The organism is Brevibacillus fortis (assembly GCF_003013395.1).
GTDB classification, from domain to species: domain Bacteria; phylum Bacillota; class Bacilli; order Brevibacillales; family Brevibacillaceae; genus Brevibacillus; species Brevibacillus fortis.
This window is the reverse complement of record NZ_PXZM01000045.1, coordinates 55165-140359: the sequence shown is the minus strand read 5'-3', so window position 1 is coordinate 140359 and position 85195 is coordinate 55165. Positions and strand designations below refer to the sequence as shown.

The window sequence follows — 85195 nt, the reverse complement described above, 5'->3', positions numbered from 1 at the left end:
CCTGATGAATTCAGGAGTCATCTCATCGCTGCTTAAATTTTCAACAGGCTTATTTCAAATACTGTCTATTTCTTGGGTAACAGTTCACTGCCTGACGGTCTTACTTATTCGTTACGATCCGATCACTGCATAAAATCCGCCATAATGATCTCTGTATCAAACGGCGTAATTCCTTCTTCCAAGGAAAATACGATATCTGCCTCTTCAGCTTGATCAGTCAGCGCCCCTCTCGCCTGTGCATGAAGCATGAACAACTCATGCAATGTAGGCTTCACCAACGAGGTGAGCGCTCTTCCCATCAGCTCCACCCCTCCGGCATTGGACTCCACATTATTGGCAAAACGCGGATCGGAATTCAGGGCGATATCCGTCCAAATCACTTTTCTCTCCACCAGATCGAGAATGACCGGGATACAAATCCGCGTGTTTGCGGCGAGGTCAATCTTGTCCTGTACCGTCTGCGGCTCGAAAATTTCCCCTGTCTGCGGCGCCGAACGAATCATCCAGCCCGCGAAGCATTCAGGCAAATCGCAATAAGGCTGACTCGTAAACGAATACAGATTCATGACGACATATCGACCACCATAACGGAGGATAGAGTCGATATCGAGATCGATGAATTCACACGCGCCTTTGGGAGCCTCAACAATATCCCCGCTATGGCACGCTTGATACTTGTCGGAACGCAGATTGGTATAGGAAATATGCTCCATGTATTTCCAGTCTTCGTTATAGAGTACGGCAGACAAATCGATATCGACTCTGCCTGTAGGGACATCGTTGACGATCCCTTCCCTCCACCATAGGAAAAAGCGAATGGTCCCTCCATCCGGGATCGATAGCCGGGAACCGCGTGCAATCGTGCGCAGTGCTTTACTTGCAGAGCGCATTGAAAACGGAACGAGGTGCTCATGCAGCTGCGGATCAATATAGACCTTGCCAAGTGCCGGCAATTGGGCAAAACGGTTCAACAGGGAGGTCCGACAAATATCTGCTGCGTTCTTTCTGATGTCCTCTGGAAGCCCTGGCACCCTGTTTTCGATTGCCTGTACTTTCGCCACTTGCCCTTTCGGAAAAAAGGTCCGCCATTCTCCGTAGTTATCCCGTTTATCGAAGTGATTCAAGACTTGCAAAAGAACAGGAGTCGATACACCGTGCGCAATTTTTTCGAAGGCAGAAAGCACTGTACCTCCCTGCTCTGTCAAACGCAACAAATGATCCAGGCGACGGGCAAATTCCCCTGGACGCTGTTCCAGCAGCTTGATCGCTGTATTCACATCTGCACGGACCAGCGCCTGCTCTACTTGGCTATTGAATGTCTCGACCTTATGATTGTTGCGCAAAATATCAAATGCTTCTGCCGCTTTCGGATAGCTCTCCTTATATTCAAACGGATGCAAGATTTCCCCGAGACGAATCCATCTGTTTTTGTAACGATTCATGTCTTCTACGATATTCGAGCTAGCTTCCAGCAGGCGGAGGAGCAGTCTTCTTTCCCCGCGTTTGAACTTGCGGAATTTTGCAGGCGTGGCCAAGCTCACATCCCCGTCAGACAATGCCACTGCCAGACGCAAAACATCTGTTGCGGTCTTGCAATATTGGGCAAAAAAAGTAGCAGGAAGCTTGTCATACTTGAGCAGCAGACTCGCCGCGATCGCCACGTTTTCCTTCTGGGGAATCTCCGCTGGCAGAGCTTCTGCGATTCCTTCATATGTCTGAATCAAGCCCTCTAAGTCTTCCCTGTCAGTAGTAGAGAGCGAGCTATTGGAGCGCAAAAAGTTCATGCCTATCTGTAACAGCTCTTCATCTGTGCCCAGATGGATCAACTTCAAGCGAGATTCTCTCAGCAAAGGCAAACGTTTTTTCACTTCATGCACAGGAAGGTCCAACGTCAAATAATGAATGATCGCATTTACAAACAGCTCACCCTCGCTAGCCTCCATGACTTGCTTAGGAAAATTCGGATACATCGGCTTGTACTGTCTGGATGCCCCGATCTTTACTTTGAGCACAGCTACCACGTCCGAATAGAGCGCGAAAAACTCTCCCTCTGACAGCGTCCTGATTCGTTCCAGCAATTCCAGTGAAAAGGTATAGCCCAGGCTCTCAATATTGCGCAAAGCCGCAGCTAAATAAGAGAAAGGCAGTTCATGCTGCCCCTGATGTACGATTATTTTATTTTTCCGGCGAAGGTAGATTTGATTTTTCATCGGCATCACGAAAAAAATCAGGAAAGCAGTACCCCTAGTGGTGAACCAAACCTGTAGCTCAGAAGGAAGGTGTACAATAGCCTGATTTTTTATTCCTTTTTGTCATTTTTATACAGTTTACTTCAATCCTCCCAAACCGTAAAGCTCCCTCTCTTGAATCACTTACCAATCCGTCTCCAGACCTAATTCAATTTCAATCTGCTGCCCGTTATGACGTGCTTACTATCCCTGTAAAGTGATGATCAGAGTACCAAAACTTTACAGGGAGGGACACTATTATGAAAAATCAAGCTGTTGTTGGCGGATATCAGTCCACCAAGTTTTTTCAGGGGGAAAAATGGTTAGTGCTCACCGGACTGCTCGGCTTTTTGCTTGCGGGCGTATGTGCAATCTGGGTCATGCTATACGGGGGACCGGTAGCTCCAAATGGCGATGTATCGAAAGCGTTTTCTTTTAATGCTGCGCTCGGCATATTTCTTCTGTCTACAGCTGCAATCATTCCGTTATCTGCTTTGGGAACGAGAAGCAAGGCGTTCTTTCGCTGGTCGTACATTGCGCTTGCACTCTATTCTTACGCTGCAGAAACGGTACAAAATTTTCGTGGCGTGGACCCGAGGTTCGTCGAAAATGGTACACCCTTTGACGAAACAGTAAGTTTTATTTTTACGTTTGTCGCACTACTTCTTGTCCTTTTTTATGTATTTTTAGCGGTCCAATACTTTCGCAGGAAATCTTATTCCCTGAGCCCGAAGCTGGTAGTGAGCATTCGTTATGCAATGATCGCAGTTATGCTCTCCTTTGTAGCAGGTATTTGGATTTCTTTCAACGATGGTCGCGTGGTCGGACTGCAAGGTAATATTATCTGGCTTCACGGTCTAGGTTTTCACGCTCTGCAGGCTGTTCCCTTTGTCGCATGGATTTCTGCAAGAAAAAGCCATGCCCGCTTCATCCATATAACAGGCATCGCCTATTTGCTCGGATTAGTAGCCATCGGCTGGCAAACCTATCTTGGTCACGCTTTACTGGAGTTGTCGGTATTTCCGATTCTCGCCGCCGCTTGTTTCCTCATCGCCTTCATCCCGGTCTTGTGCTTACTCCTGAACAAGGATCGTGTAAAGAGTTACGATATTCGGAACTAATTGATTCTCCTTATCATTCGTGATACTTTGTTACCAGTACCAGACATACGGGATCAGAAACGAGGAGATCGATCTATGACAGCACGCATTGGACTTCCTGCACCTGATTTTACGATGGACACCGTAACCTTTGACAACGGATTTCCCCTGCCAAAGAGCTTGGTAGACTATCGTGGAAAATGGCTTCTTTTGTTCTTTTACCCATTTGACTTTTCGAAAGTATGCCCGACAGAAATCCTCAGCCTCAACCGCCGGATCAAGGAGTTCTCGGATTTAAATGTCGAGGTGCTTGGCATTAGCGGCGACAGCATTCATACTCACAAAGCATGGATGAGATCGAGTGAAGGCATCGGTCCACTCTCGTTCCCACTCGCTTCGGATTACAGCAAAGAAGCGACCATTGCATACGGCGTGCTAGACGAAGCAACCAAAGCTCCTCTGCGCGGCAGCTTCATCATCGATCCAGAAGGCATCCTGCAATACGCGGTTATCTCCAACTCCAAGGTTGGCAGAAGCGTAGATGAGACACTCCGTGTAATCGAAGCACTGCAATCAGGCGGAATGTGCCCAATGGACTGGAAGCCTGGGCAAAACACGATTTCCTAATCGATAGACATAAACAAAGGCCGCATGATCGCTTGCACAGGATCATACGGCCTTTTCATTTTAATAATAGGCATAAAAAAATCAGGAAAGCAGTACCCCTAATATCGGATTGGGTTAGAAGGAAGGTGTACTATAGCCTGATTGATTTACCATACCATTATTTGTTTTCTTTGTAAATACTTATCTAGACACGACCGGGTACGGAAACAAGTCAACAACACGCATGGTCTCCCCGCTTTCGTTGGTAAACACGACATGCTCTCTCCTAAGCTCAGTCGGACTCTCCAAGCCACATGCTGCCGCCAGCGAGAACAAGCCTTCCCTCAACTGCAAAATATAGTTCATCACACGCCACTGCTTTTCTGCCGGAACCAACGCCTCCTGGTATTTGGAATCCGTCGTAGTGACCCCTGTGGGACATTTACCCGTATGGCATTGCATCGCCATGATGCAGCCAGTTGCAATCATGAAGCCACGCGCGGAGTTGACGCAATCCGCTCCCAATGCCATGGCGATTGCTACTTTGTCAGGAGTAACGAGCTTGCCAGAAGCAAAAATCCTGATGCGGTCCCGTACGCCGAATTTCCTCATGGTATCATCGAGAATGATGAGCGCGGCGAAAAGCGGCAAGCCCATGCCATCTGCCATTGCCTTAAACATCGCACCCGACCCGCCCTCTGAACCATCTACCGTGATGAAATCCGGATAAATCGACAGCTCCACCATCTTCTCAAAAAACGGCTCTAATCGCTTTGGATCGCCGACGACGATTTTCACACCGACAGGCTTGCCCCCCGCCTCCTGCAAACTGCCGATGAATCGCAAGGCTTCCTCAGGATTGGTGAGAAACTCGAAGCGGTTCGGTGAGTTGACCGTTTGTCCTACAGGTACGAGCCGTGCTGCCGCGACTTTTTCCGTGACCTTGGAGCCCTCGAGATGACCTCCGCGAATTTTGGCCCCTTGATGAAACTTGAGCTCGAACGCCTTGATGTTAGAAAGACTCGCCTTGTTCTTGAATTCTTCGATCGAAAACTTACCCTTGTCATCACGGAAGCCAAACATCCCTGGCCCGATTTGCGAAATGATATCCGAGCCTGTCGAGAGATGAACTTCAGCAACGCCACCCTCTCCTGTATTGATCCAAGAGCCGCCAGCCATACGTGCCCCATAGCCTGTGGACATGATATAGTTCTCTCCCACTGCTCCAAAGGAGGTAGCTGAAGCACCAAACATCCCTTTCAACCGCCAAGGCTGCCTCCGATTTTCTCCCACGACGATAACATCCTCGTCATGCAGCAACCACGGCTTTACCTCTTGTTCCTCGATAAATTTTTCCCTTCTCGTGAACAGACCTTCATGGGTAATCTCATATTTTCTGCCGGGGACGACTTTTTCATTATCAATGCGTAGCTCACTCGTCAGCTTCGGAAACATGGCATTGGACAAATAGAAGCCGGGCTTCTCATAATCACGCTTACCTCCGAACGAGATCAGGTCCGTCCGGTATTTGGACGCATACATGAGGCCCACAAAGTCAGCTCTAGAGAACGGCCTACCGTCTGTATCATCGTCAAACCAATACTGACGAAACTCAGGCCCGAGCTTTTCCAGCAAATAGCGCATCCACCCCAAAAACGGATGGGACCGAATAATGGAGTGCTTCGGCTGTTTAGACAGGGCATACATGTAACCGAAAAATACAATGGGTGGCACTAGAAGAATGAAGATAATGACGCATAACAGAGTAGGTACCACTTGTTCTTACCCTCCCCAAACACAATATTCTAGTAAATCATGTCAAGGATAGGATGCAACAAGTTCTCTGTTTTTAATCGTATTTTTCATCATCCTCCCGTATTTGCCCATCTACGATCAATTCCAGCTCTGTTTCAAAATTCAAGATTATCTCTACAGGCAACTGCTCTGCAACCTCTGCCATGTCCGGAAGAAGCAGTGCATCCTCTAGCGTATCCGGCTTCGTCTCCAGCTGACCGTACCACTCGCGGATTTGCTCCATCATGCGGTAAAAGGAAGCCTCAAACTGATTCGCATCATCCTCCGCGTCGTCCTCGTGGCTCTTTTTCATCCGATCCCAATATTCCAGCGTCGTGCGCAATGCTTTCTCTATGTTTGCATCCATGTATCGTCTCTCCTTTTCGTCTCTTCCTTCTCTCCCATTTAGTATGACCGCTTTGATTGCACAATGCCACCTCAGGTGTAAGCCGCGCGCACCCTTCCATTTTTTTAAAATCGTTGCGTTTTTTGACACGTTTTATAGCCCGGTTGAGTCATACGAAAATGAAAAGAGGCTGTTATCCTAAATGTAGCTAGCAGCCGATTACGGCAATAACCAAGAGAGCTCTCTAGTGGAATAGGGGAGGATGCACCCTGTCTTTACGATGGAACAATCGAAAATTATCTCTCCCGCTACTTTTCGTCTCCGTCATTTGTATCGTTGCTCTACAGCTGCCTATCACAGCCAAGGCGACGTCTGCAGATTCTGACTCCTTGCAGGCGATGATTGATCAAGCACGCCCTAACGATACCGTTACCATCCCGTATGGTTTGTACAAAGGTCCTATCCGCATTACCAAGCCGATTCAATTGGTAGCCGATGATCCAGTGAAGATCATCAACCCGACCGAGGAGGAGGCAACGCTCACGATTGAAAGCGACAATGTGAGCGTGCAAGGAATCCATATCGTGGACAAGCGAATCAACAGTGACGTAGCCGCTCTTGTCATCCGTGGCGATCAAAACTTTCTGGAAAACGTCATCGTTGAAACGAAAGGGATCGGTATTCAATTACGGCAAGCAGACTACAACACGCTGCACAACGTTCAAGTCATCGGAAAAATCAAAGGTGATGGCAGTCCAACGACCAGTACTGGACATAATCACGGAGCACAGCCTGAAGTAAAGCCAAAGCAGACGGAAAAAGCGAAACGAGGAAACGGAATTGACGTGCGTGAATCGCATCATAACCGTTTCATTAAAAATCAGGTGACGAATGTCGAGGATGGATTTTACGTCGAAAATAGCGATCGAAACCATCTGGAACAAAATCTCGTGACGAAATCGCGTTACGGCTACCACTTCATGGGCACCTCTGATACGACGGTCATCAACAACATTGGAATGGAAAACGTGACGGGCTCCCAGCTCATGGAGTCGCGCAAGCTAACGGTTACCGGGAATCAATTTTTGAAGCAGCAAAAAAATCCTGGTTCGCAAGGAATTCTTCTCATTACCGTACAGGATACGCTGGTTGCGAACAACACGATTGAGGGGAACCGCGTTGGACTGTATTTAGAGCAATCATCTGGAATTACGGTCAAAAACAATTTACTCAGTCTCAACTTTATCGGCATGCAGTTTTTAGCGTCTTCTGACAACGTATTAACCGATAACCAATTTGTCTCCAACGTCATCCAAGCGCAAGCCCAGGATAGTAAGAACAATAACCTTAACAAAAACTACTGGGACAACTTGCAAGGACTCGATGTGAACGGGGATTCCCGCAGTGATTTGCCGTACGAAATGAATCCTTTTTATCTGGGTTTGACCGATGCAGTTCCTGCCTACCAGCTGTTTTTCCAAGCCCCAGGATTCGTGTTTCTGGAAGGCTTGTTTACAAATGGGGCCGGCTCAGCAATCAAGGACGCAACTCCTTTGATGATGCCGTCGGACACTGTGCTGGTTGAATCCGGGGAAACGAGCGGTTGGGGTGCTGGCATTCTTGGACTTATCTTGTTAATCGGAAGCTGTTCTATCATTTATATAGGAGTGAAAAAATCATGAACAAAATGAAAAAATGGTGCACAACAATCGGAGCAATTATCGGAATCAGCCTGCTTATGGTCGGCTGCGGAAGCGAAGAGCCGAAACCAGTAGATATCGCAGAAGGCGTAGACAAATGCGACCTTTGCAAAATGCATGTCCCTAACGATCACAATGCTACTGAAATCGTCTTAAAAGATGGAAAAGCACTGAAGTTCGATGATCTTGGCTGCATGCACAACTGGACGAAAGAGAATGGAACCGATAGCGTGGCTGTACAATTTGTCCGCGATTACTACACAGCAGAATGGACAAAAGCAGAGCAAGCTACTTACGCTTACGACAAAGACTTCAAAACTCCAATGACGTATGGCATCTATTCCTTCAAAGAGAAATCTGGTGCAGACAAACTCATTGCGGAACAAAAGAAAGGCGTTGTCATGAGTGCGGAAGAGTTGAAAAATCATAGCTGGGAAAACGGCATGAGCAAGCACATGAACAAAGATGGTCACTCTTCTGAGGGGCAACATAATGGCGGTCATGAAAGCAAACCTGCCGATCACGGAAGCAGCAGTACTACCCCAACCACACACAACTAACAGAGGAAGTGGAGTCTTTGCACATCAACCTGATTGCCAAACGAGAAGTGAAGGTAGGCTTCCGCAATCCATGGTCCTACTCGTTTATGGCTCTGTTCTCCCTGTTTAGTTTGGGACTCTTGATCATCCAATCACAGTCCTACATGAAGGGTTATACGTACACGACAGGTACCATGCTGAATCTGATTTTGTATTTGCTGCCACTAATGACGATGCTTCTCTCCTCTTTTTCCTTGACGGCGGAAAAGGAAGAGGGAAGCTGGCAGCTCCTCTCTACCTACGCCATGACAACCTCCTCGTTCTTGTTGGGGAAATACTTGGGACAAGCACTCGTGTTAATCGCGATTGTCAGCTTCGGGTATGGGCTGTCTGGTGTAGCTGGCATGCTGTTAGGAAAAAGCTTTGCATTTTCGACACTTTTGTTTTTGCTCGCCTTTTCCATCTGTCTCATTCTGTTATTTTTAGGCATCGCCATGCTGATTGGCGCCATCAGTAAAAACCGTTGGCAGGCTTTGACGATGGGTGTCAGTATCTGGTTCTTCTATATTCTGGCATGGCCTACTCTGCTCATCTCTGTGCTCAGCTTCGTCCCTTATACATGGATCAAGCCTCTGCTTCAGCTCGCAACGTTTCTCAACCCAGCGGAGTTTGTACGAATCTTTTCCGTTGCCAGATTAGGCGGAGGCTCGATCTTTGGACCTGAATACTACAAATGGGTGTACTGGGCCGACTCCCCGCTTGGTGATCTCATCTTCGTCGCACTCAGTCTGCTCTGGATCAGTGCGACCCTGTTCATAGCCATTCGGGTATGGGAAAGAAGGTAATGCGATGAATATGTTAGGACTCACCATCGATCAGGTCACCAAGGAAATCAATGGCAAAACAATCGTCCACCCATTCAGTATGGACATTGCACCCGGTCAGGTCGTCGCGTTATGCGGCGGTAACGGTGCAGGAAAAAGTACGATCCTGCGGATGCTGGTCGGTATTCTCCCGCCTTCTTCGGGAATCATTCAGCTAAACGGGTTAAACTGGAACGATAATCGCGTAGAGTATCTGCAAGAAATCGGTTATATGCCGGATCACTTTACATTTTCTGCCGGACTTACCGCGAAAGAAACGCTCGAATTTTACGCTTCCCTGCGCAATCGCACCGCAGAAGAGGCGGATCGACTGCTGAAAATGGTGGGATTACATGAAGTGAGAAATAAACGGGTGTCGCAGTTCTCCAAAGGCATGCAGCAGCGCCTCTTGTTTGCTCAAGCGATATTGGCAAAGCCTGCACTCGTCGTCCTCGATGAACCGACCAATGGACTCGATCCGTATTGGATGGATGCTTTCGTAGATCTCGTACGGGAAGTAAAGCTCGCGGGGCAATCCGTCCTCTTTACAACGCATCAGCTACAGGTGGCAGATGCGGTGGCGGATCGGGCGATTTTTCTGATGAACGGGAAAATCGTACGGGATGGGTCGATAGAAGAATACCAGCAGCAGTATGGGGCAATTGGTTTGTACGGGGCCTTCTCTGAGCTGGTTAATCAGGCAAAGGCATGAATAAGAAAAACGCGGGAGATTTGATCATTTTGATCAGCTCCCGCGTTTTTGCTATTTATAGCGCCCTTGCTTCCATATAAAAGACAGATAAAAACTTTTTCACGCTAATCCGGCACTTCGTCGTTTTTTCTCCCGCCTCCAGCTCTTGCATCCGTTGGCGAATTTCTTGAAAGTCAAACAATCGTGGTGCAAAGTGTTCAAAGGTAGGATTGGCATAGTCGGTCAACCCCAATGAAGATAGATGCGTAAAGGCTTGCAGGACCATCCGGCGAATCCGTTGTTCCATGGCACGCACCTCTTTGGTAATCCCATGCTCATCCAGACTGGCATGCACCTTCAGCAAAATTTGTGTATACAGCTCTTTGAGCTGCAATTCGTGCAGCTTGTCTCCCTGGCGCTCATCCTGTACGAGCCATTCCATGATCAATAGCAAATCGGGAGCACCCGCTTCACTCGCGATCCCTAGCTGCAACAGCAGTTTTCTCGCTTTTTGTGCCAGGTTGTCCTGATCGGACGACTGGCTTTTCAAGCCGCTGGTATGCGGTTCTTTTGCCTTAACATCCAAGATTTGCAGCGATTTGCGGATAGTTTGCAGAGACGCTTCCAGCGACAAGTAATCCGATACTCGCTTCAGCACAGCCATGACTTCCAGACGGTTGATCGGTTTTTGAATAAAAGTATCAATCCCCTGCAAATAAGCCTCTCCGATCATTTCCTTGTTTTCCACCTGTGACACCATGATGAAGCGGCCTGCAAAACCATCTGCCTGTAACTTTTTGATCGTTTGGATGCCATCGAGCCCCGGCATTAACAAGTCGATCAAAATGACATCGACCCCATATAGTTGATCAATTGAAACATGACTACCGTCGCTGGCTTGCCCTACGATTTCTCCCAGCCCGCTGTCTTGAATAATCCGTTCGAGCATACGACGCACCACAGCATCGTCTTCAATTAAAAAGAAACGTATCATTGCTACACTCCCTCCCCTCCAAGCAATTGATCGGTCGGAATTTGTACTTCTAAGTGCGTCATTTCCTTCTGATCAGGTAAAATTCGCAAACTGCCTTGCAGGCTTTGAACAATCCCGCGAGCATGCGTCAGTCCAATTCCCGTAGATGAATTTCCCTGTTCGTCGTATTTGGTCGTATATCCAGGCTGGAACACCCATTCCTGCTCTTCTAGCGGGATTCCCGGCCCACTGTCAAGTACGCTGAACACCAGATGACGATGAATCAGCGTCACATTCAACTCAATCCGTCCCGAAGTCGGAATCGCCTCTACCGCATTGGCTACCAGGTTGTTTAGCACGGAGAGCAGCGCATAAATTTGGCTGGTCGACAGGTTGATGTTACAGCTCCAGTCGATTTGTATATCTTTTCCCAACATCTCCGCGTATTTTTGATTCGCACGAGCAACCAACTCACATAGCTCCTTGATCGGCAGCTGTGGAGCTAGCCCCTCCTGATTAATCAGCTTGGAAATGCCCGCCAGCATCCGCTGCGAATCTTTTTTCACCTCATGCACATTCTCAGCAATCGCCAAGGCCGTCGGGGATTCCTCATGATCCGAGGTGAGCAGACGCCTGTAGAGCTGGTAGCTCTCTCGTGTGATTTCCTCCAGATGCGTCATCGATTTGCGCAAGTAAAATGCTTCTTCATACAGCTCCGTATTAATCATCCGCAGACGCTCCAGCTCTTGCTGCCGCACCTCTCCCACTGCCCGCAACTGCCTGATCGAAAAACTGTTGTACAAACCGACAGCAAAAAAGCTGCGCAGAACTCCAAAGAAGAGGAGCATCAAAAAGCTTTGCCAGGTGATCGGCGAAAAATCAGTGAAATACTGTCGCACTTGGATCTCTACCACATTGGAGACGAAATCAATGGATGCGCCTATCAACCCTAGCCACAATGGGAATTCTCGATAGCTGCGCGCACGGAGCAAATAAAACAGGACGGTAAAGCTGAAATAGTAAAAGGCTGAGGGAAGATGCACAGCCACACTCTCCATATAGGGCCGGTACGCAAAAAAGACATCCATTCCGACGCGAAATACGAAGATAAACGTCCCAGTAAAAAATCCCGTTAACAATACAGGTACGGACGAAAACCACAGCAACCCGAAAAAGAAAGCAGCGATGCCTAAGGAAAAACGAAAAGACCCTCCTACGGGATTTACCTTCATCTCTCCAAAAAAAGCAGTTGCCAGCATGATAATAAACAGGATCAAAAGGCGTTCTCGCATAGCTGCTCCTTTCTTACGGAAAAAGATCTCCTATTCTTATTTTACTAAGAATCGGAGATCTGCAAAGATAGAACGATTAAGCGTGCTTGTTTTCCAATCGCTTGGAGACGACTGACAACGCGTAGTTGACGATAAAGTACATCACCGCCACCATCAGGAAGGTCGGGATGACGTAGTTGACATTGCGTCCGTTGATGATTTGTGCATGGTTCATCAGCTCTGGCAAAGCGATCACGACGGCAAGCGACGTATCCTTCAAGAGCGAAATGAATTGGCTCACAATCGGCGGAACCATTCTTCTGAGAGCCTGTGGAAGGACAACATTCCACAGAGTCTGGACATAATTCAGACCAGAAGAACGTGCAGCTTCAATCTGCCCTTTTTCGACCGAATTTAAACCGCTTCGCACGATTTCCGATAGCATCGCTGCTTCGAAAATAACCAACGCCAGAACAGCGGCCCAAAACTTGTCCAGTTTGATCCCCACTTCCGGGAGAGCAAAATACGTAAAGAAAATAATCAACAAGAGCGGCAAATTGCGAACCAACTCTACGATTGTCCCGAGAACGTGTGAGACTCCGGGAATCTTTGCGTAACGCAAAACCCCCACGACAATCGCAACGGAAAAGCTGAGGACAATTGACAAGAAAGCGACCTGCAAGGTGACCCAAAAGCCTTCGAGCAGGAAGGTCAAATGACTGGGCGTATAAGCTCCAAAAAAGTCCATGATGTCCCCTCCTTCTTATCGGCTTCCAGCCAAGCGTCGCTCCAAATAGCTGACGAACGCGCTCAACGGAAGGGTCAGTATCAGATAGAAAACAGCTACAAAAATGTACACATCAAAGGTAACAAACGTATCGGCGGAAATCAGGTCTCCAAAATACATCAGGTCAAGACCTGCAATCACACCTAATATCGAAGAGTTTTTTACGAGATTGATAAACTGGTTGCCCATCGGCGGGATCACGACCTTGATCGCCTGCGGCAAAATGATATAACGCATCGTTTGTCCGTACGTCAATCCCGACGAACGCGCGGCTTCTGTCTGTCCTTTAGGAATCGCCAGAATGCCTGCGCGAATTGTCTCCGCGATAAATGCTGCCGTATACACTGTCAAGCCGAGCGTCCCTGCAATGAAAGGCTCCAGCACGATACCAATTGCCGGCAGACCCACAAAAAAGAGGAAGACGACGAGAATCAGCGGGATATTACGGACAAACTCGACGTAAGCCGTCGCGATCCACTTGAGTGGTCCAATCGGAGAAATCCGAAAGATCGCAAAGAGTGTCCCCAGTACAAAGCTCCCGACGAGAGCAAGCAGGCTCGCCTGCAAGGTGTTCCAAAAGCCTTCGAGATACATATCCATGTGATCAAACAAGATAGAAAAATCGAGCATCTCTTTTGCGATCCCCCTTGTGTGTAGGAATATAAGGGAATGAGCGGCAGAGTAAACCGCTCATTCTTCATGGAGTCGAACCGCATTATTTAGTAGGTTTTGTTCCGATCCATTTTTCATAAATCTTGTCGTATTCGCCATTTTCTTTCATTTCTTTCAGCAGATCGTTCACGGTTTTCACGAATTCAGCGTCACCTTTGCTGATTGCGATGCCGTATGGCTCTTCCGTGAAGGTCTCTTCTGTTACACGGTAGTTCGGATCTTGTTTCGCCATGCCGTACAGGAGAGCGTTATCAGTTGTCAGCGCGTCACCTTGACCAGCTTTGAGTGCTGTGAAGGCTTCCGCGTAGTTTTCGAATTCAAGTACTTCTAAATCAGGAGCGCTCGCTCTAATATTTTTCGCAGAAGTAGAACCTTTCGCGGTCACGATTTTCATGCCTTTTTGCATGTCTTTCAGACTGTTGATGGAGCTGTCCTTTTTGACCAAGAAAGATTGACCTGCCAGGAAGTACACGTCAGAGAAGTCTACTTCTTTTTTGCGATCTTCCGTAATGGTCATCGTTGCGATGATCGCGTCGATTTCTCCGTTTTTCAGCATCGGGATACGCGTTTTGGAGGTAACTTCCTTCAGCTCGATTTTGTTTTCGTCCCCGAGTACTTTCTTCGCGATTGCTTTTGCAATATCGATATCGAAGCCTTCTACATTTCCGGTTGCCGGGTCTTTCAAGCCGAACAGGTTCAGGTCGTACTTCACTCCGACTACGAACTTGTCTCTTTCTTTGATTTTTGCCAATGTTCCCGCACCTTGTGCACCTGATGTGCCTTGTGCGCCGCCTTCTGCTTTACTACCCCCGCCACAGCCTGCCAACGCAGTTGCGCTCAGCATCAGTACGAGACCCATACCTGCTACTTTCTTCCAAAGCTTGTTTGCTTTCATCTGAATACCCCTTTTCTCTACTGTTTTATTTTTATTAGTGATTCAAAATCCGACTCAAGAACAAACGCGCGCGCTCTTCACGCGGACTTGCGAAAAACTCCTCTGGCGTAGAATCCTCAAGAATCGTGCCCTGATCCATAAACACGATGCGATCTGCTACTTCGCGGGCAAAGCCCATTTCGTGCGTCACGACCACCATCGTCATGCCTTCCTTCGCCAGCTTCTTCATGACGTCGAGCACTTCACCGATCGTCTCGGGGTCAAGTGCAGAGGTCGGTTCGTCAAACAACATGATTTTTGGTCGCATAGCCAGTCCGCGTGCAATCGCTACGCGTTGCTGTTGACCGCCAGACAGTTGTGTTGGGAACATTTCCGCCTTTTCCGGAATCCCTACCTTTTCCAAATAGTAGAGAGCCGTTTCTTCGGCTTCCTTCTGCGATACGCCTAGCACCTTGGTTGGTGCCAACGTAATGTTTTGCAGTACGGTCTTGTGCGGGTATAGATTGAAGTGCTGGAACACCATGCCGATGTCCCGACGCAGCTTGTTGATATCGGTGTTTTTGTCGTTCACTTTTACCCCGTCTACCACCAGCTCTCCGTTTGTAACCGTTTCCAATCTATTGATGCAACGAACCATCGTGCTTTTACCCGATCCTGACGGGCCAATGACCACGACGACTTCTCCCTGGTTGATATGCAGGTTGATGTTTTTGAGGACATGAAAGCTTCCGTAATGTTTATTTACTTGATGAAAACTGATCAACCTTAAATCCCCCTTGCTCTATGTCTTATTTTGTATACTAATGTCGAACTACTCAAAACTACTGAAAAAGACAAAGAAAAGTTTTTCTGTTTACAATTTTCTAATAACAAGCAATAAAAAACGAAGTGAACCTACCAGGCAAATGGGAGCCAATATATCATGTAAGACCTGAATGGAGGCCGGCCAATGAAAGAGGAAAACGTAAAGCCTTGGCTCATCCGGATGCGCCGAGGAGAGGAAGAAGCTTTTCAAGAAGTCTATCGAGCAACTCGTACTTACGCCTACAACCTGATCTATTTTCTGGCGCCGCACAAACAGGATGTAGACGACATAATGAGTGAAGTGTACGTGGAGTTGATTCGAAGCATCGACAGGTACGATGTGGAGCAGCCCTTTATCCCATGGTTCAACGGATTGATTGTGCGGCAGGTTCGCAACTGGAATCGAAGCATTTGGCGGAGATTCCGCCTGCTGGAGCGGGTAAAGGAAAAAGGATACGAAGCACCTGTCGCAGGGATGGAGGATAAGCTGGGGGCAATCAGTGATGAGCTGGAGGTCATTCCCGCCGTAGAGAAATTATCCTTCAAGCTCAAGGAAATCGTCGTACTGCGTTACTACCAAAACTGTTCCTTGGAGGAAATTGTCGCGATTCTCCAAATCCCGCTCGGAACGGTGAAATCGAGACATCACTTGGCGATGAAAAAGTTGAGAGAGCATTTTGAGCATCGCATCAATAGTAAGGAGGCAACTTATCATGTTCATTGAAAAAAAGCTGAGAGATGAGTATGAATGGGCAGCAGGGAAACTCCCCATTAGTCCTTCACTGGACAGCAAAATCGAGAGAGCAGCTAAAAAGGAGTGGGCTGGCAAGGGGCGTTTGCACCATGGGCTGCGCTTTCGTCCAAAGCTGGTACATGTTGCAGCAGCATTCGCCCTGCTCACCGGTTTTGGTTATGCGACACACAGTTTGTTGTACAAGGTGGATGAAGGCTCTGTCCGTATGGAGGTTCAAGCCCATAAGGATTTTACATTGACGCAAATCACTCCTAAAGAAATACGGCTGGAAATGGCAAACGTAGAGAACAAACTGGCAACAGGCGAGACCGCCCTCGTCTATTTCGCAGCGTTGGAAAAAGAGAAGCACCCTCTCTTTCAACAAAACCCCATAATCGGCATAAAAAAGCCGGATGTCGTGAAAGATTGGAAAGCATGGACTGCTGTCCTCAGTGAAGAAGCTTCTCTCTCTCATGCCCTGCCACGCCAGCTTCCTGACAGCTTTTCATTCCTTGAGGGCAAACAGGGTACCCCCTACGGTGTCCTGCTGGGTCAAGAAGGACAACAGTGGCTGCATGAGCTTCAGGAAGAAAGCAAAGAAACAGGAAAAAATGTCGTCTGGAAAGTAGTCCCACAAGCAACTTCCCCTATCGAAGCGTATACGAGCCTCTATGAGAACGAGCAAAAAGAACGCATCTTTGTCACGATAGAGAGATTCACGAATGATCAGCTAGACGTACAATTGAGCACGCCAGAAACAACGAAATACGACGCAGTAACCGTCCATGGAAAAAAAGCGCATTACACGAAAAACGACCAGTTCTTGTTTAGCAAATCCGGTCAGTATCAAGAGCTGTCTTGGATGGATCATGATGCAGAGCAAACGATTATGTATCGTGTAGCTACCGATTCGCCAACGGTTTCTAAAGAAATGCTGCTCCAAGCCGCAAAAGCAAGCCAGCAGTAACAATACGAAAAGCCAGCCCTCTCTTGCTTTGTATCCGCAAAAGAGGACTGGCTGCTTTTTTTGGTTATCGTCACAAGGGATTATCCCCGCAGGCGGTTCACCCAGAAGCCGCCCTTCAAATGCTTCGGCTCAAAGGAGATCACGAATGCTTTTGGTGCAATCTCATGAATGAGGTTCCACAGTTTTTTCTCGTTGCTACGTTTCGTCAACACTTGCATCATGAGACGATGTCCGTCACGTCCCTCTGCTACCCAGGAAGTAACTCCAAAGCCGTGTTCGCGCAGCTTCACAGGAACCTCCAAGTCGACGGAATCCACTACGACTTGCAGCGTGACATAGCCCAAGGCCAAATACTCCTCGATCTTGCTGCCGATGAATACACCCATTCCCCAACCGATACAGTAGGCTGCGAGATTGATCGGATTGTCCAGGTTGTCCAGAACAATCTCCAACCCTTTCAAATACACGAATACTTCCACCATCGCTAACAGGGATGCCAACACCCGATAGCCCTTGATCACCATCAGTAGTCGCAGCGTAAAAAACGAAACGTACAAAATGTTGATCCCGATGATGATCAAAACAAACGCCAAGCCCATTGCTCTCCTACCCCCACCCAGACCGGGTATCATGATGATTTTGTAATCGTGATAATCATATAATTGAAGGTATTTTTATAACAGCGGTAAAGTTTGGTTTTGCTCGTACAATTTCCGCGCGAACTCCTCCATCAATCCTCGCTTGGCCACACCTTTTTCCGAATTATCTGTTCAAATCAAACAAAACATCTCGCAATGACATTTTGACCGACATATTGTTCGTTCAATTCATCCGTCGCTACCTTTTCTTCTGTGATTGCAAGTGTGATAATCTGCGGCAGAACCAGCTTGTAACGGTCCTCCATCACGGTTTCGAGAACATATTGCCTCTTTTCGTCCCACAAAAGAATTCCTGCTAAAATTCTGGTCTCCACACAGTCCCCTCCATTTTTTCTCTTATGAATATGTACGAAAGACGGGTACAATGACCCGCCTTCAATTGCCTTACCTCATGTGTAAATGTATTCTTACTGCTCTTTTTTCAGACGTGCATCCAGAACAAAGTTGCCGAATGGCAGTAATGAAGCGATAAATGCCCCGATCACTTTCATGAAGGACCACTTATTCGTCATTGTAACATGTGCCAATGCCAAAATATACAGGACAAAAAACAATCCATGAAGCGAGCCAGCAATTTTTACTGCGGCTGGATAATCCCAAAAATACTTGAGCGGCATAGCAATCCCGAGAAGTACCAAATACGAGATCCCTTCGATTAGGCCGATGAGACGGAAGCGTCCGAGGGCAGAGTTCATCATGTGCGGGTACCATCCTTGCTATTGAAATTACCACTATTATAAACGAAAAACTATCATAATGATGAAAATAGTCCAATGTTCATAATAAATTCAAAATCAACGGCCCCACGCCTCTTCTCGGATGCGTTCCATCCAGCGCATCTCTGCGTGCAAATGCTCAATGGCACCGATCAGAATGGTTCGTGCCCCCCAGCTAAGTCTCTCTCTTTTTTGCTCCTGAATCGATTCCAATAATCCAGTTAACCGTCTTACCTCCTGGATGTTCACTTCCAAGGCCTCATCCATTTTCTGTGGATCACCGTACGAAGCAAAAGTAAGAGCCGCGTAGATCGGATTGGTCAGCTGCGTCGGTTTTTGCAGTTCTTCCAAGAGAAGCTGTTGGAAATGCTCTTCGCCTTTTGGCGTGATCCCATACATCGTCTTATCTGGGCGGCTAGTCTCACGAATGACTTCTTTGACCTCAATCATCCCGCTCTTTTCCAGTTGGTCGAAGGCATAGTAGAGTGAGCCTTTGGCGTATTTCATGTAACAATCCATTCCCCTGGCCTTCACCTGCTGCTGAACCTCGTAGGGATGCTTCTCCCCTTCCATCAGCAATCCCAGAACAAGCAATTTTAGACTCATGACGATTCTCCTCTACCCGCGTTCCAATTTCGGTTTCGGTACGGAAGGCGATTTCGCCAGCGCCCGATCATTTCCCATCAGCAAAATGCACACGAGAGCAAGAACAGCAGGAACAAGCGCCCACATAAACGTATTCGCAATCGAAGAAGCGAGAATATCGATCATTTGATCCAAAACAGGAGCCGGAATGGATTCGCGCGCTTCTGGTGTCAAAATCGCTCGCGGGTCCGTAATGGCATTCGTCATCCCTTGCCCCCCGAAGGCAGAGAACATGCCGTTTTCAAACGAGTTGCGCTGCAAGATCCCAAACACGGTAATTCCCAACGTCATCCCCAATGAACGGGAAAAAGAGTTCGTCGAACTAGCCGATCCTCTTTGACGCATATCAAAGCCATGAATCGCTGAAATCCCCAAGGTGGAGAAAGAAAAGCCCACGCCAAACCCTGCAATCACCATGTAAAGCGTAACGATGGAACGAGGAATATCAGGCGTCAGCGTACTTAAAAGAAAAATACCGGGTATGAAAAAGACTGCGGACAAAAGCATAATATTGCGGAAGCTCGTCTTCGTCGTCAGAAATCCGCCCAGTTGGCTGCCAGCAACCGAACCGAGCATCATCGGTGTCAACAGTAATCCGGCATTCGTCGCCGATCCGCCATATACGCCTTGGATAAAAATCGGCAGGTATACCGTAGCGATAATGAAAGCAGCCCCATACAACAGCGCAACCGCATTTGTCGTGGCAAATAACCGCTTCTTGAACATGGAGAACGATATAATCGGATCAGATGCCCGCTTCTCGACAAATAGAAAAATCACAAACAACAAGAAAAAGGAAGAGAACAATCCAATAATCTGCATCGAATCCCACGCGTATTGATTGCCGCCCAGCTCCAGTGCAAACATCAGACTCACAACTGCACCGACAAGCGTAATCGCTCCCCACCAGTCAATGCTCTGCTTGCGGTATTCCAGCGACTCTTTGTAATACATCGAGATCAACCAGAGGGACACCACACCAATCGGTACATTGATGTAAAAGATCCAATGCCAGCTGACATATTCGGTAATATACGCACCTAGCAAAGGTCCAAATACGCTAGACGTACCAAATACAGCTCCGAAAAGTCCCGTCATCTTGCCGCGCTTCTCCGGCGGGAATACATCAAAAATAATCGTGAAGGCAATCGGCATCAACGCTCCGCCGCCAATCCCTTGAATCGCTCGATAAATGCTCAACTCCACAATGCTGTTTGCCGTCCCGCATAAAATGGAGCCTAACAAAAATACAATGAGACCAAATATGTAAAACCGTTTTCGCCCATACATATCGGAGAGTTTACCAAAGATCGGCATCCCCGCCATCGTAGCGACCATGTACGCTGATGTCACCCAAACAAACTTATCCATGCCGCCCATCTCACCGACAATCGTAGCCATCGCCGTCGCAACAATGGTATTGTCCATGGAAGCCATCAGGAGACCAAGCAGAAGCCCCGCCACCACCATATTCACTTTACTTTCTCTTGCAATCATTGCTTCACCCTCCTGACTGGTCATATCAAAGTACTATACATTATTATATTCAAATTTGACTACATATCGAAAAAAAATACTCCTTTTCTTGGAGCATCTTTTCCTGATCGATTATTGTCCAAAAGGTGACGGGCTGGGCTGCTGGGCCTGATCACCTTTCCACATTTTATACGCCGCTTCTGACATCGGCTCCACTGTCGGCTTAATCTCTCCGGTGAATGGATTCTTATCATAGGGCATGTTAAACGTCCGTGTCCCGTCGCTCTTACGCATCAAAGAACCATCTGACAACCTCACCCAACTGCTGCCTGGTCCTCCATCGTCTACGACATAGATGCCGTTAGCATCCCAGGCCGGATACGTTGGCACGTTATTTACCGGAGGACGTGTAGTCTGTTTCTTGACTGGTTTTGTTGCGGTTTTCGTCTTTTGCGTGTTCTTCTTCGGCTTGCTTGATTTAGCAGCTGCTACCGCTTTTGTTTTTGGCGTTCCTTCATTCTGCTTTGGCGTTGACCCTGTTGTTGCCGGTGCTGACGTTGCTACTGGCTTTTCAACCGGATAGGCGGAAACGTTAGCGGCGCGCAGACCTTGATTAGCCAAATCCATGGCGGGCATTGCAGTGCCTGCTTTTTGCGAGACAGATGCTGTTTTTGTATCCGTTCGTCCATCTGTTTTTACCGCGTGAATCAATGTCGGCCACAAATAGGCGTTGAAGCCTAGTAATGCGACCATCAAGGCAATACCTACTATTTTTTTCATAATAAGGACTCCTATGACTGAATGATTAGGAAATAGAGCAATGACTTCTGGCCTATATCAGAAGTTTAGTCGATTGGAAGAAAAAAGAAAACACCTTCTCATGTTTTTCTTGAGAAGGTGTTTGTTTTGAAAAGGCTTTTCGTATGAGTCATTTCAAGAGCCCTGTTTCAAACATCTAAGCGATACCCATATCGTGGAATCGTCTTGATTTGCTGCCCGTAGTGCCTAAGCTTTTTCCTTAATCGATATACAAGCGCATTGACTTCCACCCGTCCGACATCTGGGACATTCCCCTCATGCAACATTCGCTCTGGCCAAACTGTTAGCATAATTTCTTCAAAACTAACGGCTTGGTTCGCTTTTTGGTATAGAAGCTTCAGCAAATCCATATCTTTTCCGGTCAAATGCAGTCTAGCCCCGTCGAAACGTACTTCTCTTCTCTCCAGATGAATCTCCAAACTTGGCAAAAGCGAAGCGCTCTTTGGCTGCGTGAAAGGGAGTTCCCCAGTATCTTCCAGTCTATTGACCTCTCGTAAAAAGACGAGCTCTGCTACCCCTTTTGACAAGCTGATTTGATCGCCGTGACGAAGAATGTGAGAGGAATGATAAATCGGCGTCCCGTTTACCTCTGTGCCATGTTTGCTATCCAAATCGATAATCTTATAATCGTTGCCGATCTTTTGAAAAGCTGCATGCAATCTCGAAATGTACGGACTGGCAAATGTAATGTCCAGTTGAAAACTAGTCCCCCTCCGCCCGATTGTACAGCGATCTTTTGTGAGATATTTGCGCGTGGTAAATTGGTTGGGGTCCCCTTTTTTTACGAGTAAATACGCACCGTTGTCTATCATCTAGTGATCACCTCACTTGTTGATCTATACCAGCCTGCCTGTAGGGAATAGCATTGGTGAAGTAGTAAGTTTCGTATGTTTACTGATCTATCACGGTTTTGCAGCCGTCAGTGCGTCGACAGCAACCTTGGTAGCTTCAGCAATGAGCGCATCATCATAAGTGGCGTCCTGCTTATCCCTGCTAGACAACACTGCAATGACAATGGGCTTTTTATTCGGTGGCCATATGATACCCATATCATTTCGCGTTCCGTAGCTTGCCGCTCCCGTCTTATCTCCGACCTTCCAGTCTTTGGGGACGCCCGCACGGATCAGCTTGTCTCCCGTCGTGTTGCCTTGCAGCCACTCCGTAATAATCGTCTGCTTGTCAGACGAAAGCACATCCCCTACCGTATAGGCTCTTAGAGTCGTTGCAAGTGCTTTAGGTGAGCTTGTATCGCGAATATCTTCCGGTTTAGCCTCATTCAATTCCGTCTCGTAGCGCTCGGATGTCGTCACATCATCACCAATCTGTCTCAGAGCCGATTCAAAGCCTTTAGGGCCGCCAAGTTCTTTGAACAACAGATTTCCCGCCGTATTGTCACTATAGCGAACCGCGGCGTCTGCAACCTCGCGAAGAGTCATCCCGGTCGCTACGTGTTTTTCTGTGATGGGTGAATAAGTAACGAGATCGTCCTTGGTGTAGGAGATCACTTTGTCGAGCTCTTCCAACGATTTCTGATGCAAGACTGCACCTGCGGCTAAAGCCTTGTATGTAGAGGCAAAAGCGAACCGTTCATCCTCGCGATAAGCGACTGCCAAATTGGTGTCGGTGTCGATCGCATATACGCCAAGTCTCACATCAAACTTGTTTTCCAACGCAGCGAACTTTTGATCCATGGCAGATGCTGGCGTTTCCGTTTTTACGACGGGTGCTTCTGCCGAAGAGCAACCCGTGAGTGTGAGAAGCGTAAGAAAAATTGTTTTCACTGTAAATCCGAACAGTCTAGATTGATGAACTTTCATGGATGACAAACCTCTTTCTAGGAAGATATAACCATTATATTACACACGTAATATCGTACTACATTTGTAATCAATTGATTTCACGATAATATTACACGCGTAATCCAACAGTGTCAATCTCCTTTTTCCTGCTAAAAAAGACGCCCTTTCAAGAAAACTGGATAACCGTTACTGGTTTTTCCAAGTCAGCTTGAAAGGGCGCACTCTATTTATTAGGATGATCAGTCGATGATTGTTTCGCATCCAATATGGAACGCAGCTCCTGAATCTCCTCATCCGATAAAGAATCCTTCTGGATGAACTGAACCAGCATCGATTTTAGAGCCCCGCTGTAAATCCGCTCCAGAAATGACTGTGCCTCGGCGTGCTGGCATTCATTTTGCGAGTACATCGGATAAAACGTATAGACTCTTTGGTTTTGATTGACTCCAACGGCATTTTTTTGAACCAAACGATTCAAAAGAGTGCGTACTGTTTTTGGGTTCCAATCCGTTTGACCTTGCAAGGAGGAAATAATTTCGTTGGCCGTCAGCGGCGACTTTTCCCATAGCACATTCATGACTCGCCATTCTGCCTCTGAAATACTTGGCATGGATGTAGACACTGAAGTCTCCCCCTTTCTAATAATGACGGAAAAAGCAAAGACTAGTAGAGACCTTTCGCTTTCAAAATAGACAAGGTTATTTCTGCTGCTGTAGGTCCATTCGCGTAATCTTCGTTTTGTATATTTGTAGCAAAGAAGTAGGTGCCTTCCTCGTTCTCTACATACCCGACAAACCAACCGTTCACATCTTTTTGATTTACGGCGCCCGTACCTGTTTTCCCGGAAAGAATCGAACCTGCCTTTTCCGATAACCGGATAGAATCTTTCACCGTCTGGATATTGTTTTCTTGAAAACCAAACTGGTTCGTATAGAACGCTTTTAATAATTGTACCTGCTCCACCGGAGAAATCTTCAAGGTAGATTCTATCCAATATTGGCCGACTCCACCAGATGTATTGTAATTCCCATAGTTCAATTGTTCCAGAAAAACTTGAATCATATCCGGAGAGATGCTCTTATCTACCTCATTAAAATACCAGTTCGTGGAATATCTCATCGCTGTAAATAGATCTTGATCCCGGTTCCACTGTTCATACGGATAGCGGATTCCATCCCATTTTAATAGGGAATCTTCGCTTGAAATCACATCGGCCTCCAAACCAAACAAGGAAAGAAAAATCTTGTAGGTGGAGTTCGGTGAAACTCGTTGTGTACTTCCTGCCTTGTTGTAAATCCGATACTGATCGGCTTTCAAATCATATAAGACAAAACTACCTTCAAAGCCACGGAAATAGTTGTCTAAATCCTCGTAAATGGTTCGGTCATCTTGAAAATAATAGCGACTGCGATCGTCGGCTAAAGCGGAACCAACAAGAACCTGACTGGCAACCAATACGCCCATCATGGAAAAAATGACTGTACTTTTCAACTGCAACAGCTTTGATTCGGTCTTATGGGATGCGATTTTCTCAATTCGTTTTTTAACTTCCTTCTTGGAACCATTTAACTGATTGGCCAAAACGACATTTCCGGCTCGACTTTCTTTATCCAAAAACTTAATGATGGTATGACCATATTCCGCATAATTTCGCTTATCCAAAAAGTTCAGCACAGCTACATCACAAGCAATTTCACGGTCCACTCTCATTTCCCGAAAAGCCAGCCAAACCAATGGATGAAACCAATACAATAGCTGATACACGACGGTCACATAGTTCATGACGATATCGTGGTTTTTTTTGTGCATAAGTTCATGCAAAAAGATGTATTTCATTTCATTGACCGACAGCCATTCGTCAAAATGACTGGGAAGGACAACATACGTCGTAAAAACGCCAAACGTCATCGGAGATTTGACTTGCTTAGATTCTGCTAGCACGATGTGCCGCGTTATTTTGACATCCTTCTTGCATTGTTCGAACAAATCGATGATTTCTTGATTGGTGATCACAGTTGCTGTCCGCTTAAGCTGCTGGATTTTTAACCAAGCTGATAACGTGATCAAAGCACAAACGATCATGCCGACTACCCATATGCTGACCAAAATCGTAGGGAAGGCGTCCGGTGTATAGCGACTTACCGACAACGTTAAATCCTTTACCCAATTCGCATTTTCAAACACAGGAGTCTGTGTAGCGAGCGTAGAACTGACAGCTTCATTACGCTGATTCATGCCTGAAACAAAAAGATTTCCAAAATCAAAAAAGGAATTCGGGATAATAACTGGCGTCAAAGCGACCAACAAGAGAAACCACAAATTGTACTGCCATCTAGCCGACAGCTGTGAGCGAAATACTTTTCGAATCAAGAAAATAAGTGCGATCGTGCAGGAAGATACGATCAAGCTTATCACCACATGATTGACGGACATGCTACCTGTCTCCCTCCCTACTTTTACAAAGTAATCTAGATAAAAATAGAATCCGTATCATTTCTCCAGAGCAACAGGAACGCTCTTCAACCTGATAGGATTCCTCTCTTCGCCTAACACAATTAGTTTCATTATGTCAAAAACGAGATCACGATACAAGCGATTCATGTTACCAAGTAGACTTGATATAAAAGAAAACACCTTCTTTAAAATGGTAAGAAGGTGTTCCTAACCTTTTAGTTTGTTTTCAAAACATCGTGGTCGACGTAGCGCTCGCCGTTCAGTTCGCTGATGACATTGATTGCGACCTTTGCGCCATCCCCAGAAGTAATGATTGTATGTACGCTTACTCCTGCGCACGTACCAGCTGCCCAAATTCCCTCGATATTCGTCTTCCCTTGTGCATCGACATTGACTACGGTTTTGATCCGTGGCTCAGTGCCTTCTGTGGTCTTCACCCCGATGGATTCCGCAAGTGTCACGAGCGCTCCAGTGGCTAGGATAACGTGCTTCGCCTCAAAGCTGCCTTTTTCCGCTGTCTCAACAAGTAAGCCTTGTTCTGTTTTGCTAATATTGCTCACTTGATCGGCTACCAGCTCCGCACCGAATTTCGCTGCTTGCTTCTTACCGATCTCAATGAGATCTGGACCTGAGATTTCCATGATGCCGTAATGATTTTCCATCCACGCGCGCTTGGTCATGCTTTTGTCATTATCAATCAGTAACGTCTTCTTACCTGCTTTTGCAGCAAACAACGCTGCACTTCCTCCTGCTGGGCCTGCTCCAATAATCACGATATCAAACAAAGAAATCTCTCCCTTCCAAAATAACTTTCACAACATAATTATATACTAAGTATTGTAAATTTGACAACAGCTTTCGCAATTTTGTGCTGACTATATGGAAAATATTTGATCTAAGGAGTGAATTCTATCGAACTGCGAATTGGTTTTGTGATTGGCAAAAAAATTGATTGCATACGAGGTAGATTAATAAAAGGGAAAGGGCTATCTCAAACGTCATCGATACTGACATTGAGATAGCCCTCTACTTTTACGAAGGTCGTGTAATCCAGAATCGGCGGATGACCACTCCATCATCGTCCGTACATTCTGCCTCAAAGACACCCCCGTTCTTCCGAATCGTTTTTTCCGATGCAACATTATCATAATCACAAATCACCAATACTTCATTTATACCCAGCTCGCTCGTGATGTTTAATGCTTGCGCCAAAATTTCCGTCGCGTATCCTTTGCGTCTCTCGGAAGGTCGGATTCCATATCCGATATGCCCGCTGTATTTTCGTAAACGCTCGTTCAAACGATGCCGAATATTCACCGCCCCCACTATGCGTTGCTCCTCATTCACGAGCCAATACGTCGAATGAGGAACATAGCCATCCGGAAGATTTTCCTCGCTGCTCTCACCCACCAGAAATTCCAGATACGCAGAAAAATCATAAGGCTCCCGACCCACCACCCACGGTACGATAGGCTCTCCACTTTCTTTCCATTCCTCATAAAAGGAAATATACTCTGCTTGAAGTTCTGCACAAGGCTTCGTTAAATACAGTTTCCCAGCCATCGACTCCACTCCCTTTGCATATTTTAGCGTAAAATTCTTTCTATTATAGCTGCAAGGAGAGAGAGTTACTAGCCAAACAATTTTTTACCTTCTTGAATCACTTCTATTAGTTGACGAAAAGCCGCGTAGGAAGAAGCGCATTTCCAGTCCAAGCGCCTCTGGAGCCCCACTCAGCTTCGGAAAAAATGGCGGGGAATTTCAGCTTCACTTATGGAATACTTCTTCGAAATTTCAACGTTTGAAGCGCTCCCGCCATTTTTTCTGAAGAAGCGGACAGTCAATCCCCCTTGCGGGGCGTAGGCCGAAGCGCAGACTGGAAATGCGCTTCTTCCCCCCACTGCCGCCACTTCAAAAACAAGAAAAGCGTGACACAAGCAACGAATCGCCTGTGCCACGCTCTTAACTGATTAATATTTGTTAAACAACATGATCCAGAGGGAACCTACAACGATTGTAAATACAATCACAAGTCCGAGAATCAATGTCTGTACGTTGTAGCGCGGTTTTTCTCCTTCGCGGATGTGCATGAAGAAGACCAACTGAACTACGAACTGCAATACCGCCATTACCAAGATCGCGATCATGGTCGCCGTTTTACTCAAAATTGAGTTCATGACCAGCACGAGTGGGATAATGGTGAGCACGATCGACAGAATAAAACCGATCACGTACTCTTTCATCGATCCGTGACTATGATGTCCGCCATGGTTTTGATGTTGTGCCACCTTACATCACCCCCATCAAGTAAACGACTGTGAAGAGGAAGATCCACACAACGTCAAGGAAGTGCCAGTACAAGCTCAGGTTGGTAATTTTGCGGCGAGTAACCGCGGTGATTCCACGACGCTTCAGCTGGAAGATCAACGCAGTCATCCAGAACAAACCAAGCGTTACGTGCAATCCGTGCGTACCAACCAGTGTGTAGAAAGCGGACCAGTAGCCGCTAGTACCCATGGTTGCACCTTCACTGATTAAGTGCATAAACTCAGTGACTTCCAACACTACGAAAGACAGTCCCAAAAGACCCGTTACAGCCAGCCAAGCAATCAACTGCTTGACATTGCCTTTGTTCATCGCTAGAACAGCGAGACCGCTGGTAAAGCTACTTGTCAACAAGATAAAGGTTGAAGCAATAACACCTGGCAGCTGGAACAATTCCTGTCCAGTTGGTCCGCCAGCAAAGCTATTCATCATTACCGCATACGTTGCAAACAATGTACCGAACAGCACGCAGTCTGTTACAACGAAAATCCAAAAACCAAGAACCTTTAATTGTTCATGCTCTTCATGATGGTCGTGGTCGTGGCCGTGACCATGGTCATGATGCTGCGCCATCGTTACACCACCCTCCCCAGTGAAGCCTCAGTGCGACGCACTTCCTCCACCGGTACGTAATAATCCGTGTCGTATTGGAAGGAGCGTGCCCACATGCATGCGAATACTCCAATGAATCCAATGACGGCCATCCAAACCCAACCAAATGTGAAACCAAAACCTACCAAGAACCAGAAGTTCGCCATGATAAACGGAATTCCAGAGTTCTTCGGCATATGAATCGGCTCCAGTTTCGCCGGTTGTTCTTTATAGGTGCCATTTGCTTTTGCTTCTTTTGTTGCCCACCAGTCATCCATTTCTTTCACTTGTGGTACAACAGCGAAGTTGTAGAACGGTGCAGGTGACGGAATCGACCACTCCAGCGTACGACCATTCCATGGATCGCCTGTCGTGTCGCGCTCACCATGCTTGATGCTGTAAGCGATTTGCCATACTTGGAAGATGAAACCGATACCCATCATGAATGCCCCAACAGTGGATACCAGGTTCATGTCTGCCCAACCGCGGTCCCAACCGTACGTGTAGTAACGGCGCGTCATACCCATGAAACCGAGCGCGTATTGCGGCATAAAGCACACGTAGAAACCAATATTCCAGAACCAGAAGCCCCATTTGCCCAGCTTCTCGTCGAGCTTGAAGCCGAACAGTTTTGGCCACCAGTAGTAAATACCAGCCAGGTAACCGAACACTACCCCACCGATCAATACTTGGTGGAAGTGGGCAACCAAGAAGTAACTGTTGTGATACTGATAGTCTGCCGGAGCTACTGCCAGCATTACCCCTGTCGCTCCACCAATTACGAAGCACGGGATAAAGGCAATGGTCCACAGCATTGGTTGTTTAAAGGATATCCGACCACGGTACATTGTAAACAGCCAGTTAAAGACCTTAACCCCGGTCGGGATCCCAACAACCATCGTTGATATCGCAAAGAAGGCGATAACACTTGCGCTCGTACCCATCGTGAAGAAGTGGTGAGCCCATGTAAAGAACGATACAACGGCAATGATCATCATCGCCCAAACCATTGATTTGTAGCCGAAAATCTTTTTACGTGAGAACGTAGCCACGATTTCAGAGAAGATACCGAAAGCTGGTACTACTACGATATATACCTCAGGGTGACCCCACATCCAGATGAGGTTGAGGTACATCATCGGATTACCGCCGCCGTCCATCGTGAAGAAGTGAGCACCTGCAAAACGGTCAAGGAACAACAGTGCAAGTGTTACAGTCAAGATTGGGAAAGCGAAGATAATCATAATGCAGCTGGACAATACGGACCAGCTAAACAATGGCATTTTGGAAAGCTTCATGCCAGGTGCACGCATTTTGAGAATCGTTACGATAAAGTTAATCCCTGTCGCCAAACTACCGATACCGGAGATCTGAATCCCCCAAATATAGAAGTTCTGACCTGGTCCAGGGCTGAATTCATTTTGTGACAATGGCGGGTAAGACAACCAACCAGCGTCCGGGGAGCCCCCGATTACGAACGAAAGGTTGAACAACATCGCACCGAGCATAAACAACCAGAAGCTGAGTGCGTTCAAGAACGGATACGCTACATCTCGAGCACCGAGCTGAAGCGGTACTACCATGTTGAACAAAGCAAACATCATCGGCATCGCCATGAACAAAATCATGATCGTACCATGAGTCGTAAAGATGGCATTATAGTGTTCCGAGTTCAGGAACTCTACGTTCGGGAATGCCAGTTGCAAACGCATCAGCAGGGCGTCAACCCCACCGCGGAACAGCATCAGAAGCGATGCGATCAAATACATAATACCAATACGCTTATGGTCAACTGTAGTCAACCATTCACGCCATAGCCAACCCCATTTTTTATACTTAGTCAGAACGAATACGATCGCAACCATAGATAGTACAATCGATACGTCCGCACCGTAAATCAGCGGGTCACCTGTTACAAAGAACGTGGATGCAAAATCCTTAATGTTCTCCCACACGTGGTATTCCTCCTCCCTCTCGCCTAGTGGTTCATACTGGAATGATTCATTCCAGGCATGTTGTGCGATTCAGTCTTTTGCTGCGTATTTTGCGAAGTCTCATTAGAAGACTTGTCACCTGCAGGCGCAGGAAGTTTCTCCATCACATAGTCCATATCGTGACCATGGCCATATTTGGCAACGATCTCTTCAAACATACCTTCTGGGAATGCAGAGTACGTAAACTTATCTGTCACGCCAGGCTTGCGAAGTTCTTCATAATCTGCCTTCGTCATAGCTGGAGTCGTACCTTTTACTTCTTTGACCCAGTTATCGAACTCTTCTTTCGGTTTTGCCACTACATTAAACTGCATTTTAGCGAAGCCTTCACCAGAGAAGTTGGAGCTAAATCCAGCGAATGTACCTGGTTCATCTGCTTGCAGATACAGCTCGGTAGCCATTCCCGCCATCGCATAAATCTGTCCACCCAATTCTGGAACCCAGAAAGAGTTCATCGGTGCATCAGCAGATACTTGGAAGCGAATCGGTACACCTGCTGGAATCTCCAGATGGTTAACAGTTGCGATATTTTGTTCTGGATACGTGAACATCCATTTCCAGTCCAAAGCCGTAACCTGAATGGTCATAGGGGCAACTTCTTTATTTGGGTTCTCTTTTAACAAATAAATATCACGGACAGTAAAGTAACCCAGCAATGCAACGATAACAATAGGAATAATCCACCAAATTACCTCTAGGGTTGTACTGTGTGCCCACTCCGGCTTATAAGTTGCTTTATTGCCCGGTGTATCCCGATAGCGGTATACAATGAAAGCGGTAAGCGCAATAACCGGAACGATAATGACAGCGACCAATATCGTGGAAATAATAATGAGATTGTACTGCGTTTCTGCTACAGGTCCTTTTGGATTCAAGACGAGGTATTCGCTACCACAGCCTGTCAGCAGAACGGTGCCCAACACTGCCAAGATCCAAAACTGGATATGCCTCAGCATTTTTCCTCCGCTCATTCTCCTAATCCCTCCTAGTCACAAACAACAAGCATGTAATACTTTGAGAGCGTCAGTTCTTTTTAGGTGAACTTCGCCTCACATATGTCGATAGTGCAGTCACTCTCTATGGAGAGGTCTCGTGCATTCACACTTTTCGAGAGCTCCTCACAATAGAGGTTTTTTAACACAAGTGAACTTCACTATTTGCCGCATATCCATACTATCAGAGTCAGCGAGCTTTTGTACTCGTTTTTAACGACGTTCAATATTTCGTAGCTTTTCTGTTACAAAGTGTTCACATAGCATTCACGAGTTGATCATATTCTTGTTAGGATTCTCCTCTAATGAAGTTTAGCACCCATTTCTGGTCATCTCGCCCAATCTTGAATGTCAAGTTTCTTTTCACTTTTAATAAAAAAATCAAAAAAACGCCAGCCCGGTTGGCTGACGGCAAAATTCCGTATAGATAAAAAAACCTCCCATTTATAATGAAGAAAATGAGAGGTTCTCTAAGGGATTACTTTTATCTTGTTAGGCGTCATTTCTTTTTAATGTCATCAAGCGAAACACCGTGCTCATAATGAAGATATTCATGCCAGCGATCAAAAATCCGATAGACACCATCAACGGCAAGTTCTGCGATCTGAAATCGCTTGCAGTGAATGCCATAATAACAGCACCTACGACTAATACTGTCCAAGCCATCCATCTTAATACATCTGCTGCTTTTCGATCGTTATTCATAACACAAAACCCCTATCGCTATAGATTTTTTGCGTGACCGTTTTTGTTTGATGCTCTTATTGTAACATAATATTCACTTGTTGTTCATATTTTGTTCAATTTTTTATAAAAAATTTGTCAAAACTTTTTTCATAAACCTATTGGTTATCGCATTGTAACATTTTTACTTTGTGTCACAAATGTGAAAGCGTTATTGTTATAATGAATGGAGTAAACGGTTTCATACATTTTTAGCATCTGGATCTGTCATCGAAGGTGGTTTGCCCATGGTTCATACACCCAAAAAAGCCCGCATCAGCCTCTTAACCCAAATGGTTCTGCTCATTTCCATCGTTGTCCTGATCAGCATGGGGATTGGAACTGCCTTATTTTCCTTCATATTAGATGATATTTTGGATCGCTATATTGGACAGCAGGCCATGACGGTCGCCAAGCTATCTGCCATGAACGAACGCATTATCGCAGCCTTCGATACCGATAATCCTTCCCAGACGATTCAACCGATAGCCGAAACCATACGAATGGAAACGGGCGCCAGCTATGTGGTGATTGGAAACAAGGACGGAATTCGATACTCTCACTACGACCCAAAGCAGATTGGACTACCGATGGGAACAAGCAATGACCCCGTCTTTTTAGAAAACCGCTCGGTCATTTATCGAGGGACAGGCATTTCAGGTCCAGCCATCAAAGCGAAAACACCGATCGTCAACAAGAAAGGCGAAACAATCGGCGTCTCCTCTGTCGGCTATGTCATGAGTGATGTAGAGAAAAAGGTCGCAGAATACAAGGAAAGAGTCGTCTCCTTATCCCTGGTGCTGTTGGTCATCGGAATTATTGGCGCTATTATCATTGCCAGACGAGTAAAGCGATTGATCTTTGGTCTGGAGCCAGAAGAAATCTCCTTTTTTTTTTACAGAAAAAGCAGCTATTCTTGAATCGATTCGCGATGCTACGGTAGCAGTCGATATGCAAGGGCGTGTCGTCTCGATGAATAAACGCGCACGATCCCTCCTCCAAGAGGATTTGACCATAGGAAAATCGATCGCTAGCCCGCAATTGCGTGACATCATTTATTCCGTTAATCGAAATACGCAAGAAATGAACTATAAAATTTTGCTGGGACACGAAATTTTTATAACCGACTACTCTCCTATTTTGAGTAATAACGAGATCAGAGGCGTGGTCTTCACATTTCGTCCAGAGTCTGAAATCGAGCAGCTCACCGAAGAAATTACGAAGATCAGTTCCTTTTCGGACAATATGCGGTCACAAAATCACGAATATTTAAATCGTTTGAACACCATATATGGCCTACTCAAGCTAAAGGAGTACGACAAAGCAATCGAACTCATCACCGATGAAGTAAAGGAACGGCAGGATATTCTCGCCTTCATTATGAGCTCAGTAAAAGAGCCCTTCATCGCAGCTTGCCTGCTAGGGAAAATCAACCGCTCCAAAGAACTGAAGGTATTGCTCGAAATTGATCAGGACAGCTATTTGGGAAATGTACCTGACAGCTTGGATACAAAGGTATTGGTCACAATTCTCGGCAATTTGATCGACAATGCGATGGAAGCTGCACTCGAATACAAAGGCTCTGACGCAATGGTTCACGTATCATTTACCGATTTAGGTGGCGATATCATTTTTGACATCGAAGACAACGGGCACGGGGTATCAAAAGAATTGGAGCCTCGCATATTTGAAAGCGGTGTCACTACAAAAGCAGGTGAAAATCGCGGACTCGGTTTGGCCATTGTGAAAAACGCCATCGAGCTGTTAGAGGGGCAAATCTCACTCGGGAAAAGTGATCTTGGCGGAGCGCGTTTCACCGTCGTTGTCCCCAAAAATTGGGACAAAGCAAGTAGAGAGGGGGCAATCCACGATGTCTGAGAAACCCATTACCGTCATGATCGTGGAAGATGACGAAATTGCAGCGAGAATCTATGAACAATTCACAAGTAAACTGGAAGGATTCCAGATTATTGCCACGGCCACGACTGGAAAACAGGCATTGGAGATGCTTCACGTCGTTACGCCGGATGTGCTGCTCTTGGATATTTATTTGCCGGATATGAACGGGATTGACCTGTTGCGTGAAGTACGGAAGCATTTTCGCGGGATTGATGTGGTCATGATCACAGCGGCAAACGATGTGGAAACCGTGCGTGAAGCGATACGTGGCGGGGCATACAGCTACATCATCAAACCGATTATGATCGATAAATTCATGTCTACCTTGGAGCAATATGCTAATACAAGACGTCAGCTGCAGCAGCATACAACCATTGATCAAACAGCCGTGGACAAGCTATTTACGAAAGCCGCACACACTCCCGCTACCAAAACTGTTGAGACTGTCGCCACTCTCCCGAAAGGCATCGACAAGCTGACATTAAAGCTGATCCGGGACAAGATGCAGGAGACCACCCAAAGCATGAATGCCGATGATCTCGCTGCACTGGCTGGCATGAGCCATTCGACCGTGCGCAGATACCTCGAATTTCTCGTCTCTATTAATGAAGTGACGGTCGAGACGTTCTATGGAACCGTCGGACGTCCGGAAAGAAAATACCGCTGGGTTCCGCAAAAAGCGGCCAAATAATGCCTGTTGGCAAAAAGAAGGGGAAGCTTCATTTATGAACCTGAAGCTTCCCCTTTTCATTTCCTGCTACCGGTTGTGTCGCACCTGGACGCTTTCCCCGAAACATCGTGATGATGGCAACAGCTGCGATGATCATGACAGCAGCCATCAAGGTTTGGCTCGTCAATTGTTCATCAGCGATCAGCCAGCCTAAAAATACTGCGACAATCGGGTTCACATAGGCGTATGTGGAGACCAGTGAAGGCTCTGCATTTTTTAAAAGCCAAATATACGCCGTGTAGGCGACAATGGAACCGAATCCAACTAAATAGCCAAAGGCAATCCAGGAACGCAGGGTAATCTCCGACAGATGCAGCTTCGTCCAATCGTCGAGAAACAGCGACGCAATCCCCAGCAAAATTCCTCCGATGATCATTTGCAAGGCGGTCGCCATCACTGGTGATGCCGGGAGCTTCGCATTACGCGAATACAACGATCCCACTGACCAGCAGATCGAGGCAAACAGGAGCGCCAGAATTCCGATAGTATCCACCCCTTGATTACCTGTGCCCCCGGGATGGACAACCAGCACAGCGATCCCTGCCAACCCAAACAGAATTCCTCCCATGACGCCAACTGTTGGCTTCTGCTTGCTGCCACCGATCCAGTTGAAGACGAGAATCCATAATGGAACCGTAGCGACTAGTAAGGAAGCAATTGCTGACGGTACCTTGAGCTGTGCCCATGCGACAACCCCGTTGCCTCCCAGAAGCAGTAACGCCCCAACAATTCCGGCCCCTTTCCATTCGACAGCACTGGGCAGCTCTGCTCCCTTCCAACGTCCGATCAGGAACAGGATCAATCCCGCCAGAAAAAATCGTGCGCCCGCCATAATAAAGGGAGGCATCGATTCTATGGCGATCTTCATTCCGAGATAAGTACCTCCCCAAAAAATGTAGACCGCTAGCAACGCAATCGTAACGACAAATAATTTCGAATCTTTTTTTCCTGTCATTGTGTTTCCACCTTGGTTGTCAAATTTCTTTCCATCCATCCTCGTAGATCGTCGACAAGACGAAGGTCGTAGAGGTTTCCAGTATTTCGTCATACTGAACCATTTCATCGATCAGATTGGTGATATCTTCCGATGCCGTTGCACGTACTTTTAGCATCATACACCACTCTCCCGCGAGCCGTTGGCATTCGATGATGGTCACGTTTGGTACCTGAACGTTCACAATCTTTGCTGTGAGTTCCTTGAAGTTCTGACATCTTGCTTTGACGAAGATCAATACCTTCAGCTTTTGATCTAATTTTCTCCAGTCAATGATGCCACGGTATCCCTTGATAACGCCATTCTTTTCGAGCTTGGCAACCCGTTGGTGGACAGCCGGTCGCGAGATGTGCAGCAGCTTGCTGATTTCCTCGTGAGATATCCTTCCGTTTTCCTCGAGCAATTGAACAATTCTCAGGTCAACTTCATCCATCACATACCTCCTGTGGTTATAGTAGCATATTTTCCTTCATATAGACCATTTGTACTCTATATTGACCGAATTCAAACGAATAGTAAATACAAACCAAGATACCAAACATATAATGCCAAAAACCGTCGTGAAAACAGCCCTTATCATTACGAATCGTTACTTAGGTACCCATATAAAAAAGAACAAGCCCCCGCTTGATCGTAAGCGGGGACCAGCTTAGAAGCATCGTCCTTATCATTCTAGCTTTTCAAACAGCGCCATCCATTCATCTACTTGGATGGAAACGACTTGCTCGCCCTCTTTTTTTACAGCAAAGTAGGCTTGGATTTTTTCATCAGCACTTGTAATATGCGCGGTAACTTGCTCGACCTGTTCCTCAGACTCTGTCGTACGTCTGACCCAACTCGAATACGGGAACGTCTTTTTCCGAATGCGCGACTGGCTCTCCACCAGACCCGCTTGCTCCATCCACTTCAACCATTCGGAGCGTGAGTAGCTACGTACATGGCTGGTATCGCGCAGTTTCTCCAGCGTATTCACAAATCGATCCAGCTTTTCATCCTCTGCTGCGATGTTGTCGATCAGCACGAACTTTCCACCCGGCTTCAGGACACGGGCCACTTCTTTTACAAACTCCTCTGGGTTCGGGAAGTGATGAGCCGCGATTCTGCACCCGACTGCATCAAAGGATTCGTTCAGAAATGGCAGTGCTTCTGCGTCTGCGACCACATAGAGGACATTGCTTGCGTGAGACTTCAGATGGTTTCGCGCCGCCGCAAGCATCGGCTGTGTCAAATCTGTCGCAATGACTTGACCGACATGTGGAGCGATCGCCTTCGTAAGATGACCACCACCTGTCGCCACATCGAGAAACACCGAATCAGGCAACGGATTCAGCCATGGTGCCAGGAGAGCAAGATCCTCTCCCGTAGCGTGCGTCTGGCTATTCACATACTTTTCGGCATTCGCACCGAACTGCTGTTTGACTTCTTCTTTGATCTTTTTGTCATCGCGCATGAGAATGGCCCTCCTCTATTCTTCGTTCACGATTACTTTCTTCCCTCTCATTTTCATGATCAAGGGAACGGTGATCCAGAGAAACGCAATGATCAGAAACACCAGCGATACTGGCTTTTGAATAAAGATAGAAAAATCACCATTGGACGTCGTCAGCGCGCGTCGCAAGTTGTTTTCAATCATCGGACCCAAGACCAAGCCCAGAACGAGTGGAGCCATTGGGAAATCGTTTTTCGCCAAGAAGTAACCCACGAGTCCACAGAGGAGTAGCAAGACCAGATCAAATACCGAGACTCGTACTGCGTACACTCCGAACACGGAAATAGCAACGATCATCGGGATCAAATATTTAGGCGGTGTCTCAATCAGCTTCGCAAACACTTTTACGAGCGGCATGTTGAGGATCAAGAGCATTACGTTACCGATGAACATACTAGCGATCAAGCCCCAAGCGATGTCCGGATGATCTTCAAACAAGAGTGGGCCTGGCTGCACGTTGTACATAATCAGTGCACCCATCAATACCGCTGTCGTCCCTGTTCCCGGAATCCCCAAGGTCAGAAGGGGAATCATCGCCCCGCCAGATGCTGCGTTATTCGCCGACTCTGGAGCCGCTACGCCAGCGATTGCCCCTTTGCCGAATTTTTCAGGCGTTTTACTGATTTTCTTTTCCAATAAATAGGCGAGGAAGGATGCCAGTGTTGCACCAGAACCAGGAACAATTCCTTTGAAGAATCCAACCAGCGATCCGCGGAGAATCGGTCCAGCACTTTCCTTCAAATCTTGCTTGGTCGGTATAATTCGGGAGATTTTGGCGATCTCCCCCTCATTCACATCACGTTCGAGGATCGTCTTGAACACTTCTCCAAGCGCAAATACGCCTACGGCAATCGTTAAAAATTCCAAACCGGAATATAGCTCAGGCATATCAAAGGTAAACCGCGCCACGCCGGATACATTGTCCAGCCCGATCGTCGCGATCAATAACCCAAAAACGGTCATCATCAATGCTTTAGTCACGGACTTGCCTGCCAGCCCGCTCAGTGCACATAACCCCAAGATCATTAGCGAAAACTCATCTGCCGGACTGAGCTTGAGTGCGACTTCAGAGAGTGGCTCTGCCAAAAATACCAGACCGATAAGCGAGACAAGCCCTGCAAAAAACGAACCAATCGCAGCGATGGAGAGAGCGACTCCCGCTCTTCCCTGCTTGGCCATCGGGTATCCATCCAGTACGGTAACGACGGAAGATGATTCACCAGGAGTATTTAACAAAATCGAAGTGGTAGAGCCGCCGTACATCGCTCCGTAGTAAACCCCTGCCAGCAAAATAATCGCGCTGGTCGCCGCTGCTTCTGGCGGCAGTCCACTCGTCAACGACGCTGTCACCGGAATCAACAAGGCCACGCCACTGATTGGCCCAATCCCTGGCAATACCCCGACTACTGTCCCGATCAAGACGCCGACAAACGCAAAGATGATATTTTGCCATTGCAGGGCAGTGGCAAATCCGTTCAGCAAATAGTCAATCGCACCCATTTCATCCACCTCCTACAAGCCTAACCATGTTGGCAAACCGGGCAATGTGCCATCGAGAACTTCCACGTACAACAAGTAGACACCGAATGAAAACGCTCCGGAAATGAGCACGCTGTTGAGCCACTTCCCTTTCTGCATCGTCTGAAATCCAACTAAAAGGAAAAGGAAGGTGCTGACCACATAGCCGATTTCCTCTAAAAGCAGTACGTAGAATAATGCCGCCACAAGAATGATGAGGAACCGTTTGTAATCGAGCTTTTGCCTCTCTTTTTCGCCCTCTTGCTTGTATTTGAACGTCTCATAAAACAATCGCAGACTGAGCAGAATCAGAAGGCTTCCGAGTCCCATCGGAAAAATGTTTGGTCCAACATTGCTGCCGTAAGCGCTCGCGGAGATGGTTTGGCTGCCAACCACAAATGCTACACCCAACACGAGAAAAATCAGACTGGCGAAGCGGTCAAATGTTTTGCTCACGTATGTTCCCTCCTGTTCGTACAAGAATCCAGAATGAAGGAGGAGAAGAATCGCTCCTTCTCCACCCCCCATCAACCCTTTTTATTTCGCCATTCCGAGCAAGCCCAGGATTTCTTTGAACATTTTTTCTTGCTCAGCTAGGTAGCTCTTGAAGTCTGCACCGCTTTTGTATCCATCGTCCCAGCCGTTTGCTTCCAACTCTGCTTTCCACTCAGGAGTCTCTGTCATCGCTTTCAATTTTTGCTCCCAGTAAGCAACAGCATCTGGTGTCATTTCTTTTGGTCCGAATACACCGCGCCAGTTGATCAGCTCCGTGTCATAACCGGATTCTTTGTAGGTCGGAATGTCCTTGAACATACCTTTCAAGCGCTCAGGGGAAGAAACACCCAGGATTCTTACTTTACCGGATTTCACGTATTCACCGGAACCGGATACATCTGTTGCCAGTACGTCAGCATTACCACCTAAGAGTGATGCGATCGCTTCTCCTCCACCATCGTAGGAGATGTATTTCACTGATTTCGGATCAATTCCCGCTTTTACAGCTGGCATCAAAAAGGTCAAGTGATCAAGCGACCCAGGAGCAGAACCGCCTGCAACCGTTACTTTGGTTGGATCTGCTTTGATTGCATCCATTAACGATTTCAGATCCTTGTATGGAGAATCGGCTGCTACTACGATTGCGCCGTAATCTTTCGTCAATTGTGCCAACGGGGTCATATCATTGTAGGAATGCGGGCTGCTCCCTTCTTTTTTCACATTGTTGATGACAATTGGTGTAGACGGAAGCAGGAGCTTATAGTTGTTTTTCTTGTCCTGCGTCACGAAATCAGCCAAGCCTACTGCCTGTCCGCCACCTGGCTTGTTTTCAACGGAGATCGTCTTGTCCACTAGCTTGGTTGCTGACATCACCTTTGCGAGGGAGCGCGCTGTTTTATCCAAACCGCCGCCTGCGCCCGACGGAGCGATTACCGAGATTGGTTTTTCCGGATAGGTAGAAGCACCTCCAGAGGATGCTGTCTGCCCACCACCACCTCCACAGGCTGCGAGGCTCAATGCCAGTGTTGTAGTGAGGAGTACTCCGGTCCATTTCTTTACGTTTTTCATTTTATTAACCCCCTCGATTGATAGCGTTTTCAATTAAGTTAAGGAGATCATAGCATTGGATGAAAACGCTTCCTAGTTTGTTCAGATTATTTTGATAAAATTCATTTTTATGATTTTTTTCATTTTTTTCACGCCAAAAAGACCTGCCGTTCCGATCAGGGAACGTACAGGCCTTGCAATCGATTCGACTGTAAAACAGCTTCAGGCGCTGGTCTCCTTTGGCTGTTTTATCCTGCTGTGACGGTTCGCCCACGCACGAGCGCCGAAGGAAAACAGCGTAAGTACAAGGACCACACGAAACAGATGAAACGCCGTCACTAAGAGCGGATCGGCTCCTGTCGCCAAGGCAGTCAAGCTCATTTCGGCGAGTCCACCTGGTACTGTAGCCAGAATCGCCGTCACGATATCGGTATCAGTCATGTAAGAAATACCGATAGCAAGCGCAATCACCATGACGAACAAGAACAAGGAATGCATCAGGCCGAACAGAAAGAATCGGCGGTTTTTGGCGATGTCCTCTCGTTTGAAGCCAAGACCGATGCTGACCCCGATGAATATTTGCGCCACTTGGACCAAGATACTTGGCAACACGGGACTCTCTCCCACAAGCGATGTATTCATCGAAATCAAAGCGGTCACGAGCAAGGCACCTAGCAAGAACGGGGCAGGTATATAACAGCGTGACGCAATCAGCGCTCCAATGACACCAGCCACAAGGATCATTACTGTCTGTCCAAGCCCCAGCATGTGTTCTGTAGTAGCCGACTGTACCGCAGCATGGGTAGGTAGAAATGCCACAAGATAAGGGGTACAAAGCACGACGCTGATCGCACGGATCGAGTGAAAAATCGTGATGACTTGTTGATTTCCTCCCGCCGTTTGCCCGACCGAGACCATTTCTGATAATCCGCCGGGAATATTGCTGAAGATCGCCGTTATTCCGTCCACGCGGCAGACTTTATAAAATATCCAAGCGTTCACCAAACTGATCAAGATCGTCAAAAGCGTTGTGATGAGCATCAATCCGATGTGCCCCGTCATCGTCTCCACGATTTCAGGTGTCATACGCAGACCAAGGGTGATCCCGATCACTGTCAATCCAGCTTGACGAAACCAACGGGGAATCCACAGATTTTTGACCCCAATCATATTGCAAACAACTGTCGTGACTAGCGCTCCGAGCAGCCAAGGAAGTGGGCTGTGGATAGTAGCAAACAACCAGCCTCCCAGTGATCCGAGCAGCAATGTAAACAGAATGCGTAGTAGCATAAGCGTTCCCTCTCCTACTTTCTGACGTTGTATGAAGCTTCTAAGGTGGGGGTACACCTAGTGTAAAACAATTGTTCTCGCAGCAAAAATACAAAATGGTTATCGTTGGCGATTCCTTGAATGAATAACGTCGAGACGTTTTTCACAGAAAAAAACTGCTGGCTCCACAGATTCGGAGAGTTCCCAGCAGTTCCTTTTTCCTTGCTTAATCGATGAATGGTATCTCACCCTGCTCCATGAAGCCCACAAATGCCTCGACCATTTGCAATTCCAGCGAGTCGGCATGATAAAACATCCAAGTACTTCGCTTGATCGGCTCCCCTTCTGCTGTTGTCAACTCAATCATGTGCAAATCGTCTTTGCCATTCAGCACACCTCGTGGAAGTATCGCGTACCCCAAACCGTTTGCTACCATTTCACTGCATGTATCTGCCTTGTCGACCTCCATGCCGATCAGCGGTGGTTGAGAAAATCGTTCGGTCCACCAGTTGTCCACTAACGCCCGCAGCATCGGATCCGTCTCATAGTCAATTCGCCGCAGGGTGGGCAGGTCGTCGATATGAATGGGTTCTGTCGAAACGACATAGACCGATTCCTCGAACAACAAATGCTTTTGATCCGACCAGTTGTAGCTTCCCCGGACGAAGCCTACGTGCACGTCCTGATTATACACGGACTTGTACACGTCTTTGCTCCATCCAGTCATCACCTTGTACTCGACGTTTGGATAGGCTTCCTTGAACTTTTTCAAGATCATCGGGAGCTTGTACCGTGCAAAATAGTTGGAAACGCCCAGCCGGAGCGTACCATTGACCTCGTCCCCTATGTTCAAGACATGCTCCTTGATATTGCGCAGTCTGAGGAGCATTTCATCCGCGCATTTGGCCAAATATTCGCCTTGTGGAGTGAAATGAACGCCTCTACTTCCCCGTTGTACGATCTGTACGCCAAATTCTTTTTCAATCTGCCGCAGTCTTTTGGTCAGTGCAGGCTGGGACAAATACAAGCTTTCGGCTGTTTTTGTGATGTTTTGTTCCTGGTACAAGGTTTGGAGAATGTACCAATCGCGATATTCCATAGCTATAGTGTCTCCGCATGATTATTTGTCACTTCTTTATTTAACACATTTTTCTCCTTTCGTTTCAAATAGTTTCCAATCACAATCACCAAAAGTGCCAATGCTACCGGCAAAATCATATGCAACGATGGCATTACCCCCTCCAGGAAGCTGCCAACCGCTTTGTCTCCTACAATCATTTCTCCTGCTGTATATCCGAGCAAAGCTGCCCCCAACAATACGATGATGGGAAAACGGTTCATCAGCTTCATCAGCAGCTGGCTTCCCCAAATGATGAGCGGGATGCTGATTGCAAGACCGATGATGACCAAAACCAGGTTCCCGTTCGCTGCTCCGGCTACGGCAATGACATTGTCCAAACTCATAATCAGATCGGCAAAAATAATGGTTTTGAGTGCCTCAACAAAACTCGCTCCGCCACCAATATGACTGTCCTCGTCTTCACCTTTTAACAGCTTGACCGCAATCCAGATGAGCAAAAGTCCCCCGACGACTTGGACAAACGGAATATTCAAGAGCCAGATGGCAATGAAGGTAAGGATGATCCGCAGTCCGATTGCACCGAAGCTCCCCCAAAAAGTGGCTTTCTTCTGTAGCTCTGGACTCAGGTTGCGACAGGCAAGAGCAATAACGACTGCATTGTCTCCGCTCAGGACCAGGTTGATCATAATGATTTGTAGTAAGCTAAGTAAGTATTCTGTCATGATGTCTCCCTCCAAAATTGCTGATACTGACAATAATAGACCTATCTTTTCGTTAGTGCAGTATTATTTCTATTATTTGCATATATTTTTTTGAAAGCGCTTGTTTGGGAATAGAAAAAACCTGTCTTTCAAAGACAGGCTACTTCTTGTATCCATACACAGAATAATCCGCCCGCACTTTTCGAATTGCTAGCCAAACCGGTAATCCCCTCGCTACCCAACGCAGGGCGGACATTATATTTTGTTCATTTTCAAACTGCTCGACAATGATGACGGTCTTTTCATTGATGTACGTTTGTAGCTCATCCCAGCCCATTGCCGAATAGCGGTCATTTCCGTACGTTTTCAACTCCAAAAAGTCTTCGCGTTTCGGGTCCTTTAGCTGGAGAAGATGTTGAATAGCTCTCTCGCATTCGGGATGAATGGATGCGTCTGACGGTTTTATGTAGCTGTTATTCATGATGCCATGCCTCACTTTGGAACCGGATGACCTTTTTCCAGCACCTGATATTTTTTGCTTTCTCTTAACCTTTCCCTCAATGTTAAACGATTGCTGCAAGCTTCGCACGCAAATAAAAAAGGCCATCATCACTTTGATAGGATAACGACCTTTTGTGCTTCTGCTGATTCAGTTTTTCTGCTCTAGTCTTCGTCGTCCGTTGTCTCATGTCAGCGAATGCAAAGATACTTCTGTTGAGATCTGGATTTCTTTTGCCTTCACGAGCCAGTTTTTCCCGCTGCTTGCGTGCTGCGCTTTTTGCCATACGTCTTTCACTCCTTTTTTACGGCTCTTACGATGAATACCGTCCTTGGTGTTATCATAAGACGCTTCCTGTGTTGTTGCAACGAAAATAGTAAAATCGCCTACCACTCTTGTCCATTCCGTTTTCTATCCACTGAATAGGATAAATTGACGGGAGGTGTTGATACTCGATGAAAAAGAAAAGAAGCACTGCGACACGCGTGGAAAACCAAGTGTACTCCAATCGGGTTCTTCGCTCTGAATTCGATCGCAACTGGCGTACCGTGATCTCCAGAACTGGTTACGTTATTTATATTGCAATAGCGAATCGGGCAAAAATAACTGTCCTTCTCTCAGATGGCTCAAGGAAATTGCTCATCTTCAGACAGGGCGGAAGAGTATTGGTTGGCGGGGGAGGTACCAGTCATTATAGCAAACCACACATTGCAAAGGATTTGTAATGGTTGGGAATGGCCCTGCTCGGTATTGCTTGTGGCAGGGCGATTTTTATTGAACGGATAGCTTACCTCGTCTTAATAATCACCGTCATTTTTTGCTTCATTTTTGTGTCCTGAATCAATCCAATAAGCTCTGCTCGTTTCCACACAACAAATTTATGTTCTTGTCCGTCATACATCTTGATCTTCATTCCGTTGGGGATCACGTACAGAGTATTCCGCTTTTCAACTGCCGCAATATCTTTCAGGTTTAATTCGAGAGGTTGTGTTTGAATATTGAGACTGTGTGGTTGAAAATAGAATCTTTCATTCGTAATCGTTAACCTGCCACCTACTCCTTCTATTCCTCTGAATAGGTTCGCGGCTATATTCTCTTTGACAATCGTTTCGTTTGGCCTGAGTTGCATTGCATCCTTCCCCCTCTGAAGTACGAGCTAGTTTTCGTTCAAATTGGTAGGCAATTCATATTACCATAATTAGGAATAAAGAAACACAGTAGATGACTTCAACGATCTACTGTGTTTCACTACATTAACAATCCCTATCTTATTCAAAAAAAGCACTAGAGTATTCAACAACACCCGATACATTCTCCAAAGCATTTTCATGCAGCTCCATCGCCATAAATACCTCATCTGGCACTTCGAATGGTGCTTTTATGCCCCATTGGGAAGCTTTTTGGAAACCAAACTTCGGGTAATATTGTGGATGCCCAAGGACAACCACAGATTGGTATCCCAGTTCTTTGGCTTTTTGAAGGGCTTCGAGAATTAACTTCTTTCCTATGCCTTTGCTTTGGTAATCGGGCAGGACAGACACTGGGGCAAGCGCAAGTGACTCTACGCTTTGATAGTCATTGCGAATGTTTATTTTTGACAAAAGAATATGTCCCACGATTTCTTGGTTCTCTTCATCCATCGCGACTAGTGATAGCGCTGGGATGAATGCATCTGATTTTCTGATGCGAGACACCAATTCATGTTCTTTGTGATCGCTGAACTCCGCATTCGCAAATGCACTTTTTACGACCTGTTCAGTAACGGAATAATCATCTGCTTGTTCTATTCTGACCCTCATGTCCATCGTTCACATCCCCTAATTCATATCGCTTGTGTTCCCCATATGTTATCACATCTATACAGCAAAACGCCCTGCTCGTATATCTGGAGACAGGGCGCTTCGTTTGTTTACGGACACAGATTAATAAGTAAACTTGTTGATCAAAACGTTAAGCTCTTCCGCCAATGACGACAAGGATTGAGCGGAGGATGAAATCTCTTGCATCGATGCGAGCTGCTCCTCAGTAGAGGCTGCTACTTCCTCGGCTGTTTCTGCATTGCTTTTCGCGATGGTGACAAGCACATTGGCTGTCGCGGTTACTTCCTGAACAGCAGCAGAAATTTGTTGTGCAATAGAAGAAACCTCTGCGATATGTGGATTGGTCAGTCTGGTGCTTTCCATGATGCCTTCGAACTTGTGGATCGTCTCCTCTGAAACGTTCAAGCCTTCTGCAACATCCAGTCTGACTTTTTCCATGTTGTCGACGGATTGCTTGGTTTCTCGTTGAATCTCTGTGATCAATTCAGAAATTTGCTTGGCCGATTCTTGTGATTGCTCAGCCAACAGCCGCACTTCTGTAGCTACAACCGCAAATCCTTTGCCATGCTCACCAGCCCGCGCCGCTTCAATCGCTGCATTCAAGGCCAGCAAATTCGTCTGCTGGGCAATCCCACTGATGACATCCGAAATCGTACCGATTTCTTTCGAACGATCATAGAGCGATTTGGTCATACGATCCGACTGTTCTACCGATTCATGAATCGACTTCATTTGACTCACGACCTGAGCGACAAAGTTGCCCCCTTCTTCCGCCTGAACTGTAGTTTGCTGAGCGGTATCCGACAACACATTGACACTCTCTACAATCCGTGTGACCCCTTCCGAAATGTCATGCAATGAGCGAACATTTTGGTCGATTCCGCTCGTTTGTTGTTCCGCGCTGCCAGCTACCTCCTGAACGGCTGTCGCTACAAGCTCGGTTGCTATGCTCGTCTGCTGCGCACTTGCAGTCAATTGCTCCGAAGACGCTGCTACTTGCTCCGCTCTGGCTTCGACATCTGAAATGAGCGCACGCAGGTTATCCTGCATCGTGTTAAACGCATGGCCGAGCTCACCGATTTCATCGGTTGATCGCACGTTAATCGGATCAGTCAAAATACCTTGGCTCACTCTGACCGCATGTACCTTCACTTCCTGGATGGACTTGAGAAGGGAACGCAGTACAACTGCTACAATGAGTCCTCCCAGCAGCAAGCAGATCGTGATCGTCCAAAACGTTTGCGCGAAGATCGGCTGTGTAGCATCTTCAACCTCTGACAGGTACATAGATCCAGCAATTTTCCAGCCTGTAGCCGGATTCGTCACATAGTAGATCTGTTTAGGGATGCTTTGCTCCTCGAAATTGAATTTACCTGTTTCTGCTTGGTACATGTTATCGTAAAAACTCTCTTGGGCCAGCGTTCCTGCCTGATTTTCCGGGTGGACGACATACTTCTTATTGCTGTCCACTACGATGACATCTCCATCGGAACCGATGCTGACTGAGTTTGCCAGTTGTTTGATCTGTTCAATCCCAACTGTAATGCAGATAACCCCTGCGCCATCTTCCGTCGTTCTCGCTACCGCTACTAAAACCTCACCTGATACCGCTGAAATATATGGCTCCGTAACAACGACAGTTCCCTTGTTCTCCATCGCTCTTTTGTACCAATCTCTCGTCCGCGGATCAAAATCTGCCTGTACTTCTTGCTTAGGCGCACGGTAGTACTGTCCTTCAACCGTTCCCAGACTGATACTGGCTGCGTCTGGGTGCATGCCCATATACGAATTTAAATAATGCATGGTTTTTTCTTGGACTTCCGCTGATTTCACACTTGGTGTGATATCTTTTGCCAAATAATCAGCATCCTTCTTTTTGCCCTCAAACGTACTGCTGACAATGGAGTTGACCAATTCAACATTTTCGTTGGCGCTGTCCATGATCTGTTTTTCAATTTCTTGTCTCGCTTGATTATAAGCCAGGCTTCCAACCACTAGGGATGGGACTAGTAGAATCAAGAGAAACGTGATGATTAATTTGGTTCGATAGCTTCTGAGCCAATTTGGCAAGTTCACTCTCACTTCATTTCATCTTCTTTCTAAGTTGTATTAGGATAAACGGTTCACGTAGAGAAATCCTAATTTTTTATATCGGTAACAGAGGAAGGTTAATGAAGTAAAAAAAATATAGAACTGTAATAGTAAAAAAAGGCCAGGATTATACCGCCCCCGAGGCCATAAGAAAACCGCCCTGCTTAGGCGTGATAGCAGGGCGGTCGGTAGTGGCTGGCTTATTTAATAGCGAAATTTATTGATCATCGCATTCAGCTCTTCTGCCAACGATGACAGAGATTGGGCAGATGCTGAAACTTCTTGCATCGATGCGAGCTGCTCTTCTGTAGAAGCGGCTACTTCCTCTGCGGTTTCTGCATTGCCTTTTGCAATCATCGCCAACTCGTTCGCTGTCACCTTCACTTCCGCAACAGTTGCTACGATTTGTTGAGCGATCGACGAGACCTCCACGATCCGCGGATTCGTTTGTTTGGTGCTTGTCAAAATTTCCTCGAATTTATCAATCGTACCTTGGGAAATTCGCAAGCCTTCCGAAACATCGCGTCTGACTTTCTCCATGGTCTCAACGGATTCTTGCGTATCACGCTGAATTTCTACGATAAGGTCGGAAATTTGCTTCGCCGATTCCTGCGATTGCTCTGCCAACAGCCTTACTTCTGTTGCTACAACCGCAAATCCTTTGCCATGCTCGCCAGCTCGTGCTGCTTCGATCGCTGCATTCAGTGCAAGCAGGTTTGTTTGCTGCGAAATTCCACTAATCACTTCAGAGAAAGCGACAATGTCTCTGGAGCGTTCAGACAGGGAATGGACCATGTGATTGAGCTGTTCCACAGAATCGTGAATCGAGTTCATCTGGCCCATCACCTTCTGAACCGATTCACCACCTTCACCAGCGTGGATGGTTGTTTGCTCAGCGATATCCGTCAATCCATGCACACTCTCCACAATTTGTGCTACACCGTCCGAAATATTTTGGAGAGAATGGACATTCTGGTCAATTCCATTCGTTTGCTTCTCTACGCTGCCAGCAACTTCTTGCACGGCTGTGGCAACATGCTCAGTGGCGTTGCTCGTCTGCTGCGCACTCGCGGTCAGTTGCTCAGACGAAGCGGCTACTTGTTCTGCTCTTGTCTCTACATCCGAAATAAGTGTGCGCAGGTTGTCCTGCATCGTATTGAACGCGCGACCCAGCTCCCCAATCTCGTCATCGGAACGAACCTGGATAGGCTCCGTCAGTATGCCCTCACTCACTTTCACTGCATGTACCTTGACCGCTTGAATGGATCGGATAATCGAGCGCAGAACAACGGTTACGATCAGTCCTCCTACAATCAAGCAAATGGCAATTGTCGCGTACGTAAAGGTGAAGATAGGCTGTACAGAGTTCTGTATCTCGGATCGATCGAGTTTTCCAGCGATTTTCCAGCCAGTCAGCTCATTCGTCGTGTAGTGCACTTCTTGTTCGTTGCCTTCCTCATCGTAGCGGAAGTTACCTGATGCACCTTCATACAATTTTTCAAAATAGCTCTCTTCAGCTACAGTGCCAGACTCTTTTTCTCGATGAACAACGAACTTCTTGTTGCTGTCCATAATCATGACGAACCCGTCGCTTCCGATACTGACCATGTCTGCCAGCTCTTTGATCTGCTCGACGCCCATCACAATGCCGACCACACCAGATCCATCATCCGTCGTTTTGGAGATGGTGACGAGGACTTTGCCTGATGCTGCAGATACATACGGCTCCGTAATAACAGCTTTCCCCTTATTTTCCATCGCCTTTTTGTACCATTCTCTCGTTCGCGGATCAAAACCTGCCTTTACGGTTACCTTCGGGGATTGATAATACTGTCCGTCCACCGTCCCCAAACCAACGCCATTCGTGTCCGGAAGCATTCCACTGTATATATCCAGATGCGGCATGACGAGCGCTGCGCTGTCTTTGGTTGGATACATGTTTTTGTTAACGGTTTTGGCTAAAAACTCAATCGTGTCCAGCTTTGGCTTAAACGTATTCGTGACAATCGAATTGACCAGCTCGACATTTTCTTTGGCGCTGTTCAAAATCTGCTTTTCCATCTCCTGCTTCGCCTGATTGGAAGCCAGTGTCCCAACGACAATGGTAGGAACGAGCAGAATCAATAGGAAGGATGCGATTAACCTCGTTTTAAAGCTTCTACTCCAATTTATTAAGCGAACTCTCACTCATTCTCAACTACTTTCTAGGTTGTTTTGGGGAAATTTTTCCCATGATATAACCCCAATCTAATATCGGCTAGGAATGAATGAGTATTTGGTGAAAAATTTACGAATAAAGTATTAATCTGTAAATCATTTCAAACGCGCTTCATTGTCCCCAAACGGATGAACTGTTCGTCACGTGCACAAAGCTTTTCTGAGACAGACGTGTCCTTATACGAGTAAATACCTGCTCCGGTCTTGGTGCCGAGATTGCCTTCTGCTACTCGTTCCTCAATGATGGCGGGTGCTGTTGTCGCGGCATCCAGCTCAGGAGCCAGGTTATCCATCACGCGCTTCCACGTATCGAGTCCGCCAAAATCTGCCGTCTCAATAGGCCCGACAAAAGCCCAACGAAAGCCAATTCCATCCTTCATCACCGTATCGATCTGGGCTGCATCTGCCACGCCTTCTGCGAGCAAATGAAAAGCTTCTCTCATCAAAGCTGTTTGCAACCGATTCGCGATAAAGCCCGGTACATCCTTTTTCAACAAAACGGGGGACTTCCCGATTTTTAGCATCAGCTGCATGGTTTTTTGAACTACTTCCTGCGCGGTCTTCTCGTGCCTGACAACCTCGACCAACGGAACCAATTGGGCCGGATTGAAAAAATGTGTAATAATATAGCGTTGTGGCGTGGTTGCTTTTTCTATTAGTCGCGCTATCGAAAACGTAGATGTATTGGAAGCAATAATGGCATCTGGCTTCGCGTATTGCTCCAGTTTTTCAAAGAGCTCCCACTTTAGCTCGATAACTTCTGGTACTGCTTCTGTGATGACTTCTGCATCAGATACTGCCGCTCGCAAATCTGTGGTCAGGACGATATGCTCGAGCGCTTTTACTCTAGACTGGTCTGCAATCACTCCCTCTGCAACTAAAAGGGAAAGGCTGTGCTCGATGCTAGCTCTCGCTTTCATCAAAAACTCTTCCTGCAAATCGTAAAGAGAAACACGATACCCAGCCAATGCGTATAGCTGCGCAATTCCATGTCCCATAACACCTGATCCGATAACAGCCGTATGCTTTTCCATAGAAAGAGCCTCCCAGGGGTGAATTAGGTTTACGAACAAAGCTTCCACGATCAAATACCTAGTTCCTGCCCAGCAAAATCCTACTACTTTTATCGAAATTCATCCCTCTGGCGCTTGCTGGGGAAGTCAAAGTTTTGTACCATTAAAAAACATGTGTAAAAATACAATAATTGGAATATAACATTTTGTATTCGGAGGTATACATGAAACTACTGAATAAAGTCGTGGTCATCACAGGTGCCAGTCGAGGATTGGGTCTTGAAATGGCAAATACTTTGGCAAATGAAGGGGCGATTGTTTGGGCAACCTCTCGAACGGCACCTCATCCGAACGAAATTGGACATTGTGCACCAGGGAGTGTGACTGATGTACAGCTAGACGTGACAGACGAGCAAAGTGTACGAACCCTCTTTGCGCATATCCAAATGTTATACGGACGTCTGGATGTCCTCGTCAACAATGCAGGAATCGGAGTGTTTAAGCCTGTTGAACAAACAAGCTTAGAAGAATGGGAAAATGTTTTTCGCACCAATGTAACCGGACTCTTTCTATGCAGCCGTGAAGGGTACAAGGTAATGAAAGCTCACGGAGGCCGAATCATCAATATCTCTAGTGTCTCAGGATATATTCCCATTGCGGAAAACGGTGTGTATGGTGCTTCGAAATTTGCCGTCCAAGGCTTTTCCCAAATTTGCAATGAAGAATGGAAAAACGACAATGTGAGGGTCTCCACCATTTTTCCCGGCGCCGTTCATACAAACATGACGGAAGACCGGCATTTTTTTGATCCGAGTGCGATGCTCGTACCAAAAGATGTGGCAGATACCGTGTTAGATATCGCCTCCCGCCCCCTCCACGTTCGCATCGATGAAGTCAAAATCCTTCCGCCTAAAGGCGTTCTCTAATTGACAAGATAAAAGGAGAGTTTACCTATGCAGCAAGTAGCAATCATCACAGGAGCAGGTAATGGGATCGGGGCCGCAGCAGCACAGCTTTTGGCTCAGCATGGAGTCCGTGTCGCTGTTCTTGATGTAATAGAAGAACAGGCACAGTTGGTCGCCCAAGAAATCAATCAGGCAGGCGGTCAAGCCTTGCCCATTCGCTGTGATGTCGCCCAACGAGCGCAGGTTGAAGAAGCCATCCAGCTTGTAGAATCGCATTTCGGAGATATCACTATCTTGGTCAACAATGCAGGAGTTGGCGGTCCATTCAACCGAGTGGACGAGGTCTCCGATGAAGAATGGGATTGGATCATGAATACCAACCTGAAGAGTGTATTCCTATTTTGCAGAAACCTGTTGCCCAAGATGAAAGAAAGGAACTACGGTCGGGTCGTAAACATCGCTTCCATTCAGGGCTTGCTAGGCTCTGCCCATTCATCCACCTACGTCGCTTCCAAACACGGCATGATCGGCTATACGAAAACAATTGCCGCAGAATGGGGAGAGCACGGGATTACATCCAATGCCATCTGTCCGGGATATGTAGATACGGCTATGGGCGTACGTCCGGAGGATATTTCGGATTACATGCATCGGGTCATCGCCAAAAGTCCGGTAAAACGCGTAGCTCAGCCTTTGGAAATCGCCCAGATGATTTATCATCTCGTCGGACCACATAGCGGGTACATCAACGGAGCGAGCATCACCATGGACGGCGGGATTAGCAGTCACGTCGGGATTACGGATCAGTTGTCCTAGTTTGTTACACATAGAAAAAAGCCGCACGCTCGGTCAGCTTCCACCGGGCATGCGGCCTATCTTTCCTCCACCCTTATAGTCCAAATAAGTCATCCAGAAAACCACCGCAACTGTGCTGCCTACAGAAACCTTTTTACTTATTCCATGCTAACGTCAAGATCGAAAAAACTGAATGCTAACAGCCCAAGGAGTATAACCAAGAGAATTTTTTTGATAATATCACCTCATTCATCCTACTAAAAGGAGCAGAGCCATCTGCTAGTCCATTCCACGAAAAAGCTATCAATTTATCAAAGATCTCACTTACTTATACTTTCTTTTAACCATCGTACAGATCTTGTTACCTGATCACATTCCTCTTGCAAACCAAGCGCAGTAGTCAAGTCAAGGGCAAGAACATATGCCGATATGTGCTTCTCAATATTTTACTTATTTGTTTGGTCACCTGTTTTGTCGTGTTCAATGCGTACCTCCAATCATAATAGAATTATTGATTCTGATTAATTTTGTTTAATCTCATTAATTTCTTTTGAAGAATATAATCTAAATTCGCCTTTTACAGTTTTTCCATCTGATTCATACAGTGGGATCAATCTGTAACCAGTAGCTTCTGTAATTTTTTGAAAAGCAATTGCCTCTTCTGGTGAAGAAACCGGTGGCCTTAGATCGGAAGTTTTTACATATCCTTCAACCCCATTTTCGCCCGTTGCCTCAAGCAAGTCTGGTTCTTGTGATGGTTCTATTGTTAAAGGATCGCTTCCATAAGTTTGTCCTTGTTCGTTGATTGGATAATTAGGAGTTGAATTTGCATTTAAAGTAAGTACAGTAGGTATACCAATGATAGTTAGTATCAAAATTGCGCCCAAAACTGTGATGTTTTTCTTCATCATAATCAACACACTCCCTTTCTTTGATGCTTTCTAATGTTAATACAACGGATGACCGGCAGGTGCTAAGGGTTTGTTCAAAAAATCTGTCTCTGCTTTCAGCACAAGAAAGTTCAATATCTCTTAGTCAATTATAAATCATAATCTGGATTTATTGGAAAAATATAACTTACCCTGGTAGATTAACACTGCTATTGTAGGGAATGCTGTCAAATTGTGTTGTTCATATAAAGTTCTAATTTAGTTATGTTATCCAAATTACACTTCCTCACGTGCCCCCTTAAAGTAGACATTGGAAATCGCCCAGATGATTTATCATCTCGTCGGACCGCATAGCGGGTACATCAATGGAGCGAGCATCACCATGGACGGCGGGATTAGCAGTCATGTAGGGATTACGGATCAGTTGTCCTAGTTCTTACACATAGAAAAAAGCCGCACGCTCGGTCAGCTTCCACCGGGCATGCGGCCTTTTTTCCCCTATAAAAAGCGACGATGCACTTTCTTCCCGTCGTACGTAAACAACACTTGTCGGTCCTCCACCATCGATTCCAGGTGAACGGATTTTCCCCACATGGTATAGACGTAAGGCAAGGTTTTTTCTACGTATTTGACATCCAGCTCCAGCCCCTCGAAATGATGCTTCAAGTACAGCTCGCCGGAGCGTAAGTAATCCCCATCGTGCACGAGTACATAAGGGAATCCACCATTAACCCGTGTGCCCGCAAGACCATCGCGTACCTTCTCCCACTGCTTTTCCGCGACAACCCAATCGTTGCCCTGCTTGCCGAACATGTATAAATCCAGATCACTGACGAGGTCCTTGGTCAGGAAGTTGCGAATGAAGCTGATGTCGGACTCCAGCTCGCGCACCTCGAAAATTTTCGCGCGTCCCTCTCCTGGCTTGCGTCCGAAGCGCTCCTGCTCTTCCTTCGTCGGATTATCCCAGCGCTTTTCAATGTCCTCCAAAATTTTCAGACCCAGATGATACGGATTAATGCTCGTCGTCGAAGGCTGAATGACAGAGGAATGCAGCTTGGCAAACTCGATCGTCTCTGATTCTGTCAGTTCCATTTCCCGCAGGATGCGCATGTGCCAGTAGGTGGCCCAGCCTTCGTTCATGATCTTCGTTTCCATCTGCGGCCAGAAATACAGCATCTCATCCCGGATAATCGTCAACACATCCCGCTGCCAATCGTCTAGGATATTGCTGTATTCCATAATGAACAGCAACAGGTCTTTTTCCGGCTCCGGCGGGAATTTGCGTGGTGCTTTTACCGGCTCTGCTTCCTCTTTTGCTTTGCGGTCCAATCCCCAGAGATCGTCATACGGGGAGTGCCTTTCGTACTTCTTCTTTTTGCTCGGTTCCTCTGGCTCCCGTTTCCAGCGCAGCTTCGGACGCAGCAAGCTCGGATCGATGTGCTCCTGAATCGCCAAGCTCGCATCGAGCAAATTCTCGACAGCCTCCTTGCCATACTCGATCTCATACTGGCGAATCCGCTCTCCGCTGGCCGCCATGCTTTCGACCATATCCCGATTCGTGTTGGAGAAGCGCATATTGTTTTTGAAAAAGTCGCAGTGAGCAAGGACGTGAGCCACAATGAGCTTGTTTTGAATCAAGGAATTGCCGTCCAAAAGAAACGCGTAACAAGGATTGGAGTTGATGACGAGCTCGTAGATTTTGCTCAGATTCAGGTCATATTGCAGTTTCATACGGTAAAAGCTCTTTCCAAAACTCCAGTGCGAAAAACGTGTGGGCATTCCATACGCGCCAAATGTATAGATGATGTCAGACGGGCATATCTCGTATCGCATCGGGTAAAAATCGAGATTGAACCCTTTGGCGATCTCGGTAATTTCGTCAATGGATCGCTCCAGTTCTTTTCGCTCGTCGTTGGTCAAATCGTTTCGCCTCCCCCTTTTGCCGTCGGTCTACTTTATGTATATGGAGAACCGGGTTAAAAGACGCCAGCCTTCCGAAGAAAAAAAGGCATCCCCGATTGGAGACACCCTTGATTTGATTTTTCAGTCTACCTTCTTAACCCTTGAACCAGTCGCGTACACCAGAATAAATAAGAGCTCCTGCGAATACGACCACAGTGGTGAGACCAACTCCATCTATTAGCGGGTCCAATCCATTAAGGAAGGAACCAGCTACCGGCGCTTTCAGCAATGCGTAGCCACCGAGGAGACCACCTACGTTGGAAATCCATTTGTTCATCTTACGTCACCTCCCGTCGCAGCAGCCTGTAAACTTTGCCACTGGAATACTTTACTCTATGTCGGAGGTTGACAAGCGGCTTGTATGGTAGTCCAAGGCGTGTTCACCAAATTACAATTGGGCTTTAGCGGTTGTTCAAAAAATCGACTTTTGATCACGAAGTAATTCTGCATGCATATTCGACATCGAAAGTGACGTTCACCTTCAAAGTCCGGTGCTCATGTAGGATGCCTACACTCCGCTCCTCCTTTTTCAGGTTCTCGTCACTTTCTCGGTGCTGAAAAGCCGACTTTTTGAACTTGGATTTTTACGTTAAAATAGAGAGCGGACAAATGTACAGGTTATGTAAAAAAGGAGTGACGCACTCATGAAGCTGTTTTTGATGCTTGGCAGTATCAGTGGATTTCTTTCGGTTGCGTTAGGAGCATTCGGAGCACATGCACTGAAGGAAAAACTGGACGACTATTCGCTGGGCATTTTCCATACGGGCGTGACCTATCAGACGACACATGCGCTTGCTCTGGTGCTGGTTGCCCTGTTGCTTAAATGGTACCCGGATTCTTCCGGCCTCGTCTGGGCAGGCTGGTGCTTTGCAGCAGGAACCCTGATCTTCTCCGGTAGTCTCTACACGCTGGCAATGACCGGAATTAAGGTGCTTGGTGCGATTACGCCGATTGGCGGAGTATTATTCCTCGCTGGGTGGGCACTGCTTGCGATTCATGCTTGGAAAACCGTGTCGTAGACAAAAGTATCCATATGCTCGCAAAAGGTTGGGATTTTTACTCCCAGCCTTTTTTCTTTACGGGCCCACGTATTCTACATCGGTCACATGCCTGCTTACATGCGGTGCGCCAGCTCCTGACACCCTCCATAGACGATTGCCATATGCTGTAGGGTTAGCAGTTACCCCAATCACAAGGAGAGGAAATCATGACAAAGCCCTCCTATACACGCCCCTCGTACTTTTATGGTGGAATACCAGATGTCTACATGCAGATGGGGTATTATCCGTTTCCCACTCCTTCTGCTACGGAACAGCTGAATCGGAGTATTCACATTCCGTATGCGATGTCGATGGCAGATCAATGTAAATACTTCATGGGGCAATCGGAAAAAATGGTCGTGGGCGATGGGGCTATCGGGATCGCTGCCTTGTCGAATCCCTTACGCTCCGGCGTTCATTTATTTGTCAATCACTGGATGATCACCAATCCATCCCCGCACCCGATAGAAGCACATTTCTTGTTTGGTAAAGCCTCCTCCCTCACTGGTGCGACTCTCTCACGTCAAGTGACATCAGGTTATGTCCAACTTCCCGCTTGTCCCGCCGCCCAAGGACAGCTGTTGTATGGCGCTGGTATGACCGACACCTTCTCGGATCATATTCACACCGCCACACGAATCATCCCAGCGTCTTCCACCGCTGAGGCGACCCCTGGCGGACAGTGGATTCTCGGACCCGGAATGGCACTCATCGTTCGCGTTCCACACACAGGTGAGAAGACATCCTTTTATTTTTCGATAGACTGGTGGGAACAACCCGTATATGGGTAGCTCTCACCGGAAAGCTTGGCGGACAAGTCTAACAGCAACAAAAAAGGGAACCCCGAAGGAGTTCCCTGTTATTTCACTTTGTATTTTTCCTACACCATGTTGAAAAGCCAATTTTCACGTGATAAAATGAGAATTGGTCTGTCGGTCAATCATTAAATTGTAACTATTTTATCTCCAATATAATAGTACCACATTCACTTTCGATTGTCAAACCTTCAGGCCAAAAATGGGGAACGAAAAAGGAGCGGTACCATGAGCGTGACTGATCAAGACAGGCAAAACGAACAACAACGTGTTGAAGGAGTCATCTCAGAGATAAAGAACCGAATAGATGACCTTAAAGAGCATGTGAATGTCGTTAGCGAGGATATCATCGGAATTCGCAAGCATTTTTGGGACGATGTGACAGTCAACTTCGAGGATGCCATCGAAGCTGTCGAGACTTACGCCAGTATCAAGCAGCAAGCGGAAGTCCTGTCCGAACGTGAACGCATCCATCGCCATGCCCAAAATCAGTTGCGTACACTGCAGCGATTGTTGCACTCTCCCTATTTTGGCAGGATCGATTTTCAAGAAGAGCTGGAATCGAAGCCAGAAGCCATCTATCTCGGCATTGCTTCCTTGCTGGATAAAAACGACGAGGAGTTTCTCGTCTATGACTGGCGCGCTCCGATCTCCAGTCTGTATTACGACTACTCGCCGGGGCCAGCAGAGTACAATACGCCAAGCGGGGTTGTAGACGGAGAGATTACGTGCAAAAGACAATACATCATTCGCGACGGCAAATTGCTACACCTGTTCGATACGGGCGTGACGATTGGCGACGAGCTGCTTCAGGAGGTACTCGGCAAACAGGCTAACTCGCAGATGAAAAGCATCGTGGCCACGATCCAACGGGATCAAAACCGCATCATCCGCAACGAACGCAGCCGACTCGTCATTGTCTCCGGAGCTGCCGGTAGCGGAAAAACATCTGCGGCTTTGCAACGAATCGCTTATTTGTTATACCGTTATCGCAAGACATTGACCGCAGAGCAAATCGTCTTGTTCTCGCCCAACTCCTTGTTCAACAGCTACGTCTCGACCGTTCTTCCTGAGCTCGGCGAGGAAAATATGCAGCAAACGACCTTTCAGGAATACGCGGAGCATCGTCTCGGTGACGACTTCCGTCTGGAAAACCCGCTTGAACAGATGGAGTATGTACTGACAGCAAGTGATCAGTCTGGATACGAGGCGCGTCTGGAAGGAATCCGTTTCAAATCAAGCGCCTTGTTTTTGCAGGCCATGGACAAATACGCGAATAGCCTGAAGCAATCTGGTATTATGTTTCGACCCGTTATATTTAGAAACCATACACTGATCAGTGCTGCACAGATTCATGAGCTGTTTTATTCTCTCGATACGAAACTGCCGATCCCCAATCGGATGGTACTCGTTGCGAAATCACTGCTGGCAGAACTAAAAAAAATGGAACAGCGTGAACGATCAAAACCATGGGTAGAAGATGAAATGGAGCTGCTTGACCGAGACGCTTATGTGGCTGCCTATCAATCGCTGCGCCGCAAAAAGCAGTTTCGAGAGGATACCTTCGATGACTACGAACGCGAGCAGGAACTTTTGGCCACATGGATCGTCAAAAAGCAGTTTCAGCCCCTGCGTGATTTTATCCGGGAGCTTCAATTTATTGATACTCGCGCTATTTACCATCAGCTCTTCTTGTCACCTGACTTGCTCGGAACGCTACTGCCAAACACGCTCCAACACGATGTAACGGACAATTGGCCCGCAGTGTGCGAACAGACAGCAGAGCGTTTAGAGCAACAGTTTTTGGCTTGCGAAGACATCCCTCCCTATTTGTATTTGCAGGAACGATTGGAAGGCAAACAGACGAACAACCTCGTCCGTCATGTATTTCTCGATGAAGCCCAGGACTACTCCGCCTTTCAGTTCGCTCTCATCAAGAGCTTGTTTCCCCGTGCCAAAATGACCGTGCTGGGAGACTGGAATCAGGCGATTTATGCTCATGCGTATCATCAGGATAGCTTTGATGCTATCACATCTCTGTTTGAGCCTGACGAGGCGGAGACCTTCGTCCTGACCAAAAGCTACCGCTCCACTTATCCCATCGTCTTGTTTACGCGACAGCTATTACGAGATGGGAATACGATTGAGCCTTTTATGCGCGCTGGTCGCTTGCCAACCATCACCAAAGTGACAGCACCTCAAGCTCATGCCGATCAAATCGAAGCACGCATACGTGAGCTCACTGATCGTGGTCATCAGACGATCGCTGTCATTACGAAAACACTAGATGAAGCCCAAGTCGTTCATGACGCTTTGCAAGAGAGATTGCCGATTCGCTTGATCAAGCCCGCTACTCTTTCCTTTGAGAAAGGAGTCTTGATCATTCCCGCTTATTTAGCAAAAGGGGTCGAGTTCGATGCGGTAGTCCTTTATGATGCTTCTGCCACCTGCTATGGCGAAGAAAGTGAACGCAAGCTTTTTTACACGGCATGTACACGAGCCATGCACGAGCTGCACCTTTACTATTCAGGTGAAAAAAGTCCATTTTTAGAGGACATTTCTCCCGAGTGTTACGAGCTGTTTGGCTAACAAAAAAGAGATCCAACTGACCGCTTACTGGTTCAGTCGGATCTCTTTTTCACCTTTTTAGACCCACACAAATCGTGACAAGCAACAGGATCAAATCCAGCTCATACCCGCCTACAAAGCCTTTCACCCATTTCACCGTCACAATCGCCCCTGCCATGATCGCAGCTAATCCCCAGGCGGCATATCTCGCCCCGACTCCGATGATCAGAGCAAGACCGCCGATCACTTCTACGATCAAAACCAGGTACGCCAGCCACCCCGGCAAACCGAGATCGCCAAACGTCATTACAACAGCAGCCATCCCTCGTTGCAGCTTGGCTATGCCATGGATGAAAAACAAGATTCCCGTCACGATCCGTAATAAAGCAAACGCTTTTTCGTAAGCCATCTTGTCTGATTCTCCCTCCCCTCCTCACCACTACCATATGCCTGTTTGCGGGCAATCAGTCTTGTGCCCTTCGGCGGGACATCAGCTCAAAGCTCTGGTGCTTGCAACGAGGGCAGCCGCGTTTTTTCAATTGTTCAATCGTCACTATTTTTGCCTGTGCCCCTACCTGGATCGACCCTTTGCAACGCTTGCACTGATACTCACGTTTGGAAGGAGTCTCTTCGCCTGTGTACAGCGACTTCAGAAATGGCTGCTTGATCGTCGGAGCCGTCAGCTCCGTGGTGGTGAGCACGATCATCTGCCCCTTGTTTCCAATCATTTGCGCCGCCTCGTATTCATTGAAATGACTGAGCACCTCTCGTACGGTCAAGCCTGCTAGCACGAACTCCCGTTGCATATTCAGCGTGAAATCAGGAGATTTATGCGCAAAAGACAGGAAGATGGACAGACCTTTTTGCTTTTGCAGCCCACTAATTCCGCGGGATAAAAACAAAGCCATTCCTTGCAGCGTATACGGTGGATCGGTGAAAAAGCAATCGTACCCACCCTGTAGCTTCTTCGGCAGCGGCTGCCGCAAATCAGCCTGATGGCAGGCTACGGACAATGCTTTTTGCTTAGACACATCCGTAATGTACTGGAGAAAACGCTCATCGATATCCACCACATCGATTCGTTCTAGACGCCCTTGACCTGTTGGAAACAAGCGCTTGAGCAAAAGCCCCAGTGAGATGCTGACCAAATCATCATCGCCGACGCATAGAATTTTTTTACCTACCAAGCTCTGATGCCGCAAGCATAAAATCGCCCTGCGCATGCTCGTCTCGACTGTGCATTTGGACTGATCGAGCTGCACATCGACTTGCGGACGCCCGGCAAAAATCGCCTCCATCTCCTCCTGCAGGTCAGCAAGCTCGGTTTTCCAAGCTTCGTCGTCTCTCATCAACTTCTCGTACAGCTCTCGATCCAGCCCGCCATATCCTAGCTTTTGCTCTATGAACGCCTCCCCTTCTGCCGTGCATCTCACCCCACTTCCCTGCAGTATGGCTCCTGCCTTGATCAGCTCTTTTTTGATGGCAGTCGCCACAGGCACAGGCAAGAGTACCTTTCTCGCCAGCTCTTTCGTAGGCAAATTCGGATGAAAATAACACGCAAGTAGAAACTGCTCGATTACACGTTGCCCTTCTTGCAAACGTACTTGTTTATAGGTGTCTTCGATATAATTTTTCATGTGGAGAACCTCTTTTCAAAAGGGATGGACCCATCACTGCATGCAAAAAGGCAGAGCATGAACATTCGTTCATCTCCGCCTTGAGGGCATACGTTCGCTACGTGCGCGTGGATAGTCACGCAAAAAAACCGTGCGTAAGAGCACGGTTCCCGTAGTTGAACAGATGGGTAGATGGATGACCGTAAGTTCTTAACTAATCAAGGCCTCCTCTGTTCCATAGCAAATAGGCTCACATGACATGAGATTTTTGCCAAAAAGAATGGGAGTACCCTATCCAATTGCCTAGTTAAGAACACACACCGACATCAAAACGACCCCTTTTAAAAAAGTTACTACCCATTATACGGTACTCGCAACGAATCGGCAAGAAGCTACATGGCAGTCTCTACAATCACACTTCTAGGCTGCTTCCGCTTTTCATGCAACCTGCGTCCCAGCCAATAAAAGATTAAGCTGACCAGCGCCAATACTGACATGACCAAAAACATCACAGGGCCACCATATGCGGTGAGCACCATGCCACCCGCCCATGGACCGAGAAAGCTGCCCAGCATCGTTGCGCTTTGTGCCCCATAGTAAGTCCCTCTCATATTCCCGGGACTAATCTCGTCGATTTGCGCATACTCCGCCGGGACAATCAAGATTTCTCCTAACGTAAATACGATCATCGCGGTAATAAACCAAGCCCAGTCTGGCGAAAAAGCAAAGCCAACTTCTCCTATGGCCATCAGCACAGCGCCACCTGCTATCCGTGCAAACAAGGAATAACGCTCAACCAGCCTCGTTAGTGGAATTTGCAACAGCAAGACGGTAAATCCGTTGACGCTCATTAGCGTTCCAAACAAGGCGACTCCCTCCGAAAAGTTTTCTCGCAAGTATTGGGAGAGCGTAACAGACATCTGTCCGTAAACCGTCACTAACAAGACTCCACCTGTGACAAATGTAAGAAGAACGACATCCCTTCTGAGCACTTGCCAGATCTCAGCCAAACTGGCTCTCTCTACCTCTCCGTTCCTCCCTCCATCATCGGTGACGCCACATCTCCGGCACGCCACTAATAAAATGACGGCAAAGCTCACCAAGGATACCGCCGTCAGAAAAAACGCCAGATTGCTGCCGGAAATCCCCAGAAAAGCACCAAGCATAGGACCAATCGCAAAGCCAAGATTGTTTGCAAGATAGCGATTCGAGAACACTCGAAAACGTTTATGCTCGGGAGTCAAATCGCCCATCAGTGCTTTTGAAACCGTCGCAAAAATCGAGGCCGCCAATCCCATAACCATGCTAATCAAAAGCAAGCCGACCGGATGAGCCACTGCAATAAATCCGATAATCGAGCATGCCATAGCAAGCAAGGAAAAAAACATCAGCTTTTGTCTGCCAAACAAATCCGAGAGAATCCCTCCAACAAATCCCCCGACAGTTCCAGCCAATGGACCTGCACCGATAATCAGTCCAATATAGGCGTGAGAGAGCTTCGTCGTTTCACCGAGATAGATGGCCAAAAACGGAATACTCATGGATTGAGTGAGCTGAACGAACACCGTCCCTGCCATCAACAGATGAACAATCGGGTGATACGCCTCCCACACTTGCCTCATTTTGCTCATACTGATTCAACCTACCCTCTCAACAGAATCATGCAATCTCTGTAAGCAAAACTACTCTGGTGTATGGAAAAAGGAACGAAGCAAGACAGGAAGACGCTCGACGAACGATTCGCGCAGACTGTAGTAGGAAATCGTCGTACTGCCTGTGTAGTGAGCACGAATCAGCCCCGCTCTGCGCAGCGCCGTTACATGATGATGGACGGTACTTTTGGCCAGTGATACCTGCTTCTGCAATTCACCGAGGGTGCACGTCTTTTTTGCCAGACAGCGCAAGATTTGCAGGCGCTTCTCATCCGCCAGGCACTGTGTCATGGGCAATAGCTCCAGGAGCGGCTGTGGTCTGGTCATTGCCGCATCTTTGACAGGGTACATGCAGGTGGCAAGCCCCCGATAAAAGTCGAGAACAGAAGAATGAGCACTATGATATTGCGGGATCAGTACAACCTCACGCAAATCCGCCATCGGCTCAATCCAGATACCGTTCGTTACTTGATCGACCAAATCGATTGGGGGCATTTCTTTGACACGGGCTGTCAGCTCATCGGCACTCCTTTGCAAACTCTGTAAAATGCGTGGTTCCAGCTTCGAAAAATAGTGTTCATTCCACCGGGTAAGCAGCGACAAGCTGCGATCACGGATTTCTCCCAAATTCAGCGGGATTGTCTCCACCCATGGCGCGAGGCGCTCATAAATTTCACCAGGAGGGATGCTTTCTAGCCATCCAAGAAATTCTTCGACTGATTTGGTTTGGGGCGATTGCGCTACAAGCAATACCAAACGGTGGAGCACCTCCCATCGTTCATCTGCAAGTTCATCTGCAAAAGACGCCGGGAGCATTTGCTTTGTCTCCTCTTTCCAAGCGGTACCAAGCAAATAATGCTTGCGCTCCTTTTCGTAAATGTAAGTGTAGAGGCTAACGATACATTCATACGCAGGAGACCATTCTACTCTAATCGAATACATACCATTCATTCTATCACCATCGAACGTTTAGTTTTTTTCAGTGTATCATTCTTGTTGGATTTTGCATAGCGTCATTTCGTTAGAATAACCTATAAAGGTCCTTATGAATGGGGTCAACAAAGTGGAGGAGAAGAAAAAGCACAGTTCTCTTCGACTCTGTCAAGGTCTACGAGCCCTGTGCTTTTTCTTCTCACCAGCTTTGGTGGTTTATCGATACCTCTTAAACCTTAGAAGATCATTTTTATCAGCATAAACTGATGGATGATCTTCATTTTTGTTTGCGCAGAAAAAAACCTCTAACTAGGCATCTTCAAGGGGGAGCGACCGCGTTTAAGTAGAAAGTTTTACTGAAACAATGCAAGAAGCAGACGCTGAGGCACCTTGTTATGCACTACGAAATTTTTCCATACACAAAAAAAGTAAGCCCCCAGCTTCACCAAACTGACGGAGCTTACCTATACTAGCTTCCCTTATACAAACGGCGGGTCCCACGCTTTTTTTCGCCAGCCCAACCGATGATCAACGACGTTCAAATCACGGTCCAAGACTACATCTACACCAAAAGGCAGCTTGCGGTTGTACCAAAAGCGCACATCACTCCACGTGACTTCATAACCGCCCTGAATCTCCTTCCACGTGACGTGGATTCGTTGCGCAAATCCGAGAAACGCACGAACTCCGTCTACACCGACAGTAGCCTGGATGATCGCATCACGCTGCTGCTTCGGATACACATCCTCCAGAATCACACGAGCATACTCGACTCTCCCCGTATAAAACAGTTCTTCCGTTTCTACGACGAATCGCCAGTGAAAAGGATGCAGGCTCGGGAAAACATGGGATATGCCTGTTGTTTCCAAGGCATTTGCTACCCGCCTGACGTTACGATGATGCTGCCAAGCCCGCACACCGATATACAACAGCGTTATGCCATATGCTGCCGGAAATAGCACGGTGGGCTCTCCGTTAAAAGCGATCCACCATATCGCCGCTGCTAGATGAACCGCGAACACCAGTGGCTCAAAAATCGCGAGCACATCCAAATGCACCCAGCGCTTGCTAATAGGGCGAATACACTGGACTCCATAGGCGTTTAGCATATCGAGAAAAACATGCAGCACAACAGCCAACAGCGTCCAACCGTACAAAATCCCGAACTGTCCCATGAGACCAAAACCCCAGGCGAGAGGAAGACTGATGATGAGGGGCCACAGAAACAAGGCGGGAATCGAATGAGTAATTCCCCGATGAAAGCGAATGTAAAAAGAAATACCGCGAAGTCTGGCCACAGTGTCGAAATCCGGGGCATGAGATCCCACTACCGTTGCGACCATCAGCGCCTGAGCAAGTGCCGGATCATGTGCCACTGCCGGCGTGATATGGGCTAAGCCCGCCAGTGTGACACCCAACAAAAGATGACTGCCAGTGTCCATTACGATGCCTCCCTTTGCAAGTATTCCCTTCCCTTTTACTGTACGAAAAAATGGCGAGGATTCTATAAACCGCAGGTAAAGGTTATCCGAAGATTTCGTCTGCGATGTTAACAATCTCTCAATGAAAAAACAGCCTGTCAAAGAAGAGACAGACTGCTTGGGAACTGCTTATTCGTGTTATTATGCTTCTTCTGTCAGGCGCAGGAATTCGTCGATGTCTGCCACAGCCAGATCAACGGCTTTTTGCCAGAACTCGACTGTCGTCATATCCTCGCCGAGATGCTTCTTCGCCAAGTCCTCTACCATCAGGCGGCCCGTATCTTGGAGCAATGCATCGTATTTCGGCGCGAAGCTCTCGCCTTCTTCGAGCGCACGCGCATAGACACTCATGCTGAACAAGTACCCGAATGTGTACGGGAAGTTGTAGAACGGATACGAAGTGATATAGAAATGCAGCTTGGATGCCCAGAAGTGCGGCTCATAATCTGCCAAAGCCCCATTGTACGCTTGCTTTTGCGCCTCTTCCATGATCCGGTCGAGATCAGCTGCGCTAACGAGACCTTCTTTGCGCTTCTCGTAAAAGTTTTTCTCGAAAATAAAGCGAGCGTGGATGTTCATGAAAAACGCCACGATCGATTGCAGCTTATCTTCCAAGAGCACCAATTTCTCATCGTCATTGGCTGCATTTTTCACAGCAGCGTCAGCGAGGATCATTTCAGCGAAGGTCGAGGCTGTTTCCGCTACGTTCATCGCGTAGTTTTGGTTGAGTGCCGGCAAATCCCACATGACTTGCTGATGATACGCATGCCCCAGCTCATGTGCCAGTGTAGATACATTGCTTGCGCTTCCTGCATACGTCATGAATACGCGTGACTGCTTGCTGACTGGGAAACTCGTGCAGAATCCGCCAGGGCGCTTGCCAGGACGATCCTCTGCCTCGATCCAGCCCTCATCGAATGCCTTTTGCGCAAATTCAGCCATGCTCGGATTGAAACGGTTGAAGTGCTCAACGATCAGGGCAGCTGCTTCATCGTAAGACACTTCTTTATGTACGTTACCGACTGGAGCCCCTACATCATACCAACTCAGCTTGTCTACACCGAGCAGCTTTGCCTTACGCTCCAGGTAGGCAACCAGACGATCTTTGCGATTGTCGATGGCCTGCCACATTGCATCGAGAGTTTTTTCCTGCATCCGTCCGATATCAAGCGGCTCACGCAGGACGGAATCCCAGCCGCGATGACGGTACAAAGCGAGACGGAAGCCACCCAAGTGATTCAGCGCCTGTGCGCATAGCTCCGCTTCCTTCCCCCATGCTTCGTTCCACTTTTCAAAAACATGGGCACGAACAGCACGGTCAGGGCTGCTCATCAGGTTAGATGCTTGCCCAACGGACAACTGCTTCGTCTCCCCATTTACTTCTACCTCGATCGTCATGCGTCCAACGACCGCATTGTACAAATCTTGCCAAGCGTGATACCCGTCTACAGCCAAATCATTTGCCAGCACTTCTTGTTCTGGAGACAGCTTTTCCTGTGCACGGCGACGGCGCTCATTCAGCACAAAAGCAAGCGGTTGCAATGCTTCGTCTGCCAACAGATCCTCCCATGCATCCCCGTCTACAGCCAACAGCTTTTCTTCCCAACGCGTCAACACTGCTCCAAACGCGGCTGAGATGCTCTTTACACGCCCACCCAGCAGTTTGGCTGGCTCATCCTTTACATTTTGAGCAGTCAGGCAGGAAATGAATGCACCTGCTTGTCTCACACGCACTGCAATGCTTTGGACATGAGTGACAACTTCCTTGAAAGCCGCTGTTTCATGCAAGCCAGCACCAGATTGCTCCAACCGTGCTTTCAGGTTCGCAATATCCCCTTCCAAAGTCCCTAAAAACGCCCGAAACTCCTCCGACTCACTACCACCAGGAAAAATTACATCCATATCCCAGCGTTGTGGCAATGCTTTTGTCATATGTACCCCTCCTCAACAAACTCCTTCGATAAAAATATTTCTATAATAAGGTAGCTATTCCCTCCCCATTTATTCATATCGTTAGAAAAGCGACTGCCATATAAGCAGTCGCCAACTTATCACTCTTATTGAACAGGGATCGAAAACGTCTCCCCTTGTTTTTCAACAACAATCCTGTCCCGCTCATCCCCCGCTGCGGCTAACAAACGCTCGAACGGCTCATCAACTGGCTCACGTGAGAGCACAAATGTATTCCAATGAATAGGCACCAGCCACTTGGCACCTGTCTCCTTGAACATTTGCCATGCTTGCTCTGGCGTACAATGCGCAGCTTGATACGAGTCCGGCTTGTAGGCGCCAATCGGCATGAACACCAGATCGATGGGCCCGAATTGATTCGGCAAATGCTCCATTGAGATATAAGCGGTATCACCTGGATAGAGGATGCGCACGCCATTTTTCTCAATGATATAACCGTTGTAGCCATACTCATGATTCCAGGGGAAGCGGTTGCCCCAATGGCGAACTGGAATCGCTGTGATCGTCATTCCTTCTTTGGTTGTAATGGCTTCTCCCGGCTGCATTTCCTCATACGAACCAAATAGCATATGCTTGAACAGTTTGCTTGTTTGGTGGGCCGTAATGACATGAGTGGAGCGATTCGCAATTTTTTGCAAAGTAGGCAGATCAACATGATCCAAATGGGCATGCGATAACAAAATGATATCTACCTCGCCTATTTCATCAAAGCCTAGGGCAGGAGGAGTAAAGCGTTTCGGACCAAAATGGACACCTGCAAGCTTAATCCCGAGCTTCTCGCCCAATACTGGATCCGTCAGTATTTTCGTTCCAAACATATTCAACAGAATCGTCGAATGGCCGATCCAGGTAAAGGTAACCTCATCATGACTCCAGTCGGCAGGCACTGGTTTTTTCGTGTCCAGATGGCGAAACTCCGGCTTCGGAAGCTGTCCCATATGGTACCAGTAGCGGTAAGCCACATAGCCAATCAATCCGAGTGTGAGTACCCCCACTATGGAGCCTACCCATGTAAAAAAGTTGAGCATCAGACAACTCCCTTTATTCATCTGTGATTTCCCCATTATAGCAAAAGGCATTATTGGTGTAGCAAGCCTAAAAAAGCGGCAAACTGCTTTTTACGCTTGCTTACTTCCTCATGCCGGGCTTGCTATAATTGCTAGAGAAAGACTGAGAGAATCGAGGAGAAACCCATGATCCTGCACAAGGGAGAAGTCCTGTTTCGACAAGGAGAATCTGGACCCCTCTATCATCTGAAGAGCGGTCTGTTAAAAATCGTTCGGGTACATGCAGACGGAGCATTGACATTGGTCAACATCATCGTTCCAGATGAGATCATTCCGCATCATTCATTGATGAGCCCGAATCCCTATTACGGGACAGCAATCGCTCTCGTGACCTGTGAGGTCGAAGTGCTGTCTGCCCCTGAATGGTATCGCCATCTGGATGACAATCCTGAAAAATGTCGCGATATCGCGCTACAGCTGCAAGGAAAGCTGCGGATGATGCAGCAGCGCATCGACCAACTGACCGAAGTCTCTCCTGCTGAAAAGCTACGCAAGCTACAGCTTTGGTTTCAGACATTCATTCCTGTCGCTTCGCTGTCGGAGTTGCTGACACAGGATGAAATCGGTCAGCTCATCGGGCTTCGCCGCGAGACGGTAAATCGGCTGCTGCGCGCTCAAGCTGCGAATCGTGAGTAAGCTTGGGGCCGCTCAGCCTTTTAGGCCAAGGTCGCTGCCGGGCCAAAGAACTCATAGTGAATATCGTCTGCTGGTACTCCCCATTCCAATAGCGCATTGTTGATTGCCTTCATGAAAGGGATTGGCCCACAGAAATAGTAGCTCGCGTCCTTTGTCTCCACAATGCTTTGCAGCCACGACAAGTCGATATACCCCTCTTTGTGAAAAGCTCCGTTCAAGCGATCTTGCTCAGTCGGCTTTTCATAGCACCAGTGAACAGAGAGCTGCGGATGAGTGGCTGCCAGCTCCTCTACTGCCTGCTTCATAGCGTGCATATTTCCGTTTTGTGCTGCGTGAATGAAGGTGATCGGACGATCTGTTCCCGATTTGAGCAGTGTGTTTAACATGCTGATCATCGGGGTCAGTCCTACCCCTCCACTGAGCAGTACAACTGGACGGCTGTCTTCTTGATTCAATGTAAAATCTCCAGCCGGAGCAGACAGGAGCAAGGTATCTCCTTCCTTGACTTCTTCGGCCAAGTAGACAGACACTTTCCCTGCTGGCTTATCTTGCGTCGCATCCTCCCTTTTGACAGAAATGCGATAGTACGGATTGCCTGGAGCATCTGAGAGACTGTATTGACGAATATGCGTGTAATCCTCTCCAGGTATCTCCACCTTGACGCTTACATATTGCCCCAGTTCATAGGTAGAGATCGCCCCGCCATCCGCTGGAATGAGATAATAAGAAGTAATGACATCACTTTCCCGTACCTTTTTCTGGACGATAAATTCTCTGAAATCAGCCCAGCCCCCCGGTTCTCCACTGGCCTGCTCATACATTTCGTGCTCCACACCGATGAAAGCATCGGCAATGACCCCATACGCTTCCGCCCACGCTTGCAAAATCTCGTCTGTAGCGGCATCGCCAAGTACATCTTTGATCGCAGCAAGCAGATTTTCCCCGACGATGGGGTAGTGTTCAGCCTTTACTCCCAAGCTGCGATGCTTGTGTCCGATTTGCTTTACTACTGGCAAAATCGTTTCCAGCTTATCGATATACAAAGCCGCAGCATACACCGCATTTGCCAAAGCCGTTTGTTGTCTTCCTTGCTTTTGATTGGCGTGGTTGAAAATGTTGAGAAGCTCAGGGTGCTTGGCAAACATCATTTGATAAAAACGTTTTGTAATGGCAGTTCCGTGCACCTCTAGCACAGGAACGGTTGATTTTATGATTTCAATGGTTTTTGGATTTAACATCGTGGAACCTCCTTGAAGTGCTTCGTACTTTCTATATTTCAAGTGTACGGGAGGTTCACAGATACACATGTGATTCTGGTCACAGGAAAAAGAAACGATTTGTGACAACTGCAAAACGCCATAAGAAAAAGTCGTCCCCCAACTGTCTTGTTGCAAAAGAAACGATTGCCATGATAGCATATCAGCCAAATCCATCATTCCAACAAAAACACTGAAGGTGAATGAATGCTAACAGTAAACCGAGATGACGAGCGTCCAATCTGGCAGCAACTGTTGGACCAGGCGATCCATAATATTACCACCGGAAAATGGCAGCCAGGTGAATTGCTGCTCCCCTCCCGCGAACTCGCTTCTTTAATTGGCGTTTCCCGTTCAACCATACAGATTGTTTATGAGGAGTTATTCAGCCGAGGATACACGGTAACCTCTCGTCGCGGCGGGACTAGAGTTAGTGAATGGACTTATGCAACTCGTCCTTCAGAGGATGCTGCGCCCGAAGGACCTATCCCCCCAGAATTGCCTTTATTAAACGCTGCAATCGGTCATTTGCACGGTTGGTTCGGGAACAAAGATAGTCGAACGGTTGAGATCGATTTCAGTCCCCATGAGCCATATTTGGACGAACATTTTCAAAAGAATTGGAGACGTTCGTTTTTACAGGCTTCCACAGAAACGAATCTGGACAGTTGGGCTTATGGCAATGCCTATGGATACCAACCGCTACGAGAACAGATTCAACGTTATTTGTCACTTGAACGGGGCGTTCATGTGAATATCGATCAAATCATGTTAACCTCAGGAGCACAACATAGCATCGATTTGATCGCCCAAGCCCTTTTACATGAAGGAGATACCGTTTCTGTTGAAGATCCTGGCTTCCCTGCTGCCTGGATGGCAATGAAGTATCGGCGTATGCAAGTTGTCTCCGTTCCAGTTGACGAGTACGGGTTATGCGTAGACCAGATTCATCCTGGGTCCAAGCTTGCCTATGTTACGCCATCACACCAGTGTGCGGTCGGAGTAATTATGTCGGAACCTCGCAGGCAACAATTGTTGCACATGGCTGCCGAGCAGCAGTTTTGGATTGTTGAGGATGATTACGACAGCGAATTTCGATATCGCGGCGACCCACTACCAACCTTGTTCAGTCAGCGACCTAAGAACACGTTGTATATGATGAGTTTTTCCAAAATGATTGCTCCTGGTATTCGGATATCGGCAATCATTGGTCCCAAAGAGGCCATTCGTCAGCTCGCCAAAGTCAATGAATTAACCTATCGTCATCTTCCGATTATGGAGCAATTAACGCTTACTCATTTTATTGAGCATGGTCATTTCATGCGCCATATGAGACGAGTTCGAAATGTATATCGGCGCAGACATGAAGCCATGACGAAGGCCATCATCACGACAGGTCTCGGCGAACACTTCACACTAAGCGGCGTAGAAACGGGGTTGCATATCCTTCTTGAAGCTGATAAATCGTTTGTTGAAGAAGCCGCGACGGACCTAGCACTCGAAAAAGGAATCCGAGTTTATCCACTTAGCAAGTATTGTTTGAAAAGCGATCGAAAAGGATGGGTACTGGGTTTTGCTAAAGTAGATGAATCAACCATTGAAGAAGGCATTTTTCGTCTTGCGGAGATTACAAGGCGTTCATAATGCAAATGCTGCCGCATAAATAACGGCAGCATTCATGTTTTCATTCGATGTATAAACAAAAGCATTTACACGGTTTTACTAGGTTTGAACATTTTTTCTTCTTCCATTGGATTTTCTTTCGCAGTTATATGATGTGGATCTATTCGGTACACCTGAACCGGACCACCGAATACTGCTGAACGGTATTTGTCTACGTGCTGCTTGGGTAAAGGCCGATTGAAGTAGCCAGGCACATACTTATTCATCATTTCTTGCAACATGTGTGTAGCTTCATCCAGATCGACTATAGGCTGTGCCTTGCCAAAAATCATTACACTCATATACGCTGTGTCCGTCTTAGCTGGCACCGGATCAGTAATAGTCCCATATTCTTCACAAACCGTAAAACAGACCTCTGGATTAGCATCCATAACCTGATTTCTTCTCCCGCCGGTGGCTCCATGGAAATAAAGCTTCCCATTTGTCCAAACAAAATTGAGCGGAACAACATACGGCAAATGACCATCGACCATTCCAAGATGTCCGATTCTAGCTTGCTGCAAAAATGTCTCAATCCTGCTCTTATCCAATACTTCTCTAATTTTGTAACGCACTCCATCCATTGTTATCACTCCTATTATTTTGAAGTACGATGCAAGTTTATCAACCATTGGAGTGAATATATACGTCCAAAACCACCTAATTGAAGCAATCCATAAGCTATCGTCTAAAGCATGAGAAAACTAAAAAGCTGCCGGACCATCCCGGCAGCAGGCATTTTCTTATTACTCAGTATGGTTGATGAAATGAGCAATTTCTTTAACTCTCTCCATTGTAATTCCTTCTCTTTGTTCAACTGCAAGTGGATGATCCGTTTGTTCTAATTCTATTAATGGAACTGACCCAACTTCTTGTGTATGTACCAATGTCTTTAATGATAGTGTAGTTTTTGGATAGATGGAAAGTTCAGTCGATAACCAACCAAAATAAGGTTTTTCATTTTCTCTTCCTTCTACGTGCAGCAATTCATTAGATTTCAAAAAGTTTTCTTCACTAAGAGAAACCCAAACACTCCATATAAATTTCTCTTTACTATCAATTATTGGTATTTCAATATGTCCTCTAATAAAGAAATGCTGTTCATCAATTACACAAAAGTCTCTAATTAACTCTGTTCTTTTCTCTTCTGGTACCGTGTAAAAATAATAGGGTGCTTCCATTCCGTAACATAAAGGAAGTTCATTTAATTCGTTGTTACAGTGAGGGCATTTCATGTTCTTTGCTCCTTATCATTTCTCGCCGATTTTTTATTTACATTACCACATATTTCATTACATGGATAATCTGGCATGCTACAAAAAAAGATCATCCCAAGCCAAGCTGGAATGATCTCAATCTTTCTAATCAGTTTTGAAATACCAAGCGGATACCCGTTCCCTTACAAACTTGGCCATGTTGTCTATGTCATTAATATCGAAAAATGGCAACCCCGGCTGACGATTGTCTGACCAACTCACGATCCCTACCAGATGGGTAACGCTAGATAAAAGCTCCTCATCCTCCGGCCTGCGAAGCAGGACGAGCTTCGGATAGCCTTCACGCTTGAAGCCTTCTACCAAAACGAGCTCAGCCCCGGCATCTGCCAAGCGCTGGATAAGGACGGACAACTCCTGCGGCTTTTGCTCCACGATGGCCGTTTTCGTTTTGGATGTGATCGCGACCAGCGAGGCCCCGGCTTCTCGATAACGCCAGGTGTCCTTCCCCGGCTGATCCCACTCGAAATCGTGTCCCCCGTCATGCTTGATGACCCCGACTTTTATCCCTGCCTTTTCGAGAATCGGAATGAGCTTGGTGAGCAACGTCGTCTTACCACTGTTCGAATAACCGACAATCTGCAAAACACAAGGCGGCTTGACCATTATCTATCCCTCTCTCCTCCAGGTTGGGGCGGCATGGGTGAACACATCAACCAACTCTCCTGCTCTCTGCCCGCTTCCCCCGGCTGGTATGATCATAAAGCATTCGCTGTCCTTCAATGTACCGAGATTCCCTGCCTTTTCGTTGAAATCAGGGACCGCATGCAAGACCCCGTCTTTTTCGAGGAGCTTCCCTCGCAGATAACGCGGGTATGGACAAGGCTTCGTATAATCGACACCCAGTCTCGCCTTGATCATCTGCTGCACTACATGGGCTTCTCCCGAGAGGCGACGAATGGCTGCTCGCGCAAATAACTCAAACCCGAGAAAACAGGCACCCGGATTACCTGATAGGGCAATGAACGGTTTACCTTCCATGATCATACCAGTCGTCGGACTTCCCGGACGTATTGCGATCCGGTTGAACAAAAGCTCTACCTCAGGCTCATCCACCAATGCCGCGATCACATCAAAATCCCCAACGGACACCCCGCCGCTTGAAATGACCAGATCCACGCCCCGCAAGCATTCAGTGATTTTCTCCTTCGCCACCGACAGATCATCCGGCAGTCTTGAAAACGAAACAGGGATGCCCCCTGCCTCGGCAATCAAGGCAGTCAGCATCACCGTATTACTGTTGCGAATTTTGCCTGGAACAAGCGGCTGATCAATCTCCAACAGCTCGCTTCCAGTCGAAATCAGACCGACACGAGGCTTGCAGAAGACCTCAACCTGCGAGTAGCCAAACGTAGCCAAGCTGGCAAGGGTACCTGCATTGATCCTCTCGCCAGCCTTGGCAATTACCGTTTCTTTGGCCATCTCTTCACCGCGGCGCGATACATTTTCCCCAGACTTCATCTCCCGCTTGATCCGTACAGTATCCGCCTCTTCGGCTGGGTTGTACGTTTGCTCAAACATGATGACCGCATCCGCACCCGCAGGCATCATCGCACCTGTCATGATCCGTGTAGCGTAGCCCTTTTTCAATTCTCTAGTAGGTACTTGCCCGGCCGCAACCGTTTCTAGCACGGTTAGCGTAATCGGGTGGTCAACGGAGGCCCCAACCGTATCCGCAGCTCTCACGGCAAACCCATCCAGCGGCGAACGGTCAAAGTGCGGCAAATCGTATGTTGCACGTAAATCAGAGGCCAATATCCGCCCAAATGCCTCCCCGATCTGCACTTGTTCCGTTCTCCCTGTCGACAATTTTGCCAACAGCTTGCTCATCGCTTCTTCAACCGAGAGTGTTTGTCGCGAAAAACGCATGGCTTGTTCCTCCTAATCTTGACCACCCATTGCTGCAGCTCGTCAGCCGACGTTTACTTCCAAATCTTCCACTTCTCTCTCCACGTATTTCAAATCTTTGTTGGCGTGGAAAGTGTCCGCTTTTTCAACCTTCACGGCAGTATTGTATTCAGGAATACCTGCGTATGTCTCGTATACACCCTTCGGAATCAATACATTTCCTTCCGGCCAGTGTACTTGAATGTTTCCGCGCCTTGTATCCTCGAATTTGGCCCGTCCCTGGAACGTACCATATTTATTGTAAACGACGATGTTTTCGCCTTCTGCAATGCGCAGTTCTTTTGCATCCTCTGCATTGATCAGGATATCATAACGGTCCGCATTGTTGAACGGGTCTTTGCTGCTGTAAATCATCGAGTTGAACTGCTTACCACGACGAGTCGTTACGTAGAAGTGTCCCTCTGGCTTGTTCAAATCCGGAATTTCAGTCGGAATCAGGTTCGCTCGGCCGTCAGGTGTCGGGCATACGCCGTCCTCACACAACCATGCACCGCCCCATTGGAAAACATCTCCGCGATTTTTCAGATGCTGGATGCCGTCGTAGTTCGGATTAGCCAGAGCAATCTCTGCGCGAATTTCAGCTGCGCTGGAGAAATGCATCAGATGCTTTTTCTCTGGATTTACCCGTGCCGCCAGGTCTACATAAATCTCCCATTCAGAACGCGCTTCTTCAATACGCGGTCCTTCGACTTCTGCACTGAAGTATACCATACGTTCTGTACTCGTCGAGGTACCGCCACCCGGTTGCTCGTAACGAGTCATTGCAGGCAGAACGATCACTTCTTCCTTCGCGTCCACCAACGTAGATGTATTGAAAATGATGTCCTGGTGCACACGTAGCTCTACGCTTTCCAAACATTTTTGCATGAAGTCCGGATCTGGCATCGTCTCCAGGAAGTTACCGCCGCTCGTGTAGAACAATCTGGTCTTGCGCTCGTGTCCATCTGGCAGTACTGCGTTTTCCAACGTAATACCCACGATATCCCCTTGCCATTTCGGGATCGGGAAGTTCCAGATCTTTTCAATGCGGTTCCACGACTTTTCTTCGAAGTCGCCGCCTGGCAAGCTGAACGGATCGGCACCCATTTCACCGGAGCCTTGTACGCCGGAGTGACCGCGAATCGGCATGAGACCTGTGTGCTTACGACCAAAGAATCCGCGCAGGATCGCCAGATTGGCTACCTGGGAAATATTGTCCGTACCGAATTTGTGTTGGGTCAAGCCCATACTCCATACGAATACACCATTTTTGGATTTTGCGAGCAGATCAGCGAATTCTCTGATACGCTCACGGCTGAGACCGGAGGATTCAATGATTTTATCCCAAGATTCATTCATCACATGCTTGCGTAGCTCCTCGATGCCATTCGCATGCTCCTTGATGAATTCATGGTTGATCGCAGAACCTGGCTTCGCTTCCTCCATCTCGAACCAGATCTTCATCACGCCGTTCATGAACGCGATGTCGCCGCCAATGTTCACTTGGTAGTAATCGTCCGCAATCTTCGTTCCAAACAAAGCACTATCCGGTACCGACGGAATCCAGTACTTCTCCATCGCTGGCTCTCTGTACGGATTAATCAGAATGATTTTCGTCCCTGCTTTTTTCGCAGCATACATGTATTTCGTCGATACTGGCTGGTTGTTACCCGGTACAGAACCCCAGAATACGAGCACGTCGGTACCGATCCAATCCTGATAGTTACAGCTCGACGCACCAATACCAACAGAACGCTTCAACGCTGTCTTACTCGGCGAGTGACAAATACGCGATGCGTTGTCGATGTTGTTGGTTCCGAGGAAACGAGCCATTTTTGCTGCCGTGTAGTATACCTCGTTCGTAATACCACGAGCTGTCAAGAAAAAGGCCAGTTGTTTTGGGCTGATGTCTTTGATTTTTTTCGCAATGCGGTTCAGCGCTTCATCCCAGCTAATACGCGTGAACTTGTTTTCTCCAGGTTTTCTGGACAGCGGATACGGGATTCTTCCCAGCTTGCGCAATTCCTCGCTGGACAGCTTTTGTAGCGCACGTACATCTTCAAACCATTTCGGATCCATCGCAGACATCGTGTTGAGTCGCAGTACGTTTAAACGCGTGGTGCACAAATGCGGACCAGTCAGCGTCTGATCATAGAGACCGGATACGCCGAGAGCGCATCCATCACATACACCTTGCGTTAAAATTCGATAGGCGTAGCCCAAATTATCGCGATTGTCATATGCCACTTTCATCGTATCGCGAATGTGATGCGGTTTAATTTTTCCGAGTCCCATCGGCATCAGTGAAGCCCACAACGAAGGCTTCCAAGAAGTATCCAGCTTAATCGGTCCACCATGCTTGGTCTTGCCCATTTCTTAAGTCTCCCCTCTTATAAACTCCATTAAGACGAAAAAAACCACCATGAAACCGTCCCTTGTCCTATTGGAAAAGAGCGTGTTCACGGTGGTTGTCTACGGCAGGTTCGCTACCTAGTCTCAACTTCGTGTTTGCTTTCGCGAAATCCGTTACGTCTAAGCCGGTGAACAGGAACGCTGCTTCGTTTAGACTTACGGTTCGTTTTTCATTCTTTTTTCGATGTCTTGATCAAAAACAAAGATCGACATTCCAAAATCCCGTTCAATGTCAATATCGACGAAAAGATCAACGAGTTTTGCTCCAAGAAACGCTTCCATGTCAACTGGCTGGTGTTTCCGATAGATCTCTTTGACCATTTCGGTTCGGGCAGCTCGTAATGTCTGCTTTCCGTCTTCCGAAGTGGCGATGAACTTTTCCACCGGAGAGAGGTTCCCTTCCATTTCACAGATCGCCCAGTTCTTGCAGAACGTGGTGCTGATCTTGCTAGGTCCCTTCCCCATATGGCGCTTTCGGAAAGCCCTGACCAAATTACTGAATTCTGCTTCGAACTTATTCATCGAGGAAAATCACCTTTACTTCAATTCATTCTCTACTTAAACTTTACCATTGATTAACTAGCCAATTCAACAGACTTTTCTCTTTGTTTGGCTTCTTCCTTCAGTTTTTTGATATCCAGACGGACTAATAGCGAGATCACCAGAGCTACCACGAACATTCCTGCGAAAACACTCATCGTTCCTGTATAGCTTTCCGTCGTCTTGCGAACCCATGCTGCAAAGATCGGACCTGCCAAGCCAGCAGCAGCCCATGCCGTCAGAATATAGCCGTGAATCGCGCCCAATTGCTTCGTTCCAAACAAGTCACCAATGTACGCCGGAATGGACGCAAAGCCACCACCGTAACAGGTCATAATGAGGAACATCGCCGCCATGAACAGAATTGGATTGGATAGATTCGGCAGTAAGAAGAACAATACCATTTGGATGGCGAAGAAAGCTGTGTACGTATTTGGTCGTCCAATGAAATCAGACAAAGACGCCCATCCGATACGTCCACCTCCGTTGAACAAACCGTTTAGACCTACCATGAGAGCTGCTGTTCCGACAGACATGCCCACCATTTCTTGCGCCATCGGCGAAGCTACCGAAATAACGGCGATTCCACATGTCACGTTGATAAACAACATCAGCCACAGCCAGTAAAAACGACGTGTCTTGATCGCTTCGTTGGCAGTCAATTGGCACAAATCTTTTTTGATTTGCTTGCTGCCAGCTGTTCCCGAATTAGAAAATCCAGCAGGTACCCAGCCTTTTGGTGGTGGAGCCAAATATTGAGCCGAAGCCAGCATCACAACGAAATAAATAATGCCCAAAATATAAAAGGTGTTCGCGATTCCTACATTTGCAATCAAAGTGTTCATAATCGGACTGGCAATCATCGAGGCAAAACCGAAGCCCATAATGGCAAGACCCGTTGCTAAACCACGGCGATCCGGAAACCATTTGACCAAGGTCGATACTGGCGTGATATAGCCTACACCAAGACCGATACCGCCCAGCACGCCATAACACAAGTACAACAGAGGCAAGCTGCTCAATTGAATCGCCAAGCCAGCCCCAACAGTTCCTACTCCAAAAAAGATCGATGCTAAAATGCCAGCTTTGCGCGGGCCATGCTTTTCTACGTAATGACCGAGAAAGGCAGCAGACAGCCCCAAGAACAAGATCGCAATACTAAACGTAAATTGAACGTCTGGCAAGTCCCAACCAAACTGCTCGGTAATTGGCTTGGTGAATACACTCCATGCGTATACCGATCCAATCGAGATGTGGATGCCTACCGCAGCCAACGCAATGAGCCAGCGGTTTTTCACTTTTTGTTCCAAATCATTCATCTCCTTCGCAATGGTCTTTCGCATACTGTGGATCCATCAGCAGCCTTCTCGAAAAAAAGAAAAACTGCTGATTTCACCGACTCACCCAGGTCTCCACAAATGGAAACGAGGGCTACGATGAAACACAGCAGTTAATCATCAGCAGGAACGCTACATCAGCATCAACAAGCATTGTGTTCACTATGTAATTCGCTGCAAGGCTACAAAATAATCGGTGGCAGGATCGCTGCTCCGTGTCAATCTGTCCTTACGCTATGCATACATGGAAAGACGAAAATTTTATGACACTTTCCATCTCACATAGTATACTACCATGTAAGCGTTCACTCGACAATATTTTCCTCACAAAATAGCCATAAAAACTTCATATTTTCGACAAAAAAGGAGGCCCGTATGTCTGAACTAACCATCACCACCCGATTGCCCGTGTTGAAAATTTCGGCTGACCAACATGGCTGGGAAGACGACGAAATCGTTACCGAGTACCCCCTCACCATTTTCCTCAATGATGAGGAATTCGCTACAATCGTATGTACTCCGGCCGACCTGGAAGAAATGGTCATCGGTTTTCTCGCAGCCGAGGGCGTCATCAAGAGCTACTCGGAAATCAAACAGCTTACGATTAATGAGGCCCAAGGATTTGCTTACGTTGATTTGCATAAAGAAACGATTTTGTCTCAGAGCTTTTACTCCAAACGTAGAATTACTTCCTGCTGCGGAAAAAGCAGACAGTCCTTTTACTTTTTTAGCGATGCACGCACAGCAAAGCCTGTTGAAAGCACAGCAACTGTCACCCCCGCTCAATGCATGCGCCTGATGAAGGAATTGCAAGCATCGTCTGATATCCATCGCCAAACAGGTGGCGTCCACAATGCAGCTCTCTGTACACCGGATGAAGTTTTGCTTCAATTCTCCGACATCGGGCGTCACAATGCTCTCGACAAGATCTATGGGAAATGCTTGCGAGATAACATTTCCACCACGGACAAAATTCTTGTGTTCAGTGGACGCATCTCGTCTGAGGTGCTGCTCAAGGCTGCCAAAATCGGTGCCGGCATCATTTTGTCCAAGTCCGCTCCAACTGATCTCGCCCTGCAATTGGCAGACGAGCTTAAGCTGACCGCAGTTGGTTTTATCCGCAATGACAAGATGAACGTGTATACACAAGCCGAGAGAATCCTCCTACCTTAAATGAGGAATCAATGAAAAGCGGGACGAGCTTAGAGCCCTCCCGCTTTTCATTGTTTTTCATCTGGTATTATCAATGCCCGAGTTAGCCTCTCGGGCTTTTGTTTTTGGTACGTGGGAATTTATTATTTGCAGCAGCAATGTTTCTTTTTATGATGCTTGCAGTGGTCGTCGTCATCTTCGTCGTCATCATCTTCTTCATCTTTGTCTTTGTCTTCGTCGTCGTCATCTTCTTCGTCTTCATCTTCTTTCTCATGCTTCTTGCAACAGTGGTAATCATGTTTTTCATAGCATTTGCAATCATGGTGTTTGCAGCAACAGCAGTGATCTCGGCAATGTTCATGTTTTTTGCAGCAACAATGCGGCTCATCGTATTGACTGTGTTTTTTGCAGCAGCACTGTGGCTCGTAGTAATCGTCGTATTTCTTGCAGCAGCAGTGGTGGTCGTAATACTTGTCGGGTTTTTTGCAACAGCAGTGGTGGTCGTAATACTTGTCGTGTTTTTTGCCGCAACAGTGGTGGGCGTAGTATTTGTCGGTTTTTTTGCAACAACAGTGGTGACCGTAGCATTTGCCCTGCTTTTTGTACTTTCTTGTCATTGCGCTTCCCTCCTTTCGTTAGCCATCACTACTATTCATACGGTTTGTCCAGAAAAATGCTTGTATGATAGCCCCCTATGAACAGCCCTTTTTTCCAAACAAAAAACAGGACACACCTCAAGCATGTCCTGTCTTTCTGCGTTCTTCTTCAATTTTTGCCTGTTCGTACTCTTCGGGCGTGTTGACATTAAATACAGCCCAAGGGTCCAACCATTCATCAGGCAACGGCACTACCCGCAGCTCATCTAATGTCCGCATCAGTTTTCGCTGACCATGCAACAGCGCCTGCTCCCAATTCGCCTGCGTTCTCCGATGATACACTGCGCATAGCGGATGCGTGCGTCCCTCTGATTGGGTGACGATCACATCCCACTCGTCCCTCTCCTTCGCAAATTCAATAAGTTTGGCTATTTGCACCCGATCCATAAAAGGAAGGTCACAGGACAACACCAGTAAAGCCTCCTCGGAACTTACGCGAAAGGCAGTAACCAGTCCACTAACAGGGCCGCAGGATGGTACCAGATCAGGTGTAATTGTGACGGGCTGTTCATCAATTTGTTCCTTTTGTGTCACTTGAGTGTCTGAAAAATCGTTCGATACAATGAAACAAGACAAGCCAACCGCCTGTACTTCCTTTACCAGCTCTGTTAAGAAGGTTCCGTCCCTCCACGGTAATTTTTGCTTGGGCGAACCCATTCTGCTGCTTTTTCCGCCAGCTAAAATAACCGCACCGATACGCAGTTGCTGCATAAATTTCCTCCTGGGTGTTGACAATAATCCTTATTAGTTTATAATAAGTTTAAACAAATAATAATTATAAATAAGGAGAGATTCTCGATGGAAAACACACTCTACAGCGTTCTAAATAAACAAGTGGCGAACTGGACAGTCCTCTATACGAAACTACACAATTTTCACTGGAATGTAAAAGGACCTCACTTCTTTACGCTCCACGCAAAATTTGAGGAATTGTACAACGAAGCAGCAGCGAATCTCGATACCCTCGCTGAACGTGTCCTCTCTATCGGTGGAAAGCCTGTAGCGACTTTGGCTGCATGTCTGAACACAGCAAGCATCACCGAAGCAGAAGGAAGCGAAACAGCTCAGCAAATGGTAGAAACGATCGCGAGAGACTTCTCCATTCTCGTAGATGAACTGAAGCTGGCTATGGAAACGGCAGACCAAGCTGACGATGAAGCGACAGCCGATATGCTGCTGGGAATCCGCAGCAGCCTGGAAAAACACATTTGGATGCTCAAGTCATTCCTACAATAATCAAGTAATTCGATAGACACCAAAAGGCGATTGTGCATAGACACATCGCCTTTTGGTCTTGCCTCCCGCGAAACTGCCTGACCCACCCTGCTTGCGCTAGAGTGAAAAAATCAGTTTCCGCCCGTCTTTTTCTACTTTTACTTGGGGTAAATACTTTAATGACTTCTGTACACCAATGTAGGGACTCGCAAACTCTACCTGGTGACGTGCTTTCAACACGGAACAGAGATCAGCCAATGACATCGGAGACATCGCTTCCTGTAACAGGTTTTCGATGTGCTTCGCAACCTCCAAATAATCATGACGAATGTGCGCCTTTCTCACCTTTATCCGCCTCATCAGATCATCGGAAAATTCCTCAGTTGACATAGCTTCATCCTCTGGGCTTTCATCGTCTCCGATCCCGGCTTCGTTATCCAACTCGCGAATGCGGCTCAAAAGCTGCTTGATGTCAGCTCCCAACTGCTTGTCCTGATCGACATACTGTCGACGCAGTGCCATACGCTGCTCTAGCATGGCCTGCAATGTCATTTGTAACGCTTTCCGTTCGTTAAACATTGCGTTATGTATTCCCCTTTTCGCAAAAAGTAGAATGATGGAATTATATCCAATGATAATATAATTCTCACTTGTTGGAAACGGAAATTTGGACAACCTCCCCCTATCTATTCACCTACAACAGGCGTACCGATTACTAAATGTTTACACGGCGCATCTAAATGGTCTTCAAGCTCGCTTCGGATCAACACCACCTACATGAGCAATACTCATTACCATGTCCACATCCCGCATCACTAAGGAGAACTGAACGGGTGGCACTTGACCAAGAGCGAAAAAACCCATCCATAAATTGGACAGGTTCCTTCAAATACGTTTGCAGATTATCATGTTGTTTTCTCTTATCGATCCGTAATCATACGTCGCATATGTCGTAATCCGTGCCGTAGCTGTTCTGCAACCGTGTTTATATACTACATAGACAATCCTTGATTACAGATTTTCAGCGGACACAGTATAGGAAGGGGAACCAATTATCCCCAATACTTGTACATAGTATTTCTTACCGGCTACTACATTGATCTCCATAGGGGTACTGTAGTCAGATGTTCCAATCTTTGTTTGGTCAGCTTCATATACTTGGAATGCTGGCGACCCTTTGTCATTCGTATGTGTAAGTGTAACGCGAACTTTCCCAGTCTTGTTTGCTTGAAAAACAAAATAATCACGGTCATCGAAATCAGTGGTTCCTGAAATGCTTGAGTTTATTGTAAAGGAATCGGCCGTACCAAAAGTATTGTTAGGCTCTGATTCAGAACTTGCAGCAAATGCAGAGGAAGATACAGCGAATACTAGAGTCAATGCTAGCAGGACTTTTTTCACGAAAATTACCTCCTAAATTTTGGGCTAAGAAAAATATACCATTTATTTTATTGATTGTCAAAATATAATATTTTTTGAAATAAATTGTCGCTTTTAGTAAAAATTTGTTTTTTTATGAAATTTTAATTCCACAAAAAATAGACCCATCCACAATTGGACAGGTCCTTGTTCCCAATAACAGCATGTTTAAGCTGCCTTCTCTTCACTCAATCGATCCGTGATCACCGCAATCGCACCATCACCCGTTACGTTACAAGCAGTACCAAAGCTATCCTGCGCGATATACAGAGCAATCATCAACGAAGTCAACGTGGTGTCAAACCCGAGCATGGACTCCATCAATCCGAGTGCCGCCATGACTGCTCCGCCCGGGACACCTGGTGCGGCGATCATCGTTACACCAAGCATCAAAATGAATGGAAACATCACGTCAAATGATGTTGTCATGCCATTGAGCATCATGACTGCCATGGAACAGCTGACAAGTGTAATTGTACTCCCGGATAGATGGATCGTCGCACAGAGTGGAACGACGAAATCAGCGATCTTTTCGCTCACACCGTTTTTCTTAGTCTGGTTCAGTGTCACAGGAATAGTGGCCGCAGATGATTGTGTTCCAATCGCGGTGAAGTAAGCCGGAAGCATATTTTTCATCAGCGTGAATGGGTTTTTGCGTCCCATCTGGCCCGCTACCAAGTACTGCGCAAACAAATAGAAGAGATGCAAGGCAATAATCATGACGAAAACTTTAACGAATACGGACAAAATCATGGTGACTTGTCCGCCATAGGTCAGGTTGGAAAACACCGACAGGATATGTAATGGAAGCAACGGGATAATGACGGAAGCGATCAGCTTCTCTACGATATCTCTTAAGTCTACCATCACATTTTGCAATGCGTTCCCTTTGATAACAGTCGCTCCGAGACCAAGTGTAAAGGCGAGCAGCAAGGCTGTCATCACACCAACAATCGGCGGCATGTCCACGGTAAAGAACGGCTTCACCAGTGCTTCCTCCGGGTTGGCATACTGATTGACCAATCCGCC

The 85195-nt window shown here is 47.2% G+C and carries 84 protein-coding genes and 1 pseudogene (1 of these 85 cut by a window edge); 21 read left to right on the top strand and 64 right to left on the bottom strand.

Annotation, left to right across the window (positions count from 1 at the left end; translation table 11 throughout):
• Positions 1 to 122: 122 nt before the first annotated feature.
• Complete coding sequence (locus C7R93_RS25650) at positions 123 to 2210, bottom strand: TerD family protein (RefSeq protein ID WP_106841446.1); 2088 nt, start codon at positions 2208 to 2210, stop codon at positions 123 to 125.
• Positions 2211 to 2488: 278 nt separating this feature from the next.
• Between C7R93_RS25650 and C7R93_RS25645 the strand changes: the two genes are divergently transcribed.
• Both C7R93_RS25645 and C7R93_RS25640 read left to right on the top strand, forming a co-directional pair.
• Complete coding sequence (locus C7R93_RS25645) at positions 2489 to 3349, top strand: hypothetical protein (RefSeq protein WP_106841438.1); 861 nt, start codon at positions 2489 to 2491, stop codon at positions 3347 to 3349.
• 75 nt (positions 3350 to 3424) lie between these two features.
• The gene (locus tag C7R93_RS25640; RefSeq protein ID WP_106841437.1) at positions 3425 to 3955 is read left to right on the top strand and encodes a peroxiredoxin; all 531 of its coding nucleotides are present in this window, start codon (positions 3425 to 3427) and stop codon (positions 3953 to 3955) included.
• Positions 3956 to 4135: 180 nt separating this feature from the next.
• On the opposite strand, the gene C7R93_RS25635 is transcribed toward C7R93_RS25640, so the two are convergent.
• On the bottom strand, positions 4136 to 5710 hold the full coding sequence (locus tag C7R93_RS25635) for an FMN-binding glutamate synthase family protein (protein WP_106841436.1): 1575 nt from the start codon (positions 5708 to 5710) through the stop codon (positions 4136 to 4138).
• Between the two features lie 73 nt (positions 5711 to 5783).
• Complete coding sequence (locus C7R93_RS25630; RefSeq protein ID WP_106841435.1) at positions 5784 to 6095, bottom strand: hypothetical protein; 312 nt, start codon at positions 6093 to 6095, stop codon at positions 5784 to 5786.
• 368 nt (positions 6096 to 6463) lie between these two features.
• Between C7R93_RS25630 and C7R93_RS25625 the strand changes: the two genes are divergently transcribed.
• Genes C7R93_RS25625 through C7R93_RS25610 form a run of 4 tightly spaced genes read left to right on the top strand, consistent with a single transcriptional unit; the run spans position 6464 to position 9888 of the window.
• Positions 6464 to 7756, top strand: coding sequence for a right-handed parallel beta-helix repeat-containing protein (locus tag C7R93_RS25625; protein WP_106841434.1), 1293 nt, complete (start codon positions 6464 to 6466; stop codon positions 7754 to 7756).
• Positions 7753 to 8334 carry a nitrous oxide reductase accessory protein NosL gene (locus C7R93_RS25620; RefSeq protein WP_106841433.1) on the top strand — a complete coding sequence of 194 codons (582 nt, stop codon included), beginning with the start codon at positions 7753 to 7755 and terminating at the stop codon, positions 8332 to 8334. The genes C7R93_RS25625 and C7R93_RS25620 overlap by 4 nt, the downstream gene beginning before the upstream one ends.
• Before the next feature lie 17 nt (positions 8335 to 8351).
• Positions 8352 to 9158 carry an ABC transporter permease gene (locus C7R93_RS25615; RefSeq protein ID WP_106841432.1) on the top strand — a complete coding sequence of 269 codons (807 nt, stop codon included), beginning with the start codon at positions 8352 to 8354 and terminating at the stop codon, positions 9156 to 9158.
• A 4-nt stretch (positions 9159 to 9162) separates the two neighbouring features.
• On the top strand, positions 9163 to 9888 hold the full coding sequence (locus C7R93_RS25610) for an ABC transporter ATP-binding protein (protein ID WP_106841431.1): 726 nt from the start codon (positions 9163 to 9165) through the stop codon (positions 9886 to 9888).
• A 55-nt stretch (positions 9889 to 9943) separates the two neighbouring features.
• Here the strand turns inward: C7R93_RS25610 and C7R93_RS25605 are convergent, their stop codons facing one another.
• The 6 genes from C7R93_RS25605 to C7R93_RS25580 form a co-directional block, all read right to left on the bottom strand.
• The gene (locus C7R93_RS25605; protein ID WP_106841430.1) at positions 9944 to 10861 is read right to left on the bottom strand and encodes a response regulator; all 918 of its coding nucleotides are present in this window, start codon (positions 10859 to 10861) and stop codon (positions 9944 to 9946) included.
• Positions 10862 to 10863: 2 nt separating this feature from the next.
• A complete protein-coding gene (locus C7R93_RS25600) occupies positions 10864 to 12132 on the bottom strand; it encodes a sensor histidine kinase (RefSeq protein WP_106841429.1) in 1269 nt (422 codons plus the stop codon).
• 76 nt (positions 12133 to 12208) lie between these two features.
• Positions 12209 to 12859 carry an amino acid ABC transporter permease gene (locus C7R93_RS25595; protein WP_106841428.1) on the bottom strand — a complete coding sequence of 217 codons (651 nt, stop codon included), beginning with the start codon at positions 12857 to 12859 and terminating at the stop codon, positions 12209 to 12211.
• Positions 12860 to 12874: 15 nt separating this feature from the next.
• Positions 12875 to 13528, bottom strand: a complete 654-nt coding sequence (locus tag C7R93_RS25590; protein WP_106841427.1) for an amino acid ABC transporter permease — start codon at positions 13526 to 13528, stop codon at positions 12875 to 12877.
• An 85-nt stretch (positions 13529 to 13613) separates the two neighbouring features.
• The gene (locus C7R93_RS25585; RefSeq protein WP_106841426.1) at positions 13614 to 14465 is read right to left on the bottom strand and encodes a transporter substrate-binding domain-containing protein; all 852 of its coding nucleotides are present in this window, start codon (positions 14463 to 14465) and stop codon (positions 13614 to 13616) included.
• Positions 14466 to 14499: 34 nt separating this feature from the next.
• Positions 14500 to 15228, bottom strand: a complete 729-nt coding sequence (locus tag C7R93_RS25580) for an amino acid ABC transporter ATP-binding protein (RefSeq protein WP_106841425.1) — start codon at positions 15226 to 15228, stop codon at positions 14500 to 14502.
• Between the two features lie 186 nt (positions 15229 to 15414).
• Here C7R93_RS25580 and C7R93_RS25575 point away from each other — a divergent pair, with 186 nt between their 5' ends.
• Positions 15415 to 15993 carry a sigma-70 family RNA polymerase sigma factor gene (locus C7R93_RS25575; RefSeq protein ID WP_106841424.1) on the top strand — a complete coding sequence of 193 codons (579 nt, stop codon included), beginning with the start codon at positions 15415 to 15417 and terminating at the stop codon, positions 15991 to 15993.
• Positions 15983 to 16969, top strand: coding sequence for a hypothetical protein (locus tag C7R93_RS25570; RefSeq protein ID WP_106841423.1), 987 nt, complete (start codon positions 15983 to 15985; stop codon positions 16967 to 16969). The genes C7R93_RS25575 and C7R93_RS25570 overlap by 11 nt, the downstream gene beginning before the upstream one ends.
• A gap of 80 nt (positions 16970 to 17049) precedes the next feature.
• On the opposite strand, the gene C7R93_RS25565 is transcribed toward C7R93_RS25570, so the two are convergent.
• The 17 genes from C7R93_RS25565 to C7R93_RS25485 all read right to left on the bottom strand — a co-directional run bounded on the left by C7R93_RS25565 (position 17050) and on the right by C7R93_RS25485 (position 32144).
• Entirely contained in the window at positions 17050 to 17568 is a 519-nt protein-coding gene (locus C7R93_RS25565; RefSeq protein ID WP_007715966.1) for a DUF2179 domain-containing protein, read from the bottom strand.
• A 176-nt stretch (positions 17569 to 17744) separates the two neighbouring features.
• Positions 17745 to 17942 (bottom strand): hypothetical protein, encoded by a 198-nt coding sequence (locus C7R93_RS25560; protein WP_106841422.1) that lies wholly within the window; start codon positions 17940 to 17942, stop codon positions 17745 to 17747.
• Between the two features lie 93 nt (positions 17943 to 18035).
• Positions 18036 to 18326: a DUF3817 domain-containing protein gene (locus C7R93_RS25555; protein ID WP_106841421.1), complete on the bottom strand. Its 291-nt coding sequence runs from the start codon at positions 18324 to 18326 to the stop codon at positions 18036 to 18038.
• A gap of 96 nt (positions 18327 to 18422) precedes the next feature.
• Positions 18423 to 18950 carry a PadR family transcriptional regulator gene (locus C7R93_RS25550; protein WP_106841420.1) on the bottom strand — a complete coding sequence of 176 codons (528 nt, stop codon included), beginning with the start codon at positions 18948 to 18950 and terminating at the stop codon, positions 18423 to 18425.
• A gap of 12 nt (positions 18951 to 18962) precedes the next feature.
• The gene (locus C7R93_RS25545) at positions 18963 to 20486 is read right to left on the bottom strand and encodes an MDR family MFS transporter (protein WP_106841419.1); all 1524 of its coding nucleotides are present in this window, start codon (positions 20484 to 20486) and stop codon (positions 18963 to 18965) included.
• 111 nt (positions 20487 to 20597) lie between these two features.
• Positions 20598 to 21245 (bottom strand): hypothetical protein, encoded by a 648-nt coding sequence (locus tag C7R93_RS25540; protein ID WP_106841418.1) that lies wholly within the window; start codon positions 21243 to 21245, stop codon positions 20598 to 20600.
• A gap of 167 nt (positions 21246 to 21412) precedes the next feature.
• The gene (locus C7R93_RS25535; RefSeq protein ID WP_106841417.1) at positions 21413 to 22096 is read right to left on the bottom strand and encodes an FHA domain-containing protein; all 684 of its coding nucleotides are present in this window, start codon (positions 22094 to 22096) and stop codon (positions 21413 to 21415) included.
• 90 nt (positions 22097 to 22186) lie between these two features.
• Positions 22187 to 23101, bottom strand: coding sequence for a BBI family class A beta-lactamase (blaBBI, locus tag C7R93_RS25530; protein WP_106841416.1), 915 nt, complete (start codon positions 23099 to 23101; stop codon positions 22187 to 22189).
• A 205-nt stretch (positions 23102 to 23306) separates the two neighbouring features.
• Complete coding sequence (blaI, locus tag C7R93_RS25525) at positions 23307 to 23705, bottom strand: penicillinase repressor BlaI (protein WP_106841415.1); 399 nt, start codon at positions 23703 to 23705, stop codon at positions 23307 to 23309.
• Positions 23706 to 23746: 41 nt separating this feature from the next.
• Complete coding sequence (locus C7R93_RS25520; protein WP_106841414.1) at positions 23747 to 25516, bottom strand: BlaR1 family beta-lactam sensor/signal transducer; 1770 nt, start codon at positions 25514 to 25516, stop codon at positions 23747 to 23749.
• Between the two features lie 236 nt (positions 25517 to 25752).
• Positions 25753 to 26322 (bottom strand): FAD-dependent oxidoreductase, encoded by a 570-nt coding sequence (locus C7R93_RS25515; RefSeq protein WP_106841413.1) that lies wholly within the window; start codon positions 26320 to 26322, stop codon positions 25753 to 25755.
• 247 nt (positions 26323 to 26569) lie between these two features.
• Complete coding sequence (locus C7R93_RS25510) at positions 26570 to 27100, bottom strand: GNAT family N-acetyltransferase (protein ID WP_106841412.1); 531 nt, start codon at positions 27098 to 27100, stop codon at positions 26570 to 26572.
• Between the two features lie 407 nt (positions 27101 to 27507).
• On the bottom strand, positions 27508 to 27825 hold the full coding sequence (gene cyoD, locus C7R93_RS25505) for a cytochrome o ubiquinol oxidase subunit IV (RefSeq protein WP_106841411.1): 318 nt from the start codon (positions 27823 to 27825) through the stop codon (positions 27508 to 27510).
• Position 27826: 1 nt separating this feature from the next.
• On the bottom strand, positions 27827 to 28435 hold the full coding sequence (gene cyoC, locus C7R93_RS25500) for a cytochrome o ubiquinol oxidase subunit III (protein ID WP_048031550.1): 609 nt from the start codon (positions 28433 to 28435) through the stop codon (positions 27827 to 27829).
• Positions 28436 to 28437: 2 nt separating this feature from the next.
• Positions 28438 to 30408 carry a cbb3-type cytochrome c oxidase subunit I gene (locus tag C7R93_RS25495; RefSeq protein ID WP_106841410.1) on the bottom strand — a complete coding sequence of 657 codons (1971 nt, stop codon included), beginning with the start codon at positions 30406 to 30408 and terminating at the stop codon, positions 28438 to 28440.
• Between the two features lie 23 nt (positions 30409 to 30431).
• The gene (qoxA, locus tag C7R93_RS25490; RefSeq protein ID WP_106841409.1) at positions 30432 to 31418 is read right to left on the bottom strand and encodes a cytochrome aa3 quinol oxidase subunit II; all 987 of its coding nucleotides are present in this window, start codon (positions 31416 to 31418) and stop codon (positions 30432 to 30434) included.
• A 513-nt stretch (positions 31419 to 31931) separates the two neighbouring features.
• Positions 31932 to 32144 carry a hypothetical protein gene (locus C7R93_RS25485; RefSeq protein ID WP_106841408.1) on the bottom strand — a complete coding sequence of 71 codons (213 nt, stop codon included), beginning with the start codon at positions 32142 to 32144 and terminating at the stop codon, positions 31932 to 31934.
• A gap of 260 nt (positions 32145 to 32404) precedes the next feature.
• Between C7R93_RS25485 and C7R93_RS31065 the strand changes: the two are divergent.
• Both C7R93_RS31065 and C7R93_RS25475 read left to right on the top strand, forming a co-directional pair.
• Positions 32405 to 34040, top strand: a pseudogene (locus tag C7R93_RS31065) (ATP-binding protein).
• A complete protein-coding gene (locus tag C7R93_RS25475; RefSeq protein WP_106841407.1) occupies positions 34033 to 34752 on the top strand; it encodes a response regulator in 720 nt (239 codons plus the stop codon). The pseudogene C7R93_RS31065 and the gene C7R93_RS25475 overlap by 8 nt, the downstream one beginning before the upstream one ends.
• A gap of 28 nt (positions 34753 to 34780) precedes the next feature.
• Here the strand turns inward: C7R93_RS25475 and C7R93_RS25470 are convergent, their stop codons facing one another.
• From C7R93_RS25470 to C7R93_RS25420, 11 genes are all read right to left on the bottom strand, one after another.
• Complete coding sequence (locus C7R93_RS25470) at positions 34781 to 35746, bottom strand: EamA family transporter (protein ID WP_106841406.1); 966 nt, start codon at positions 35744 to 35746, stop codon at positions 34781 to 34783.
• A gap of 19 nt (positions 35747 to 35765) precedes the next feature.
• A complete protein-coding gene (locus C7R93_RS25465; protein WP_106841405.1) occupies positions 35766 to 36218 on the bottom strand; it encodes an Lrp/AsnC family transcriptional regulator in 453 nt (150 codons plus the stop codon).
• A gap of 234 nt (positions 36219 to 36452) precedes the next feature.
• On the bottom strand, positions 36453 to 37235 hold the full coding sequence (locus tag C7R93_RS25460; protein WP_106841404.1) for a class I SAM-dependent methyltransferase: 783 nt from the start codon (positions 37233 to 37235) through the stop codon (positions 36453 to 36455).
• A gap of 15 nt (positions 37236 to 37250) precedes the next feature.
• A complete protein-coding gene (locus C7R93_RS25455) occupies positions 37251 to 38774 on the bottom strand; it encodes a tripartite tricarboxylate transporter permease (RefSeq protein WP_106841403.1) in 1524 nt (507 codons plus the stop codon).
• Between the two features lie 12 nt (positions 38775 to 38786).
• Positions 38787 to 39248 (bottom strand): tripartite tricarboxylate transporter TctB family protein, encoded by a 462-nt coding sequence (locus tag C7R93_RS25450; protein ID WP_106841402.1) that lies wholly within the window; start codon positions 39246 to 39248, stop codon positions 38787 to 38789.
• An 81-nt stretch (positions 39249 to 39329) separates the two neighbouring features.
• Positions 39330 to 40355 carry a Bug family tripartite tricarboxylate transporter substrate binding protein gene (locus C7R93_RS25445; protein ID WP_106841401.1) on the bottom strand — a complete coding sequence of 342 codons (1026 nt, stop codon included), beginning with the start codon at positions 40353 to 40355 and terminating at the stop codon, positions 39330 to 39332.
• A gap of 201 nt (positions 40356 to 40556) precedes the next feature.
• Complete coding sequence (locus C7R93_RS25440; RefSeq protein ID WP_106841400.1) at positions 40557 to 41624, bottom strand: AbrB family transcriptional regulator; 1068 nt, start codon at positions 41622 to 41624, stop codon at positions 40557 to 40559.
• 205 nt (positions 41625 to 41829) lie between these two features.
• Positions 41830 to 42702 (bottom strand): LysR family transcriptional regulator, encoded by an 873-nt coding sequence (locus C7R93_RS25435; protein ID WP_106841399.1) that lies wholly within the window; start codon positions 42700 to 42702, stop codon positions 41830 to 41832.
• A gap of 2 nt (positions 42703 to 42704) precedes the next feature.
• Positions 42705 to 43406 carry a TerC family protein gene (locus C7R93_RS25430; protein WP_106841398.1) on the bottom strand — a complete coding sequence of 234 codons (702 nt, stop codon included), beginning with the start codon at positions 43404 to 43406 and terminating at the stop codon, positions 42705 to 42707.
• 139 nt (positions 43407 to 43545) lie between these two features.
• Positions 43546 to 43866: a hypothetical protein gene (locus C7R93_RS25425; protein WP_244191658.1), complete on the bottom strand. Its 321-nt coding sequence runs from the start codon at positions 43864 to 43866 to the stop codon at positions 43546 to 43548.
• 82 nt (positions 43867 to 43948) lie between these two features.
• A complete protein-coding gene (locus tag C7R93_RS25420; RefSeq protein ID WP_017247306.1) occupies positions 43949 to 44170 on the bottom strand; it encodes a hypothetical protein in 222 nt (73 codons plus the stop codon).
• A gap of 169 nt (positions 44171 to 44339) precedes the next feature.
• Between C7R93_RS25420 and C7R93_RS25415 the strand changes: the two genes are divergently transcribed.
• Entirely contained in the window at positions 44340 to 44609 is a 270-nt protein-coding gene (locus C7R93_RS25415) for a hypothetical protein (protein ID WP_106841397.1), read from the top strand.
• 62 nt (positions 44610 to 44671) lie between these two features.
• On the opposite strand, the gene C7R93_RS25410 is transcribed toward C7R93_RS25415, so the two are convergent.
• From C7R93_RS25410 to C7R93_RS25390, 5 genes are all read right to left on the bottom strand, one after another.
• On the bottom strand, positions 44672 to 45013 hold the full coding sequence (locus C7R93_RS25410) for a GRAM domain-containing protein (protein WP_106841396.1): 342 nt from the start codon (positions 45011 to 45013) through the stop codon (positions 44672 to 44674).
• A gap of 139 nt (positions 45014 to 45152) precedes the next feature.
• The gene (locus C7R93_RS25405; protein ID WP_106841395.1) at positions 45153 to 45689 is read right to left on the bottom strand and encodes a GNAT family N-acetyltransferase; all 537 of its coding nucleotides are present in this window, start codon (positions 45687 to 45689) and stop codon (positions 45153 to 45155) included.
• A gap of 117 nt (positions 45690 to 45806) precedes the next feature.
• Positions 45807 to 47786 carry a methyl-accepting chemotaxis protein gene (locus C7R93_RS25400; RefSeq protein ID WP_106841394.1) on the bottom strand — a complete coding sequence of 660 codons (1980 nt, stop codon included), beginning with the start codon at positions 47784 to 47786 and terminating at the stop codon, positions 45807 to 45809.
• A 213-nt stretch (positions 47787 to 47999) separates the two neighbouring features.
• The gene (locus C7R93_RS25395) at positions 48000 to 49982 is read right to left on the bottom strand and encodes a methyl-accepting chemotaxis protein (protein WP_106841393.1); all 1983 of its coding nucleotides are present in this window, start codon (positions 49980 to 49982) and stop codon (positions 48000 to 48002) included.
• Between the two features lie 131 nt (positions 49983 to 50113).
• Positions 50114 to 51046: a 3-hydroxyacyl-CoA dehydrogenase family protein gene (locus C7R93_RS25390; RefSeq protein ID WP_106841392.1), complete on the bottom strand. Its 933-nt coding sequence runs from the start codon at positions 51044 to 51046 to the stop codon at positions 50114 to 50116.
• A gap of 203 nt (positions 51047 to 51249) precedes the next feature.
• Between C7R93_RS25390 and C7R93_RS25385 the strand changes: the two genes are divergently transcribed.
• Positions 51250 to 51951: an SDR family oxidoreductase gene (locus C7R93_RS25385; RefSeq protein ID WP_106841391.1), complete on the top strand. Its 702-nt coding sequence runs from the start codon at positions 51250 to 51252 to the stop codon at positions 51949 to 51951.
• A 27-nt stretch (positions 51952 to 51978) separates the two neighbouring features.
• Complete coding sequence (locus C7R93_RS25380; RefSeq protein ID WP_106841390.1) at positions 51979 to 52746, top strand: SDR family NAD(P)-dependent oxidoreductase; 768 nt, start codon at positions 51979 to 51981, stop codon at positions 52744 to 52746.
• A 500-nt stretch (positions 52747 to 53246) separates the two neighbouring features.
• Here C7R93_RS25380 and C7R93_RS25375 read toward each other — a convergent pair whose 3' ends face one another.
• The 3 genes from C7R93_RS25375 to C7R93_RS25360 form a co-directional block, all read right to left on the bottom strand.
• The gene (locus C7R93_RS25375; protein WP_244191657.1) at positions 53247 to 53636 is read right to left on the bottom strand and encodes a hypothetical protein; all 390 of its coding nucleotides are present in this window, start codon (positions 53634 to 53636) and stop codon (positions 53247 to 53249) included.
• A gap of 477 nt (positions 53637 to 54113) precedes the next feature.
• The gene (locus C7R93_RS25365; protein ID WP_106841389.1) at positions 54114 to 55535 is read right to left on the bottom strand and encodes a SpoVR family protein; all 1422 of its coding nucleotides are present in this window, start codon (positions 55533 to 55535) and stop codon (positions 54114 to 54116) included.
• Positions 55536 to 55671: 136 nt separating this feature from the next.
• Complete coding sequence (locus tag C7R93_RS25360; protein WP_106841388.1) at positions 55672 to 55854, bottom strand: hypothetical protein; 183 nt, start codon at positions 55852 to 55854, stop codon at positions 55672 to 55674.
• A gap of 367 nt (positions 55855 to 56221) precedes the next feature.
• Between C7R93_RS25360 and C7R93_RS25350 the strand changes: the two genes are divergently transcribed.
• The 3 genes from C7R93_RS25350 (at position 56222) to helD (ending at position 60021) form a co-directional block, all read left to right on the top strand.
• Positions 56222 to 56596, top strand: a complete 375-nt coding sequence (locus tag C7R93_RS25350) for a DUF423 domain-containing protein (RefSeq protein WP_106778516.1) — start codon at positions 56222 to 56224, stop codon at positions 56594 to 56596.
• 188 nt (positions 56597 to 56784) lie between these two features.
• A complete protein-coding gene (locus C7R93_RS25345; RefSeq protein WP_106841387.1) occupies positions 56785 to 57408 on the top strand; it encodes a DUF6143 family protein in 624 nt (207 codons plus the stop codon).
• A 252-nt stretch (positions 57409 to 57660) separates the two neighbouring features.
• On the top strand, positions 57661 to 60021 hold the full coding sequence (gene helD, locus C7R93_RS25340; protein ID WP_106841386.1) for an RNA polymerase recycling motor HelD: 2361 nt from the start codon (positions 57661 to 57663) through the stop codon (positions 60019 to 60021).
• Positions 60022 to 60070: 49 nt separating this feature from the next.
• On the opposite strand, the gene C7R93_RS25335 is transcribed toward helD, so the two are convergent.
• From C7R93_RS25335 to C7R93_RS25305, 7 genes are all read right to left on the bottom strand, one after another.
• On the bottom strand, positions 60071 to 60409 hold the full coding sequence (locus C7R93_RS25335) for a DoxX family protein (protein ID WP_106841385.1): 339 nt from the start codon (positions 60407 to 60409) through the stop codon (positions 60071 to 60073).
• Between the two features lie 55 nt (positions 60410 to 60464).
• On the bottom strand, positions 60465 to 61637 hold the full coding sequence (locus C7R93_RS25330) for a bis-aminopropyl spermidine synthase family protein (protein ID WP_106841384.1): 1173 nt from the start codon (positions 61635 to 61637) through the stop codon (positions 60465 to 60467).
• 371 nt (positions 61638 to 62008) lie between these two features.
• Positions 62009 to 63247 carry an MDR family MFS transporter gene (locus C7R93_RS25325; RefSeq protein WP_106841383.1) on the bottom strand — a complete coding sequence of 413 codons (1239 nt, stop codon included), beginning with the start codon at positions 63245 to 63247 and terminating at the stop codon, positions 62009 to 62011.
• A gap of 51 nt (positions 63248 to 63298) precedes the next feature.
• Positions 63299 to 64210 carry an ArsR/SmtB family transcription factor gene (locus tag C7R93_RS25320; protein ID WP_244191656.1) on the bottom strand — a complete coding sequence of 304 codons (912 nt, stop codon included), beginning with the start codon at positions 64208 to 64210 and terminating at the stop codon, positions 63299 to 63301.
• Positions 64211 to 64680: 470 nt separating this feature from the next.
• Entirely contained in the window at positions 64681 to 65643 is a 963-nt protein-coding gene (locus C7R93_RS25315; RefSeq protein ID WP_106841381.1) for a metal-dependent hydrolase, read from the bottom strand.
• Between the two features lie 180 nt (positions 65644 to 65823).
• On the bottom strand, positions 65824 to 67614 hold the full coding sequence (locus tag C7R93_RS25310; protein ID WP_106841380.1) for a M3 family oligoendopeptidase: 1791 nt from the start codon (positions 67612 to 67614) through the stop codon (positions 65824 to 65826).
• Positions 67615 to 67739: 125 nt separating this feature from the next.
• Positions 67740 to 68681, bottom strand: coding sequence for an MBL fold metallo-hydrolase (locus C7R93_RS25305; protein WP_106841379.1), 942 nt, complete (start codon positions 68679 to 68681; stop codon positions 67740 to 67742).
• A gap of 165 nt (positions 68682 to 68846) precedes the next feature.
• Here C7R93_RS25305 and C7R93_RS25300 point away from each other — a divergent pair, with 165 nt between their 5' ends.
• Positions 68847 to 69356 (top strand): Crp/Fnr family transcriptional regulator, encoded by a 510-nt coding sequence (locus C7R93_RS25300; RefSeq protein ID WP_106841378.1) that lies wholly within the window; start codon positions 68847 to 68849, stop codon positions 69354 to 69356.
• Between the two features lie 20 nt (positions 69357 to 69376).
• Here the strand turns inward: C7R93_RS25300 and hmpA are convergent, their stop codons facing one another.
• Positions 69377 to 70594, bottom strand: coding sequence for an NO-inducible flavohemoprotein (gene hmpA / locus C7R93_RS25295; RefSeq protein ID WP_106841377.1), 1218 nt, complete (start codon positions 70592 to 70594; stop codon positions 69377 to 69379).
• A 225-nt stretch (positions 70595 to 70819) separates the two neighbouring features.
• On the opposite strand from hmpA, the gene pdxR reads away from it, so the two are divergent.
• Positions 70820 to 72256 (top strand): MocR-like pyridoxine biosynthesis transcription factor PdxR, encoded by a 1437-nt coding sequence (pdxR, locus tag C7R93_RS25290; RefSeq protein ID WP_106841376.1) that lies wholly within the window; start codon positions 70820 to 70822, stop codon positions 72254 to 72256.
• 65 nt (positions 72257 to 72321) lie between these two features.
• Here the strand turns inward: pdxR and C7R93_RS25285 are convergent, their stop codons facing one another.
• From C7R93_RS25285 to C7R93_RS25255, 7 genes are all read right to left on the bottom strand, one after another.
• Positions 72322 to 72858, bottom strand: coding sequence for a pyridoxamine 5'-phosphate oxidase family protein (locus C7R93_RS25285; RefSeq protein WP_106841375.1), 537 nt, complete (start codon positions 72856 to 72858; stop codon positions 72322 to 72324).
• A gap of 162 nt (positions 72859 to 73020) precedes the next feature.
• Positions 73021 to 73509 (bottom strand): DUF2199 domain-containing protein, encoded by a 489-nt coding sequence (locus tag C7R93_RS25280; RefSeq protein ID WP_106841374.1) that lies wholly within the window; start codon positions 73507 to 73509, stop codon positions 73021 to 73023.
• A 126-nt stretch (positions 73510 to 73635) separates the two neighbouring features.
• On the bottom strand, positions 73636 to 74154 hold the full coding sequence (gene mobB, locus C7R93_RS25275) for a molybdopterin-guanine dinucleotide biosynthesis protein B (RefSeq protein WP_106841373.1): 519 nt from the start codon (positions 74152 to 74154) through the stop codon (positions 73636 to 73638).
• Between the two features lie 3 nt (positions 74155 to 74157).
• Positions 74158 to 75417: a molybdopterin molybdotransferase MoeA gene (locus C7R93_RS25270; protein WP_106841372.1), complete on the bottom strand. Its 1260-nt coding sequence runs from the start codon at positions 75415 to 75417 to the stop codon at positions 74158 to 74160.
• Positions 75418 to 75459: 42 nt separating this feature from the next.
• Positions 75460 to 77808, bottom strand: coding sequence for an FdhF/YdeP family oxidoreductase (locus C7R93_RS25265; protein WP_106841371.1), 2349 nt, complete (start codon positions 77806 to 77808; stop codon positions 75460 to 75462).
• 195 nt (positions 77809 to 78003) lie between these two features.
• Complete coding sequence (locus tag C7R93_RS25260; RefSeq protein WP_007722503.1) at positions 78004 to 78369, bottom strand: Na-translocating system protein MpsC family protein; 366 nt, start codon at positions 78367 to 78369, stop codon at positions 78004 to 78006.
• A gap of 53 nt (positions 78370 to 78422) precedes the next feature.
• Entirely contained in the window at positions 78423 to 79697 is a 1275-nt protein-coding gene (locus C7R93_RS25255; RefSeq protein WP_341866950.1) for an L-lactate MFS transporter, read from the bottom strand.
• Positions 79698 to 80099: 402 nt separating this feature from the next.
• On the opposite strand from C7R93_RS25255, the gene fdhD reads away from it, so the two are divergent.
• Together fdhD and C7R93_RS25245 are read left to right on the top strand one after the other, a co-directional pair.
• Positions 80100 to 80897 carry a formate dehydrogenase accessory sulfurtransferase FdhD gene (gene fdhD / locus C7R93_RS25250; RefSeq protein WP_106841369.1) on the top strand — a complete coding sequence of 266 codons (798 nt, stop codon included), beginning with the start codon at positions 80100 to 80102 and terminating at the stop codon, positions 80895 to 80897.
• 149 nt (positions 80898 to 81046) lie between these two features.
• Positions 81047 to 81574: a hypothetical protein gene (locus tag C7R93_RS25245; protein WP_158264050.1), complete on the top strand. Its 528-nt coding sequence runs from the start codon at positions 81047 to 81049 to the stop codon at positions 81572 to 81574.
• A gap of 36 nt (positions 81575 to 81610) precedes the next feature.
• On the opposite strand, the gene C7R93_RS25240 is transcribed toward C7R93_RS25245, so the two are convergent.
• A complete protein-coding gene (locus C7R93_RS25240; RefSeq protein ID WP_106841367.1) occupies positions 81611 to 82243 on the bottom strand; it encodes a molybdenum cofactor guanylyltransferase in 633 nt (210 codons plus the stop codon).
• Between the two features lie 87 nt (positions 82244 to 82330).
• Here C7R93_RS25240 and C7R93_RS25235 point away from each other — a divergent pair, with 87 nt between their 5' ends.
• Positions 82331 to 82768: a Dps family protein gene (locus C7R93_RS25235; RefSeq protein WP_106841366.1), complete on the top strand. Its 438-nt coding sequence runs from the start codon at positions 82331 to 82333 to the stop codon at positions 82766 to 82768.
• Between the two features lie 96 nt (positions 82769 to 82864).
• Here C7R93_RS25235 and C7R93_RS25230 read toward each other — a convergent pair whose 3' ends face one another.
• The 3 genes from C7R93_RS25230 to C7R93_RS25220 all read right to left on the bottom strand — a co-directional run.
• Positions 82865 to 83326 carry a hypothetical protein gene (locus tag C7R93_RS25230; RefSeq protein WP_106841365.1) on the bottom strand — a complete coding sequence of 154 codons (462 nt, stop codon included), beginning with the start codon at positions 83324 to 83326 and terminating at the stop codon, positions 82865 to 82867.
• 432 nt (positions 83327 to 83758) lie between these two features.
• Positions 83759 to 84148, bottom strand: a complete 390-nt coding sequence (locus C7R93_RS25225; RefSeq protein ID WP_106841364.1) for a hypothetical protein — start codon at positions 84146 to 84148, stop codon at positions 83759 to 83761.
• 186 nt (positions 84149 to 84334) lie between these two features.
• A protein-coding gene (locus tag C7R93_RS25220; protein ID WP_106841363.1) for a dicarboxylate/amino acid:cation symporter crosses the window boundary here: on the bottom strand, positions 84335 to 85195 show its 3' portion. Its footprint extends 306 nt past the window's final position; 861 of the gene's 1167 nt are visible here — the last part of the coding sequence; its start codon lies off the right edge, out of view; the stop codon is at positions 84335 to 84337.

Bases quoted from the DNA above. Each gene is read 5' to 3' on its own strand.
- C7R93_RS25485 (WP_106841408.1), bottom strand. From the start codon at position 32,144: ATGAATAACGATCGAAAAGCAGCAGATGTATTAAGATGGATGGCTTGG.
- C7R93_RS25595 (WP_106841428.1), bottom strand. From the start codon at position 12,859: ATGGACTTTTTTGGAGCTTATACGCCCAGTCATTTGACCTTCCTGCTC.
- C7R93_RS25315 (WP_106841381.1), bottom strand. From the start codon at position 65,643: ATGGACACTGGCAGTCATCTTTTGTTGGGTGTCACACTGGCGGGCTTA.
- C7R93_RS25310 (WP_106841380.1), bottom strand. From the start codon at position 67,614: ATGACAAAAGCATTGCCACAACGCTGGGATATGGATGTAATTTTTCCT.
- C7R93_RS25465 (WP_106841405.1), bottom strand. From the start codon at position 36,218: ATGGATGAAGTTGACCTGAGAATTGTTCAATTGCTCGAGGAAAACGGA.
- C7R93_RS25445 (WP_106841401.1), bottom strand. From the start codon at position 40,355: ATGAAAAACGTAAAGAAATGGACCGGAGTACTCCTCACTACAACACTG.
- C7R93_RS25360 (WP_106841388.1), bottom strand. From the start codon at position 55,854: ATGAACAAATGGATTTCCAACGTAGGTGGTCTCCTCGGTGGCTACGCA.
- pdxR (WP_106841376.1), top strand. From the start codon at position 70,820: ATGCTAACAGTAAACCGAGATGACGAGCGTCCAATCTGGCAGCAACTG.
- C7R93_RS25590 (WP_106841427.1), bottom strand. From the start codon at position 13,528: ATGCTCGATTTTTCTATCTTGTTTGATCACATGGATATGTATCTCGAA.
- C7R93_RS25375 (WP_244191657.1), bottom strand. From the start codon at position 53,636: ATGATGAAGAAAAACATCACAGTTTTGGGCGCAATTTTGATACTAACT.
- C7R93_RS25520 (WP_106841414.1), bottom strand. From the start codon at position 25,516: ATGTCCGTCAATCATGTGGTGATAAGCTTGATCGTATCTTCCTGCACG.
- C7R93_RS25285 (WP_106841375.1), bottom strand. From the start codon at position 72,858: ATGGATGGAGTGCGTTACAAAATTAGAGAAGTATTGGATAAGAGCAGG.
- C7R93_RS25300 (WP_106841378.1), top strand. From the start codon at position 68,847: ATGATCCTGCACAAGGGAGAAGTCCTGTTTCGACAAGGAGAATCTGGA.
- C7R93_RS25435 (WP_106841399.1), bottom strand. From the start codon at position 42,702: ATGGAATATCGCGATTGGTACATTCTCCAAACCTTGTACCAGGAACAA.
- mobB (WP_106841373.1), bottom strand. From the start codon at position 74,154: ATGGTCAAGCCGCCTTGTGTTTTGCAGATTGTCGGTTATTCGAACAGT.
- C7R93_RS25545 (WP_106841419.1), bottom strand. From the start codon at position 20,486: ATGATTGCAAGAGAAAGTAAAGTGAATATGGTGGTGGCGGGGCTTCTG.
- qoxA (WP_106841409.1), bottom strand. From the start codon at position 31,418: ATGAGCGGAGGAAAAATGCTGAGGCATATCCAGTTTTGGATCTTGGCA.
- C7R93_RS25245 (WP_158264050.1), top strand. From the start codon at position 81,047: ATGATGCTTGCAGTGGTCGTCGTCATCTTCGTCGTCATCATCTTCTTC.
- C7R93_RS25405 (WP_106841395.1), bottom strand. From the start codon at position 45,689: ATGGACATGAGGGTCAGAATAGAACAAGCAGATGATTATTCCGTTACT.
- C7R93_RS25260 (WP_007722503.1), bottom strand. From the start codon at position 78,369: ATGAATAAGTTCGAAGCAGAATTCAGTAATTTGGTCAGGGCTTTCCGA.
- hmpA (WP_106841377.1), bottom strand. From the start codon at position 70,594: ATGTTAAATCCAAAAACCATTGAAATCATAAAATCAACCGTTCCTGTG.
- C7R93_RS25320 (WP_244191656.1), bottom strand. From the start codon at position 64,210: ATGTATTCGATTAGAGTAGAATGGTCTCCTGCGTATGAATGTATCGTT.
- C7R93_RS25425 (WP_244191658.1), bottom strand. From the start codon at position 43,866: ATGAATAACAGCTACATAAAACCGTCAGACGCATCCATTCATCCCGAA.
- C7R93_RS25415 (WP_106841397.1), top strand. From the start codon at position 44,340: ATGAAAAAGAAAAGAAGCACTGCGACACGCGTGGAAAACCAAGTGTAC.
- C7R93_RS25330 (WP_106841384.1), bottom strand. From the start codon at position 61,637: ATGAAAAATTATATCGAAGACACCTATAAACAAGTACGTTTGCAAGAA.
- cyoC (WP_048031550.1), bottom strand. From the start codon at position 28,435: ATGGCGCAGCATCATGACCATGGTCACGGCCACGACCACGACCATCAT.
- C7R93_RS25640 (WP_106841437.1), top strand. From the start codon at position 3,425: ATGACAGCACGCATTGGACTTCCTGCACCTGATTTTACGATGGACACC.
- C7R93_RS25470 (WP_106841406.1), bottom strand. From the start codon at position 35,746: ATGACAGGAAAAAAAGATTCGAAATTATTTGTCGTTACGATTGCGTTG.
- C7R93_RS25235 (WP_106841366.1), top strand. From the start codon at position 82,331: ATGGAAAACACACTCTACAGCGTTCTAAATAAACAAGTGGCGAACTGG.
- C7R93_RS25570 (WP_106841423.1), top strand. From the start codon at position 15,983: ATGTTCATTGAAAAAAAGCTGAGAGATGAGTATGAATGGGCAGCAGGG.
- C7R93_RS25585 (WP_106841426.1), bottom strand. From the start codon at position 14,465: ATGAAAGCAAACAAGCTTTGGAAGAAAGTAGCAGGTATGGGTCTCGTA.
- C7R93_RS25610 (WP_106841431.1), top strand. From the start codon at position 9,163: ATGAATATGTTAGGACTCACCATCGATCAGGTCACCAAGGAAATCAAT.
- C7R93_RS25575 (WP_106841424.1), top strand. From the start codon at position 15,415: ATGAAAGAGGAAAACGTAAAGCCTTGGCTCATCCGGATGCGCCGAGGA.
- blaBBI (WP_106841416.1), bottom strand. From the start codon at position 23,101: ATGAAAGTTCATCAATCTAGACTGTTCGGATTTACAGTGAAAACAATT.
- C7R93_RS25430 (WP_106841398.1), bottom strand. From the start codon at position 43,406: ATGACAGAATACTTACTTAGCTTACTACAAATCATTATGATCAACCTG.
- C7R93_RS25605 (WP_106841430.1), bottom strand. From the start codon at position 10,861: ATGATACGTTTCTTTTTAATTGAAGACGATGCTGTGGTGCGTCGTATG.
- C7R93_RS25265 (WP_106841371.1), bottom strand. From the start codon at position 77,808: ATGGGCAAGACCAAGCATGGTGGACCGATTAAGCTGGATACTTCTTGG.
- C7R93_RS25350 (WP_106778516.1), top strand. From the start codon at position 56,222: ATGAAGCTGTTTTTGATGCTTGGCAGTATCAGTGGATTTCTTTCGGTT.
- C7R93_RS25410 (WP_106841396.1), bottom strand. From the start codon at position 45,013: ATGCAACTCAGGCCAAACGAAACGATTGTCAAAGAGAATATAGCCGCG.
- C7R93_RS25385 (WP_106841391.1), top strand. From the start codon at position 51,250: ATGAAACTACTGAATAAAGTCGTGGTCATCACAGGTGCCAGTCGAGGA.
- C7R93_RS25535 (WP_106841417.1), bottom strand. From the start codon at position 22,096: ATGATAGACAACGGTGCGTATTTACTCGTAAAAAAAGGGGACCCCAAC.
- C7R93_RS25600 (WP_106841429.1), bottom strand. From the start codon at position 12,132: ATGCGAGAACGCCTTTTGATCCTGTTTATTATCATGCTGGCAACTGCT.
- C7R93_RS25335 (WP_106841385.1), bottom strand. From the start codon at position 60,409: ATGGCTTACGAAAAAGCGTTTGCTTTATTACGGATCGTGACGGGAATC.
- C7R93_RS25380 (WP_106841390.1), top strand. From the start codon at position 51,979: ATGCAGCAAGTAGCAATCATCACAGGAGCAGGTAATGGGATCGGGGCC.
- C7R93_RS25440 (WP_106841400.1), bottom strand. From the start codon at position 41,624: ATGCTACTACGCATTCTGTTTACATTGCTGCTCGGATCACTGGGAGGC.
- C7R93_RS25540 (WP_106841418.1), bottom strand. From the start codon at position 21,245: ATGAAAAAAATAGTAGGTATTGCCTTGATGGTCGCATTACTAGGCTTC.
- C7R93_RS25565 (WP_007715966.1), bottom strand. From the start codon at position 17,568: ATGGGCTTGGCGTTTGTTTTGATCATCATCGGGATCAACATTTTGTAC.
- C7R93_RS25510 (WP_106841412.1), bottom strand. From the start codon at position 27,100: ATGGCTGGGAAACTGTATTTAACGAAGCCTTGTGCAGAACTTCAAGCA.
- C7R93_RS25475 (WP_106841407.1), top strand. From the start codon at position 34,033: ATGTCTGAGAAACCCATTACCGTCATGATCGTGGAAGATGACGAAATT.
- C7R93_RS25555 (WP_106841421.1), bottom strand. From the start codon at position 18,326: ATGATGAACTCTGCCCTCGGACGCTTCCGTCTCATCGGCCTAATCGAA.
- fdhD (WP_106841369.1), top strand. From the start codon at position 80,100: ATGTCTGAACTAACCATCACCACCCGATTGCCCGTGTTGAAAATTTCG.
- C7R93_RS25420 (WP_017247306.1), bottom strand. From the start codon at position 44,170: ATGGCAAAAAGCGCAGCACGCAAGCAGCGGGAAAAACTGGCTCGTGAA.
- C7R93_RS25645 (WP_106841438.1), top strand. From the start codon at position 2,489: ATGAAAAATCAAGCTGTTGTTGGCGGATATCAGTCCACCAAGTTTTTT.
- C7R93_RS25240 (WP_106841367.1), bottom strand. From the start codon at position 82,243: ATGCAGCAACTGCGTATCGGTGCGGTTATTTTAGCTGGCGGAAAAAGC.
- C7R93_RS25650 (WP_106841446.1), bottom strand. From the start codon at position 2,210: ATGAAAAATCAAATCTACCTTCGCCGGAAAAATAAAATAATCGTACAT.
- C7R93_RS25620 (WP_106841433.1), top strand. From the start codon at position 7,753: ATGAACAAAATGAAAAAATGGTGCACAACAATCGGAGCAATTATCGGA.
- C7R93_RS25230 (WP_106841365.1), bottom strand. From the start codon at position 83,326: ATGTTTAACGAACGGAAAGCGTTACAAATGACATTGCAGGCCATGCTA.
- C7R93_RS25390 (WP_106841392.1), bottom strand. From the start codon at position 51,046: ATGGAAAAGCATACGGCTGTTATCGGATCAGGTGTTATGGGACATGGA.
- C7R93_RS25345 (WP_106841387.1), top strand. From the start codon at position 56,785: ATGACAAAGCCCTCCTATACACGCCCCTCGTACTTTTATGGTGGAATA.
- C7R93_RS25460 (WP_106841404.1), bottom strand. From the start codon at position 37,235: ATGCGCGATGACAAAAAGATCAAAGAAGAAGTCAAACAGCAGTTCGGT.
- C7R93_RS25325 (WP_106841383.1), bottom strand. From the start codon at position 63,247: ATGAGCAAAATGAGGCAAGTGTGGGAGGCGTATCACCCGATTGTTCAT.
- C7R93_RS25550 (WP_106841420.1), bottom strand. From the start codon at position 18,950: ATGAGTCTAAAATTGCTTGTTCTGGGATTGCTGATGGAAGGGGAGAAG.
- C7R93_RS25280 (WP_106841374.1), bottom strand. From the start codon at position 73,509: ATGAAATGCCCTCACTGTAACAACGAATTAAATGAACTTCCTTTATGT.
- C7R93_RS25270 (WP_106841372.1), bottom strand. From the start codon at position 75,417: ATGCGTTTTTCGCGACAAACACTCTCGGTTGAAGAAGCGATGAGCAAG.
- C7R93_RS25455 (WP_106841403.1), bottom strand. From the start codon at position 38,774: ATGGGTGCGATTGACTATTTGCTGAACGGATTTGCCACTGCCCTGCAA.
- C7R93_RS25630 (WP_106841435.1), bottom strand. From the start codon at position 6,095: ATGGATGCAAACATAGAGAAAGCATTGCGCACGACGCTGGAATATTGG.
- C7R93_RS25305 (WP_106841379.1), bottom strand. From the start codon at position 68,681: ATGCTCAACTTTTTTACATGGGTAGGCTCCATAGTGGGGGTACTCACA.
- helD (WP_106841386.1), top strand. From the start codon at position 57,661: ATGAGCGTGACTGATCAAGACAGGCAAAACGAACAACAACGTGTTGAA.